The sequence below is a fragment of the Pseudonocardia sp. TMWB2A genome, from assembly GCF_017312135.1.
In genome coordinates, this window is record NZ_QKQY01000002.1 from 2952616 (window position 1) to 3064830 (window position 112215).

General features: G+C 74.9%; 114 protein-coding genes and 2 tRNA genes (2 of these 116 cut by a window edge). 50 read left to right on the forward strand and 66 right to left on the reverse strand.

From position 1 onward, the window contains the following. From DMP17_RS28785 to DMP17_RS28815, 7 genes are all read left to right on the forward strand, one after another. Positions 1–156, forward strand: the 3' portion of a protein-coding gene (locus DMP17_RS28785) for a hypothetical protein (RefSeq protein WP_062399600.1). It extends 45 nt beyond the left edge of the window; 156 of the gene's 201 nt are visible here — the last part of the coding sequence; its start codon lies beyond the left edge, outside the window; it ends in the stop codon at positions 154–156. 108 nt (positions 157–264) lie between these two features. Then, positions 265–1203, forward strand: a complete 939-nt coding sequence (gene whiA, locus DMP17_RS28790) for a DNA-binding protein WhiA (protein ID WP_226354788.1) — start codon at positions 265–267, stop codon at positions 1201–1203. 99 nt (positions 1204–1302) lie between these two features. Then, positions 1303–2544, forward strand: coding sequence for an ATP-grasp domain-containing protein (locus DMP17_RS28795; protein ID WP_062399604.1), 1242 nt, complete (start codon positions 1303–1305; stop codon positions 2542–2544). Positions 2545–2591: 47 nt separating this feature from the next. Continuing rightward, complete coding sequence (locus DMP17_RS28800; RefSeq protein WP_226364729.1) at positions 2592–4622, forward strand: hypothetical protein; 2031 nt, start codon at positions 2592–2594, stop codon at positions 4620–4622. Between the two features lie 8 nt (positions 4623–4630). Next, a complete protein-coding gene (gene mptB, locus DMP17_RS28805; protein ID WP_337831140.1) occupies positions 4631–6007 on the forward strand; it encodes a polyprenol phosphomannose-dependent alpha 1,6 mannosyltransferase MptB in 1377 nt (458 codons plus the stop codon). A 4-nt stretch (positions 6008–6011) separates the two neighbouring features. Then, a complete protein-coding gene (gene lnt / locus DMP17_RS28810; RefSeq protein ID WP_337831141.1) occupies positions 6012–7496 on the forward strand; it encodes an apolipoprotein N-acyltransferase in 1485 nt (494 codons plus the stop codon). After that, positions 7466–8269: a helix-turn-helix domain-containing protein gene (locus DMP17_RS28815; protein WP_337831142.1), complete on the forward strand. Its 804-nt coding sequence runs from the start codon at positions 7466–7468 to the stop codon at positions 8267–8269. Before lnt ends, DMP17_RS28815 begins: the two co-directional genes overlap by 31 nt. On the opposite strand, the gene DMP17_RS28820 is transcribed toward DMP17_RS28815, so the two are convergent. The 7 genes from DMP17_RS28820 to DMP17_RS28850 form a co-directional block, all read right to left on the reverse strand. Beyond that, positions 8212–8577 (reverse strand): DUF4345 family protein, encoded by a 366-nt coding sequence (locus DMP17_RS28820; protein ID WP_337831143.1) that lies wholly within the window; start codon positions 8575–8577, stop codon positions 8212–8214. The two genes, DMP17_RS28815 and DMP17_RS28820, sit on opposite strands and share 58 nt — an antisense overlap. A 120-nt stretch (positions 8578–8697) precedes the next feature. After that, complete coding sequence (locus DMP17_RS28825; protein ID WP_226364724.1) at positions 8698–9276, reverse strand: GNAT family N-acetyltransferase; 579 nt, start codon at positions 9274–9276, stop codon at positions 8698–8700. Positions 9277–9285: 9 nt separating this feature from the next. Continuing rightward, positions 9286–10116: a phosphotransferase gene (locus DMP17_RS28830; protein ID WP_226354795.1), complete on the reverse strand. Its 831-nt coding sequence runs from the start codon at positions 10114–10116 to the stop codon at positions 9286–9288. Positions 10117–10225: 109 nt separating this feature from the next. Continuing rightward, complete coding sequence (locus DMP17_RS28835) at positions 10226–10429, reverse strand: cold-shock protein (protein ID WP_226353718.1); 204 nt, start codon at positions 10427–10429, stop codon at positions 10226–10228. Positions 10430–10778: 349 nt separating this feature from the next. Beyond that, positions 10779–11111 carry a hypothetical protein gene (locus DMP17_RS28840; RefSeq protein WP_062399612.1) on the reverse strand — a complete coding sequence of 111 codons (333 nt, stop codon included), beginning with the start codon at positions 11109–11111 and terminating at the stop codon, positions 10779–10781. Between the two features lie 57 nt (positions 11112–11168). Beyond that, entirely contained in the window at positions 11169–11681 is a 513-nt protein-coding gene (locus DMP17_RS28845) for a polyketide cyclase (RefSeq protein WP_226353719.1), read from the reverse strand. Positions 11682–11740: 59 nt separating this feature from the next. After that, a complete protein-coding gene (locus DMP17_RS28850) occupies positions 11741–12379 on the reverse strand; it encodes a TetR/AcrR family transcriptional regulator (RefSeq protein ID WP_226364722.1) in 639 nt (212 codons plus the stop codon). A 112-nt stretch (positions 12380–12491) separates the two neighbouring features. Between DMP17_RS28850 and DMP17_RS28855 the strand changes: the two genes are divergently transcribed. Continuing rightward, complete coding sequence (locus DMP17_RS28855; protein WP_226353721.1) at positions 12492–13259, forward strand: SDR family NAD(P)-dependent oxidoreductase; 768 nt, start codon at positions 12492–12494, stop codon at positions 13257–13259. A gap of 55 nt (positions 13260–13314) precedes the next feature. Here the strand turns inward: DMP17_RS28855 and DMP17_RS28860 are convergent. Beyond that, positions 13315–13388: transfer RNA gene (locus DMP17_RS28860), tRNA-Pro, on the reverse strand. A gap of 37 nt (positions 13389–13425) precedes the next feature. Next, positions 13426–14376: a metallophosphoesterase gene (locus tag DMP17_RS28865; protein ID WP_226364720.1), complete on the reverse strand. Its 951-nt coding sequence runs from the start codon at positions 14374–14376 to the stop codon at positions 13426–13428. Between the two features lie 38 nt (positions 14377–14414). Here DMP17_RS28865 and DMP17_RS28870 point away from each other — a divergent pair, with 38 nt between their 5' ends. Continuing rightward, positions 14415–14888, forward strand: a complete 474-nt coding sequence (locus DMP17_RS28870) for a GatB/YqeY domain-containing protein (protein ID WP_178374803.1) — start codon at positions 14415–14417, stop codon at positions 14886–14888. Between the two features lie 66 nt (positions 14889–14954). On the opposite strand, the gene topA is transcribed toward DMP17_RS28870, so the two are convergent. The 5 genes from topA to DMP17_RS28895 form a co-directional block, all read right to left on the reverse strand. Then, positions 14955–17867, reverse strand: coding sequence for a type I DNA topoisomerase (gene topA / locus DMP17_RS28875; RefSeq protein WP_443217916.1), 2913 nt, complete (start codon positions 17865–17867; stop codon positions 14955–14957). Positions 17868–18098: 231 nt separating this feature from the next. Further along, the gene (locus DMP17_RS28880; RefSeq protein WP_226356627.1) at positions 18099–18689 is read right to left on the reverse strand and encodes a hypothetical protein; all 591 of its coding nucleotides are present in this window, start codon (positions 18687–18689) and stop codon (positions 18099–18101) included. 75 nt (positions 18690–18764) lie between these two features. Continuing rightward, positions 18765–19367, reverse strand: a complete 603-nt coding sequence (locus tag DMP17_RS28885; protein WP_062399624.1) for a hypothetical protein — start codon at positions 19365–19367, stop codon at positions 18765–18767. Between the two features lie 74 nt (positions 19368–19441). Beyond that, the gene (locus DMP17_RS28890) at positions 19442–20047 is read right to left on the reverse strand and encodes a hypothetical protein (RefSeq protein WP_226364718.1); all 606 of its coding nucleotides are present in this window, start codon (positions 20045–20047) and stop codon (positions 19442–19444) included. 119 nt (positions 20048–20166) lie between these two features. Beyond that, a complete protein-coding gene (locus DMP17_RS28895; RefSeq protein WP_226354800.1) occupies positions 20167–22470 on the reverse strand; it encodes a sodium-translocating pyrophosphatase in 2304 nt (767 codons plus the stop codon). 367 nt (positions 22471–22837) lie between these two features. On the opposite strand from DMP17_RS28895, the gene DMP17_RS28900 reads away from it, so the two are divergent. After that, positions 22838–25486, forward strand: coding sequence for a DEAD/DEAH box helicase (locus DMP17_RS28900; protein WP_337831144.1), 2649 nt, complete (start codon positions 22838–22840; stop codon positions 25484–25486). A 374-nt stretch (positions 25487–25860) separates the two neighbouring features. On the opposite strand, the gene DMP17_RS28905 is transcribed toward DMP17_RS28900, so the two are convergent. The 7 genes from DMP17_RS28905 to ssd are packed head-to-tail and all read right to left on the reverse strand — an operon-like array spanning position 25861 to position 30817. Beyond that, on the reverse strand, positions 25861–26295 hold the full coding sequence (locus DMP17_RS28905; protein WP_337831145.1) for an Rv3654c family TadE-like protein: 435 nt from the start codon (positions 26293–26295) through the stop codon (positions 25861–25863). Further along, positions 26292–26810 carry a TadE family type IV pilus minor pilin gene (locus DMP17_RS28910; protein ID WP_337831146.1) on the reverse strand — a complete coding sequence of 173 codons (519 nt, stop codon included), beginning with the start codon at positions 26808–26810 and terminating at the stop codon, positions 26292–26294. The genes DMP17_RS28905 and DMP17_RS28910 overlap by 4 nt, the downstream gene beginning before the upstream one ends. After that, a complete protein-coding gene (locus DMP17_RS28915) occupies positions 26788–26988 on the reverse strand; it encodes a DUF4244 domain-containing protein (protein ID WP_337831147.1) in 201 nt (66 codons plus the stop codon). The genes DMP17_RS28910 and DMP17_RS28915 overlap by 23 nt, the downstream gene beginning before the upstream one ends. A 58-nt stretch (positions 26989–27046) precedes the next feature. Next, a complete protein-coding gene (locus DMP17_RS28920; RefSeq protein WP_337831148.1) occupies positions 27047–27760 on the reverse strand; it encodes a type II secretion system F family protein in 714 nt (237 codons plus the stop codon). Next, positions 27757–28578: a type II secretion system F family protein gene (locus DMP17_RS28925; protein ID WP_337831149.1), complete on the reverse strand. Its 822-nt coding sequence runs from the start codon at positions 28576–28578 to the stop codon at positions 27757–27759. The genes DMP17_RS28920 and DMP17_RS28925 overlap by 4 nt, the downstream gene beginning before the upstream one ends. Next, positions 28572–29729 carry a TadA family conjugal transfer-associated ATPase gene (locus DMP17_RS28930; RefSeq protein ID WP_337831150.1) on the reverse strand — a complete coding sequence of 386 codons (1158 nt, stop codon included), beginning with the start codon at positions 29727–29729 and terminating at the stop codon, positions 28572–28574. Before DMP17_RS28930 ends, DMP17_RS28925 begins: the two co-directional genes overlap by 7 nt. Continuing rightward, positions 29726–30817, reverse strand: coding sequence for a septum site-determining protein Ssd (gene ssd / locus DMP17_RS28935; protein ID WP_337831151.1), 1092 nt, complete (start codon positions 30815–30817; stop codon positions 29726–29728). Before ssd ends, DMP17_RS28930 begins: the two co-directional genes overlap by 4 nt. Positions 30818–31492: 675 nt before the next feature. Here ssd and DMP17_RS28940 point away from each other — a divergent pair. After that, on the forward strand, positions 31493–32452 hold the full coding sequence (locus tag DMP17_RS28940) for an HAD family hydrolase (protein WP_226354807.1): 960 nt from the start codon (positions 31493–31495) through the stop codon (positions 32450–32452). A gap of 1057 nt (positions 32453–33509) precedes the next feature. Here the strand turns inward: DMP17_RS28940 and DMP17_RS28945 are convergent. After that, on the reverse strand, positions 33510–34262 hold the full coding sequence (locus DMP17_RS28945; RefSeq protein ID WP_073575811.1) for an oxidoreductase: 753 nt from the start codon (positions 34260–34262) through the stop codon (positions 33510–33512). A gap of 336 nt (positions 34263–34598) precedes the next feature. Between DMP17_RS28945 and acs the strand changes: the two genes are divergently transcribed. From acs to DMP17_RS28980, 7 genes are all read left to right on the forward strand, one after another. Continuing rightward, positions 34599–36575, forward strand: coding sequence for an acetate--CoA ligase (gene acs / locus DMP17_RS28950; protein WP_337831152.1), 1977 nt, complete (start codon positions 34599–34601; stop codon positions 36573–36575). A gap of 73 nt (positions 36576–36648) precedes the next feature. Beyond that, positions 36649–37074: an alternative ribosome rescue aminoacyl-tRNA hydrolase ArfB gene (gene arfB, locus DMP17_RS28955; protein WP_226354809.1), complete on the forward strand. Its 426-nt coding sequence runs from the start codon at positions 36649–36651 to the stop codon at positions 37072–37074. A gap of 133 nt (positions 37075–37207) precedes the next feature. After that, entirely contained in the window at positions 37208–37729 is a 522-nt protein-coding gene (locus DMP17_RS28960) for a phage holin family protein (protein ID WP_178374796.1), read from the forward strand. Positions 37730–37735: 6 nt separating this feature from the next. Beyond that, a complete protein-coding gene (locus DMP17_RS28965; RefSeq protein ID WP_226354810.1) occupies positions 37736–38686 on the forward strand; it encodes an alpha/beta fold hydrolase in 951 nt (316 codons plus the stop codon). Between the two features lie 50 nt (positions 38687–38736). Beyond that, the gene (gene purD, locus DMP17_RS28970; RefSeq protein ID WP_226354811.1) at positions 38737–40005 is read left to right on the forward strand and encodes a phosphoribosylamine--glycine ligase; all 1269 of its coding nucleotides are present in this window, start codon (positions 38737–38739) and stop codon (positions 40003–40005) included. A gap of 198 nt (positions 40006–40203) precedes the next feature. Next, the gene (locus DMP17_RS28975; RefSeq protein WP_139282823.1) at positions 40204–40413 is read left to right on the forward strand and encodes a hypothetical protein; all 210 of its coding nucleotides are present in this window, start codon (positions 40204–40206) and stop codon (positions 40411–40413) included. Between the two features lie 166 nt (positions 40414–40579). Further along, a complete protein-coding gene (locus DMP17_RS28980) occupies positions 40580–41698 on the forward strand; it encodes a pyridoxal phosphate-dependent aminotransferase (protein ID WP_337832744.1) in 1119 nt (372 codons plus the stop codon). Between the two features lie 7 nt (positions 41699–41705). Here DMP17_RS28980 and DMP17_RS28985 read toward each other — a convergent pair whose 3' ends face one another. The 3 genes from DMP17_RS28985 to DMP17_RS28995 form a co-directional block, all read right to left on the reverse strand. After that, a complete protein-coding gene (locus DMP17_RS28985) occupies positions 41706–43856 on the reverse strand; it encodes a YhgE/Pip domain-containing protein (RefSeq protein ID WP_337831153.1) in 2151 nt (716 codons plus the stop codon). After that, positions 43853–44809, reverse strand: coding sequence for an ATP-binding cassette domain-containing protein (locus DMP17_RS28990; protein WP_337831154.1), 957 nt, complete (start codon positions 44807–44809; stop codon positions 43853–43855). The genes DMP17_RS28985 and DMP17_RS28990 overlap by 4 nt, the downstream gene beginning before the upstream one ends. Before the next feature lie 366 nt (positions 44810–45175). Beyond that, complete coding sequence (locus DMP17_RS28995; protein ID WP_337832745.1) at positions 45176–46231, reverse strand: GntG family PLP-dependent aldolase; 1056 nt, start codon at positions 46229–46231, stop codon at positions 45176–45178. A 222-nt stretch (positions 46232–46453) separates the two neighbouring features. Between DMP17_RS28995 and DMP17_RS29000 the strand changes: the two genes are divergently transcribed. The 3 genes from DMP17_RS29000 to DMP17_RS29010 are packed head-to-tail and all read left to right on the forward strand — an operon-like array spanning position 46454 to position 49364. Further along, positions 46454–47038 carry a TetR/AcrR family transcriptional regulator gene (locus DMP17_RS29000; protein ID WP_226354815.1) on the forward strand — a complete coding sequence of 195 codons (585 nt, stop codon included), beginning with the start codon at positions 46454–46456 and terminating at the stop codon, positions 47036–47038. A 53-nt stretch (positions 47039–47091) separates the two neighbouring features. After that, entirely contained in the window at positions 47092–48510 is a 1419-nt protein-coding gene (gene purB / locus DMP17_RS29005) for an adenylosuccinate lyase (RefSeq protein ID WP_226354816.1), read from the forward strand. Further along, on the forward strand, positions 48507–49364 hold the full coding sequence (locus tag DMP17_RS29010) for a phosphoribosylaminoimidazolesuccinocarboxamide synthase (protein ID WP_337831155.1): 858 nt from the start codon (positions 48507–48509) through the stop codon (positions 49362–49364). The genes purB and DMP17_RS29010 overlap by 4 nt, the downstream gene beginning before the upstream one ends. Positions 49365–49787: 423 nt before the next feature. Here the strand turns inward: DMP17_RS29010 and DMP17_RS29015 are convergent, their stop codons facing one another. After that, positions 49788–50738, reverse strand: a complete 951-nt coding sequence (locus tag DMP17_RS29015) for a sugar-binding transcriptional regulator (RefSeq protein WP_337831156.1) — start codon at positions 50736–50738, stop codon at positions 49788–49790. 154 nt (positions 50739–50892) lie between these two features. On the opposite strand from DMP17_RS29015, the gene DMP17_RS29020 reads away from it, so the two are divergent. The 6 genes from DMP17_RS29020 to DMP17_RS29045 all read left to right on the forward strand — a co-directional run bounded on the left by DMP17_RS29020 (position 50893) and on the right by DMP17_RS29045 (position 57091). Beyond that, positions 50893–51984: an alcohol dehydrogenase catalytic domain-containing protein gene (locus DMP17_RS29020; RefSeq protein ID WP_337831157.1), complete on the forward strand. Its 1092-nt coding sequence runs from the start codon at positions 50893–50895 to the stop codon at positions 51982–51984. 8 nt (positions 51985–51992) lie between these two features. Continuing rightward, a complete protein-coding gene (locus DMP17_RS29025; protein WP_255655228.1) occupies positions 51993–53312 on the forward strand; it encodes an RbtT/DalT/CsbX family MFS transporter in 1320 nt (439 codons plus the stop codon). Further along, positions 53309–55027 carry a dihydroxyacetone kinase family protein gene (locus DMP17_RS29030; RefSeq protein ID WP_337831158.1) on the forward strand — a complete coding sequence of 573 codons (1719 nt, stop codon included), beginning with the start codon at positions 53309–53311 and terminating at the stop codon, positions 55025–55027. Before DMP17_RS29025 ends, DMP17_RS29030 begins: the two co-directional genes overlap by 4 nt. Then, positions 55024–55521, forward strand: coding sequence for a ribose-5-phosphate isomerase (locus DMP17_RS29035; RefSeq protein ID WP_337831159.1), 498 nt, complete (start codon positions 55024–55026; stop codon positions 55519–55521). Before DMP17_RS29030 ends, DMP17_RS29035 begins: the two co-directional genes overlap by 4 nt. Then, complete coding sequence (locus tag DMP17_RS29040; RefSeq protein ID WP_226354823.1) at positions 55521–56243, forward strand: GolD/DthD family dehydrogenase; 723 nt, start codon at positions 55521–55523, stop codon at positions 56241–56243. The genes DMP17_RS29035 and DMP17_RS29040 overlap by 1 nt, the downstream gene beginning before the upstream one ends. Positions 56244–56332: 89 nt before the next feature. Further along, positions 56333–57091, forward strand: coding sequence for a DUF2334 domain-containing protein (locus DMP17_RS29045; protein WP_226354824.1), 759 nt, complete (start codon positions 56333–56335; stop codon positions 57089–57091). Positions 57092–57168: 77 nt separating this feature from the next. Here DMP17_RS29045 and DMP17_RS29050 read toward each other — a convergent pair whose 3' ends face one another. The 3 genes from DMP17_RS29050 to DMP17_RS29060 all read right to left on the reverse strand — a co-directional run bounded on the left by DMP17_RS29050 (position 57169) and on the right by DMP17_RS29060 (position 59267). Beyond that, positions 57169–57540, reverse strand: a complete 372-nt coding sequence (locus tag DMP17_RS29050; RefSeq protein ID WP_226354825.1) for a VOC family protein — start codon at positions 57538–57540, stop codon at positions 57169–57171. Then, on the reverse strand, positions 57540–58172 hold the full coding sequence (locus DMP17_RS29055) for an MBL fold metallo-hydrolase (RefSeq protein ID WP_226364701.1): 633 nt from the start codon (positions 58170–58172) through the stop codon (positions 57540–57542). The genes DMP17_RS29050 and DMP17_RS29055 overlap by 1 nt, the downstream gene beginning before the upstream one ends. Before the next feature lie 81 nt (positions 58173–58253). Further along, on the reverse strand, positions 58254–59267 hold the full coding sequence (locus tag DMP17_RS29060) for an NAD-dependent epimerase/dehydratase family protein (RefSeq protein ID WP_337831160.1): 1014 nt from the start codon (positions 59265–59267) through the stop codon (positions 58254–58256). A gap of 60 nt (positions 59268–59327) precedes the next feature. On the opposite strand from DMP17_RS29060, the gene purS reads away from it, so the two are divergent. Then, a complete protein-coding gene (purS, locus tag DMP17_RS29065; RefSeq protein WP_062399665.1) occupies positions 59328–59561 on the forward strand; it encodes a phosphoribosylformylglycinamidine synthase subunit PurS in 234 nt (77 codons plus the stop codon). Then, positions 59558–60232: a phosphoribosylformylglycinamidine synthase subunit PurQ gene (gene purQ / locus DMP17_RS29070; RefSeq protein ID WP_337831161.1), complete on the forward strand. Its 675-nt coding sequence runs from the start codon at positions 59558–59560 to the stop codon at positions 60230–60232. Before purS ends, purQ begins: the two co-directional genes overlap by 4 nt. A gap of 61 nt (positions 60233–60293) precedes the next feature. Here the strand turns inward: purQ and DMP17_RS29075 are convergent, their stop codons facing one another. The 4 genes from DMP17_RS29075 to DMP17_RS29090 are packed head-to-tail and all read right to left on the reverse strand — an operon-like array spanning position 60294 to position 66307. Beyond that, positions 60294–62201 (reverse strand): serine/threonine-protein kinase, encoded by a 1908-nt coding sequence (locus DMP17_RS29075; RefSeq protein ID WP_337831162.1) that lies wholly within the window; start codon positions 62199–62201, stop codon positions 60294–60296. 49 nt (positions 62202–62250) lie between these two features. Next, complete coding sequence (locus tag DMP17_RS29080; protein ID WP_337831163.1) at positions 62251–64245, reverse strand: dynamin family protein; 1995 nt, start codon at positions 64243–64245, stop codon at positions 62251–62253. Continuing rightward, a complete protein-coding gene (locus DMP17_RS29085; RefSeq protein ID WP_226364697.1) occupies positions 64242–66122 on the reverse strand; it encodes a dynamin family protein in 1881 nt (626 codons plus the stop codon). The genes DMP17_RS29080 and DMP17_RS29085 overlap by 4 nt, the downstream gene beginning before the upstream one ends. After that, the gene (locus tag DMP17_RS29090; protein WP_337831164.1) at positions 66119–66307 is read right to left on the reverse strand and encodes a hypothetical protein; all 189 of its coding nucleotides are present in this window, start codon (positions 66305–66307) and stop codon (positions 66119–66121) included. Before DMP17_RS29090 ends, DMP17_RS29085 begins: the two co-directional genes overlap by 4 nt. Before the next feature lie 87 nt (positions 66308–66394). On the opposite strand from DMP17_RS29090, the gene DMP17_RS29095 reads away from it, so the two are divergent. Further along, on the forward strand, positions 66395–66958 hold the full coding sequence (locus DMP17_RS29095) for an RNA polymerase sigma factor (RefSeq protein WP_226364695.1): 564 nt from the start codon (positions 66395–66397) through the stop codon (positions 66956–66958). Between the two features lie 56 nt (positions 66959–67014). Here the strand turns inward: DMP17_RS29095 and DMP17_RS29100 are convergent, their stop codons facing one another. Further along, entirely contained in the window at positions 67015–67425 is a 411-nt protein-coding gene (locus DMP17_RS29100) for a hypothetical protein (RefSeq protein WP_226364694.1), read from the reverse strand. Between the two features lie 151 nt (positions 67426–67576). Between DMP17_RS29100 and purL the strand changes: the two genes are divergently transcribed. The 4 genes from purL to purM all read left to right on the forward strand — a co-directional run bounded on the left by purL (position 67577) and on the right by purM (position 73068). Further along, positions 67577–69883, forward strand: a complete 2307-nt coding sequence (gene purL / locus DMP17_RS29105; RefSeq protein ID WP_226354836.1) for a phosphoribosylformylglycinamidine synthase subunit PurL — start codon at positions 67577–67579, stop codon at positions 69881–69883. Beyond that, a complete protein-coding gene (locus DMP17_RS29110) occupies positions 69883–70221 on the forward strand; it encodes a sterol carrier family protein (RefSeq protein WP_226354837.1) in 339 nt (112 codons plus the stop codon). Before purL ends, DMP17_RS29110 begins: the two co-directional genes overlap by 1 nt. 119 nt (positions 70222–70340) lie before the next feature. Further along, positions 70341–71927: an amidophosphoribosyltransferase gene (purF, locus tag DMP17_RS29115; protein WP_443217917.1), complete on the forward strand. Its 1587-nt coding sequence runs from the start codon at positions 70341–70343 to the stop codon at positions 71925–71927. Between the two features lie 43 nt (positions 71928–71970). Next, entirely contained in the window at positions 71971–73068 is a 1098-nt protein-coding gene (gene purM / locus DMP17_RS29120; protein ID WP_073575834.1) for a phosphoribosylformylglycinamidine cyclo-ligase, read from the forward strand. A 22-nt stretch (positions 73069–73090) separates the two neighbouring features. On the opposite strand, the gene DMP17_RS29125 is transcribed toward purM, so the two are convergent. The 4 genes from DMP17_RS29125 to DMP17_RS29140 all read right to left on the reverse strand — a co-directional run bounded on the left by DMP17_RS29125 (position 73091) and on the right by DMP17_RS29140 (position 76064). Further along, positions 73091–73834, reverse strand: a complete 744-nt coding sequence (locus DMP17_RS29125) for an NUDIX hydrolase (protein WP_337831166.1) — start codon at positions 73832–73834, stop codon at positions 73091–73093. Positions 73835–74029: 195 nt separating this feature from the next. Next, positions 74030–74233 carry a DUF3073 domain-containing protein gene (locus DMP17_RS29130; RefSeq protein ID WP_062399683.1) on the reverse strand — a complete coding sequence of 68 codons (204 nt, stop codon included), beginning with the start codon at positions 74231–74233 and terminating at the stop codon, positions 74030–74032. A gap of 221 nt (positions 74234–74454) precedes the next feature. Continuing rightward, a complete protein-coding gene (gene ygfZ, locus DMP17_RS29135; protein ID WP_337831167.1) occupies positions 74455–75582 on the reverse strand; it encodes a CAF17-like 4Fe-4S cluster assembly/insertion protein YgfZ in 1128 nt (375 codons plus the stop codon). Then, complete coding sequence (locus DMP17_RS29140; protein ID WP_073575837.1) at positions 75579–76064, reverse strand: Fur family transcriptional regulator; 486 nt, start codon at positions 76062–76064, stop codon at positions 75579–75581. The genes ygfZ and DMP17_RS29140 overlap by 4 nt, the downstream gene beginning before the upstream one ends. A gap of 244 nt (positions 76065–76308) precedes the next feature. Here DMP17_RS29140 and DMP17_RS29145 point away from each other — a divergent pair, with 244 nt between their 5' ends. Both DMP17_RS29145 and DMP17_RS29150 read left to right on the forward strand, forming a co-directional pair. Beyond that, complete coding sequence (locus tag DMP17_RS29145; RefSeq protein ID WP_337831168.1) at positions 76309–78240, forward strand: hypothetical protein; 1932 nt, start codon at positions 76309–76311, stop codon at positions 78238–78240. A gap of 43 nt (positions 78241–78283) precedes the next feature. Further along, positions 78284–80062 carry a hypothetical protein gene (locus tag DMP17_RS29150; protein WP_337831169.1) on the forward strand — a complete coding sequence of 593 codons (1779 nt, stop codon included), beginning with the start codon at positions 78284–78286 and terminating at the stop codon, positions 80060–80062. Between the two features lie 3 nt (positions 80063–80065). Here the strand turns inward: DMP17_RS29150 and DMP17_RS29155 are convergent, their stop codons facing one another. The 10 genes from DMP17_RS29155 to DMP17_RS29195 all read right to left on the reverse strand — a co-directional run bounded on the left by DMP17_RS29155 (position 80066) and on the right by DMP17_RS29195 (position 85599). Further along, positions 80066–80929: a biotin-dependent carboxyltransferase family protein gene (locus DMP17_RS29155; protein WP_337831170.1), complete on the reverse strand. Its 864-nt coding sequence runs from the start codon at positions 80927–80929 to the stop codon at positions 80066–80068. Continuing rightward, a complete protein-coding gene (locus DMP17_RS29160; protein WP_226354844.1) occupies positions 80926–81540 on the reverse strand; it encodes a 5-oxoprolinase subunit B family protein in 615 nt (204 codons plus the stop codon). Before DMP17_RS29160 ends, DMP17_RS29155 begins: the two co-directional genes overlap by 4 nt. Continuing rightward, entirely contained in the window at positions 81541–82146 is a 606-nt protein-coding gene (locus DMP17_RS29165) for an FABP family protein (RefSeq protein WP_062404071.1), read from the reverse strand. It lies immediately after the preceding gene. 35 nt (positions 82147–82181) lie between these two features. Next, a complete protein-coding gene (locus DMP17_RS29170) occupies positions 82182–82352 on the reverse strand; it encodes a hypothetical protein (protein WP_157818430.1) in 171 nt (56 codons plus the stop codon). A gap of 130 nt (positions 82353–82482) precedes the next feature. Then, positions 82483–82782: a DUF1416 domain-containing protein gene (locus DMP17_RS29175; protein WP_178374777.1), complete on the reverse strand. Its 300-nt coding sequence runs from the start codon at positions 82780–82782 to the stop codon at positions 82483–82485. Position 82783: 1 nt separating this feature from the next. After that, positions 82784–83620, reverse strand: a complete 837-nt coding sequence (locus tag DMP17_RS29180) for a sulfurtransferase (RefSeq protein WP_226354845.1) — start codon at positions 83618–83620, stop codon at positions 82784–82786. Between the two features lie 35 nt (positions 83621–83655). Next, the gene (locus tag DMP17_RS29185) at positions 83656–84114 is read right to left on the reverse strand and encodes a DUF4395 domain-containing protein (protein WP_100879370.1); all 459 of its coding nucleotides are present in this window, start codon (positions 84112–84114) and stop codon (positions 83656–83658) included. A gap of 64 nt (positions 84115–84178) precedes the next feature. Further along, complete coding sequence (locus tag DMP17_RS46485; protein WP_443217918.1) at positions 84179–84304, reverse strand: putative leader peptide; 126 nt, start codon at positions 84302–84304, stop codon at positions 84179–84181. A gap of 20 nt (positions 84305–84324) precedes the next feature. Continuing rightward, positions 84325–84756, reverse strand: a complete 432-nt coding sequence (locus tag DMP17_RS29190) for a thioredoxin family protein (protein ID WP_337831171.1) — start codon at positions 84754–84756, stop codon at positions 84325–84327. 12 nt (positions 84757–84768) lie between these two features. Further along, entirely contained in the window at positions 84769–85599 is an 831-nt protein-coding gene (locus tag DMP17_RS29195; RefSeq protein ID WP_337831172.1) for an LmeA family phospholipid-binding protein, read from the reverse strand. 201 nt (positions 85600–85800) lie between these two features. Here DMP17_RS29195 and DMP17_RS29200 point away from each other — a divergent pair, with 201 nt between their 5' ends. From DMP17_RS29200 to DMP17_RS29230, 7 genes are all read left to right on the forward strand, one after another. Then, positions 85801–86586: a winged helix-turn-helix transcriptional regulator gene (locus tag DMP17_RS29200; protein ID WP_337831173.1), complete on the forward strand. Its 786-nt coding sequence runs from the start codon at positions 85801–85803 to the stop codon at positions 86584–86586. Between the two features lie 16 nt (positions 86587–86602). Then, positions 86603–87487, forward strand: coding sequence for a mycothiol synthase (gene mshD / locus DMP17_RS29205; RefSeq protein WP_337831174.1), 885 nt, complete (start codon positions 86603–86605; stop codon positions 87485–87487). A gap of 199 nt (positions 87488–87686) precedes the next feature. Continuing rightward, a complete protein-coding gene (gene pstS / locus DMP17_RS29210) occupies positions 87687–88790 on the forward strand; it encodes a phosphate ABC transporter substrate-binding protein PstS (RefSeq protein ID WP_226354849.1) in 1104 nt (367 codons plus the stop codon). Positions 88791–88908: 118 nt separating this feature from the next. After that, positions 88909–89853 carry a phosphate ABC transporter permease subunit PstC gene (gene pstC / locus DMP17_RS29215; RefSeq protein ID WP_226354850.1) on the forward strand — a complete coding sequence of 315 codons (945 nt, stop codon included), beginning with the start codon at positions 88909–88911 and terminating at the stop codon, positions 89851–89853. A gap of 1 nt (position 89854) precedes the next feature. After that, positions 89855–90973, forward strand: a complete 1119-nt coding sequence (pstA, locus tag DMP17_RS29220) for a phosphate ABC transporter permease PstA (protein ID WP_255655120.1) — start codon at positions 89855–89857, stop codon at positions 90971–90973. Between the two features lie 12 nt (positions 90974–90985). Further along, a complete protein-coding gene (gene pstB / locus DMP17_RS29225) occupies positions 90986–91765 on the forward strand; it encodes a phosphate ABC transporter ATP-binding protein PstB (protein WP_062399706.1) in 780 nt (259 codons plus the stop codon). Positions 91766–91877: 112 nt separating this feature from the next. After that, entirely contained in the window at positions 91878–92615 is a 738-nt protein-coding gene (locus tag DMP17_RS29230; protein ID WP_337831175.1) for a class I SAM-dependent methyltransferase, read from the forward strand. A gap of 3 nt (positions 92616–92618) precedes the next feature. Here the strand turns inward: DMP17_RS29230 and DMP17_RS29235 are convergent, their stop codons facing one another. The 7 genes from DMP17_RS29235 to DMP17_RS29265 form a co-directional block, all read right to left on the reverse strand. Continuing rightward, the gene (locus DMP17_RS29235; protein ID WP_226354854.1) at positions 92619–93281 is read right to left on the reverse strand and encodes a phosphate signaling complex PhoU family protein; all 663 of its coding nucleotides are present in this window, start codon (positions 93279–93281) and stop codon (positions 92619–92621) included. A 71-nt stretch (positions 93282–93352) separates the two neighbouring features. Continuing rightward, positions 93353–93553: a dodecin domain-containing protein gene (locus tag DMP17_RS29240; RefSeq protein ID WP_100879374.1), complete on the reverse strand. Its 201-nt coding sequence runs from the start codon at positions 93551–93553 to the stop codon at positions 93353–93355. 98 nt (positions 93554–93651) lie between these two features. Then, the gene (gene phoU / locus DMP17_RS29245) at positions 93652–94308 is read right to left on the reverse strand and encodes a phosphate signaling complex protein PhoU (protein WP_020626048.1); all 657 of its coding nucleotides are present in this window, start codon (positions 94306–94308) and stop codon (positions 93652–93654) included. 98 nt (positions 94309–94406) lie between these two features. Then, the gene (locus DMP17_RS29250) at positions 94407–96788 is read right to left on the reverse strand and encodes an LCP family protein (RefSeq protein ID WP_337831176.1); all 2382 of its coding nucleotides are present in this window, start codon (positions 96786–96788) and stop codon (positions 94407–94409) included. Positions 96789–96894: 106 nt separating this feature from the next. Then, positions 96895–97782, reverse strand: coding sequence for a GGDEF domain-containing protein (locus DMP17_RS29255; RefSeq protein ID WP_337831177.1), 888 nt, complete (start codon positions 97780–97782; stop codon positions 96895–96897). A 153-nt stretch (positions 97783–97935) separates the two neighbouring features. Further along, complete coding sequence (gene dusB / locus DMP17_RS29260) at positions 97936–99057, reverse strand: tRNA dihydrouridine synthase DusB (protein WP_337832746.1); 1122 nt, start codon at positions 99055–99057, stop codon at positions 97936–97938. Between the two features lie 108 nt (positions 99058–99165). After that, positions 99166–99735, reverse strand: a complete 570-nt coding sequence (locus DMP17_RS29265; RefSeq protein ID WP_337831178.1) for a superoxide dismutase — start codon at positions 99733–99735, stop codon at positions 99166–99168. 338 nt (positions 99736–100073) lie between these two features. On the opposite strand from DMP17_RS29265, the gene DMP17_RS29270 reads away from it, so the two are divergent. Continuing rightward, positions 100074–100146, forward strand: a tRNA-Lys gene (locus DMP17_RS29270). 68 nt (positions 100147–100214) lie between these two features. Here the strand turns inward: DMP17_RS29270 and DMP17_RS29275 are convergent. From DMP17_RS29275 to DMP17_RS29285, 3 genes are all read right to left on the reverse strand, one after another. After that, positions 100215–100796, reverse strand: a complete 582-nt coding sequence (locus DMP17_RS29275; RefSeq protein ID WP_337831179.1) for a DinB family protein — start codon at positions 100794–100796, stop codon at positions 100215–100217. Positions 100797–100998: 202 nt separating this feature from the next. Then, entirely contained in the window at positions 100999–101388 is a 390-nt protein-coding gene (locus tag DMP17_RS29280) for a nuclear transport factor 2 family protein (RefSeq protein ID WP_226354860.1), read from the reverse strand. A gap of 62 nt (positions 101389–101450) precedes the next feature. Then, a complete protein-coding gene (locus DMP17_RS29285) occupies positions 101451–101879 on the reverse strand; it encodes a VOC family protein (protein WP_226364679.1) in 429 nt (142 codons plus the stop codon). A gap of 61 nt (positions 101880–101940) precedes the next feature. On the opposite strand from DMP17_RS29285, the gene DMP17_RS29290 reads away from it, so the two are divergent. Further along, positions 101941–102960, forward strand: coding sequence for a helix-turn-helix transcriptional regulator (locus DMP17_RS29290; protein ID WP_337831180.1), 1020 nt, complete (start codon positions 101941–101943; stop codon positions 102958–102960). Positions 102961–103034: 74 nt separating this feature from the next. Continuing rightward, a complete protein-coding gene (locus DMP17_RS29295) occupies positions 103035–103991 on the forward strand; it encodes an acetyltransferase (protein WP_337831181.1) in 957 nt (318 codons plus the stop codon). A gap of 105 nt (positions 103992–104096) precedes the next feature. Here DMP17_RS29295 and DMP17_RS29300 read toward each other — a convergent pair whose 3' ends face one another. Further along, positions 104097–104537, reverse strand: a complete 441-nt coding sequence (locus DMP17_RS29300; RefSeq protein WP_337831182.1) for an NUDIX domain-containing protein — start codon at positions 104535–104537, stop codon at positions 104097–104099. A 32-nt stretch (positions 104538–104569) separates the two neighbouring features. Here DMP17_RS29300 and DMP17_RS29305 point away from each other — a divergent pair, with 32 nt between their 5' ends. Next, positions 104570–104923 (forward strand): TraR/DksA family transcriptional regulator, encoded by a 354-nt coding sequence (locus DMP17_RS29305; protein ID WP_226354865.1) that lies wholly within the window; start codon positions 104570–104572, stop codon positions 104921–104923. Here DMP17_RS29305 and DMP17_RS29310 read toward each other — a convergent pair. The 6 genes from DMP17_RS29310 to DMP17_RS29335 form a co-directional block, all read right to left on the reverse strand. Beyond that, positions 104883–105143: a hypothetical protein gene (locus DMP17_RS29310; protein ID WP_337831183.1), complete on the reverse strand. Its 261-nt coding sequence runs from the start codon at positions 105141–105143 to the stop codon at positions 104883–104885. The genes DMP17_RS29305 and DMP17_RS29310 overlap by 41 nt on opposite strands. Further along, positions 105140–106519 (reverse strand): sensor histidine kinase, encoded by a 1380-nt coding sequence (locus tag DMP17_RS29315; protein WP_226354867.1) that lies wholly within the window; start codon positions 106517–106519, stop codon positions 105140–105142. Before DMP17_RS29315 ends, DMP17_RS29310 begins: the two co-directional genes overlap by 4 nt. A 14-nt stretch (positions 106520–106533) precedes the next feature. Continuing rightward, positions 106534–107280 (reverse strand): response regulator transcription factor, encoded by a 747-nt coding sequence (locus DMP17_RS29320; RefSeq protein ID WP_073575886.1) that lies wholly within the window; start codon positions 107278–107280, stop codon positions 106534–106536. Then, positions 107277–107558, reverse strand: a complete 282-nt coding sequence (locus DMP17_RS29325; protein WP_337831184.1) for a hypothetical protein — start codon at positions 107556–107558, stop codon at positions 107277–107279. The genes DMP17_RS29320 and DMP17_RS29325 overlap by 4 nt, the downstream gene beginning before the upstream one ends. A 39-nt stretch (positions 107559–107597) precedes the next feature. Beyond that, on the reverse strand, positions 107598–108023 hold the full coding sequence (locus tag DMP17_RS29330) for a DUF4383 domain-containing protein (protein WP_226364672.1): 426 nt from the start codon (positions 108021–108023) through the stop codon (positions 107598–107600). 103 nt (positions 108024–108126) lie between these two features. Beyond that, positions 108127–109014 (reverse strand): nicotianamine synthase family protein, encoded by an 888-nt coding sequence (locus DMP17_RS29335; protein ID WP_226354871.1) that lies wholly within the window; start codon positions 109012–109014, stop codon positions 108127–108129. A gap of 118 nt (positions 109015–109132) precedes the next feature. On the opposite strand from DMP17_RS29335, the gene DMP17_RS29340 reads away from it, so the two are divergent. The 3 genes from DMP17_RS29340 to DMP17_RS29350 are packed head-to-tail and all read left to right on the forward strand — an operon-like array spanning position 109133 to position 110758. Then, positions 109133–109462 carry a DMT family transporter gene (locus DMP17_RS29340; RefSeq protein ID WP_062399751.1) on the forward strand — a complete coding sequence of 110 codons (330 nt, stop codon included), beginning with the start codon at positions 109133–109135 and terminating at the stop codon, positions 109460–109462. Continuing rightward, positions 109455–110009 carry a TetR/AcrR family transcriptional regulator gene (locus DMP17_RS29345; RefSeq protein ID WP_226354872.1) on the forward strand — a complete coding sequence of 185 codons (555 nt, stop codon included), beginning with the start codon at positions 109455–109457 and terminating at the stop codon, positions 110007–110009. The genes DMP17_RS29340 and DMP17_RS29345 overlap by 8 nt, the downstream gene beginning before the upstream one ends. Positions 110010–110038: 29 nt before the next feature. Continuing rightward, positions 110039–110758, forward strand: coding sequence for a metal-dependent transcriptional regulator (locus DMP17_RS29350; protein WP_226354873.1), 720 nt, complete (start codon positions 110039–110041; stop codon positions 110756–110758). A gap of 25 nt (positions 110759–110783) precedes the next feature. Here DMP17_RS29350 and DMP17_RS29355 read toward each other — a convergent pair whose 3' ends face one another. After that, on the reverse strand, positions 110784–112215 hold the 3' portion of the coding sequence (locus tag DMP17_RS29355) for a BCCT family transporter (protein ID WP_337831185.1). Its footprint extends 320 nt past the window's final position; only the last 1432 of its 1752 coding nucleotides appear in the window; its start codon lies off the right edge, out of view; it ends in the stop codon at positions 110784–110786.

Below are 112215 nucleotides of genomic sequence, written 5' to 3' on the forward strand. Positions count from 1 at the left end.
GTGCCGGTCGACGATCTGGCACCGGGTGGGCCGCGGGCGAAGGCCCAGGGCTGCCTGTGTTCGGTGCTCGCGAACGCGGCGTTCCGGGCCGGGGCCGAGAGCAGGCCCTGCATCGATCCGCGCTGCCCGATGCACGCCGACCCGTCCGAGGACTGAATCCCGCCACGGTGGGGCGCCTCCGGCGCTCCGCCCTTCCGGGCAGGGCGGGGTGCACCTCGGGGGATGTGTCCCCGCCCTGCCGCTTCCCATCCGCAGGAGACGATCGTGTTCGACCTGGAGCGCGTGACCGCCGAGCTGCACCGTGAGCTCGGGGCGGTCCGCGAGGAGCGCCCCGGTGTCCGGCACGCCGGGCTCGTCACCCAGCTGCGCCTGGCGGGGGAGGTCGGCGTCCGCGACGGCAGGACGACGATCCACGCCGAGTTCGACGCCCCGGCCCCCGCGCTGCGCATGCGCTCCGAGCTCGGGGCGCTGCACGGTCGCGGCGGGCTGCGGGCCGAGGTCGTGACCGGCGGCGGCGCGACCCTGCGCTACCAGGTGCGGGTCACGGCGCCAGGGACCGACCTGGCCCGGGCGACGGGTCTGGTCGACCGGACCGGACGGCCGGTGCTCGGGCTGCCACCCGCCGTCGTCGCGGCGGGGCCCGCCGTGGCCGCCGGGGTCTGGCGTGGGGCGCTGATCGCGCGGGGCCGGGTCGTGCGGCCGGCCGGGCGGGTCCGCCTGGTCGTCACCTGCCCGGGCCCGGCCGTCGTGCTCGCCCTGGTCGGGGCGGCCCGCGGGCTCGGGGTGCTGGCCGCGCCGCAGGAGACGGTGAGCGAGCACCGCGTCGTCGTGCGGGACCCGGAGAGCGCCGAGGCCCTGCTGCGCAGTGTCGGCGCGCCGGGCGTGGCCGAGGTGCTGAGCCGGGTCCCGGTCGCCCCGCGGGGCGCGACCACCGCGGACGGGTCGCTGCAGACGGTGAACGCCCGCCGGGCCGCGACGGCCGCCGCCGCGACGACCGAGCGGGTCCGGGTGGCGCTGCGCGCGCTCGGCGACGACGTCGCCCCCCATCTGCGGGAGACCGCGCTGCTGCGTCTGGAGCACCCGTCGCTGTCGCTGGCGGAGCTCGGCCGTCTCGCCGACCCGCCGCTGACGAAGGACACCGTCGCCGGGCGGCTGCGCAGGCTGGTCCGGCTCTCCGGTGTGGCCGGACCCGACGACGACTGAGTCCCGCCGCCACGATCCGCCCCTCCGGCGTACTCGGGGTACGGTGTGGACTCAAGCATTCGCCGCCTTAATTCGTCGAAATCGGGAGGTTGCTTTTCCATGCCTCGGTCCGACTCAGCCACCAAGAATCCAGAAAAGGGATACGTCGCACTTCTCGGGTGGAGCCTCAATGCGGTGGAGGCGATCGACCGCTTCGACCGCCGGTATGTCGTCGTCGCCCCGGACTGGGCCGAGGAATACTGCAAGGAACACGAGATCCCGTACGTCCCGTGGAACTTCGAGCGGCTGAACGACCGCTCGATGGAGATCGCGGAGACCTTGCAGGAGATGGGCGTCGACGTCGCCATCCCGCTGTTCGAGGAAACCGTGGAATGGGCCGGCGCGATCAATTCCGTGCTGCTCGACAACCCGCGGCTGTTCGGGCAGGCGATGCTGCTCCGGGACAAGGCGCTGATGAAGCGTCGCGCACAGCTCGGCGGAATCCGGGTGGGCATCTTCGAGGAGGCCCACGACCGTGACGACATCGTCCGTTTCCTCAAGCGCGTCAACCAGACCCTGCTGAAGCTCGACGGTGACCCGAACGACCCGATCCACATCAAGGCGTTCGACAAGGCGGGCTGCCTCGGGCACCGCGTGGTGCGCACCTATGAGGACATCGACAACATCCCGGACGAGGAGTTCCCGCTCCTGATGGAGTCCCACCTCGACGGGTGGGAGTTCGCCGTCGAGGCGTGGGTGCACAACGGGAAGATCAAGTTCCTCAACATCTCCGAGTACGTCACCCTCGGTTACTCGGTGTTCGTGCCGGCGACCCCGGAGCTGGAGAAGTACCGGCCCGCGATCACCGCGCAGATCGAGAAGCTGATCAAGACCTTCGACATCGAGTTCGGCTTCGTCCACCCGGAGTACTTCGTCACCTCCGACGGCGAGATGTACTTCGGCGAGGTCGCCTACCGGCCGCCGGGCTTCAAGGTCTTCGAGCTGCTGGAGCGCTCCTACGGCTTCAACGCCTACCAGGGCCTCGTGCTGGCGTTCGACCCGAAGACCACCGAGGAGGAGATCGACGCCTTCTTCCCGAAGGAGGTCGAGGGGGCTTCCGGCGTGGCCGGCTGCTTCGGGGTCTACCCGCGCCGCCGCGTCGTCAGCAGCCTGCGGATCCCCGAGGAGACCGAGGACGACGACTACTACGAGTCGCACGACCTCACGTCGCCGGTGGAGGAGACCGTGACGAAGAGGACCGCGTTCGGCACGCACTGGGGTCTGCTCTACTTCTTCGGGGACGACCCCTACCGGATGCGCGATCTGTTGAAGAAGCAGGAAGAACTCGACTTCTACGTCTGAGGGCGGGTACCCGCCCACGGCCGTGGAGCCCGAACGAGGGAAGCCGTGTGAAACCGACCGTCGACGTCGCGAGTGGGACCTCGGTGCTGGACAGGCGCCTGGTCTCGCTCGACGACGCCACCCGGGACCTGGCCCGGACCCCGGACTTCGGTAAGACGACGAAGATCCGCAGGGTTCTGGAGCAGCTCCGCCGCGTCCTGCTGCAGGACGGGGGCCCCGCCGCCGTGCAGGCCCGCGCCCGGGACCTGGAGGAGGCCGGCGTGTTCGCCGGCACCGACTGGGCCCAGCCGGACATCCTGGTCCCGGCGTTCGTCGGGGCGGGGCTGCACAGCGGCGCCGCCGACACGGTGGTGATGGAGGCGACCAGCGAGCTGCGGATGCTCGCGGTCGCCCTCGGGGAGTACGACCACCCCGCGATCGCGGCCGACGAGGCCCGTCAGTTCCTGTCCCAGGTGCTGGCGATGAACCTCGAGCTGCTGTTCACACCGCCGACCGAGGCGGAGCGGGTCCACGAGGGCCGGACGGCCCAGATGATCCGCGACCTGTTCCGCCACATCGCCGAGGGCATCGGCTACGACAGCGTCCTCGACAAGCTGGTCGACGAGATCTGGCGGATCCTGCGCCAGCGCCCGATCCAGGTCGACCAGGTGTCGTCGCTGATCACCCGGCTGTCGGTGTGGCGCGGCGACCCGAGCGTCGACCTGTCCTCCGGGCAGGGACTCGACCGGCTGATCACCGCGTTGTTCGGGACCACCGAGGCGAGCCGCGAGGACCCGGGGATCGACGTCTTCCGCTCCCGGCTGGAGGCGATGGACACCGGAGGCCTGCAGTACGAGGCCGCCGGGTTCGCCCGGGCCATGCACGACACCGGGCTCGTGTCGCCGTACCACGCGGAGCTGCTGCAGTTCCTGCGCCACGAGAGCGACTACCTGCTCGCCGAGGCGCTCGGGCTGTCCGACACCGGCAAGAACTGCCTGCTGCGCTTCCGGGACCTGGTGCACCGGCTGATCGAGGAGGCCGTCACCCCGCACACCGCGCAGTGCATCTACGGCCTGGCGCTGCTGCTCGACCGCGGCATCCTCTACGAGCCGCCGGTCGTGCCCGGGCTGTGGCGCCAGATCGCGCTGGAGATCGGCCCGGCCGCCCGGCAGCGCCTGGTCGCCGCGTTCGGCGAGCAGCCCGAGCCCGAGGTGCGGCTGCTGGCCGGCGTGCTGTCGATGCTGGGCCAGCCGCTCGGCGTCGGGCAGGGCGACAACCCCACCTGCCAGTCCGCGCGCGCCTTGTCGATGTGGGCCTACAACGACCCGGACTACCTGCTGCAGATGGTCGTCTGGGCGGCCCGCGACGACGAGATCGTCATGCACTTCGAGGGACAGCGGATCTCGTCGAAGGAGAGCGGAGCCGGGGTCGCGGAGAAGCTGCCGATCGACCTCGACCCGGTGTCGCTGGTCGTCGTCCCGCACCTGGACCGGATCTACGCCGAGATGGGCCGCCGCTGCTCCGACCGGCCCGGGGACCCGCACCGCTGGGTCAACCCGGAGTTCCACGGCTGGTGGGCGGCGCGCGGCTTCCACATCAACGTCGACGTCGGGACCGGCAACCTCACCGACCTCGACGCCTTCCTGCGCCAGTTCCACGCCGGCTACCACCCCGGGTACAACGGCGGCCAGCCGCTGATCCACCCGCAGCCCGCGGGCATCGCGGTCACCGACAGCGCCGCCCGCTACGTCGGCTGGCACGCCATCGCGATCCTGCGGGTCGCGCCGGACCCGAACGACGTGATGCGGGTGTACTTCTACAACCCGAACAACGACAGCGGGCAGGACTGGGGCGACGGCGTCGTCGTCTCGACGGCGGGCAACGGGGAACGCTTCGGCGAGGCGTCGCTGCCGTTCGACCAGTTCGCGTCGCGGCTCTACATCTTCCACGGCGACCCGCTGGAGCACGGGGAGCCCGAGCGCGTGCCCGCGGAGGACATCGCCACGATCGTCGGCTACATCGAACGCAGCTGGGGGGCCGACCGGCTCCCCGCCGGTGCGGCGCTGCAGGCCTCCGACGGCCCGGCCCCCACCGGCTGACCCCGCCCGTGGGTCGGGTCGCGGTGCCGACCGCGCTCGGTGCGGCCGGGTCCGTCCTGCTCACCGGCGGGGCCTGGGCGGTGGTCCGCTGGCCCGGCTCGACGGTCGCGCTCGGCGCCGCCGTCGCCGGGGCCGGGCTCGTCGTCGTCGCCTGGCTGCTGCTGGTGCGCGCACCGGTGGTCCCGGCGCAGGCGGTGCGGGCGCTGCTCGCCTGGGCCACGCCACTGCTCGTCGCACCGCCGCTGTTCTCCCGCGACGTGTACAGCTACCTCGCCCAGGGGATGGTCGCGCTCGGCGGCGCCGACCCGCACCGGACCGGTCCGGCGGCCGGGCTGCCCGCCGGGTCGCCCGTCCTCGCGCGGGTCGACGGCTACTGGCGGGAGACGCCGTCGCCGTACGGGCCGGTGACCGACCTGTGGCAGAAGGCGGTCGCCGCCGTCGCCGGGGACGGGGTGGTCGCCGGGGTGGCGGCGTACCGGCTGCTCGCCGTCGTCGCGGTGGTGGGGATCGGGTGGGCGGTGGTGCGCCTGGCCCGTGCCCACGGGATCCCACCGGGGACGGCGCTGGCGTGGGGGGTCGCGAACCCGCTGGTGCTCTGGCACGTCGTCGGCGGGATGCACAACGACGGCCCGATGCTCGCGCTGCTGCTCGTGGGCCTCGCCGTCGGGCTGCGCGGGCCGTGGGCGGCGCTCGCCGCGGGCGCCGCGCTCGTCGCGCTGGGGGCGTTGGTGAAGGCCCCCGCGGCGGCCGGGCTCGTGGTCCTGGCGGTCGCCGCGGCCCGGTCCGCGCCCGGCCGTACCCACCGGTGGGGGGCGGTCGCACTGGTCGCGGGGGTGGCCGCGGCGGCCGCGCTCGCGGTGTCGGCCGTCGACGCCGGCGGAGGGAGCTGGCTCGGCGCGGTGTCCGCGCCCGGGCAGCTGTTCAGCTGGATGGCGCCCACCAACTGGGCCGCGGCGCTCGCGGGCGTGCTCGGCGCCGACCCGGCCACGGCACTGACGGCGACGCGGACCGCCGGGACGGTGCTCGCCGCGCTGCTCGCCGCCGGGGTGCTCGTCGCGCAGGCCCGCGGCCGGACCGGTGCGACGACGGCGCTCGGCCTGGTGCTCGGCGCCGTCGTCGTGCTCGGGCCGGTGCTGCACCCGTGGTACCTGCTGTGGGCCCTGACCCCGCTGGCCTGCGTGCCGCTCCCGCCGCGGCCGCGGGCGGCGCTGACGGGCGTCGTGGCGCTGTTCGCGGTGCTCGTGCCGCCGCTCGCGGGGGACTTCTCCGGGCGGCCGATGCAGCTCGTCGCCGCCTACGCGGGCGCGCTGCTCGTCGTCGCGGTGGTGGGGGCGGTCGCCGCCCGGACCCGCGCGCGGGCCCGCGCCGCGGCCGGATCATGCTGACCGTGTGGTGAAGGCACTCGCGCTGCGGATCGCGGCGGTCGTCGTCGGCGGGGTGCTGCTGCACCTGGCGTTCCCGCCGCGCACCGTGTGGTGGACCGCGATCGTGGCGTTCGCGCTGCTCTGGTGGGCACTGTCCGGGGTCCGGGTGCGCCGCGCCGCGCTGCTCGGGGCGCTGTTCGGGTTCGCCTTCTACCTGGCGCACCTGATGTGGATCCAGGACTTCCTCGGCCGCGACTACGGCCCGTTCCCCTGGGTGGGGCTGTCGCTGGTGATGGCGGGGTTCCCGGCGCTCGGCGGCGCGCTCGTCGCCCTCGCCGCCCGGCTGCCCGCCGCGCCGGTGTGGGGTGCGCTCGCGTTCACCGCGCAGGAGTGGCTGCAGAGCCGGTTCCCGCTCAACGGCTTCCCCTGGGGCCGGGTCGCGTTCGGGCAGGTCGACGGGCCGTTCCTGCCGCTGGCCGCGATCGGTGGGGCCCCGCTGGTGTCGGTCGCGGTGGTCGCGGCCGGGTTCTGCGGGGCGGCGTTCCTGCAGCGTCCCCGCCGGGTCGTCGGCCTCGTCCCGGTCGCGGCGGTCGTGCTCGTGCTGCTCGCGGTGCCGACCCCGCCCGTCGACGCGCAGGACGGCACCCGCACCGTCGCGGTCGTGCAGGGCAACGCCCCCGACATCGGGCTCGGCCTGTTCAACGCCGGTCGGACCCTGCGCGCGAACAGCCTCGCCGAGACCTCCGTGCTGATCGACCGGGTCCGGTCCGGTGCGGTCCCGCGGCCCGACCTCGTCGTGTGGCCGGAGAGCTCGCTGTCGACCGACGGCGTCGATCCGGCGGTCGACCGGGTCGTCGACGCGCTCGGCGTGCCGTTCTTGATCGGCACCAACTACGAGGCGAGCGCGACCGACACCGAGAACGCGGTGGCCGTCTGGAACCCGGGGACCGGGATGGGGGAGCGCTACGCCAAGCAGGAGCTCGTGCCGTTCGGCGAGCGCATCCCGCTGCGGGCGGTCACGCAGTACCTGACCCCGTTCGTCGCGCTGGCCGACTTCACCCCCGGTACGGCGCCCGCGGTGCTGCCCGTCGCGGGCACCCGGGTGGCGACGGCGATCTGCTACGAGACCGCCTACGACCACGTGCTGCGCGACGGCGTCGCCGACGGCGGTTCGCTGCTGGTCATCCCGACGAACAACGCCTGGTACGGGCGGAGCGAGATGACCTGGCAGCACCTCGCGATGTCGCGGCTGCGGGCCGTCGAGCACGGGCGGGCCGCGGTCGTCGCGGCACTGTCCGGGGCGAGCGCGGTGATCCGGCCCGACGGCTCCGTCGTCGCCGAGACCGGGCTGTACACCGCGGACACCCTGGTCGAGCAGGTGCCGCTGCGCACCGGCCTGACGTTCGCGACCCGCTGGGGGGCGTGGTTCGAGCACGGTCTGGCGCTCGCCGGGCTGCTCGCGGCGGCCGCCGGGTTCGGATGGCGACGCCTGCGGGCGGGCGTCCGGTGACCGCGGCGGCGGGCCCGGCGCGGCTGTGGGTGGGGCCCTGCTGGGCCGTCCACCTGGGGCCGATGCTCGGACTCGACGCCCACCGGGGTGCGGTGGCGTGCCTCGCGGTCGGTGTCGACGACGACCTGACCGTGCGGGTCGACGGCGCCCCGGACCGCACGGCGCGGACACTGCTGGTCCCGGCCGGACTGCGCCACCGGATCACCGGCGGCGCGCACCGGGCGGCCTTCGTGTTCCTCGAGCCCGGTCGCGGGCCCGCCGGGATCGTGACCGGGCACCCGGCCGAGCCCGACCTCGTCGCCTGCGCGGTCGACGGCGACGGGCCGGGGCTGCGGCGGATCCTGGTCGACAGCGGTACGGCGCCGGACGCCCGCGCCGAGCCCGACGCCCGCATCGCGCGGGCGATCGCGGCCCTGCACCGGCCCGGCGGCCCGGACCTGCCGACCGGTGACCTCGCGGCGGCGGCCGGGCTGTCGCCGGGCTACTTCGCGCGCCTGTTCACCCGGCAGACGGGGGCCGGTCTGCGGGCCTACCGCAGGTGGGCGCGGATGCGGATCGTCGCGGGCGTCGTGCGCGACGGCGGGGACCTCACCCGGGCCGCGGCCGACGCCGGTTTCGCGACGCCGTCGCACCTCGGGCTGGCGTTCCGCCGGATGTTCGGCCTGCCGCCCGGACGGCTCTTCCGGTCGGGGCTCGACATCCGGGTCGTGCCCGGTCAGGTCGCGGCGACGACGACCAGCGCCCCGGCCGTGACCGTCTCGACCAGGCCGTAGAACCAGATCGGGTAGAACGCGGTGGGCCGGTGGACCAGCCGGGACAGCACGCGTCCGACGGCCATCCCGCCGAGCGCGAAGGCGACGGTGAGCACCACACCGATGCGGAGCCCGGGGACGGCGAGGGCCAGCCCGAGCACGGCCGCGATCGCCAGGCCGAACCCGCCGTAGACGGCGCGCACCTCCGACCTGCTCTCCGGGCCGTCGGCCACCAGCCCGAACGGCCGGACCAGCGCGGCCGGCGCGGCCAGCGCGTACCCGCCCATGAGCAGGAAGAAGATGCCGACCACGACGATGATCACGATCATCGCTCCTCCGTCTCGGTGCTCCTCCGGCGTCGGCCGGAGGCTTGTCAGGACGTGGGCGAGCCTGCCGGGAACGGGAGCGGTCCGCCGTCACGGATCTGCGCGATCCGGGGCGGGGCCGGGTCAGCCGGTGAGGGCGCGGCGCATGACCACCCGCGGGAACCCACCGGACACCCCGGTGGTCTCCGCGGCGAACGTGAACCCGCCCGCCTCGAACAACGCGCGGGTGCCGACGTAGGCCATCGTCAGGTCGACCCGGGCGCCCCGGTTGTCCACCGGGTAGCCCTCGACGGCCGGCGCCCCCTGGTCCCGGGCGTACGCGACGGCTCCGGCGAGCAGGGCACGCGCGATGCCGCGGCCCCGGTGCCCGGCGCGCACCCGGAAGCACCACACCGACCAGACCGGGAGGTCGTCGACGTGCGGGATGGTGCGGGAGCGGGCGAACGGCAGCTCTGCGCGCGGGGCGACGGCGGCCCAGCCGACGGGTTCGCCGTCGTCGTGGGCGACGACGCCGGGGGCGACCGCGCGGGTCGTCAGCTCCCGGACGTACTCGCCCCGGGCCCGGCCGGTCAGGGCGCGGTGCGTCGCCGCGGGCAGGCGGTGCGAGAGACACCAGCAGACCGATGCGTCGGGGTCGCGCTTCGGGCCCAGCAGGGTCGCGAGGTCCTCGAACGAGGTGGCCGGACCGACGACGAGGGGCACCGGCGCAGGCTAGTCGGGGAACGCCTCGGCGAGCATCCGGTGTCCGTGGGCCTCGAACGGCCCGTCGCCGACCTTCAGGGCCCAGGTCGCGGTGCCGACGGCCTCGGCGATCCACTCCCGGCGCCACGGGCCGGGCTCGCGCGGGTCGCCGCCGTAGCCGTCGTGGTGGGCGGTCTCCAGCGCCGGGTCCCACCGGAACTGGCGGGCGGCCAGACGCACCAGGTCGGTGGGCGCCGGGCGCAGCGCCGCCCGGCCCAGGTCGATCACGGCGACGGCCCCGTCGTGCACCAGCCAGTTGCGTGGGTGCCAGTCGCCGTGGGTCGGGACGAGCCGGGCCGGCGGGGTCGGCCAGCCGGCCACCTCCGCCCGCAGCCGCGCGAGCAGCCCGGGGGCGATGCGGTGCGGACGCCCGAGCCTGGTCAGGACGGTGTCGCGCAGCCGGGCGCCGTACCCCTCGTCGACGACGGCGGGCCGGTCGTGCAGCAGCGCCAGCAGCTCCCCGGCCCCGCGGTAGGTCGAGGGCTCGTGCTCGGCGGGCGTGTCCTGCACCAGGGTCCCGGGCAGGTAGCGGGTGACCAGCAGCTTCGCGTCGGCGTCGGCGTGGCGGAGCTCCGGCGCGCGACCCCGGGCGACGAGCGGGGCCAGCCACTCGCGGTGGGCGCGCAGCTCGCGGGCGATGTGGGTGTCGGCGTCGTCGCCGGCCTTCACGATGAGGTCGGCGCCGTCGTGACGGACCCGCAGCACGGTGGTCCCGACCAGACCCCAGCCGTGGTCGGCGACGACCTCGTGCCCGGGCAGCCGGCTCTCGAGCAGCGCGGCCTGGCGGGCGGACAGCGGCACGCCGCCACGGTAGCGGCCCCGGAGACGCCGATGACGGCATCCCCGCGTGGGGGATGCCGCCATCGGACGGAAGAACAGGGCCCGGCACGTCGGCCGGGCGGGTGCGTCCTTAGCGGACGGTCACCGAGGAGGCCTGCGGGCCCTTGGCGCCCTGGGTGACCTCGTAGGACACGGCCTGGTTCTCCTGGAGCTCCTTGAAGCCCGAGCCGTCGATCGCCGAGTAGTGGACGAACACGTCGGCGCCGCCGTCCTCGGGGGCGATGAAGCCGAAGCCCTTCTCGGCGTTGAACCACTTCACGGTGCCGTTGGTCATGGTGACTCCTTGTAATGCAGCATTCGGACGGAACAACCACGTCGTGCGGCTGCCCGGGTCAGAGGAATTCCCAGACGGCAGCCAGCTTCAGCTACACCAAAGACAGCGAATCCGCCCGCATCATCATTCTGCGAGCGCGCTTGAGACACGAAACTCAGAACTACGGTGACCGAGGACGACGCTACCGCAGGGCGCGGTGTCGACCAAACAATTGTTCACCCCGCGGTGCTCCGGCGGGCCGTCCGGAGGGTCACGACCTGCCGATCGTCACGCTCGGCGTGACTCTGATCACTCGGCGGTCGCCACCCCGGCACGGTCGGTGCCGGGGCGACGACCCGTCGTCGTGTGGTCAGGCGTCGGCCGCGGCCCGCTGGCGCACCGCGATGGGTGCCCCGGCCAGGTCCTCCTCGTTGCACAGCAGCTTGAGCTCGTAGTACGCCGCCTCGGACGCCTCGTTGTAGTCGAGGTGGATGGCGATCACGTCGACCGGCTCACCCAGCCAGGACTGGGTCTCCCGCAGCCACTGCGCGGCGCGCTCCAGTGCGGTCGGGAGGTCGTTGTCGCGGAACTGGACCGGGCGGAACGGTACGTCCTGGATCCCGTCGAGCTGGTGCGCCGGGCGGGGGAGGCCACCGGCCAGTCCCGCGTCGTCGAGATCGAGCGCTACCGGGTTCTCACTCATCCCGTCAGGATCGCGCATCACACCCCGTCGTCGCACCCCACCACGCCCGGCGGGTCGTCAACGGCGCCGTAGCCGGCTGTGGCCCTCGGCGAGCCGTCCCAGGTTCAGCAGCTGCCGCCGGGCCATCACGAGGTCGCCGACCGACACCAGCGGCGCGAGCACGCGGGTGCCGCCCATGACGACCTTGAGCAACAGGCGGGTCGTGTCCGCCCCCTGCGGCACGAGGACGTAGGACATGACGGCGCCCAGGACGCTGCCGGTGAGCTGCACCCCGGGGTCGACCGAGAGGATCCGGCCGAGCCGCCGTCCGCCGGTCGCGGTGAAGGTGTCCCCGACCTGCGGTTCCGGGAGTCCCACGAGCTCCTGCGGGGACCGGCGTCCGAGGTTGTCGACCCAGTCGTAGGAGTACGGGGCGAGCCGGATCTGGGCGACCCACGGCCAGACGGCGGCGGCCGGCGCGGCGACGGAGACGCCCCGCCACGCCTGCAGCGTGGGAGCCGGGACGAGCTCGTCGCACGGGTAGGGGCGGGTGGTCTCGGCGTCGCTCACGCCCCAGCGGTCACCGATCACGGGTCCATCGTGCACCCGGCGGCCGTCCGCCGTCCGCGCCACGAACTGCGCGATCGTCGTCACGGCCCGGGGTCGGCGGCCCGGACCGCGTACCGCGCCGTCGTGGTGCGCACCCCCTCCTCGACGACGCGGGAGACCCGGTCCGCGTCGACGCTCCAGTCGGGCAGGAGGAGCGCGGGCCAGAACAGGGCGTTGGAGATCATCCCGAGGAACTGGGTCGTCGCGAGCTCGGGATCGTCGATCCGGGCGGTCCCGGCCTCGTGCGCGGCGGCGAGATGGCGGCGGACCGTCTCGAAGTAGGGCAGCTTGCCGAGCGAGAACTGTGCCCGTGCCAGCTCCGGGAACCGGGGGAGCTCGGCGATGACGATGCGGAACAGATCCTGCATCTCCTGCCGTCCCAGCAGCGCCGCGTACCGGTGGCCGAGTGCGAGGAGGCCGGCGGTGAGGTCGCCGGTCGGGACGTCCGCGCCGCTGTCGCCCTCGTCCCAGGTCGCGGTGATCATGGCCTCGAACAGTGCGGCCTTCGTCGGGAACTGCTTGAACAGCGTCGCCCGCGAGACCCCCGCCTCGTCCGCGACCCTCGCGAGCGACGTGCGGTCGTAGCCGGACGCGAGGAAGAGCCTCGTGGCCGCCTGCACGATCAGGGCGCGCTTCTCCTCCGCCATACGCCGGTGGTACGTCGGCACGGGGGCATCCATCGTCGTATCGTACCGAGGTGAGTCACTTGACTCACCTCTCCACGGCTCCTACCTTCGGTCACGAGGTGAGTGGATCGACTCACCACTGCGACTCGGAATCCGGGAGAACCCCATGGCTCGTTTCGACCGACAGACCGTCCTCGTCACCGGCGGCACCGGGGGACAGGGCGCCGGCCACGTCCGCGCGTTCCACGCCGAGGGCGCGAACGTCGTCATCGGCACCACCCGACGCGAGCGCGGGGACCGGCTCGCCGAGGAGCTCGGCGACCGGTGCTGCGTCGTGCAGCTCGACGTCGCCGACGAGGCGTCGTGGAGCGCGGCCGTCGCCGAGGCCGAGCACCGGTTCGGCCGGCTGACCGTCCTGGTCAACAACGCCGGCGTCCAGAACCCGCCCGCACCGATCGAGACGACCGAGGCGTCCACGTGGCAGCGTGTCCTCGACATCGACCTGACCGGTGCGTTCTTCGGCATCAAGGCGGTGACGCCGGCCCTGCGCCGTGCGGGCGGCGGGTCCATCACCAACATCGGGTCCGTCATGGGGACCGGAGGGACCGCCCACTACGCGCCGTACGTCGCCGCCAAGTGGGCGCTGCGCGGCCTGACCAGGACCGCCGCGCTCGAGCTGGGCCGCGACGGGATCCGGGTCAACGTCGTCCACCCGGGGGTCATCGCGACGCCGTTCATCACCGAGCCCGCCGCCGGAGCCGCCGCCCCCATCGCCGACTTCTACTCGCCCGACCCCTTCGCGGTGCCGCGGCTGGGGGAACCGGCGGACATCTCGGCGCTGGTGCTGTTCCTCGCGTCCCCGGCGGCGTCCTTCGTGACGGGCTCGGAGTACGTGAGCGACGGCGGCCTGCTGCTCGGCCCGGCCCTCCGGTGAGAGGCCGTGGAACACGACGAAGGCCCAGGTCCGCCGGACCTGGGCCTTCGTGTTGTCGGGGTGACAGGATTTGAACCTGCGACCTCTTCGTCCCGAACGAAGCGCGCTACCAAGCTGCGCCACACCCCGATTGGCACTCGGGTCTCCCCGTGAGCCGTTGAGAACTCTACCCGATGCCCTCCGAGGCCTGCGCGGGGGTTCCCGTCCGCGCATCGGGGCCGGTCGTGCGGGGGACGAGGGTCAGCAGCGAGGCCTCCGGCGGGCACGCGAAGCGCACCGGCGCGTACGGCGAGGTGCCCAGCCCGGCCGACACGTGCAGCCGCATCCGGCTGCCCCAGCGGCTCGCCCCGCGGGCCCGGGACCGGTCGATCCCGCAGTTGGTGACGAGCGCGCCGTAGCCGGGCAGCCGCAGCTGGCCGCCGTGGGTGTGCCCGGCGAGGACGAGGTCGTAGCCGTCGGCGGCGAAGCCGTCGAGCACCCGCGGCTCGGGGGAGTGGGTCAGCCCGATGCGCAGGTCGGCGTCGGCGTCGTGGCCGGCGATGCGCGGGTAGCGGTCCAGGTTCAGGTGCGGGTCGTCGACGCCCGCGATCCGGACCGTCCGGCCGTCGACCTCGAGCACGTGCCGGGCGTGGGTGGCGTCGACCCAGCCGTGCTCGCGGAACGCGGCGCGCAGGTCGGTCCAGGGCAGGTCCGCCCCGTGCACCCGCTTCGTGTCCCCGCGGCGCAGGTAGCGGGCCGGGTTCTTCGGGGTGGGGCCGTAGTAGTCGTTGCTGCCGAACACGAACGCGCCCGGCCGCTCCAGCAGCCTCCCCAGCGCGGTCAGCACGCCCGGGACGGCGTCGGGGTGCGCCAGGTTGTCCCCGGTGTCGATCACCAGGTGCGGGTCGAGCTCGTCCAGCGCCGCGATCCACCGGATCTTGCTGCGCTGGCCCGGCGTGAGGTGGAAGTCCGACAGGTGCAGGATCCGCAGCGGCCGCGCGCCCTCGTCGAGGACGGGCAGCTCGACCCGGCGCAGCGTCCAGTGCCGCCGCTCGATCCCCGCCGCGTACCCGATGCCCGACGCTCCGAGCAGGGCGGCTCCGGCGGCGGTACGTGCGAGGGTCCCGGCGATACTCACGCGATCCAGCCTACGTCGCGGGACTATCGTGGCGACCCGTGAGCACCCTCAAGGAGCAGCTGCGGGCCGACCTGACCACCGCGATGAAGGCCAGGGACGAGCTGGTCCGGACGACCCTGCGATCCGTCCTGACCTCGATCGGCAACGCCGAGGTGGCCGGTGACACCGCCCGGGAGCTCTCCGACGACGAGGTCCGCGCGGTCATCACCAAGGAGACCAAGCGGCGCGCCGAGTCCGCCCAGGCCTTCGCCGACGGCGGCCGCCCCGAGTCCGCCGACCGTGAGCGCGCCGAGGGCGAGGTCCTCGCCCGGTACCTGCCGACCCAGCTCGACGACGACGAGGTGGCCGCCCTGGCGACCGCCGCCGTCGCCGAGGTGGAGTCCGAGACCGGGGAGAAGCCCGGCATGAAGCAGATGGGCCAGGTCATGAAGAAGGCGAACGCCGCCGCGGCCGGCCGCGCCGAGGGCGGCCGCGTCGCCGCCGCCGTGAAGAAGGCCCTCGCCGCGGGCTGACCGCACCCACCGACGACGACGGGCCCCGTACCGGATCGCTCCGGAGCGGGGCCCGTCGTCGTCGACTCAGGTCGTGGGGGTCTTGCGGGTGCGCGTCCCGGTCGACTTCGTCGTGGTGCTCTTGCTCGCCGTGCTCCGGGCCGTGGTGCTCTTGGCCGCGGTGCTGCGTGTGGTCGTCTTCTTCGCCGCGGCGGTGCTCTTCGACGCCGCGGGCTTGCGGGTCGTCGTCTTCTTCGCCGGGGCCTTCGCCCGCCGCTCGGCGAGCAGCTCGGACGCCCGCTCGTCGGTGATCTCCTCGACCGAGTCGCCCTTGCGCAGGCTGGCGTTGGTCTCGCCGTCGGTGACGTAGGGGCCGAACCGGCCGTCCTTGATCACCATCTTCTTCTTCGTCGAGGCGTCCTCGCCCAGCTCACGCAGCGGCGGCGCCGCGGCGGCGCGGCCCCGCTGCTTGGGCTGCTTGTAGATCTCCAGGGCCTCCTCGATGGTGACCGTGAAGAGCTGCTCCTCGCCCGAGAGCGACCGCGAGTCCGTGCCCTTCTTCAGGTACGGGCCGTAGCGGCCGTTCTGCGCGGTGATCTCGTCACCGGAGTCCGGGTCCGTGCCGACGATCCGGGGCAGCGACAGCAGCCGCAGCGCGTCCTCGAGGGTGATGGTGTCGACCGTCATCGACTTGAACAGCGAGCCGGTGCGCGGCTTCGGCTTGGCCGGCTTCTTCTTGGCGCCCTCGGGCACCTCCGGCTCGGGCAGGAGCTCGGTGACGTAGGGGCCGAAGCGGCCCTCCTTCGCCACGATCTCGTGTCCGGTGACCGGGTCGGTGCCCAGCTTGCGGCCCTCCTGCGGCACCGAGAACAGCTTCTCGGCGATCTCCTCGGACAGCTCGTCCGGGGCCAGGTCGTCGGGCAGGTTCGCGCGCTGGGACTCGCCGTCGACGATCCGCTCCAGGTACGGGCCGTAGCGCCCCACCCGGACGACGACGTCGTTGCCCGCCGCGTCGGCGAACATCGGGATCGAGTTCACCGTGCGGGCGTCGATCTCCTCCAGGTTCGACCCGACGAGCTTCTTCAGCCCACCGGCCCGGGCGATCTCAGAGCCGCTTCTCCCGCCGTCGGTGCCGAAGTAGAACCCGGACAGCCAGTGCACGCGGGAGTCGTCACCGGAGGCGATGGAGTCGAGGTCGTCCTCCATGGCGGCGGTGAAGTCGTAGTCGACGAGCTGGCCGAAGTGCTGCTCCATCAGCCCGACGACGGCGAACGCCACCCACGACGGGACGAGCGCGGAGCCCTTCTTCCAGACGTAGCCGCGGTCGAGGATCGTCTTGATCGTCGACGCGTACGTCGACGGCCGGCCGATCCCCATCTCCTCCATCGCCTTGACCAGCGCGGGCTCGGTGAACCGCGACGGCGGGCTGGTCGAGTGCCCGTCGGGCACCAGCTCGGTCGCGGTCAGCGGCTGGCCCTCGGTCAGCTCGGGCAGCCGGGACTCGGCGTCGTCGGCCTGCTGGCCCGAGGCCTCGTCGTCGAGGGTCTCGACGTAGGCCTTCAGGAAGCCGGGGAAGGTGATCGTGCGGCCGGAGGACGCGAACACGACCTTCTCGCCGGTCCCCGCGGTGCCCGCGATCCGGACGCTCACGGTGGTCCCGCGGGCGTCGTTCATCTGCGAGGCGATGGTCCGCTGCCAGATCATCTCGTAGAGACGGAAGTCGTCACCGTCGACCTCGCGGGCGATGGCACCCGGGGTCCGGAAGGTCTCGCCGGCGGGACGGATGGCCTCGTGGGCCTCCTGGGCGTTCTTCACCTTGCGCGTGTACTGGCGCGGCGAGTCCGCGACGTAGGCGTCGCCGTACAGCTCACGGGCCTGCGAGCGGGCGGCCTCGATGGCCGTCGCCGACAGCGTCGTCGAGTCCGTACGCATGTAGGTGATGTAGCCGTTCTCGTACAGACGCTGCGCGCTGCGCATCGTGCGCTCGGAGGAGAACCGCAGCTTGCGGCCCGCCTCCTGCTGCAGCGTCGAGGTCATGAACGGCGGGTACGGCTTGCGGGTGTAGGGCTTGGAGTCGACGGAGGCGACCTCCATCGGACGGTCCTGCAGCCCCTCGGCGAGGCGGCGCGCCTCGGCCTCGTTCAGGGTGACGACCTCCGCGGAGCCCTTCTTCAGCTGCCCGAGCGAGTCGAAGTCGCGGCCGGTGGCGACGCGCTTGTCGTCGACCTGCAGCAGCCGCGCACCGAACGAGCGCGGGGTGGCCTTCTCCCCGGCGTCGAGGGTCGCGGCGATGTCCCAGTACTCCGCGGAGCGGAACGCGATGCGGTCCCGCTCGCGCTGCACGATCAGCCGGGTCGCGACCGACTGGACGCGGCCCGCCGACAGCTTCGGCATGACCTTCTTCCACAGCACGGGGGAGACCTCGTAGCCGTAGAGACGGTCCAGGATGCGGCGGGTCTCCTGCGCGTCGACGAGGTGCTGGTCGAGCTCGCGGGTGTTCTCCGCGGCCGCGCGGATCGCCGACTCGGTGATCTCGTGGAAGACCATCCGCCGGACCGGGACCTTCGGCTGGAGGGTCTCCAGCAGGTGCCAGGCGATGGCCTCGCCCTCACGGTCGGGGTCCGTCGCGAGCAGGAGCTCGTCGACGGTCTTCAACGCCTCGCGCAGCTCCGAGACGGTGCTGCGCTTCTCCGGCGTGACGATGTAGAGCGGGCTGAACTGGTTGTCGACGTCGACGCCGAGCCGCGCCCAGGACTCGCCCTTGTACTTGGCGGGGACGTCCGCCGCGCCGCGCGGCAGGTCACGGATGTGACCGACCGAGGACTCGACGACGTAGTCGTTGCCCAGGTAGGGCTGGATCTTCTTCGCCTTACTGGGGGACTCGACGATCACCAGGCGGCGCGTCGGGCGGCCGGATGCGTTCGCCGTCGAGGTCGGCTTGCGCGTGCTGCCCCCCGACGTGCGTGCCGAACCCGTCGTTCCCGTTGTCGCTGCTGCCACGTGGTCCTACCTCATCTCCTCGGCTGCGTCGCGGTCCCTGCGACGTCGTAGCCGTTTCCCGACCCCGCACTGTTACACCGTGCGGTCCCGGAGCGTGCCGGGACGGTTGCGCTGAGCGTCTTCTTCGGGGTCGACGATCGCACGATCTCACACCGTCGTCGCTCCGTGTCGTGGCTCGTGCCACTGGGAGCGGGCGAGTCGCCAGCGTAGACCCGGCCGTGGTTCGGCAGGTCAGGCGGCCGGTCGGCCGTGGTGCCGGGGCCACTCGGTCGGGTTCGTCATCCGCGGCGCGGGGCCCACCAGTTCCACCAGTCGGGCCAGTCGGCGCGCTCCGTGCAGGCGTAACGCCGGGCCGGGCGCGCCGTGTTCCCCCGGGGCGAGCCGTGCCGGGGGAAGGCCGGCCCGGGTGGCGGCGGCGATCAGCGGGCCGTGTGTCCACGGGGCCTGCGGGTCGAGCAGCAGCAGGTGCCCGCCCCGCAGGTCGGGAGTGCCCGCGGAGAGCGCCCACAGCCGCAGCGTGGCGCCGTCGAGCTGGAAGTCCGGCGGGATCCGCTTGCGACCGTCCGGCGTGCACCAGGCGCGGGCCAGCGGGACCAGGTCGCGGCGGAACGCGCTGCGCATCCCGGACGCGCCGGGGGCCAGGGTGACGCCGCGGGCCGCCGCCAGCGCGGCCAGCGCGGTCTCGCGCCCCTCGATCGGCAGCGGGACGTCGAACCGGGCCGTGTCACCGGCGCCGAACCGCTCGATCCGCCCGGGCCCGCAGAGCAGCCCGGCCAGGTCGGTCAGCCCGGCCGGCCGGGCCTCCGCGGAGAACAGCGACATCTGCGGCACCCGCGAAGCATAGAACGCATGTTCGAGCTTGCCCAGCAGGGAGCGCCGGACGGGTGACCCGGCGGGTCAGGCGGGACCGTTGATCTTCTTGAGGGCGACGCACTTCGGCGCGGTCGCGAACGCCTTGTCCAGCCGCGGGGTGGGGCCGATCTTGTCCAGGCCCTGGGCGCCGGAGATCGTCCGCAGCTTCTGCTGGGCGCCGTCGAGCTTGCCCTTGAACCCCTGGACGTCGTTCGGGTCGATCGCGTCGACGTCCTTCTTGGCCTGGGCGATCGTCGTGCCGGACCGGTCGAGCATGTCGCGGACCGCGGTCGCCCACGCGTCGCCGCCGCTCACCGGGGACTCGCCGGCCGCGGTCAGCTGCTTCTTGCCGGTGTCGATGCCGGCCGCGACCTTGCCGAGGTACTCCGACAGGCGCGTCTTGATGCCGGCGAGGTCGGCGCCGTCGTAGTTCGGCGGGGTGTTGAGCGGCTGGTAGTAGGCCAGGGTCGCGCCGCAGACCTTGTCGCCCCAGGCGACCGGGTCGGCGCCGACACCCGCGGTCGGCCGCGGGGCCGGGTCCGCCGCGGGGGTGCCGGCCACGCTCGACGCGCAGCCGCCGGCCAGGAGCGCGGCGAGCAGGGTGGGGAGCAGGACCCGGGCGGTTCGCGCCGGGCGGGGGGTGGCCATCGTCGGGCTCCAGGGTCGGGGCCCGTCGGGGCCCGGGGCACGGACAGTGGTCGACGGTAGGACGCCGTCGCCGGTCAGCTGCTTCCACCCTCCCCGGTTGACCCGTTCGGAGCAGCAACGGGTGCGCCGGGCGGGGGTGTCGCGCGGGCCTGCTCCGCCGACCGGGTGAGATCCGTGCAGGTCGTCGAGGCCCGGAACGCCGAGGCGATCGCCGGGTTGCCGGTGACCTCGTCGAGGGGGCCGGTGGTGCCGCCGAGGCGGGCGAGCGGCTCCAGCGCGGCGGGCAGGTCGCGCTGCACCGCGGCAGGGTCGGCCGGGTCGATGGCGTCGACCCGCGAGCGCGCCCCGGAGAACGCCGAGCGGATCTCGCCGAGCCCGCCCTGGAGCCGTGCGGAGAGGGCCTCGCCGTCGTCGACGGGGGCCGGGCCGAGCCGGTCCAGGTCGCCCAGCGCGCCGTCGGCGGCCTGGGTGGTGCGGGTCAGGTAGTCCGAGAGGGCCCGCAGCCGCTGCGCGGGGTCCGGGGTCTCGCCGGGGGTGTCCACGGCGGTGCGGACGAAGGGCAGCACGGCCGCGCACATCGACTCGGTCCACTGCTCGACGGTCGGCCCGGAGGGGCCGCAGCCCGCCAGCAGGACGGCCGGGGCGACGAGGAGTCCGGCGAGACCTCGCGATGTCCGCATCGCTCCTCCGTCGGGGTGATCACTGCCGTCCGGCGGAGAGTATCCGAATCGTCCCGTGACGCAGGACGGCCGCCCGTCCCGATGGGACGAGCGGCCGCCGTGGTCCTGCGAGGTGTCGGTCAGCCGACCGAGCTCTCGGCCGGGGCGTCGGTGATCGCCGAGGTGCGGCGCTTCGAGACCACCACCGCGGCCGCGATGATCACCACTGCGACGATCGCGATGACGATCCGGATCACCGGGTTGGCGTCCGGGGTGGACAGCACCACGACCGCCGGGGCGATCAGCACCGAGACCAGGTTCATGACCTTGATCAGCGGGTTGATCGCCGGGCCCGCGGTGTCCTTGAACGGGTCGCCGACGGTGTCGCCGATGATCGTCGCCTCGTGGGCGTCGGAGCCCTTGCCGCCGTGGTTGCCGTCCTCGACGAGCTTCTTGGCGTTGTCCCAGGCGCCGCCCGAGTTGGCCAGGAAGATCGCCATGAGGACACCGGTCGCGATGGCACCGGCCAGGTAGCCGGCCAACGGGCCGACGCCGAGACCGAACCCGACCGCGATCGGGGCGAAGATGGCGAGCAGACCGGGGGTGGCCAGCTCGCGCAGCGAGTCCCGGGTGCAGATGTCGACGACGCGGCCGTACTCCGGGCGCTCGGTGCGGTCCATGATCCCGGGGTGCTCGCGGAACTGGCGGCGCACCTCGTAGACGACGGCGCCCGCGGCGCGGGTCACCGCGTTGACCGCGAGGCCGGAGAACATGAAGACCACCGAGGCACCGATGATCACGCCGACCAGGGTGTTCGGGCTGAACACCTCGTAGGCGAAGGCGGTCCCGGCGTCCTGCGCGGCGATGTTGACCCCGGCGAGCGCCTGGCTGATCGCGTCGCGGTAGGAGCCGAACAGTGCCGTCGCCGCGAGCACCGCGGTGGCGATCGCGATGCCCTTGGTGATCGCCTTGGTGGTGTTCCCGACCGCGTCGAGCTCGGTGAGGATGTCGACGCCCTCGCCCTCGACGTCGCCGGACATCTCCGCGATGCCCTGGGCGTTGTCCGAGACCGGGCCGAAGGTGTCCATCGCGACGATGACGCCGACCGTGGTCAGCAGGCCGGTACCGGCCAGTGCGACCGCGAACAGCGACACGACGATCGAGCCGGACAGCAGGAACGCGCCGTAGACGGCCGCGGAGATGACGAGCGCGGTGTAGACGGCGGACTCGAAGCCGATCGAGATGCCGGACAGGATCACGGTGGCCGCACCGGTCAGCGACGACTCGCCGACGTCCTTGACCGGACGGTCCTCGGTGCCGGTGTAGTAGCCGGTCAGCTTGAGGATGACCGCGGCCAGCACGATGCCGATGACCACGGCGACCGAGGCGATCAGGCGCGGGTCGCCGGCGAGGCCGACGACGCTGGTGTCGGTCGGGTTCAGCAGCTCGCCGAAGGTGCCCGGGAGGTAGACGTAGGCGGCGACGATCGACAGCACCCCGGCGAACAGGGCCGAGAGGTAGAAGCTGCGGTTGATCGCGCGCAGGGTGTTCTCCCCGGCGCGGGCCTTGGTCAGGTAGACGCCGAGGATCGCGGTGATCACGCCGATCGCCGGGACGATCAGCGGGAACAGCAGGCCCTGCAGGCCGAACGCCGCGGTGCCGAGGATCAGCGCGGCGACCAGGGTCACCGCGTAGGACTCGAACAGGTCGGCGGCCATGCCGGCGCAGTCGCCGACGTTGTCGCCCACGTTGTCGGCGATGGTGGCCGCGTTGCGGGGGTCGTCCTCGGGGATGCCCTGCTCGACCTTGCCGACCAGGTCGGCGCCGACGTCGGCGGCCTTGGTGAAGATGCCGCCGCCGACCCGCATGAACATCGCGAGCAGTGCCGCGCCGAAGCCGAAGCCCTCCAGGACGCGGGGCGCCTGGCCGGCGTAGACGAGCACGACGAGCGAGGCGCCGAACAGGCCGAGGCCGACGGTGAACATGCCGACGACGCCGCCGGTGCGGAACGCGATACGGGTCGCCTTCTCCCGGCCGCCCGGCTCGCGCGAGGCCGCGGCGACGCGGATGTTCGCGCGCGTCGCGAGCCACATGCCCAGGTAGCCGATGGCAGCGGAGAACGCGGCTCCGAACACGAAGGCGATCGATCGGCCGATGCGTTCGAAGTTGTCCTCGGCGGGGAGCGCGAGGAGCAGGAACACGACGACGACGGCGAAGATCAGCAGTGTGCGGAACTGGCGGTTGAGGTACGCCGTGGCGCCTTCCTGGACCGCGCGGCCGATCTCCCTCATGTTGGGGGTGCCCTCGTCGTAGGAGAGCACCTCCCGCATCAGGAGACCGCCGACGACCAGGGCGACGAGGGCGACCACCGCGACCACGCCGACGATGGCGAGGTCCCCGCCGCCGAGCTCGAGGCCCTGGGCGAGGTAGGTGGGCTGGGACATCCGTGTCCTCCCGGTGGAAAGGATCCGGCCGGCGAGGTCCTCGGCGGCCGGGACGGGTCACTGTGGCTCGACCCGGCCGGGCGGCGACGGCTTCGTCGGCGTCGACTGGGCCCGGGCGGCGTCCACCGGTGACCGGGCTGGTGCAGTCTAGGAGTGTGGTGCATCCCTCAGTGCGATTGGGATCACAAGACGTAACGAACTGGCAAAAGTGATCAATCCCACACGATGTTGCAACGCAATCCGGGAACCTGCAGATCAACTGCGGTGCAACGTCTTCCGTGATCCGTCCGGCCGCGGGCCGCCGGCTCGGGACGGCCACCGGGAGCGACGGCGGATCGTTCGAACATCTGTGCCATCGTGGTCGGTCGTGGGAGCGACGGCGGAGAGCACGCAGGGCCCGGACGGGTCGCAGCGCGGGGTGGAGCTGCTGCGTCGCGTGCTGGCGGGCTCGGGACTCGACCCGGCCCGCGCCGACACCACGTGGACGTCCGGTGCCGCCGACACGGACGCGCCGGGGCCGGGAGCGGGAACCCGGCCGGGGCCGGGGCCGGGGCCGGGTGCCGGGGTGTTCGCTGCGCAGGACGGCTTCGACGGTCCTGACGGTCTCCGCGGTTCCGACCGTTCTCGCGATTCGCGCGACTCCGGCGATTCCTTCGGCTCTGCCGGCTCCCACGGGTCTGCCGACTCCGACCGCTCTCACGGCTCCGACGGCAGCGGCGGCTCCGACGGGGTCGACGTCGTCGAGGACCCGTTGCGGCACGTCGTGCGGATCCCGGCGCGGGCCGGCCACCCGGTCGACTGGCCGGGCTGGACGCCCGAGCCGCTGCGCACGGCCTGGGCGGCCCGCGGCGTGACCCGCCCGTGGTCGCACCAGGCACACGGTGCGGAGCTGGTGCACTCCGGCGCCGACGTCGTCGTCGCGACGGGGACGGCGTCGGGGAAGTCGCTGGTCTACCAGCTGCCGGTGCTCGCCGGGCTGGCCGAGGACCCGCGGGCGACAGCCCTGTACCTCGCCCCGACCAAGGCACTCGCGGCCGACCAGCTGCGGTCCCTCGACGGGCTCGCCCCGGACGGTGTCCGGCCCGCCGCGTTCGACGGCGACACCCCCATGGACCAGCGCGACTGGGTCCGCAGGCACTGCCGGTGGGTGTTCTCCAACCCGGACATGCTGCACCGGTCGATCCTTCCCCGGCACGGACGCTGGACGACCTTCCTCCGCCGGCTGCGCTACGTCGTGGTCGACGAGTGCCACACCTACCGGGGGGTGTTCGGCTCGCACGTGGCGCTGCTGCTGCGCCGGCTGCTGCGCCTCGCCGCCCGCTACGGCGCGCGCCCCGTGATCGTGCTCGCCTCGGCGACTGTGGCGCGCCCGGAGGAGTTCGCGTCCCGGCTGACCGGACGCGGCGTCGTCGCCGTCACCGAGGACGGGTCGCCGCACGCCGGGCGCACCGTCGCGTTCTGGGAGCCGCCGCTGCTCGCCGAGATCACCGGGGAGAACGGGGCGCCGGTCCGCCGCTCCGCCGGGGCCGAGGTCGCCCGGATGCTCGCCGACCTCGTCCTGACCGACGCCCGCACCCTGGCGTTCGTCCGGTCCCGGCGGGCCGCCGAGCTCACCGCGCTCGGTGCGAAGCGCCAGATCGCCGAGATCGCTCCGGAACTGGCCGCGCGGGTGGCCGCCTACCGCGGCGGCTATCTGCCCGAGGAGCGCCGTGCGCTGGAGGCCGACCTGATGTCGGGCGAGCTGCTCGGGGTCGCGACCACCAACGCGCTGGAGCTCGGCGTCGACATCTCGGGGCTCGACGCCGTGGTGCAGGCCGGGTTCCCGGGCACCCGCGCGTCGTTCTGGCAGCAGGCCGGGCGCGCCGGACGGGCCGCCGACGAGGCGCTCGTCGTGCTCGTCGCCCGCGACGACCCGCTCGACACCTACCTCGTGCACCACCCGCGCTCGCTGATCGGGGCGCCCGTGGAGAGCTGCGTGCTCAACCCGGTCAACCCGTACGTGCTCGCGCCGCAGCTGGCGTGCGCGGCCGCGGAGATGCCCCTGACCACGGTCGACGTCGAGGAGATCTTCGGGGGAGCCCCCGCGGTGGAGGTCCTCGACGCCCTGGTCGACGAGGGCGTGCTGCGCCGACGATCGCACGGCTGGTTCTGGCCCGACACCGGCGACGCACCCGCCGCGCATGTCGACATCCGGGGCTCCGGGCTCGGGCAGGTCGCCGTGGTGGAGGCGGCCACCGGGCGGATGCTCGGCACCGTCGACGGCGGCTCGGCCCCGGGCACGATCCACTCCGGTGCGGTGTACCTGCACCGCGGCGACAGCTTCGTCGTCGACGAGCTCGACCTCGACGACGGCGTCGCGCTCGTCCACGCCGAGGACCCGGACTGGCGTACCGAGGCCCAGTCGGTCTCCGACGTCACCGTGCTGGAGGTGCTGGAGCACCGCCGGTACGGGCCGGTGCAGGTCTGCTTCGGTGCGACCACGGTGACCAGCCAGGTCGTCGCCTACCGGCGACGCACCCCGGACGGCACGGTGCTCGACCAGACGGCGCTGGACCTGCCGCCGCAGAGCCTGGACACCCGCTCGGTCTGGTACACGATCGACCCCGACGCGCTCGCCGACGCCGGAATCGACGAGGCACGTCTCCCCGGCGCACTGCACGCCGCCGAGCACGCCGCGATCGGACTGCTCCCGCTGTTCGCGATCTGCGACCGCTGGGACATCGGCGGCCTGTCCACCGCGCTGCACCCCGACACCGGGCTCCCGACGGTGTTCGTGCACGACGGGCACCCCGGCGGCGCGGGCCTGGCCGAACGCGGCCACGAGGTGCTGGGGCGGTGGCTGGCGGCGACCCGCGCCGCGGTCCGGGACTGTGAGTGCCGCACGGGCTGCCCGTCCTGCGTGCAGTCCCCGAAGTGCGGCAACGGCAACAACCCGCTGGACAAGACGGGGGCGGTGCAGGTGCTGGACCTGGTCCTCGCCGCGCTGGAAGGCGGTCCCCCGACCGGTTCGCGGTGATCGCGGAACCGGACGGGGTACCACCGGCCCGCCCGTCGGGGGCGGGGGCGGGCCGGTGGCAACCACGTGCGACGACATCGGACGGGGGCGCCAGGGGCGCTCCGACGTCGTCGCTGTCTGGGGAGCGTGGTCTTCGTGGCGGGGGCGGACCGGATCCTGCCCGTCCCTGCGACTCCCAGTAGGCCCGAGTGTCGCGACGGTGACCAGATGTGGGCCGCGCGACGTCGGTGATCGGTCAGGCGCCCACGACGAAACGCGGTCGCGCTGGGACGTTCGTCGTAAGCAATCGTGATGACGGCGTGCTCCGGGGTTCGCCGTCCGTTCATCCGGGGGCGTGGACCGCTCACCGAGATCGTGATCACGTCCGGGGGAGTTCACGACGGCTCCGCGGTGGGGCCGGAACCGTCCACGGTCCCGCTCGCCGGGGGCGGGCCGGTGTCCACGGGAGCCGGGCCTGCACGCGCCCTCGCCCGCGCGGGACCACGCAGCGGGAGCAGGCCCGACCAGGCGACCCGGGTCTCGACCAGGGCGTCCCAGCCGTCGAGGCGGCAGATCAGGAGCTCGGCGCCGTTGCGGGCGGCCAGGTCGGCGGCACGGGCGCAGGCGGCGGCCGTGCCGTCCACCGACCGGCCGGCGGCCGCGAGCGCGGACAGGTCCGCGGCGGCGGAGGCGACGTGCCGGGCGCGGGTGGCAGCGGCCAGGTCGACGCCGACGATCCCGACGAGCAGCAGCACCGCCGCCGCCGTCGCGGCCCAGACCGAGGCGACGCCCGCGTCGTCTCCCCGGCGCGGAGGGACCGGGCGGCTCATGACGCGTCACCGGATGGGGCCGACCCGGCTGTGACGCCGGGCCGGGCCGCCTGGGCCCCGGACCGGTCCGCGCCGGTCGTGACGCCGGGTTCGACCGCGGCGGTCGCGGTGCCGCTGATCGTGACCGGGAGCAGCCCGACCGGCCGGACCCGCACCGTCACGACGACGAGATCGCCGTCGAGGCGCAGCTCCGGTTCGGCCCCCGCCGGGGCCAGCTGCGCGGCCACGGCCCGGCCCCGTTCGGTGTCGCCGCGTGCGGCCTGGCGGGCCAGCTCGCGGGCGGCGTCGGTGCAGCGGACCCCGGCCGCCACCGCGGCGACGGCTCCGACCGCCGCCGCGGTGACCGCGACCAGGGTGCCGAGCGCCAGCGCCGCCTCGACGGTGACCGCGCCTTCGTCGTCCGCCGGGGAACTCGCCGGGCCGTTCGTGGTGCCGATCGCACCTCGGCCGGTGGTGCGGCGGTCACCGCGGCCGTGGCCGGTGCGGTGGGGGTCAGAGCGTCGTGGACAGCGCACGTTGCACGATCCCGGTGAGGGCCGCGAGGACGTCGCCGCCGCTGACGATCGTGTAGAGGAGCGCGGCGAACGCCGCAGCCGCGACGGTGCCGACGGCGTACTCGACGGTGGACATCCCGTCGTCGTCGGAGGCGAGTGCGCGCAGCCGGCGGTGCAGCAGGGAACGGGTGGGGGTCATCGGTGTCTCCTTCGTCGGGGGCCCGCGGGGTGCGGACCCGGTCGCCGCGCGGCGGTGGTCACCACCGCGCGAACGCCTCCCCGGCCAGCCCGATCACGACCGGCACGATGCCGAGGACCAGGAAGGCGGGCAGGAAGCAGAGCCCCAGCGGGGCGGTGATGCGGACCGCGGCGCGCTGCGCCCGCTCCTCGGCGAGGTCCGCCATATCGGCGCGCAGCCGGGCCGCCTCCGACGCGGCGGAGCGTCCGAGAGCGGCACCGGTACGGGCCGACCGGCCCGCCGCGCGGGCGAACCCGGCGAGCTCGGGGACCGGACCGGCGGCGGCCCAGGCGTCGTCGGGGTCGGCGCCCAGGGCGAGCAGACCCGCGACCCGGCGCAACGCCTCCCCGGCCGGGCCGTCGAGCCGCCGGGCCGCGGCTCCGACGGCGTCCGCGACGGCGAGACCGGCGGCCAGACAGGTCGCCAGGAGGTCCCAGGCGGCGGCCAGGTCCGCGGAGTCCACCCGCGCGGCCGGCCCGCGGGCCGCCCGCCGGGCGAGCCACAACAGCCCGCCGCCCGCCGCCGCGCCGACGACCGCACCACCCGCCCCACCGAGGGCTCCGCCGAGCGCGGCCCCGGCAGGGACCAGCACCGCGAGGACCGCGGTGCGGGGCGGCGCCGCGGCCGCAGCCGTGCCGACGACGGCCCGCAGCCCGCGCAGCCGTCCCGGCCCGGGACGCCCGCCGCCGACGGCCAGGGCGAGCGCGGCGAGCCCGAGCGCGGCCGCGGTCACTTCGGCACCGCCGCACGCAGGATCCGGTCGGCCCACGCCGCCCCGGCGACCGTGAGGACGACCCCGGTCAGCAGCAGCGCCGGCCCGTGCAGGCCGGTGCGCAGCACGGTCAGCGGCGCGATACCCATGAGCTGCCCGAGACCGATCCCGGCCAACGGCAACCCGGTCAGCACCGACGCCGTCGCCCGGGGTCCGGCGAGCTGGGCCCGCACCCGGGCGCCGTGCGCGATCCGCCAGCGGATGTCGTCGAGCAGCCCGGTGAGCAGGTCGGCGAGCGGGGCGCCGTGGGTGTCGGCGAGCTCCCAGGCCGAGGCGATCCGCTCGACGTCGCGCCGGGCGGGACCCCGCGCCGTCCGGCGCAGTGCCTCCGGTACCGGCTCACCGATCCGCGCGGCGACCGCCGCCGGCTCGAGCAGCGCGCGGGCGAGCGGCCCGTCGTGCACGTGCCCGGCCAGCGCGGCCGCGGGGTGCGCCCCGGTGCGCAGCTCGTCGGTGATCCGGGCGAGCGCGTCGGCGAGCTCGGCCGCCGTCGACCCGGCCCGTTCCGCGGCGCGGCGTGCGGCGACCCGGCGCCGCACCCCCCACGCCACCCCTGCTGCGCACACCGCACCGGCGGGGCCCAGGAGCAGCCACCCCAGCGGCGCGGCGAGCAGGGGCAACGGCGGAGCGAGCAGCCGGGCCGTCGGGAGGCCGATCGCGGTGCCGGTCAGGGCCCGCCACCGGGACCGGCCCGGCGCCGCGGGCAGTGTCAGCACCGCCAGCGCGAGCAGGGCGGGGACCGCGACGCCCTGCGGAGTCCCGGGCAGTGTGCTCAGCACGGCACACCGACCCCGCGCTCGCGCAGCAGCGTGGCGAGCTCGTCGCGGCCCGGTCCGGCCCCGCTGCCGCGGCTCCAGGCGGCCGTGACGCGGGGGGTGCCGTCGTCGGCGCGGCCCAGCACGCCGATCTCGTCGAGCGTCCGGCCGGCGCCGGGGCGGCGTCGCATGTGCAGCACGACCTGGACGGCGGCGGTCAGCTGCCCGTCGAGCGCGGCGGGGGACATCCCGCCGAGCCCGGCCAGCGCGCGCATCCGGGCCGGGATCTCGCGGACCGAGTTGGCGTGCACGGTGCAGCCGCCGCCGTCGTGACCGGTGTTCATGGCGGCCAGCAGGTCGCACACCTCGGCGCCGCGGGCCTCGCCGACGACCAGCCGGTCCGGACGCATCCGCAACGCCTGACGCACCAGCTCACGCAGCGGCACCCCACCCGAGCCCTCGATGTTCGGCGGCCGGGCGACCAGCCGCACGACGTGCGGATGGCGCGGGGAGAGCTCCTCGGCGTCCTCGACGGTGATCAGTCGCTCGCCCGGGTCGACCGCGCCCAGCAGCGCGTTGAGCAGCGTGGTCTTGCCACTGCCCGTCCCACCGGCCACGAGCACGGCCAGCCGGGCGGTGACGATCGCGCGCAGCAGGGCCTCGCCGGTCGCGTCGAGGGTGCCGGTCCGCCGGAGCGCGGCCAGGTCGTGTCCGGCGGGGCGCAGCACCCGCAGCGAGATCGCGGTCCCGGCGGCCGCCACCGGTGGGAGGACGGCGTGCAGCCGGACCCCGGCGTCGGGGAGCCTGCCGTCGACGCAGGGACTCGCGTCATCGAGGCGGCGGCCCGCGGCGAGCGCCAGGCGCTGGGCGAGGCGCCGGACCGCGGCCTCGTCGGCGAAGGTGATGCCGGTGCGGCGCAGCCCGTCGCCGCGGTCGACCCAGACGGCGTCGGGCGCGGTGACCAGCACGTCGGTGGTCGCCGGGTCGCGCAGCAGCGCGTCGAGAGGGCCTGCTCCGGTGAACTCCTGGCGCAGGGTGCGGAGCGCGGCGAGGACGTCCAGATCGGACGCGACCCCACCGGACTCGGCCCGCACCGCCGCGGCGACGGCGGCCGGCCCGGTCTCGCCGCCGGCGTCGGCCAGCCGGGCCCGCACCCGGTCGACCAGCGGGTTCACGACGCCGCCCGCCGGGAGGCGGCCGTGCCGGAGAGGCGCTCGTGCACGGCCCGGGCCGCGGTGGCGAGCGGGCCCCGCCCCGAGCCGGGGGTCCACCCCCGTTCGAGGGCACCGGCGAGGTCCCGCTCCGGGCGCATGGTCGTGAGCAACGACAGGCCGAGGGAGGCGACCACCTCGTCGGGGGTGATGCCGCCGGGGGACGGCCCGCGCACGACCAGCTCCACCGCCCGGGCGTGCTCGGCGAGCACGTCGGCGACCCGGGCGGCCGCGGCACAGGACCGCAGCCCGGCGGGGACCACCAGGACGGTCAGATCGGCGGTGCCGAGAGCGGTGAGTGCGGCGTCGGTGGGGTAGCGGGGCAGGTCGCACACGACGGTGCCGCCCGCGCGACGCCCGGCGTCGAGGACCGCGGTGACCGCGGCCGGCTCGGGGCCGTGCGGGGAGCGCGCGCAGGACAGCACCGACAACGCGGTGCGCCCGGACCCGGCCCGCGGCAGCGCGGCGTGCAGCGACGCGGCGCGCACCCGGCCGTCGCCGACCGACAGCTCCGGCCAGCGCAGCCCGGCCTCCTGCTCCAGCCCGACCATCAGGTCGAGGCCGCCGCCGAGCGGGTCGCAGTCGACCAGCAGCGCGGACTCCCCGGCCCGTGCGGAGGTCAGCGCGACGGCGGTGGCGAGCACCGAGGCGCCCGCCCCACCGCTGCCGCCGACCACGGCCAGCACCCGGCCGGCCCGCCCGTCGCCCGCTGCGCGCTCCCGGGCGTCGGCGAGGATGCCGGCCAGCCCGGCCTCGCCCTGGGGGAGCTGCACGACCCGGTCCGCGCCGAGGGCGACCGCGATCCGCCAGTCCTCCGCGGCGGGCTCGCCGGGGACGGTGATCACGACGCCGTCGCGGCGGGGGAAACCGGCCTCGCCGCAGCGCCGGGCCCCGGCCCGGTCGAGCAGCACGACCGGTGCGCGAGCCCAGGCACGGCGGGCGTCGGCCGCGTCGACCGCGCGCTGGGCGTCCATGTCGGCGGCCGCGGCGAGCCGCAGCAGCGCGTCGAGCAGCTCGGGATCGTCGGCCACGATCAGGCAGCGCCGGTCCATCGCGTCGTCCTCCACACCGGCCCGCCGGTGCGGGCCCCGGTGTCGAGCGTGCGGTCCCGGGAGGGTCTCGCCGGCCCCGATCGCGGGCCTGTGGACAACTTCGTGGAAACGGCTCGACCTGTGGACAACCCACCGGTTCCGTCGGTGTCGTGCGGGAGGATGGAGCACGGGGGAGGGCCCTCGCGGGCGCGCCATGGAGGAGCAGCACCGGAGCGGCGAGGAGCACACCGGGGAGGCGGGCGACCGACACGACCGTGTCGTCCCGACCCCGGACGCAGGACGACCCCCGCCAGGGGGGATTGGCGGGGGCCGTCGGGCGGTTCAGCCCCGGGGGGTCGAGCTGAACCCGCTCGGACCACGTCCGAGCTCGGTCAACTGTAGCCGGAACATGCCGGTCGCGCCCATACTCCGGCCGTGGGCTGCGCCGACCGGTACCGGCGACGATGTCGCTCTTGACCCCGACGGGGTGAACTGCACCACTGACCGGTGAGCGCGTCCGGGCGACCGGTCGCGTACGGCCGATTACTCTCCGCTGCTGGTCATCGGCCTGCTCGTACCCCCGGCCGGGCGGTGCGAGGACGGGCGGCGCCCACCGTGGGGCCGACGGTCGGCGGGGTGTGGACGGAGTCGGGGACCGGGGACGGGGCGCGTCCCGGTTCGGGCAGGCTGGACGGCGTGCCCGAGTCCTCCACAGCCCCCGTCGCCCCGGACCGGACCGCCGGTGCCGCCGTTCCCCAGGCGGTGTTCCTCGACCTCGACAACACGATCATCGCCGGGTCGAGCGCGCTGGCGTTCGCGCGTCCGTTCGCCCGCGCCGGCCTGATCGACCGCGCGACCGTCCTGCGCGGGGCGTGGGCCCAGCTGCTGCTCGTGCTCGCCGGGGCGGACGCGTCCACGATGGACACCCTGCGCCGGCGGATGGTGCTGATCTGCCAGGGCTGGGAGGTCGCGCGGGTCCGTGCGATCGTCGCCGAGACGCTGCAGGAGATCGTGGGTCCGCTCGTCTACCCCGAGGCGGTCCGGCTGATCGAGCACCACCGCGCGCAGGGGGCGGAGATCGTGCTGCTGTCGGCGTCGGGGCTGGAAGTCGTCGAGCCGATCGCCGAGCTGGTCGGGATCACGCGCTTCCGGGCGACCCGGATGCACATCGAGGACGGCCGCTACGCCGGGGAGATCGCGTTCTACTGCTACGGCGAGGGCAAGGCCGTCGCGGCCCGGGAGATCGCCGAGGAGCTGGGGCTCGACCTCGCGCGGTGTGCCGCCTACACCGACTCGATCACCGACCTGCCGCTGCTGGAGGCGGTCGGGCAGCCGTCCGTCGTGAACCCGGACCGGGAGCTGCGGGCGATCGCCCGTGAGCGGGGGTGGCCGGTGCTCGCGTTCGTGCGCGCCGCCTCCCGCCGGGACCGGCTGTTCCGGCTGCGCGACCGGCTGTCCGACCGGTTCGCGGCCGGGGCCCGGGGTGGTGCTCACGCCGGCCCGGCGGCCGATGGGACCGGCGAGGAGACCGGCGGGGTCGGTGCGGGCGAACCGTGGCGGGATCCGGCGCTGCTCGGTGCGGCCGCGGTCGGCGGGGTGCTCGCGGCGCTGGTGGCGGGGGCGGCCGGCACCCGGTCCGCCCGCGGTGGCCGCTGAGGTGATGGCCGGCCTGCGGGCGGGGCGCTGCCGGCCTCGCCGAGCGGCCCGCGCCCGTCCTCACCGCGGCTGCCGCGCCCTCGACCGCGGCGCGCCCGTCGATCAGTACGTCGGTGCTGTCCGGGTATCCCGCGACCACGCTCATGTACTGATCGACACGCGGTGAGCGGACTGCCGGGTGGCGGAGCGCGGGACGGTGCGGTGCACCCCGGGGCGACCGTCGATCAGTACATGAATGCTGCTCGGCCGCCGGCAAACAGCGCTGATGCACTGATCGACGGAGCCTCGCGGGCCGGTGTGGCGGGCGTGGTGCGGCGTGGCCGGCTGTGCCGGTGCGGGCAGCGGGTCGGCCGTGCCGGTGCGGGCAAGGGGGCGGCCGTGCCGGTGCGGGGAGTGGGCCGGTCGTGCTGATGTGGGTAGCGCGGCAGGCGTGCCGAAGCGGACGGCGTGGCCGGCGGTGCCGATGCGGGTACCGCGGCGGCCGTGCCGGTGCCGGTAGTGGGGCGACCGGAGCGGGCAGGGAGCGACCGGCGACCGGTGCGGGTGGTGGGGCCGCCGTGCCGGTGCGGACAGCGGGGCGGCCGACGACCGGTGCGGACCGTGTCGGGCCGGAATGCGGCCCGGATGCCGGGCGCGACCGCCGTCCGGGCGTCGTCGTCCACCCACCCGGCGGCCGTCGACGGTCACCCTGTGCTGCTGAACCGGTGCATCCCGGTGCGAGGGTTGCCCACATCACGTTCCGGGTCTACGAAGGAGTCACGGACCCCGGCCGGGCCAGGGGCGTCTCGGAGGAGAAGAGGCGTCTCCCCTGACCGGGCTCCGTACGTGGGAACCGGATCACGTCCACGCCGAGCACGCCGCGGGAGGCATGTCGTCGTGGGCCTGCGAACCGGGACGCCGGGCGCCGAGGCCGCACAACACGACACGTAGTGCACGCCAGGACGCCGGTTCCCACGTCGGGCCGGGTGGCGCCCCTCGGGGCACCACCCGGCTCTGTCATGTCCGAGGTCGTGTCCGAGCCCGGCCGGGGCGGGAGGTCCGTGCCGAGTGCGTGGCCTCAGCCGGACTGCGCCGCGGCGATCGACAGGCCCTCCCGGCCGCCCGCCTCCCACTCCGCGCAGGTGTGGACGATCCAGCGGGCCAGACCGTCGGGCGTCCCGGACGCGAACGCCGCCGCGGCCTCCCGGTACTCCGCGGTGCGGCGCAGGAACCCCACCTCGGGCACCGACAGACCGCGCGGGTCCAGCCCGGTCGACATCGCGGTCAGCCGGGCCGCGGCCCGGGCCACGACGCCGTCGGCGGTGCCGAACGGGGCCAGGGTCAGCAGCTCGCCGTGCACGACGGCGACCAGCACCGGTGCCGGCACGGAGGTGCCCCCGCCGATCAGGTCGGCCAGCGCCGCGAGCCGTCCCGACGTCGCCGGGCGCGGCCTGCCCAGCACCTGCTCGTGCTCGGCGGCGGGCACGAGGTCGCCCGCGGCCAGCACGTGCAGCCGGGCGAGCCCCTGCAGCGGCGCGCGACCCCAGGTGTCGAGGAGCTTCGCGCGCTCGTCGGCGATCCGGACGGCGCCCGCGAGGACCGGGTCCGAGACGTGGTCGGCGGTGACCGGCCGCAGCGGGGCCCCGTCGACCGCGGCGGAGGAGCGGGCCGCGCGCAGGGCGGCCTCGGCGGCCGTCGCGGGCCAGCCGCGCCGGTTGACCGGCTGGTTGTGCACCTCGGTGGCCGCGTCGCGGGCGCGGGAGACCGCCTCGGCGACGCCGGGGAGGGCGGCGAGCGGGGCGAGCGGATCGGCTGCTGCGGGGCGGGCCATGGGCGTCATCGTCCCAACCCGTGGGTTACCGTCGGGTAGTACCCCTGCGGTGTGGACCGCTCGGCGACCGGTCGTGGTGATCCACCGACCGCCGGACGTCCGTCCGTCCGCCGTCGATGGTCTCGCGAACCCCCGTGACGCACCCGGGGGTGGCCCCCGACCTGCGCGGACGGTCAGGTGTGGCCCTTGTGTCCCGTCCGTACCTGTCCCGACAGACGGTGCACGGGCCACGACGTTTCACTAGCGTCGGACAGCACACGTGCGCGCACACCGAGTGCGCCCGAGGCCGCCACGCCGGCCCGAAGTGACCCGCCGCGTCGAGGAGGACACGAGGACATGGCCGAGTCCGAGAAGAGTTCTGCGCTCAGCGCACTCTCCACCGAGAGCAGGTCGTTCCCGCCGTCGGAGGAGTTCGCGTCGCAGGCGAACGCCACCGCCGACTGGTACGAGCGCGCCGACTCCGACCGCGAGGGGTTCTGGGCCGAGCAGGCCGACCGGCTGCACTGGACGACGAAGTGGGACACCGTCCTGGACTGGCAGCCCCCGTTCGCGAAGTGGTTCGTCGGCGGTGAGCTGAACGTCGCCTACAACTGCGCCGACCGGCACGTCGAGGCGGGCAACGGCGACCGCGTCGCCATCCACTGGGAGGGCGAGCCCGGCGACTCCCGCACCATCACCTACGCCGACCTGCAGCGTGAGGTCTCCAAGACCGCGAACGCGCTGACCGAGCTGGGCGTCGGCAAGGGCGACCGCGTCGCCATCCAGCTGCCGATGATCCCCGAGGCCGTGTTCTCGATGCTGGCCTGCGCCCGCCTGGGCGCGCTGCACAGCGTCGTGTTCGGCGGGTTCTCCCCGGGCGCGCTCAAGGCGCGCATCGAGGACGCCGAGGCCAAGGTGCTGATCACCAGCGACGGCCAGTACCGCCGCGGCAAGCCGGCTCCGATGAAGGAGAACACCGACGAGGCCGTCGAGGGCACCTCGATCGAGAAGGTCCTCGTCGTCAAGCGGACCGAGACCGACGTGCCGTGGACCGACGGCCGCGACGTGTGGTGGCACGACGTCGTCGACGGTGCCTCCGACCAGCACACCCCGGAGTCCTTCGACTCCGAGCACCCGCTGTTCATCCTCTACACCTCGGGCACCACCGGGAAGCCGAAGGGCATCCTGCACACCTCCGGCGGCTACCTCACGCAGTCCGCCTACACCCACAACGTGGTGTTCGACCACAAGCCGGGCGAGAGCGTCTACTGGTGCACCGCCGACATCGGCTGGGTCACCGGGCACACCTACATCGTCTACGGGCCGCTCGCCAACGGCGCCACGCAGGTGATCTACGAGGGCACGCCGAACACCCCGCACGAGGGCCGGCACTGGGAGATCGTCGACAAGTACAAGGTCTCGATCTACTACACCGCCCCGACGCTGATCCGCACGTTCATGAAGTGGGGCGAGGACATCCCCGCGAAGTACGACCTGTCCTCGCTGAAGGTGCTCGGCACGGTCGGCGAGCCGATCAACCCCGAGGCCTGGATGTGGTTCCGGGAGAAGATCGGCAAGGAGAACTGCCCGATCGTCGACACCTGGTGGCAGACCGAGACCGGCTCGCAGATGATCGCGCCGCTCCCGGGCGTCACCGCGACCAAGCCGGGCTCGGCCATGCGCGCGCTGCCGGGCATCTCCGCCACCGTCGTCGACGACACCGGCACCCCGGTCGGCAACGGCGAGGGCGGCTACCTGGTCCTCGACAAGCCGTGGCCGTCGATGCTGCGCGGCATCTGGGGCGACACCGAGCGCTACAAGGACACCTACTGGTCCCGCTTCGCCGAGCAGGGCTACTACTTCGCCGGTGACGGCGCCAAGTACGACGACGACGGCGCCATCTGGCTGCTCGGCCGCGTCGACGACGTCATGAACATCTCCGGGCACCGCATCTCGACCACCGAGGTGGAGTCGGCGCTGGTCAGCCACCCGACCGTCGCCGAGGCCGCGGTCGTGGGCGCCTCGGACGAGACCACCGGCCAGGGGATCGTCGCGTTCGTCATCCTGCGCGGGAGCGCGTCGAAGGACGAGGCGAAGGGCGAGGAGGCCATCAAGGCGCTCCGCGACCACGTCTCCAAGGAGATCGGCCCGATCGCCAAGCCGCGCCAGATCCTCGTCGTGGAGGAGCTGCCGAAGACCCGCTCCGGCAAGATCATGCGCCGCCTGCTGCGCGACGTCGCCGAGAACCGGGACGTCGGCGACGTCTCGACCCTCGCCGACTCGTCGGTGATGGACCTGATCTCGTCCGGCATGAGCGAGTCCAAGGAGGACTGACCCTCCGGTCCCGGCGGCCCCGGGCCCGTGCACACCGCACGGGACCCGGGGCCGATCGGCGACACTGGTCGGCGTGGACGAGCCGATCGAGGTGCGGCGGGGCTTCGTCGTGCCCGCCCGCGAGCTGCACTGGCGGTTCTCCCGCGCCTCGGGCCCCGGCGGGCAGGGCGTCAACACCACCGACTCGCGGGTGGAGCTGTCCTTCGACCTCGCGGCGTCGCCGAGCGTGCCGGAGGACCTGCGCGACCGCGCCCTGTCACGGCTGGCGAACCGGCTCGTCGACGGCGTGCTGACCGTCGTCGCCTCCGAGCACCGCAGCCAGCTCCGCAACCGCGAGGCCGCCCGCGGGCGGCTCGCGACCCTGCTCGGCGAGGCGACCGCGGCGGGCCCGCGCACCCGTCGCCCGACCCGTCCGACGCGCGGGTCGCAGCGTCGCAGGCTCGACGCCAAGAACCGGCGCGGACAGATCAAGAAACTGCGCGGCCGCCCGGACGAGTGAGGCCGTGTCCCCGGCGTGGCGTAGCCGAGCGGGTCGCCGGACCCCGTGGCACGATGGCGGCTCACCGAACGACGGCCGTCCGGGGGATCCCCAGCGCCCCGGGTAGGCGAGTGCACCAGCAGGAGGGAAGACGGTGGCCAGCAACAGCCAGTCGGGCAACGCGGAGGTTCCGCCGGTCCTGCCCTCGATCCCGCTCACGAACGAGCCGGGGCCGCGCGACGCGTCCCTCGGTGCCCTCGCGAAGGACGTCACCACCCACCTCTCCACCCTGGTCCGGTCGGAGGTGGAGCTCGCCAAGGCCGAGGTCACGGCCGAGGTGAAGAAGGGCGTGCAGGGCAGCGTCTTCTTCGTGATCGCCGCGGTGATCGGGCTGTTCAGCCTGTTCTACCTGTTCTTCACCCTCGCCGAGTTCCTCTCGCTGTGGCTCAACCGCGCCGCGGGCTTCGGGATCACGTTCCTGTTCATGCTGCTCGTCGCCGGCCTGTTCGGCTTCCTCGGCTACCTGCGGGTCCGCAAGATCCGCAAGCCCGAGCGCACCATCGACTCGCTCAAGGACTCCGCCCAGGTGCTCGCCCAGCGCGGCCACCGCGGTGACCGCGACAACGTCCGCGAGATCGCCGACGGCACCTCCGGGCGGCACGCCGCCGCGGGCTGATCCGGCGTGTCCGCAGCGACCGGTACCCCGCCCGACCCCTCGGTCGTCCGGGTGCCCGGTCCGTGGACGCACCGCGCGGTGTCGGCCAACGGCATCCGCATCCACCTCGCCGAGTACGGCCCGCCGACCGGCCCGCTGGTCGTGCTGCTGCACGGCTTCCCGGAGTTCTGGTGGACCTGGCGCCACCAGCTCCTCGCCCTCGGCGACGCCGGCTACCGGGTCGTCGCGCCCGACCTGCGCGGCTACGGCGACACCGACAAGACGCCCCGCGGCTACGACCTGTGGACCCTCGCCGGTGACTGCGCCGGGCTGATCCGGGCGCTCGGGGAGCCGCGTGCCCACGTCGTCGGGCACGACTGGGGTGCCGCGATCGGCTGGACGGTCGCCACGCTGCACCCGCGGCTGGTCGTCTCGCTCACCGGGCTCGGGGCGCCGCACCCGGTCGTCATGCGCGACGCGGTGCTGCGCGACCCGCTCGGGCAGGGCCGCGCGAGCCGCTACATGGCCGGGTTCCAGCTGCCGCGGCTGCCGGAGCGTTCCCTGCGTGCCGACGGCGGCGCCCGGGTCGGGCGGATCATGCGGGCGTGGGCGGGTCCGGAGTGGGCCGCCACCACCGACTTCGCCGACGCCGTCGCCCGCAACGCGGAGGCGATGCGGATCTCCACCGTCGCCCACTGCAGCCTCGAGTACTACCGCTGGTCGATGCGCTCCCAGGTGCGCCCCGACGGCCGCCGCTTCGCCCGCGAGCTCTCCCGGCCGGTCGGGGTGCCGGTGCTGCAGGTGCACGGCGCCGACGACCCGTGCGTGCTCGACACCACCATGCGCGGCGACGAGCGGTTCGCCGGTGCCGGGCTGACCCACCACACGCTCCCGGCCACCGGGCACTTCCCGCAGCAGGAGCACCCCACCCACGTCACCGCGCTGATCGGGGCCCACCTGCAACGCTGCGACGGCTGAGCGGACACCGGTTCCCCGTCGTCCGACGTGCACGGATACGCTCGGCCACCGTGCGGATCCTGATCGTGGGAAGCGGTGCGCGTGAGCACGCCATCGCCGTGGCTCTGGCGCAGGACCCGGAGGTGACGGCGCTCGCTGTCGCCCCCGGCAACGCGGGGACGGCCGCGGTGTCCGAGCAGCTCGGGCTCGACGTCACCGACAACGGCGCCGTCGTCGACGTGGCGCGGACCTGGCAGGCGGACCTCGTGGTCGTCGGGCCGGAGGGCCCGCTGGTCAACGGTGCGGCCGACGCGGTGCGCGAGGCCGGCATCCCCTGCTTCGGCCCGAGCGCCGAGGCGGCCCGGATCGAGGGGTCCAAGGCGTTCGCGAAGGCCGTCATGAGCGCGGCCGGGGTACCGACGGCCTCGTCGGTCGTCGTCGACAACCCGGCGCACCTCGACACCGCGCTGTCGGTGTTCACCCCGCCCTACGTCGTCAAGGACGACGGGCTGGCCGCGGGCAAGGGCGTCGTCGTGTCCGGCGACATCGAGGTGGCCCGCGCGCACGCCCTCGGGCTGCTCGACGCCGGCCACCCGGCGCTGCTGGAGTCCTTCCTCGACGGCCCCGAGGCGTCGCTGTTCTGCCTCGTCGACGGCGCCACCGTGGTGCCGCTGCTGCCCGCGCAGGACTTCAAGCGCGTCGGCGACGACGACTCCGGCCCCAACACCGGCGGCATGGGCGCCTACTGCCCGCTGCCCTGGGCGGGCGAGGACCTCGCCGAGGAGCTGGTCGCCGGGGTCGTCGCGCCGGTCGCCGAGGAGATGGTGCGCCGCGGCACCCCGTTCACCGGGCTGCTCTACGCCGGTCTCGCGCTGACCTCGCAGGGCCCGGCGGTCATCGAGTTCAACTGCCGCTTCGGGGACCCGGAGACCCAGGCCGTGCTGGCGCTGCTGCGCACCCCGCTGTCGCAGCTGCTGCTCGCCACCGCGACCGGCACCCTCGCCGAGCAGCCCGCGATCGAGTGGGCCGACGGGTCGGCGGTGACGGTCGTCGTCGCCGCGGAGGGCTACCCGGCCACCCCGCGGCTCGGTGACGTCATCACCGGCGCCGAGGGGGAGGGCGTGCTGCACGCCGGCACCCGTCGCCGCGACGACGGCGCGGTCGTCTCCTCCGGCGGGCGCGTCCTGTCGGTCGTGGGCACCGGCTCCGACCTCGCCGCCGCCCGGGCCGAGGCCTACGCCCGCCTGGAGCCGGTCCGCCTTGCGGGCTCGCACCACCGCACCGACATCGGTCTGAAGGCCGAGCGCGGAGAGGTCAGCGTGCCCGTCGCGCAGGCCTGATGTTGCGCGGGTGTTACCGCCGCATGGCGCAACGCCAATAGTCCGAATGGCCTGACCTGGGCCTCCGTATCCGGTTGTTCGATGATCATGAAGAGCCGGTAAAACCGGACACCAGGGTTTGATCTCCACCGGTTCGTCGAGGAATCGTCCTGTGGCACAGGGGCACAGCCGGTGTCCCTGAACCACAGGAGGATCACCATGGCCCACGCTCCCCAGCAGGCCCGTCGTCGTCGCGCCCTCGCCCTCGTGGGTGGCGTCGTCGCCGCGCCGCTCGCCGCCTTGGCGCTCACCGGCACCGCGCAGGCGGCCGAGCTGACCCCGGTCGCCGAGTACCTCGACGACACCGTCGCCGACACCGACGCGCAGATCGGCGCCGTCGTCGACGCCCTGGGCTTCGAGGCCGAGTGACACCGGGCGGGCCCCGCGCCCGCCCCGGTTCGTGAACGACCGCGCGCCCGGGAGCGGGCTCCCGCCCGGGCGCGCGGTCCGGTCCCGTGCGGGGCCGCCGCCTAGGCTCGGCGGCGTGACCCGCCTGACCGTCGCCGCCCGTGCCGCCGTCGCCCCGTTCCACGTCATGGACGTCTGGGCGGCCGCCGCCGAACGGGCCCGCACCCACGGCGACCTGATCAACCTCTCGGCCGGGCAGCCGTCGACCCCGGCGCCGGAACCGGTGCGCGCGGCCGCCGTCGCCGCCCTGAACGAGCAGGTACTCGGCTACACCGTCGCCCCCGGCATCGCGGAGCTGCGCGAGGCCGTCGCCGGGCACTACCGGCGCACCCGGGACCTGGAGGTCGACCCGGGCGACGTCGTGCTCACCACCGGGTCCTCCGGCGGGTTCCTGCTCGCCTTCCTCGCCGCGTTCGACGCGGGCGACCGCGTCGCCATGGCCCGCCCCGGCTACCCCTGCTACCGCAACATCCTCGCCGCGCTGGGCTGCGAGGTCGTCGAGCTGCCGTGCGGTCCGGCGACCCGGTTCCAGCCCACCGTGGAGATGCTCGAGGCGCTCGACGAGCCGGTGAAGGGCCTGATCGTGGCCAGCCCGGCGAACCCCACCGGCACCGTCCTCGACCCCGCCGAGCTGGCGGCGCTCGCGTCGTACTGCGAGGAGCGCGGCATCCAGCTCGTCAGCGACGAGATCTACCACGGCATCACGTTCCCGGGCAGCCCCGCGACGAGCAGCGCCTGGGAGACCTCGCGGGAGGCCGTGCTGGTCAACTCGTTCTCGAAGTACTTCTCGATGACCGGCTGGCGGCTCGGCTGGCTGGTGTGCCCGCCGCGGCTGCGCCGCACCGTGGAGGGGCTGGCCGGCAACTTCACCGTCTGCCCGCCCGCGCTGCCCCAGCACGCGGCGCTCGCCGCGTTCGACGAGGCGAGCTACGCCGAGGCCGACTCCCACGTCGTGCGCTACGGCCGCAACCGGGACCTGCTGCTCGACGGCCTGCGCGGGCTCGGGATCACCCGGCTCGCCCCCGCCGACGGCGCGTTCTACGTCTACGCCGACATCGCGCACCTGCTGCGCGCGGGCGAGGACTCGATGGGGCTGACCTACCGGCTGCTCGCCGAGACCGGCACCGCCGTCGCACCGGGGCAGGACTTCGACCCGGTCGACGGCGGCGCCTACATCCGCTTCTCCGGCGCCGGGACGCCCGAGGGCATCACCGAGGCGCTGGAGCGGCTGCGGGCCTGGGTCTGAGCGGGCCTCAGAGCACCAGCTCGGGCTTCACCGCCGTCGCCGTCCACACCCGCTTGCGGTACGCCGCGAACGTCGCCAGCGCCAGCGCCCCGACGAACCAGGCCAGCAGCACCGGCACCGCCGTCCCGACCACCCCGGCCAGCTCACCGCCGTACATCAGGTGGCGCAGCGCGTCGACGGCGTAGCCCATCGGCATCACGTGGTGCACCGGGTAGAGCGGCCCGGGGATGGTCTGCCACGGGAACGTGCCGCCCGCCGAGACGAGCTGCAGCACCATCAGGACCAGCCCGAGGAACTGCCCGACCGCGCCGAGCAGGGCGTTGAGGGCGTGCACGATCGCGGTGAACGTCATCGAGGTCAGCCACAGCAGCGCCAGCGTCGCGAACGGGTGCACCGGGGTGATCCCCAGCAGCAGCGACACCACCGCGTACATGCCGGTCACCTGCACGACTCCCAGCAGTCCGGCCGGGATCCAGCCGCCCAGCGCGATCCGCAGCGGGCTCTGCCCGGCCGCGATCGCCCGTCGGGACAGGGGCTGGACCAGCAGGAACAGCACGTAGCCGCCGATCCAGGTGGCGAGCGCCATGAAGAACGGGGCCAGCCCGGCGCCGTAGGTGTCGGCCTGGGAGTAGGCGACGTCGCGGGTGGCGACGGGGTCGCCGATGTTCGCGGCGGTCGCCTCCCGGACGCCCGGGGCCGGGTTCGGGATGTCGTCCAGGCCCGAGGCCAGGCCGTCGTGCAGCTGCGTCACGCCGGTGGCGAGCTCACCGGTACCCGAGTCGAGCCGGCGCGCCCCGTCGGCGAGCCGGTCGGTCCCGTCGACGGCGGTGCGCTCCCCGGCGACGAGCTGGTCCGCCCCGGTCCGCAGCGCGGTGGCGCCGGTGGACAGCTGCGTGGCGCCGTCGGAGAGCTTCCGGACGCCGCCGGACAGCTCGGTCGCGCCGTCGCGCAGGGTCCCGGCGCCGTCGGCGGCGCTCGCGATGCCGCGGCTGAGCTGCGGGGCCGACGCGGCGAGCTGCTCGGCGCCGTCGGCGACCTGCCCCGCGCCGGAACCGAGGCGGTCGAGCTGCCCGGACACCTGCTGGACGCGGGCGTTGCCGTCGACCAGCGGCTGCTTCGCGGTCGCCAGCGCGGCCAGGGCCTGCTGCACCTGTTCCTCGGTGAACCCGCGCTCGCGCAGGCCCGCCGCGATCGTGCCGTCGGCGGCGTCGAGCTGGTCGGCCAGCCGGGCGCTCTCCTGCGCGACCCGGTCCCCGGCCGCGGCCAGCTGCGCGTTGCCGTCGGCGACCTGGCGGGCGCCGTCGGCCAGCTGCCGCGACTGCGCGGGCAGGTCGGCGGTGGCCTGACGCAGGGTGCCCAGCCCGGTCGCGAGCTCCCCGGCGCCCGAGGACAGCCGGTCCGCGCCGGCCGCGGCGGTGTTCGCCCCGGTGGCGAGGGTCCCGGCCCCGGTCGCGAGCTCGCCCGCGCCGCCGGAGAGCTGCTGGGCGCCGTCGAGGAGCTTGCGCTGCCCGGTCGCCAGCTCACCGGCGCCGGACGCCAGCCGGCCGGCCCCGTCGTGGGCGGTGGCCGCGCCGTCGGCGAGCTTCCCGGCGCCGTCCGCGGCCTCCTGGGTCTTGGTGTGGATGGTGGAGAAGCCGGTGAGGAACCGGTCCGCGGCCTGCGTCCCGACCTCCTTGGCGACCGACTCGCGGACCCGGGTGGTGAGGGTGTCGGCGATCGTGCGGGCCAGGTAGTTGTTGGCGTCGTTGGTGGTGAGCACGAGGATCCCCTGGCGCGGGGTGAACTCGCCGGAGGACTGCAGGGCGGCGGTGAAGTCGCGCGGGATCGTCACGGCGAAGGTGTAGACGTTGTCGCGGACACCGCGGTCGGCCTCGGCGGCGGAGACCCGGTGGAAGTCGAACGAGCCGGAGTCGGTCAGCTCCTTCGCGACGTCCTGGCCGACGTTCTGCGCCTTCCCGTCGGCGTCGGTGCCGCCCGCGTCGTCGACGACGAGTGCGGCGGGCACCTGGTCCAGGCGGGAGTAGGGGTCGCCGTTGGCGTAGAGGTAGAAGCCCGCGTAGAGCATCGGGATCATCAGCAGCGCGAGCACGGCCAGGACCGGCAGCCGCCCGGCGGTGATCCGCCGCAGCTCGCTGATCGCCATCCTGATCGCGCTCATGAGGTCCGCTCCGTGCTCTCGTCGCCGTCGGTGGTCCCGGGGGTGGGGTCCGGCCCGGGCAGGATCGCCGTGCCCGCGTCCTGCGGGGGCTCCGCCGTGCCGGGGGGCGGAGCGTCCGCGGCCCCGGCGGGGCGGCGGCGCAGCAGCCGCCGGGTCCAGCCCTGCGGCAGGTCGTCGGCCCCCTGCGGCGCGACGACGGTCAGCGGCCCCGTCGGGTCCTCGGGCCTGCTGTGCCGCCCGGGCGGCTCCGGCAGCGCGCCGGCGTCGCCACCGCCGAGCCGCACCGCGGGCACGCCCAGCAGCGCCGCCGACCCCTCGGTGCAGGTCACGACGACGGCGAACCCGGCGCGGGCGTGCTCGGAGGCCACCTGCCACCAGGTCACCGGGGTGCCGCCGTGCCGGTCCGGCGCGGTCAGCACGAGCACCCGTACCCCGGGGCGGGACGCGGCGAGTGCGGTCATCAGCCCGATCCGCACGGGTGCGGGCACGTCCTCGAACCGCGAGCGCACCCAGCTCTGCGCGCCCCGCGCGCCCAGCCACTCGGTCACCGCCCGCGGGGTGGTGCCGCGCCCGGCCATCGCCAGCTCCTCGCCGACGACGGTCCGCAGCGGCAGCACCGGCTCCGGCTCGCTGACCCCGGGCGTGTCGACGACGGCGACGGCGCGGCGCAGGCGGCGCGGGTCGTCGTCGCCGTCGAGGGTCACGGTGCCGTGGTCGGGCCGCATCCGCCCGGCCAGCGCCAGCGCCAGCGCGGTGTGCCCGGAGCCGGGGGTGCCCGCGACCAGCAGCACCGAGCCGGGGACGGCGCGCAGCGAGGTCGGCGCGAGCAGCACCCCGTGGGTGCCGTCGACGGCGACGCCCTCGGCGACGAGCGCCGCCTCGGGGCCGGGTGCGGCCTCGGGATCAGGGGCGGCCTCGGGATCGGGGGCGGGCGAGGGGGCGGAGCTGGTCATGACGGTCCTGCTGTCCTGGGCGCCCCGGGCCGCACGACACCCGGCGATCGCGGGTCCGCGCAGCTCACCGGCACCGGTCGTGGGTCGGAGCCACCGGCGCCCGGTGGTGCGTACGCACGGGCGCGACGGCGGCGAAAGCCTAGGCCGACGCCTGCTCCGGCGTCCGGCCGTCGCCCAGTGTGGACCCGATCGTGCGGGCCGACTTGACCTCGGACGACAGTGAGTTGACCCGGCGCGACACTGTGACGGCGGCGACGAGGGACGCCCGGAGCGCCCGGCCCGGGGTGCCGCGGGCACGTCCGGCGCCGGGGCCGGAGACGACCCGGAGCGCCGGCGGAGGGCGGCGCGGGGTGGGGCCCCGAGGGCTCAGCCGCCGAGGGCGGTGCGGGGCAGCGGCGCGGGGCCTCCCGGGGAGCCGGTGCTGGACGGGCCGACCTCGCCGATCCGGTCCAGCGCCGCCTTGATGTGCTTGTCGCCGACGTCGCGGTGGGTCATCAGCCGCAGCTTGCCCGCGATGGCGCCGGCGCGGACCCCGGCCTCGGCGAACGCGGCGATCGTGCCGCGCACGTCGGCCACGTCCACCAGCACGATGTTGGTCTGCGGCTCGCGGACCCGCCAGCCGCGCTCGCGCAGCCCGGCGGCGAGCCGCGTCGCGAGGTCGTGGTCCTCGGCGAGCCGGTCGATGTCCTCCAGCGCGACGAGCCCGGCCGCGGCCAGCACCCCGCCCTGCCGGACGCCGCCGCCGAGCATCTTGCGCAGTCGCCGGGCGTGCTCGACGAACTCCGCCGACCCCGCGACGACCGACCCGACCGGCGCGCCGAGCCCCTTGGACAGGCAGACCGCGACCGTGTCGGCGCCGACGGTCAGCGCGCCCGGCGGGACCCCGAGCGCGACCGCGGCGTTCCACAGCCGGGCGCCGTCGAGGTGCACCGAGAGCCGGGCGGCCCGCGCCGCGGCGGCGACGGAGGCGTGCTCCTCCGGTGCGGTCACGGTGCCGCCCGCGGAGTTGTGGGTGTTCTCCAGGCACAGCAGCACCGGGCGCAGTGAGGCGTAGAAGCCGTCGTCGGCGGCGGCCCGGCGCACGGCGGCCGCGGTGACCTTGCCGGGGCCCGCGTCGTGCGGCAGGGGCCGCGGCATCCCGCCGGCCAGCCACGCGGCCGTGCCCAGCTCGAAGTCGAGCACGTGCGCGCCCTGAGGGGCGAGGAAGGAGTCGCCGCGGCCGAGCCGGCTCATCAGCGCGATCAGGTTCGCCATCGAGCCGGTGGGCGTCCACAGCGCGTCGGCGGCGCCGAGCAGGCCCGCGACCCGTTCCTCCAGCTCGCGCATGGTGGGGTCGCCGTCGAGCACGTCGTCGCCGACCTCGGCCTCGGCCATCGCCCGGCGCATCGCCTCGGTCGGCAGCGTGACGGTGTCCGATCGCAGGTCGACGGGCTCGCCGGGGGCCGGGGCGGCCGCCGCCCCGCGCGCACCACCGCGCGGTGACCAGCGGCTTCTGGGTGACGGGCGCACACCACCAGTGTGTTCCATCCCCGCGGCGGTGAGAACGGCAGGGTCACGAAACGGTCACGGTCACCCCGTCCGACCTGGGCGTCGAGTCCGGTATCTCACTCGTCCGGACGGGTCCTGTCTTGGCACTATGTGGCGATGGCGGCCCCGAAGCAGACCGAGAAGGGTGAGCGGCGCCGCGCCCTGCTCGTCGCGGCGGCCGCGGACCTGCTCGCCGAGAGCGGGTTCGACGCGATCCGGCACCGCGCCGTCGCCGAACGGGCCGGGGTGCCGCTGGCGGCCACGACCTACTACTTCTCCTCGCTGGAGGACCTGGTCTGCGCCGCGCTGGACCGGCTGGCGCACGCCGAGCTGGCCGACGCGCACGCCTGCCTGGCCCGCCGCGACGACCCGGCCGAGATCGTGCTCGACCTGCTGCTCGGCCCGCGGTCGCGCACCGACGGCCTCGACGCCGTCCTGGCCCGGTTCGAGCGGCTGATCGGGTCCGGCCGGCGCCCGTTCCTGGCCGGGCTGCTGCGCGCCCAGCGCGTCGAGTTCGACGCCCTGCTCGACGAGGCGCTCACCCGCGCGACCGGCCGTCGCCCGGGGCCGGGGGAGGTCCGCAGGCTCACCGCGCTCGTCGACGGCGTCGTGCTCACCGCGCTGATCGAGGCCGACCCCGACCCGCGTGCGGTCGGCCGGGAGGCGCTGCACGAGGTGCTGGAGTCCCTGCCCAGGGTGTGAGGCCGCGCTCCCGCCGGTCACAGGGCCCCCACCAGCCATTATCATCGCGCCACGTGATTCCCAACGTGCTGGCCGCGCGCTACGCGAGCCCCGAGCTGGTCCGCCTCTGGTCTCCGGAGTACAAGATCCAGCTGGAGCGACGGCTGTGGATCGCGGTGCTCCGCGCCCAGCGCGACCTCGGCATCGAGGTGCCGCCGTCGGTCATCGACGACTACGAGGCCGTCGTCGAGCAGGTCGACCTGGGCTCGATCGCCGCCCGCGAGCGCGTCACCCGGCACGACGTGAAGGCCCGCATCGAGGAGTTCAACGCCCTCGCCGGCCACGAGCACGTGCACAAGGGCATGACCAGCCGCGACCTCACCGAGAACGTGGAGCAGCTGCAGATCCGGCTGTCGCTGGAGCTCGTCGCCGACCGGACCGTCGCGGTCCTGGCGCGGCTCGGGCGTCGCGCGTCGGAGTACGCCGAGCTGGTCATGGCCGGGCGCAGCCACAACGTCGCCGCGCAGACCACCACCCTGGGCAAGCGGTTCGCCTCCGCCGCGGACGAGCTGCTCGTCGCGCACGCCCGGCTGGAGGACCTGCGCTCGCGCTACCCGCTGCGCGGGATCAAGGGCCCGATGGGCACCAGCCAGGACATGCTGGATCTCCTCGACGGCGACGCCGCCAAGCTCGACGAGCTGGAGCAGCGCGTCGCCACCCACCTCGGGTTCGCCGAGGCGTTCACCAGCGTCGGGCAGGTCTACCCGCGCTCGCTCGACCACGACGTCGTCACCGCGTTGGTGCAGCTGGCCGCCGCGCCGTCGTCGCTGGCCACGACGATCCGGCTGATGGCGGGCGCCGAGCTCGCCACGGAGGGCTTCGCCCCCGGCCAGGTCGGGTCCAGCGCCATGCCGCACAAGATGAACGCGCGTTCCGCGGAACGCATCAACGGCCTCATGGTGATCCTGCGCGGCCTGTCGGTCATGACCGCCGACCTCGCCGGCTCCCAGTGGAACGAGGGCGACGTGTCCTGCTCGGTGGTGCGCCGCGTCGCGCTGCCGGACGCGTTCTTCGCCCTCGACGGCCTCTACGAGACCACGCTGACCGTGCTCGACGAGTTCGGTGCCTACCCGGCCGTGATCGCCCGCGAGCTGGACCGCTACCTGCCCTTCCTCACCACGACCGCGGTGCTGATGGCCGCCGTCCGCGCCGGGGTCGGCCGGGAGACCGCGCACGAGGTCATCAAGGAGCACGCGGTCGCCGTCGCACTGGCGATGCGCGAGCAGGGCCAGGCCGACAACGACCTGCTCCAGCGCCTCGCCGGTGACGACCGGCTCGGCCTGCCCGCCGGCACGCTGGACCGGCTGCTGGAGGACCCGCTGCGGTTCACCGGCGCCGCGTCCGCACAGGTCACCACGGTGACGGAGAAGATCGCCGCGATCACCGCGAAGCACCCCGAGGCCGCCGCCTACACCCCCGGAGGCATCCTGTGAGGCTCGTCCACTCCGGCAAGGTCCGCGAGCTCTACCTCGACGATTCCCGCGACCCGGCCCAGCTGCTGCTCGTGGCCTCGGACCGGCTGTCGATCTACGACGTCGTGCTCCCGACGCCCGTCCCGGACAAGGGCGCGATCCTCACCGCGCTGTCGCTGTACTGGTTCGAGCGCACCGGCGACCTCGTGCCCAACCACGTCATCGGGACCGACGACATCCCCGCCGAGTCCGCCGGGCGCGCCGTCCGCTGCCGCCCGCTGGAGATGCTGCCGGTCGAGTGCATCGCTCGCGGCTACCTCACCGGGCTCGGGCTGAAGGAGTATCAGCGCACCGGCGCCGTCTCCGGCGTCACGTTGCCCGCCGGCCTGGTCGAGGGCTCGAAGCTCCCCGAGCCGATCTTCACCCCGACCACCAAGGCGCCGGTCGGTGAGCACGACGAGTTCATGACCTTCGACGACGTCGTGGCGCAGCTGGGCGCCGACACCGCGACCCGGCTGCGGGACCTGACCCTGGAGGTCTACCGGCGCGGCGCCGAGTCCGCGGCCGAGGGCGGGATCATCGTCGCCGACACCAAGCTGGAGTTCGGCCGGGACACCTCCGGCGAGATCGTCCTCGGTGACGAGGTGCTCACCCCGGACTCGTCGCGGTTCTGGCCCGCCGACTCCTACGAGCCCGGCCGGGTCCAGTTCTCCTTCGACAAGCAGTACGTCCGCGACTGGTCCGCCGGGCTGGACTGGGACCGCACCGCCCCCGGCCCCGAGGTCCCCGACGAGGTCGTGAAGGTCGTCCACGACCGCTACGCCGAGGTCTACCGCCGCATCACCGGCATCCCCTGGAACTCACCCACCGCCTGATCCGCCGCGGGGTGTGGACGTCGGGTGTGATCGGCCCGTCGGTGGGACCGGCCGTGCGGCAGGCCCTTCTGTGTCGAACTCGCTTACCGGGTAAGCGAATTCTCTGCCGACCACAACGGACCGTGGGACGGTCGTCCGGGAAACGGTCCGACCGAAGCGCCCGCCTTCCGGAATTCGCTTACCGGGTAAGCAAATCGGCGGAAGGGCAGCAACTCGGTCTGGCGGCGCAGTGTGCTCCCGTTTGCTGAGCCGACCGGCGACGCCTCCTCAGAACTGGGTAAGGGCTGCTCATCGGCCTGGTTCCGCACTCCGTGGACAGGAGCACGGTGCCGCCCCTGTCCTGCGGGAGTCCGTGGTTCCCCGATCTGGACGAGGTGGAGAGCTAGGACGATGTCATCGACGCGGTCTGACGTCGTCGGTGGGTCAGACGGTGCCGAGGGCGTCGAGGAGGGCCTGGGCGGTCGGGGCGTCGGTGACCAGGCGGTTGAACAGGCCCGCCCGCGCCCCGCCGACGATGCTCGGCACCTTCTCCTCCCCGACGGCGACGGCGATCGTCCGCGGCACCCGTCGCAGCTGCTCCGGGGAGATCCGCACCATCCGGTCGCTGCCCGGGAAGGCGATCGGGCGGCCGTCGGAGCGGTAGAAGTTCAGGCAGACGTCGCCGACGCCGTCCTGGAGGCCCTCGTCGTCGAGCGGGACCGAGGTCGAGATCGACGCGCGGCCCGCGGGCGGGGCGCCGACACCGACCAGCGCGGCCTGCGCGCGCGCCCAGAACCCGGTGACCCGACGGAACTCCGGATCCTCGGCGAGCGTGCGGCTCATCGCCGGTGACGGCATGGCCTGGGTGAACAGGAAGTGCGGGCGCCCGTGCCCGCGTTCGGCGACCGACCGGACGATCTCGTTGGTCTGGTGCCACGCCTCGGGCTCGGCGACCCCGCCGACGGTCGGCACGATCTCGCAGCCGGCCAGCGCGGGCAGCGCGGTGTGGCTGAGCTCCCACACGGTGCGCCCGGAGGAGACGAGCAGGACGTCGCCCGCGCGCAGCCCGGCCTCCCGCAGTGCCTCGCCGACCGGCTCGGCGAGCGACTGACCGAGGTCGGTGGCGGGGCGCGGGGCCAGCCACACCCGGTCCAGGCCGAGCGCGGCGGCGAGCCGGGGCGCGTCGTCGCCGCCGGTGTGCAGCGAGTCCGGGTCGTGCACGGTGATCTGCACGATCCCGACCCGGCGGGCCTCGGCGAGCAGCCGGGAGACGGTCGGACGCGACACGGTGAGCCGGTCGGCGATCGCGGCCTGGTTGAGCTCGTCGACGTAGTACAGCCGTGCGGCCCGGTGCATGAGCCCCAGGTCGCGCCGGGAGACGTCGTGCGGCGCCATCGCCACCTCCTCCGCCGTGTCGGACCGGTACCAGTCAAACCTACTGCACGTTTGTTCAATCAGGAACGAATGTGTTGACGGATGTTCACGCCGGAACGCATGCTCAGACCAAGTCGCATGCAGCACCCCGCATGGCACCAATGGAGGTTCCGTCGTGGCAGACCAGATCCCGACCCGGATGCAGGCCGTCGTCGTACACGGCCCCGAGGACTACCGCCTGGAGGAGGTCGACGTCCCGGCTCCCGGCCCCGGCGAGCTGCTGATGCAGGTCGAGGCCGTGGGCGTGTGCGCGAGCGACCTGAAGTGCTACCACGGCGCCGCGAAGTTCTGGGGCGACGAGAACCGCCCCGCCTGGGCCCAGACCGGCGTCACGCCCGGCCACGAGTTCGTCGGCCGGATCGTCTCCGGCGACGACGAGGGTCTCGCCCGGCACGGCGTGTCCGTCGGCGACCGCGTCGCCTGCGAGCAGATCGTCCCGTGCGAGCAGTGCCGATACTGCCTGCGCGGCCAGTACTGGATGTGCGGGCCGCACGACATGTTCGGCTTCCGCAACTTCGACGGCGCGATGGCCCAGTACATGCTGGTCCCGACCCGTGCCCGGGTGCACCGGGTCTCGCCGGACCTGGAGCCGCACCACGCCGCGTTCGCCGAGCCGCTGTCCTGCGCGCTGCACGCCGTCGAGCGCGCCACCATCACCTTCGACGACGTCGTGGTCGTCGCCGGATGCGGCCCGATCGGCCTCGGCCTGATCGCCGGCGCCCGCGCGAAGAACCCGCGGCTGCTGATCGCGCTCGACCTCGACGACGAGAAGCTGGAGCTCGGCCGCCGCACCGGCGCCGACCTCACGATCAACATCTCCCGCGAGGACGCCGTCGCCCGGGTCCGGGAGCTCACCGAGGGCTACGGCGCCGACGTCTACCTGGAGGGCTCGGGCGCCGTCCCGGCCGTCGCCCAGGGACTCAACCTGCTGCGCAAGCTCGGCACCTACGTCGAGTACTCGGTCTTCGGGTCCGACGTCACCGTCGACTGGTCGATCATCTCCGACGACAAGGAGCTCGACGTCCGCGGCGCCCACCTCGGCCCGCACTGCTGGCCCGCCGCGATCAAGATGCTGGAGGACGGCAAGCTCCCGATCTCCGACATCTGCACCCACCAGGTGCCGCTCGCGGAGTTCCAGAAGGCCCTCGACCTCGTCGGCGACACGTCCGGGTCGTCGGTCAAGGTCTCGATCCTCCCGAACGCGTGAGGGCCGCCATGTCGACGACGACACCGCGCGAGACCTTCCTCGACCGCATCGGCATCCCGCACTCCCTGCGCTGGGGCTTCCTCGGCGTGCTCGTCTTCATGACCGGCAACGGGACCGAGTCGAACTTCATCTCCCCGCACATCGAGGCGGTCCTCGGCTCGCCCGAGGCGACCGTCGCCACGATCATCGCCGGCTACAGCCTGGCCGTGCTCGTCGCCAGCTACCTGTCCGGTGCGCTGGCCGACCTGTGGGGGCCGCGCCGGGTGATGACCCTCGGCGTCGTCGTCTGGGTCGTGTTCGAGGTGCTGTTCCTGCTGAGCCTGCAGCTCGGCAGCATCGGCCTGGTCGCGGCCACCTACTTCCTGCGCGGCCTCGGCTACCCGCTCTTCGCGTTCGCGTTCCTGGTGTGGATCAACGTCGTCACGCCGTACTCGCGCAACGGCGTCGCGGTCGGCTGGTTCTACGTCATGTTCACCGGCGGCCTGCCCACGCTGGGCTCGCTGTTCGCGCTCGGCATGATCCCGGCCTTCGGCGGGGGCACCGGCGGCGAGACCGCCGCGATGGTCGGCTCGACCGTGCTCGTCGTCGCCGGGTTCCTGATCGCCCGTTTCGGGGTGCGCGAGCCGCACGCCACCCGGCGCCTCGCCCCGGCCGGGGAGACCACCGCCCAGGTGCTCACCGCCGGGCTGCGGCTCACCGCGTCGAACCCGAAGATCCTCATGGGCTTCCTGGTCCGGCTGATCAACACCGCGCCGCAGTACGGCATGTTCATCATCCTGCCGACGGTCATCGCGGTGGACCTCGGCTGGGGCCAGAGCCGCTGGCTGACCATGACCGTGTTCGTCTACGCGACGAACATCCTGGTCAACGCGGTGTTCGGCGCGGTCGGGGACCGCTGGGGCTGGCGGCGCACCGTGCAGTGGTTCGGTGTGTTCGGCTCGGCCGTGGGCCTGCTGCTGTGGTGGTACGTGCCGCACGCCGTCCCGGCCGGATCGACCTGGGGCTTCTGGGTCTCGGTCGCCGCGGGCTGCATCTTCGGCTGCCTGCTCGCCGGGTTCGTCCCGATGGGCGCGATCATGCCCGCGCTCGCACCCGACCACAAGGGCGCCGCGATGGCCATGTACACGACCGCCGCGGGCGGTGCCGCGTTCCTCGGGTCCGGCGTCGTCGCGCTGATGCTGGGGGTCGGGGCCGGGAACGTCGGCGTCGTGTGGGCCTTCGTCGCCCTCTACGCGGCCGCCTTCGTGATGGTCTCGTTCCTGAACGTCCCGCAGGACGCCCCCGAGCCGCGCGCCGCCGTCGCGACCCCGGTGAAGGAGACCTCGTGACCAGGATCTACGACGACCCCGCCACGTTCGCCGACGACCAGCTCGACGGCTTCCTCGACCTCTACGCCGACCGTGTCCGAGGGGTGCACGGCGGCGTGGTCGCCCACCGTGGCGACGGCGGCCCGCAGGTCGCCGTCGTCATCGGGGGCGGCTCGGGCCACTACCCGGCGTTCTGCGGGACGGTCGGGCCGGGGATGGCGCACGGCGCCGTCGTCGGCAACATCTTCACCTCGCCGTCGGCGGCCCAGGCGTACTCGGTCGCGAAGGCCGCCGACCAGGGCCGCGGTGTGGTCTTCAGCTTCGGCAACTACGCCGGCGACACGATCAACTTCGGGATCGCGGCCGACCGGCTGCGCGAGGAGGGGATCGACACCCGCATCGTGGTCGTCACCGACGACGTCGCGTCCGCCGAGGAGGAGTCGCGGCGCCGCGGGATCGCCGGCGACTTCACCGTGTTCAAGGCGATGGGCGCCGCCGCCGCGCGCGGCGCGGACATCGACGAGGTCGAGCGGCTCGGCCGGGCCGCCAACGCGGCCACCCGCAGCCTCGGCGTCGCGTTCACCGGCTGCACGATGCCCGGCGAGGACGAGCCGCTGTTCTCGGTGCCCGAGGGACACCTCGGGCTCGGCCTGGGCATCCACGGCGAGCCCGGCATCCGCGACGTCCCGATGCTGCCCGCCCGCGAGCTGGCGGAGCTGCTGGTCGACGACGTGCTGAAGCACGCGCCCACGGGAGCGCCCGGCCGGGTCGGGGCGATCCTCAACGGGCTGGGCACCACGAAGTACGAGGAGCTGTTCCTGCTGTGGCGCCACGTCGCGCCGCGGCTGCGCGACGCCGGGTACGAGATCGTCGACCCCGAGGTCGGCGAGCTCGTGACCAGCCTCGACATGGGCGGCTGCTCGCTCACCCTGATGTGGCTCGACGATGAGCTGGAGCCGCTGTGGCGGGCGGACGCCTACACCCCCGCCTACCGCAAGACCGCCGCACCGCTGGCGGCGCTGCGCGAGCCGACCGCCGACGAGCTCGCCGAGGCCGACGCCGTCGTCACGGCGCCCGCGGCGAGCGACGCGGCCCGGGAGCTCGCGGGCACCGTCCGCGCCGCGCTGGCGGCGGCGGAGTCGACGATCCGCTCCCACGAGCACGAGCTGGGCCGGATCGACGCCGTCGCGGGCGACGGCGACCACGGCCGCGGCATGCTCAAGGGCATCACCGCCGCCACCGCCCGGGTCGGCGAGCTCGGCGACGACGTCGGCGGCGGCTGGGTGCTCCAGCAGGCCGGGCAGGCCTGGGCCGAGCGCGCCGGCGGCACCTCCGGGGTGCTGTGGGGCGCGGCGCTCGAGGCACTCGGGCGGCACCTCGGTGACACCGCCGACGGCTACCCGGCCGCGACCGTCGCGGCAGGGATCCGCGAGTTCGCGACGACCATCGAGCAGCTCGGCGGGGCGCGGGCGGGGGACAAGACCCTGCTCGACGCGCTGCTGCCCTTCGTCGACGAGCTGGAGCGCCGGGTCGGCGACGGCGACCCGCTCGCCGGGGCGTGGGCCGCGGCGGCGGAGGTCGCGACCGCCCGGGCGCGGGACACCGCCGACCTGCGGCCCCGGATCGGCCGGGCCCGCCCGCTGGCGGACAAGAGCGTCGGCACCCCCGACGCCGGGGCGGTGTCGATGGGACTCGTCGCGACGGCCGTCGCACAGGTGCTGGAGGAGGAGACATGAGCGGGAAGCTCCGCATCGTCGTCGGCGCCGACGACGCCGGCTACGAGTACAAGGAGAGGCTGAAGGCCGACCTGGAGGCCGACGACCGCGTCGCCGAGGTGGTCGACGTCGGCGTCGGCGCGGACGGGCACACCGCCTACCCGCACATCGGCGTCGCCGCGGCACGCCGGATCGCCGACGGCGAGGCCGACCGCGGCCTGCTCATCTGCGGGACCGGGCTGGGCGTCGCGATCTCGGCGAACAAGGTGCCGGGTGTCCGCGCGGTCACCGCGCACGACCCGTTCTCCGTCGAGCGTTCGGTGAAGTCCAACAACGCGCAGGTCCTCTGCATGGGCCAGCGCGTGGTCGGGCTGGAGCTGGCCCGCACGCTCGTCGACGGCTGGCTCGACCACCGCTTCGACCCGGCGAGCGCCTCGGCGGAGAAGGTCGCCGCGCTCGACACCTACGACCGCGGCGGCCCGGCCGGGGCGCAGACCGTCGGGACGGACTGCTGATGTTCGACCTCACCGGTTCGGTCGCGCTGGTCACCGGGGCCGCGTCGGGCATCGGCGCCGAGGCGGCCCGGGCACTCGCCGGGCAGGGCGCCGTGGTCGCCGCCGCGGACCTGCGCACCGACGGCGTCCCGGAGGTCTGCGCGTCGGCGCACGTCGTCGACGTCGCGGACCCCGACGCCGCGGAGGCCTGCGTCGACGAGGTCGTCGCCCGGCACGGCCGGGTCGACGTACTGGTCAACTCGGCCGGGATCGCGCTGCTCGCCCCGGCGCTGGAGCTGGGGGTCGACGACTGGCGCCGCACCCTGGACGTCAACCTCACCGGATCCTGGCTGATGGCGCGGGCCGCGGGCCGGGTGATGGTGGAGCGCGGGTACGGGCGGATCGTGAACCTCGCCTCGCAGGCGGCGAGCAGCGGGCTGGAGCAGCACGCCGCCTACTGCGCGTCCAAGGCGGGGATCACCGGGTTGACCCGCACCCTCGCCGTCGAGTGGGGGCCGCACGGGGTGACGGTCAACGCGGTGTCGCCGACGGTCGTGCTCACCGACCTGGGCCGCGCGGCGTGGGACAACCCGGCCGGGGACGCCCACCGCGCCGAGATCCCGGCGCGGCGGTTCGCGGAGCCGTCGGAGATCGCCGCGGCCGTGGTCTACCTGGCCTCGGCCGAGGCCGCGATGGTCAACGGCGCCGAGCTGAGGGTCGACGGCGGGTTCACGGCCCGCTGAGGACGGCTGCCGAGAACGCCCGCCGATCGTCGTCCGCGCGATCCGGCTGCTCCACGCGGGGTTCACCTCGGTCGGGTCGGATGGTGGCCATGAGCACGCTGCTGGTCTCGCTGTCCGGCCTGACCGACTCCGACGACGCCGACCGCGCCCGCGCCGCCGCGTTCGCCGCGGAGCTGGACCGGCGCGGCGTGCCGCTGACCCACCTCGTGCAGCCCAAGGGGCCCGACGGGCCGCTGCGCCGCGGCGACGACCTGGTCCGCTGGATCGCCGGCCGCGTCCGCGCCGGGGACGACCTGCTCCTGCACGGTTTCGACCACACGAGCGACCCGGTGGGCGCCTGGCAGAACGGCTCCGTGCCGCGGATCGGGCGCCGCACCGAGTTCGGGGCGCTGCCCCGGCACGAGGCGGGCCTGCGGCTGACCGGTGCCCGGCGGATCCTGCTCGCGACCGGGCTGTCCACCGACGGCTTCGCCCCGCCCGGCTGGATCGCCTCCGAGGGCACCCTCGACGCGCTCGCCGACCTCGGCTTCGGCCTCTGCGCCGACGAGACGACCGTCCGCGCGACCGGCGGTCCGGTGCTGCGCTCGCGGGTGCTGACCTTCCGGGCGTCCGAGCCCTGGCGGGGCGAGCGCCGCGCCGGGGAGCGCCGTCGCGGACGGGCGCTGGAGCAGCAGGCCGTGCGCACCGCCGAGCGCGGCGGGCTCGTCCGGCTCGCGCTGCGGGCCAAGGACCTGCGCCGTGAGCACCGCGTCGAGGCCGCGCTGGCCGCCGTCGACGCGGCGCGCGGGGCGGGCGCCGTCGGCGCCGTGCACCGCACGCTGTTCCCCGCCGCGGCCCCGGCCGCCTAGGAGCTCCCCGGCGATCGGCCCGGTTGTCCACAGTGTGTGCTCTCCTGTGGACAACCGGTGCCACCTGTGGACAGGTGTCAGGTCCGCCGCTCGCCGAGCACGCAGAACTCGTTGCCCTCCGGGTCGGCGAGCACCGTCCACGACACCTCGTCGGCCGGGGCCCGGTGCTGGCCCACGTTGACCCGGGTGGCGCCCAGCATCAGCAGCCGGGCCACCTCGGAGTCGCGGACGCCGTCCGGCCGCAGGTCGATGTGCAGGCGGTTCTTGGTCCGCTTGCCCTCCGCGACCGGCACGAAGATCAGCCCCGGGACGACGCCCTCGGCGGGCTGGATCTCGAACTCCGACGCCGAGGCGTTCACCACCGTCCAGTCCAGGGCCTCGGCCCACCAGCGGCCGAGCCGGACCGGGTCCCGGGCGTCGACGACGACCTGCTCCCACTGCAGGGCCATCAGACGTCGACCGCCGTCTCCCGGTCGGGGACCAGGAGCGTGGTGGCCTCGGGCTTGAGCTGGTCGAAGAACCGGTGATGGAGCGCCGGGTCGGCGAGGGTGCCCTCGTGGATCGGCACCACCGTCCGCGGGGCGACCGACCGCAGGTAGTCGACGGCCTCGGAGACCTTCAGCCAGGGCGCGCCGGTGGGGAGCAGCAGCGTCGCCAGCTCGTCGACGCCCGGCGGGACGTAGGCGTCGCCGGGGTGCAGCAGCGCGCCGTCGACGAGGTAGCCGTTGTTCGCGACCAGCGGGATGTCCGGGTGGATCTGCGCGTGGTCCCCGGACCCGACGACGGTCACCTCGGCGCCGCCGAGGGCCAGCGCGTCGCCGGGGGCGGCGGTGCGGGCGTCGATGCCGTCGAGCTGCCCGGCGGTCTGGCCGTCGGTGACCAGGGCGGCGTCGGGGTTGGCGCGCAGCAGGGTGCGCAGCGCGTCGGCGTCGACGTGGTCGAAGTGCTGGTGGGTGACGAGGATCGCGTCGAGGCCCTCCAGGCCGGTGAACCCGGAGGAGAAGGCGCCGGGGTCGAACAGCAGGCGTGCGGCTCCGGTGTCGACCAGGACGCAGGCGTGGCCGTAGTGCGTCAGCTGCATGGGCACAGCATCCCGTGTCGCGGCGGCGCGGCGCCCGGCGGCCGCGCCGGTGGGTCCGGGTGGCCCGGCACGCCGGCGGCGTCAGCCCCCGGTGTGCGCCGCCAGCACCGCCCGTTCCTCGGCGGCGGTCAGCCCGGCGCCCCGTCCGCGGTCGAGGCCGAGCTCGCGTTCCCACGCCAGCGCCGCCCGGGCGGTGACGGCGAGCGGGCGGGTCTCCAGCCCGGCGGCGACGGTCGCGGTGACGTCGCGGTCGGCGATGCCCCAGAGCGTCTCCGGCAGCCACAGGGGCAGCGACCGCGGGCCCGCCCAGATCGCGACGTCCTGCGCCCGCAGGGTCTCCCCGGGCACGCGGACCAGCTCGAGGTCGTCGGCGCCGACGGCCTCCGCGGTCGCCGCGAGCACCCGGTCCAGGGTGGACCGCGGGCCGGTGCCGTCGTGGGTGCCCGTGGTGCCGGCCTCGGCGCGGGCGACGACCCAGGCCGCCAGGTCGTCGACGTCGACGACCTGCATCGGCTGCGCGGGCGAGTCCGGCACCACCACCCGGCCGCCGCGGGCGAACCGGTTCGCCCAGTAGCCGTAGCGGTCGTGCGGGTCCCCGTGACCACACATCAGCCCGCCACGCACGACGTGCGCCCGGTCCCCCGCCCGCTCGTGCACCGCCTGTTCGCTGCCGACCTTCGCGGCGCCGTAGACGTCCGGGTCCCGCTCCGACGGCGGCGCCGCGCCGGGGTCGTCGTGCCGTGGCGCGAGGGTCGCCTGGCCGACGGTCCCGCCGCGCCGCGACAGGTCGGCGTAGACGTTGACCGAGGACACGAACGTCCAGTGCCCGTAACGGCCGTCCAGCGCGTCGAGGGCCTCACGGACCCAGGGCGCGGACATCGTCGCGACGTCCACGACGGCGTCGAAGGTCCGACCCCGCACCGCCGCGGCCAGCGCCCCGGACCGGGAGCGGTCCGCCGTCAGGGCCTCCGCGCCGACGGGCGGCGCTCCGGACACCCCCCGCGACACGCAGGTCACCGTGTGTCCGAGGGCGAGCGCGGCGGTGGCGACGGCGCGGGAGAGGAAGACCGTGCCGCCCAGGACGAGGATCCGCATGCGTCGATGGTGAGGGCACGCACGTCGAGCCGGCAGGTGTGTTCACCGTAGGCTGACCCCGTGGCCAGAGTGGTGGTGGACGTGATGCCCAAGCCCGAGATCCTCGACGTGCAGGGTCAGGCCGTGACCCGGGCGCTCGACCGGATCGGTGTGTCCGGCGTGAGCGGGGTGCGGCAGGGCAAGCACTTCGAGCTCGAGGTCTCCGACGGCATCGACGACGAGACCCTGCACCGGCTCGCCGGTTCGCTGCTGGCGAACCCGGTGATCGAGGACTGGACGGTGACCCGGCTGTGAGCACCCGCGTCGGTGTGATCACCTTCCCGGGCACCCTGGACGACGTCGACGCCGCCCGCGCGGTCCGCCGCGCCGGCGCCGAGGCCGTCCCGCTGTGGCACGGCGACCACGACCTGCAGGGTGTGGACGCCGTCGTCGTGCCGGGCGGGTTCTCCTACGGCGACTACCTGCGCGCCGGCGCGATCGCGAGCCTGGCGCCGATCATGACCGAGGTCGTGGCGGGCGCCGGGCGCGGTCTGCCGGTGCTCGGCATCTGCAACGGCTTCCAGATCCTCTGCGAGGCGCACCTGCTCCCCGGCGCGCTCGTCGCGAACGCCGGGATGCACTTCCTGTGCCGCGACCTCGAGCTGACCGTGGAGAACGCGCAGACCGCGTGGACCCGCGACTACACCGCGGGGGACCGGCTGACGATCCCGCTGAAGTCGCAGGAGGGCCGCTACGTCGCCGACGCCGCGACCCTCGACGAGCTGGAGGGCGAGGGCCGCGTGGTGTTCCGCTACGCCGAGTCCGCCCCCAACGGCTCGACCCGCGACATCGCCGGCATCACCAACCCGGCGGGCAACGTGGTCGGCCTCATGCCGCACCCGGAGCACGCGACCAGTGAGCTGACCGGCCCGTCCGCGGACGGCCTCGGCCTGTTCACCTCGGTGCTGGCCCGGGTCACCGCCTGACCCACCGACGACGCACGGCCCGGCCGGTGGTCCCCGCGGACCACCGGCCGGGCCGTCGTGTTCAGCGCGGGATCTCCGACGCCGGGGAGGTCGTCGTCGCGGCGAAGCCGGCCTGGGCCTGCTCCTGGGTGGGCGCGACCACGTAGATCGAGAACCGCGTGTCCGCGCAGAGCGCGACGGCGACCGCGTTGCGGCTCAGCGTCGGTCCGCGGGAGAAGAACGGCCCCTGCACGGTGGCGTCGTCGCCGGAGCTCCAGGTGTCCGAGCCCGGCGGCAGCGAGGCCCCCGCGCGGACGTGGTCGTAGAAGGCGCGGGCGTCGCCCGCGTCGGACCACATGTCGTAGAACACCGTCGCGCCGCTTCCGGGGTCCTCGCAGCGGATCGAGGCGATCGAGGCGTAGCCGGTGTCGTCCGCGGGGACGGTCACGCAGCCGGGCGCGGCCGCGGAGCCGAAGACCTGCCGCAGCACGGTGAGGTCGGCCTCCCGGTTGGGGATCGGCGTGGTCGCGGCCGGGGCCGCCGACGCCGGTGCCGCCGCGGGGGCCGTGGTGGGTGCCGCGGCGGGCGCGGCCGTGGGCGCCGGGGGAGCGGTCCCGCCGGCCGGGTCCTCCAGGACGGTGCCGACGACCATCAGCGCGCCGAAGCCCAGCACCACGGTGGCGAGCACCGCGGTCACCGCGACCAGCGCCGGGTGGGTGCGCCGCCGCGGCTGCGGCGGGACCCACGGGCCCTGCGGCCCGGAGTACGGGCCGCCGAGCCCGGCCGGGGCCGCGAGGCCGGGCGGGACGCCGTGGCCGCCGGGTGGGGTCCCCGGTGCCGCCCACGGGCCGTGGGCCGCGCCGTCGTGTCCCGCCCGCCCCCACGGCGGCCGCCCCCACAGCGTGGCCGTCCCGCCGGGCCCGGTGCCCCCCGGCGCCCCGGGCGCGGTCCCGGCCGGAGACGGAACCGTGCCCACGGACGCCACGCCCTCCGCCGCAGCGGGCGCCGTGCCCGCCGCGCCCGCGGTCCCGACGGCGCCCACCGCGGCCCCGGCGGCGACCGGGACCGGGCCGGACCCCGGGGCGGCGACCCGGACCGGCCCGGAGCCCGGCGCCGGGGCCTGGGACGGGATGCCGGACAGCACCCGGGTCGGCCCGGAGGCCGTCGACCGCTCGGGGTCCGCACCCAGCGCCTGCGCCAGCGCGGCGGCGAGCTCCGGCGCCGTCGCGAACCGCTCGTCCGGGTCGACGGCCATGCCGCGGACCAGGACGTCGTCGGCGTCGGCGAGCTCGGGGCGCACCGCGGAGATCCGCGGCCGCTCGGCGCTCAGGTGCTGGTACATCAGCGCAGGCCCCTCGGCCCGGAACGGGGCGGCGCCGCTCAGCGCCTCGTAGGTGAGGCAGGCCAGCGCGTACACGTCGACCCGCCGGTCCGCGGCCGCGCCGAGGAACAGCTCGGGGGCCATGTAGGCCAGCGTCCCGATCGCGGTGCCCGTCCCGGTCAGCGCCGTCCCGGTGCCGGCGTCGGTGGACTTGGCGATGCCGAAGTCGACGAGATAGGCGAAGTCGCGGTCGCCGTCGGCGAGCAGCACGTTGGACGGCTTGACGTCGCGGTGCACCAGGCCGTCGGCGTGCGCGGCGTGCAGCGCGTCGGCGACCTGCCCGACCAGCCGGACGACCCGGTGCGGGTCGAGCGCGCCGGACTCGCGGACGGCCTCGGCGAGGTCGCGCCCGGCGACCAGCCGCATGTCGATGAACAGCCTGCCGTCGATCTCGCCGACGTTGTGGATCGGGATGACGTGCGGCGACGACAGCCGTGCCGCGGTCCGCGACTCCCGCTGGAACCGCGACCGGTACTCCGGCTCGTCGGCCAGCTCCGGGCGCAGCCGCTTCAGCGCGACCACGCGCTCGGTGCGGGTGTCGTAGGCCCGGCTGACCTCCCCCATGCCGCCCCGGCCGAGGACCCCCTCGATCCGATAGTGACCGAACATCTCCGCCACCGTGCCCACCTCCACCCGTGCCGTCGTCGCGGTGCTGTCGTCACCGTGTCGGGGAGGGGGATGCCGCCCGCGCGCCCGGCGTTTCAGCGACGACGGCGCCCGTCCCGGATTTCACCCGGACGGAGCAGGTCGGCGGGGCGGCGAGCCGGTCGTCGAGCACGCCGCGCAGCTGCTGCACCCGCCCGGTCAGCTCCCGCACCGCGCCGGCCCGCCGCTCCGCACGGGCGGTGGCGTCACGGCGGCGTCCGGCGTCGCGACGGTGCTCCTCGGCGACGGCCGCGCGCCGCTGCTCCAGCTCGGCGCGACGGGCGTCGAGCAGCTCGTCGACGGTCTGGTCGACCGTGGACCGCCAGGTCGCGACGGCCTGCTGTGCGGTCAGCACCATCTCGCCCGCGGCCGCTCCGACGACGTCGTTCACGCCCTTGGTCAGCGCGGTCCGGGTGTGCGCGGCCTCGGTCAGCCGTCGCTTGTGGACCAGGAACACCCCGGCGACGGCGACGCCGACGGCCACCGGTCCGGCGAACGCGAGCCCCACGCCCAGCCCTAGCAGGTGCGCCGAGGCGAAGCTGATGCTGCTCGCCATCATCACCGACGGCAGCCCGTCGGCGATCACGTCGACACCGCGCGCGGCCGGACCGTCGGTGACGCGGACCGCGCCGTCGGGGCGGGGCCGCCGGTCCAGCAGCCCGGTGTCGAGCCCGACCGGGGGCAGGCCGAGCCGCCGGACGTGCTCGGCCAGACCGGTGGCCGCGAGGTCACGGGTGTCGGCGGCGATCTCCTCCCAGGCCGCGGTGAGCGTGCCCTCCAGTGCCTCCGGGAGCCGGTCGCGGTAGCGGCGCAGCTCCCGCAGCGAGTGCAGCCCGGCGATCTCGATCTCGTACGCCCGGCGGTAGCCCTCCATCCGCACCCGGGCGCGGCGGGCCGCCTCCTGCCCGAGGAACTGCTGGTCGATGCCGCTGCGGCGCCGGGCCCGGCGCAGCTCGCGCAGCCGGTCGAGGTCGTCGTCGATGCCGGCGCGGCGCCGGTCGAGCGCGTCGTCGTCCCCCGAGCCGACGGCGGCCTCGTCGCGGGCGAGGTCGTCCAGCGCGCGGGCGACGCCCTCGACCAGGGTGAGGACGGCGGCGGCCCGGGCCACGCGTCGTCGCCGGGACCAGCTCCCCAGCAGCGCGGTGAGCGCGGGCAGCCCGCTGCGCTCGCGGCGGGCGCCGGCCCGGGCGTCGCGGCCGCGGGCGGCGAGGTCGTCGGCGGCCTCGGCCAGCGCGGCGCTCACCGGCACCCAGGGCGCCTGCTCCAGGCGGCGGGCGGTCGCGGCGTCGAGCCTGCCGTCGGCGACGGCGGCCGCGGTGAAGGTCGCGACCCGGGCCCGGTTCTCGGCCAGGAGCTCCGGCCAGGCCGCCGAGTCGTCGATCTTGGTGAGGACGAAGGCGACCGACGGCACCCGCGCGGCGGCCTCGGCGGCGAACTCCAGCTCGTGCCGCAGCACGGGCTGGTCCTGCGCGCCGACGCACAGCAGCAGCCCGTCCGCGGCGTGCAGCGCGGAGACGGTGATGTGCCGGTGGCCGAGGGTCAGGCTGTCCACGCCGGGGGTGTCGACCAGCCGCAGGCCCCGCAGCGGCTCCCGGGGCACGCCGACGACGACCTCGACCACCCCGGCCCGGTCGGCGCCGTCCACCGCGACGTGCGCGGCGACCCGGTCCGCCGCGACGACCGAGCGGACCGGCCGGCCCGCGTCGTCGCGGCGGGTGACGGTGACGGCCGGGGTGTCGGCGTACTCCAGGTGGACCCGGGTCCCGGTGGCGACGTCGGCGTCGACCGGCAGCAGGTCGCGGTGCCCGCCCAGCGCGTTGAGCAGCCTGCTCTTGCCGCGGTTCTGCGCCCCCGCGACGACGACGGTCAGCACGTCGTCCTTCCACCGCCCGGCCGCGGCGGCGAGCGCGTCGCGCCAGTCGGTCAGGCCGGCGTCGGCGGCCTCGGTGTGGGCGCGGTTGGCCAGGGTCAGCACCGCGGTGACGGTGTCGGCGGGGGCGGCGGTCACGGGGTCTCCCGGGGTCGGGGGCCTGCGATCCGGTCGTAGAGGTCGCAGACCGCGTGCAGGGTGGCCCGCTCGGGGCCGGGCAGGGGTGCGGCGGCCAGCCGTCGCAGCCGGGTGGCGAGGCCCGCGGCGGCGGCCCGGCGCTCGTCGGGGGTCGCGCCGCGCAGCCCGACCGCGCGGTGCGCGGTGCGGGAGCGGGCCAGCCGGGTCAGCGCGTCCCGGTCGTCCTGGGGCACCGACGGGTGCGCGGCCAGCGCCAGCAGGCGGCCCCGGTCCAGCGGTGAGCCGCCGGGCGCCGGTGCCGGGCCGGGCGCGGCGGGGCCGCCGAGGGAGTCGGCGATGGACTCCAGGACGGCGAGCACGTCACGGGCCCGCCGCCCCCCGACCGTCCGGCCCGCGGCGTCGGCCACCGCCCGCCAGCGCGCGGCCGCGGCCCGCGCCCGGGCCACGACCTCCCCGGCCCCGGCCGTCGGGGGCAGCCCCAGCTGGGCGGCGACGTCGTCCTCCCGGACCATCCGCATCAGCTCGTCGGTCATCGGTCCGTCCAGGAGCAGCTCCCCGCGGGCGACGGCGGCGCCGGCGGCGGGCAGGGCGAGTGCCCGCAGCTCGGTCGCGATCCGCCGGTCGGCGTCGACCACCCGGTGCAGCCCGGCGACGGCGGCCCGGTCCGCCGGGTGCCGCGCGGGCCGTGCGGCGAGGCGGCGGATCCGGGCCACCGCGGCGTGCGCGGTGAGCCGGTGCGCGTGCCGCCGGAACCGGTCGACGGCCGGGCCGAGCCCGTCGTCGTGACCGGAGGCGGCGAGCAGCGCGGCGTGCAGCGCGTCGGGCCCGGCGTCCGGCCGGGAGCGCAGCAGGTCGACCGCGACCCGGATCCCGTAGCGGTGCAGCCGGCCGGTCAGCGCAGCCCGGACCGGTGCGGGCAGGGCCGCGTCGAGGGCGGCCGCGGGCCCGTCGCCCAGGTCGGCGGCGAGGTCGGCGGCGCCGTGCCCGGTGAAGTCGTCGAGGTCCAGCAGGAGGTCGTCGAGCAGGTCGTCGTCGAGGGCGGCCAGCGCGCGCAGGCCGGTGAGCTCGGCGGGGCCCAGCAGCCGGCAGCGCGCGGTCTCGGCCAGCAGGCCCGACACCGGCGCGACGTCCAGGGCCACCCCGCGCAGCGCCGCCCGCGCCCGCCCGGCCACCCGGTGCGCGTCGGGCCAGGGGTCCCCGCCCGGGACCCGGTCGACGTGGCTGAGCACGGCGGCGGTGTCGACGGCGGTCATCCCGGCGGCCCCGGACAGCGCGCGGAACTCGGCGAGCACGTCGGCGTCGAAGCGCTGCAGGTGGCGCAGCACGTAGACGAGTGCCTGGGCGTGCCCGGCGGCGTCGTCGCCGAACAGCAGCCGCCGCGTGGCCTCCTCGGTCGCGGCACGGACGGTGTCGATGCCCGGGGTGTCGATCACGGTCAGCACCCGCAGCCGCGGGTCGTCGAGCAGGACGCGCACCCGCAGCACCTCGGCGACCGGGCAGCCGAGGTCCTCGGGCATCCGGCCGTCGACGAGCCGGCGCAGCACCGGGGCGCCGTGGCGCCGCTCGACGACCACCAGCCCGTCGTCGGGGCCGTAGGAGTACCAGGTGACGACCCGGGTGCACTCGCCCGCGTCGGCGGGGGCGACCGGGCGGCCGAGGATCGCGTTGATCAGCGTCGACTTCCCGGCGCCGACGGCCCCGGCGACGGCGAGCTGCAGCGGCCTGCCGAGCGTGTCGGCGATCCGGGTCAGCTCGGCGCGCAGGCCGGGGTCGTGGGCCCGACCGGCCGCGGTGCGGCACGCGGTCCGGAGGACGACGGCCGGGTCGGGCAGCCCGAGCAGCGCCCGGGTGTCGACGAGCGCGGTCGCGGTGGTCACGCCGCACCGTCCGGGGTCGCGTCGTCGGGCCCGGGCAGAGCCCCGCCCGGCAGCAGCGCCGCCAGCTCCGGCCGGTACGCGGCGGCGAAGGTCGTCGCGAACCGGTTCTCCTCGGTCGCCGGGTCGCCCGGCCCGACGGTGCCGAGCAGCAGTCGCCGCAGCTCACGGTCGTCGTTCAGGTCCATCTCGCGCTCCTCGACAGTCCGCTGCAAGTCGCTTGCAAGCCCGTGGTCCGACGGTGCAGCGGACACCACGGACGAGAGGCACCGACGATGACGACCACGACCGGCGCGACGACCCTGCTCCGCCCGCTGCACGCGGGTGACACCGCCGAGCTGCTGGAGCGGGCCCGGGCCGGCGACGAGCAGGCCTTCCGCGCGCTGTGGGCGCCCGCCCACCGCCAGGCCCACGCGCTGTGCCTGCGGCTGACCGGCAACCGGGCCGACGCCGACGACGCCCTGCAGGACACCCAGATCGCGGTGTGGCAGAACCTCGACCGCTTCGACGGCCGCTGCCCGTTCACCGCCTGGGTGCAGGCGATCGCGCGCAACGCCGCCCGGTCGGTCCTGCGGGCCCGGTCGCGCCGCCCCGAGCCGGTCGAGGACCTCGAACCGGTCGGCGGGGCCGTCGACCCGTTCGCCGGGGCGGTCACCGAGGTCGACGCCGTGCAGCGGGCGCTGGGCCTGCTGCCCGGGAAGCACCGCGAGGCCCTGCTCCTGCGGGCCGGCGACCTGTCCTACGAGCAGATCGCGGCCCTGATGGGGGCGACCCCGTCGAGCGTGCGGGTCTGGGTCCACCGGGGCAGGCTCCGGCTGGCGGCCGAGCTCGGGCGCTGAGCCCCGGCCGTGCGGACCGGGTGGCTCCCCGGTCCGCACGACCTGCGGTCCGCGGGTCACGCGACGGAGAAGATCCCGCTGCCGGTCCCGCCGGAGGTGACGACGTCGTCGGCGCTGCCGTCCCCGTCGCCGTCGACCGCGACGGTGGTGGTGTCGAAGACCCCGTCGCCGTCGGTGTCGGTGAACACCGCGGCGCTCTCCAGGTAGCCGTCGCCGTCGGTGTCGGTCCGGCCGGCGTCGAACACGCCGTCGCCGTCGGTGTCGCGGACCTCGGTGTCGGCGACGCCGTCGTAGTCGGTGTCGAGCACGCCGTAGTCGGCCGCGCCGTCGCCGTCGGTGTCGCTCGCGACCAGGTCGATCTCGCCGTCGCCGTCGGTGTCGGCGAGCACCGACTCCTGGTAGCCGTCGTGGTCCAGGTCGGCGGTCCGCACGTCGTCGACGGTGGCGGTGGTGTCGAAGTCGCTCATGGTGTTCCCCTCGTCCGTGGCCCGGTGGGCCTGTGCACGAGGGGACGCCGCGGGCGGCGGGTGCGTTTCACCCCGCTGTGGGGAACCCCGCCTGTGGGCCCCGGCACCGTGCGGGGACGCGGGCGGGGGAGCCCCGTCTACCCTGACCCCCGTGACGCAGTCCCAGGTGCCGGTCGATTCCGTCAAGCACGCCGAGGCCACTCCGGAGCAGCCGCAGCCCTTCCGGGAGCTGGGGCTCAAGGACGACGAGTACGCCCGTATCCGGGAGATCCTCGGCCGCCGGCCCACCGACGCCGAGCTGGCGATGTACTCGGTGATGTGGAGCGAGCACTGCTCCTACAAGTCCTCCAAGGTCCACCTGCGCTACTTCGGTGAGACCACCACCGACGAGATGCGCTCGACGATGCTCGCCGGTATCGGCGAGAACGCGGGCGTCGTGTCCGTCGGCGACGGCTGGGCGGTCACCTTCAAGGTCGAGTCGCACAACCACCCGTCCTACGTCGAGCCCTACCAGGGCGCGGCGACCGGTGTCGGCGGCATCGTCCGCGACATCATGGCGATGGGCGCGCGCCCGATCGCCGTCGGCGACCCGCTGCGCTTCGGCCCGCTCGACGCCGACGACACCGGCCGGGTGCTGCCCGGCATCGTCGCCGGTGTCGGCGGCTACGGAAACTGTCTCGGCCTGCCGAACGTCGCGGGCGAGGTCGTCTTCGACCCGTCCTACGCGGGGAACCCGCTGGTCAACGCCCTGTGCGTGGGAGCGCTGAAGACCGAGGACCTGCACCTCGCGTTCGCCTCCGGCACCGGCAACAAGATCATCCTGTTCGGTGCGACGACCGGCCTCGACGGCATCGGCGGCGTGTCCGTGCTGGCGTCGGAGACCTTCGACTCCGACAGCGGCGGCACCGGGCGGAAGAAGCTCCCGAGCGTCCAGGTCGGCGACCCGTTCACCGAGAAGGTCCTCATCGAGTGCTGCCTGGAGCTGTTCGCGGCCGGGCTCGTCGTCGGCATCCAGGACCTCGGCGGCGCCGGGCTGTCCTGCGCGACCTCCGAGCTCGCCTCCGCCGGTGACGGCGGCATGCACGTCGACCTCGACGCCGTCCCGCTGCGCGCCACCGGCATGACCGCCGCCGAGATCCTCTCCTCGGAGTCCCAGGAGCGGATGTGCGCGGTCGTGACCCCGGAGAACGTCGAGGCCTTCCTCGCCGTCTGCCGCAAGTGGGACACCATCGCCACCGTGATCGGCGAGGTCACCGACGGCGACCGCCTGGTGATCACCTCCCAGGGCGAGACCGTCGTCGACGTGCCGCCGCGCACGGTCGCCCACGAGGGCCCGGTCTACACCCGCCCGGTCGCCCGCGACGACGCGAAGCAGGACGCGCTGAACGCGGACTCCCCGGAGACGCTGCCCCGCCCGGAGACCCCGTCCGAGCTGCGCGCGGAGATCCTGCGGATGGCCGCTGCCCCGAACCTCGCGTCCCGCTCGTGGGTCACCGACCAGTACGACCGCTACGTGCGCGGCAACACCGTCGCCGCGCACGGCGCCGACTCCGGCGTCGTGCAGGTCGACGAGTCCACCGGCCGCGGCATCGCCGTCGCCACCGACTGCAACGCCCGCTTCGTGGCGCTCGACCCGTACGTCGGCGCGCAGCTCGCGCTGGCCGAGGCCTACCGCAACGTCGCGACCTCCGGCGCCGTGCCGCTCGCCGTCACCGACTGCCTGAACTTCGGCTCGCCGGAGGACCCGCACGTCATGTGGCAGTTCGAGCAGGCCGTGCGCGGTCTCGCCGACGGCTGCGCGGTGCTGGGCACCCCGGTCACCGGCGGCAACGTCAGCTTCTACAACCAGACCGGGACGACGGCGATCCTGCCGACCCCGGTCGTCGGCGTGCTCGGCGTGATCGACGACGTCACCACCGCGGTCCGGTCCGGGTTCGCCGGCGCCGACGGCGACACGGTCGTCCTGCTCGGCACGACCGCCGCCGAGTTCGGCGGGTCGGAGTGGGCGCACGAGGTGCACGGGCACCTCGGCGGACGGCCGCCCGCCGTCGACCTGGAGCACGAGCGGCGCCTCGCGCAGCTCCTCGCCGCCGCGGCCGCGGACCGGGCGCTGACCGGCAGCCACGACCTGTCCGACGGCGGCCTCGCCCAGGGCCTGGTCGAGGCCGCGCTCGCCGGGGGCCGGGGCGCCCGCGTCGACCTGGCCGGGGTGCACGAGGACTCGTTCACCGCGCTGTTCGCCGAGTCCGCCGGACGGGTGCTGGTCACCGTGCCCGCCGACGGCGCCGAGGCGTTCCTCGCCCGCGCCGCCGAGGCCGGTGTCCCGGCGCTGCAGCTCGGCGAGACCGGCGGCGACGTCCTCGACCTGGGTGACGCCCTCGGTACGCTGGCGCTCGACGAGCTGCGCGCCGCCTGGGAGGGCACGCTCCCGGCGCGGTTCGGCGCCGTCTCGGTCTGATGTCCGACGTCCTCCTGGACTGGGTCGACGACGGGGTCGAGCCGGACCGGGCGACACGGAAGTCGGCGGTGAAGACGTCGCTGGACGAGCTGGCCCGGCGCGCGCCGGGCCGCAGCGTCGAGGTGCGGGTCCCGCCGTTCGGCGCGGTGCAGTGCGTCGAGGGGCCGCGGCACACCCGCGGCACCCCGCCGAACGTCGTCGAGACCGACCCGCGGACCTGGATCGCGCTCGCCATCGGCCGCCTGACCTGGGACGACGCCGTCGCCGCCGGGCGGGTGTCGGCGTCCGGGTCGCGGGCGGGCGAGATCGCCGCGTTCCTGCCGCTCCGCACGCCGTGACCGGACGGGTGCGGTGTGCAACTCCGACGTGACCCCTGTCCCCGTACCTGGGGACACGTGATCTCGGGGCGTACAGTCGTCCCCTGGTCCCGGTACGCCGCCAGCCGAGGAGCGCCGCGTTGAGTTCCGTCCGGAACGAGCACGTCAGCCCTGAACGAACCCTCTCCCTCACCCCCGTCGCACTTCCTGCCCCCGAGCCCGACGAGCAAGGACCCCGCGAGGAATGCGGTGTGTTCGGCGTCTGGGCCCCCGGCGAGGACGTCGCGAAGATGACCTACTACGGCCTCTACGCGCTGCAGCACCGCGGCCAGGAGGCCGCAGGCATCGCCGTGTCCGACGGCCGCCGCACCGTGGTGTTCAAGGACCTCGGCCTGGTCAGCCAGGTGTTCGACGAGCAGACGCTGTCCTCGCTGCGCGGGCACCTCGCCGTCGGCCACTGCCGCTACTCGACGACCGGCGCGACGACCTGGGAGAACGCCCAGCCGACGTTCCGCACCACCGCCGCGGGCTCCGGCCTGGCGCTGGGCCACAACGGCAACCTGGTCAACACCGCCGAGCTGCGCGAGGACGTCGCGAAGCTGGAGAACCGCAAGCGGTCCGGGCTGCGCGCGACCACCGACTCCGACCTGCTCACCGAGCTGCTGGCCGCGGGCGCCGCGGACCTCGGCGTCTACGAGGCCGCGATGCGGCTGCTGCCGCGGCTGCGCGGCGCGTTCTCGCTGACCTTCGCCGACGAGAGCACCCTCTACGCCGCCCGCGACTCCCACGGCGTCCGCCCGCTGGTGCTGGGCCGCCTGGAGCGCGGCTGGGTCGTCGCGTCGGAGACGGCGGCGCTGGACATCGTCGGCGCCTCGTTCGTCCGTGAGGTCGAGCCGGGCGAGCTCATCGCGATCGACGCCGACGGCATCCGCAGCCAGCGCTTCGCCGCCCCGGAGCCGAAGGGCTGCGTGTTCGAGTACGTCTACCTGGCGCGCCCGGACACCACCATCTCCGGCCGTTCGGTCTACGACACCCGCGTCGAGATCGGCCGCCGCCTCGCCGAGGAGCACCCGGTCGAGGCCGACCTGGTCATCCCGGTCCCGGAGTCCGGCACCCCGGCCGCGATCGGCTACGCCCAGGGCTCCGGCATCCCCTACGGCCAGGGACTGGTGAAGAACGCCTACGTCGGGCGCACCTTCATCCAGCCCAGCCAGACCATCCGCCAGCTCGGCATCCGGCTGAAGCTGAACCCGCTGCGCAACGTCATCCGCGGCAAGCGCCTGGTCGTCGTCGACGACTCGATCGTCCGCGGCAACACCCAGCGCGCGCTGGTGCGGATGCTGCGCGAGGCCGGCGCCCTCGAGGTGCACGTGCGGATCGCCTCGCCGCCCGTGCGCTGGCCCTGCTTCTACGGCATCGACTTCGCCAGCCGGGCCGAGCTGATCGCCAACGGCGCCGACACCGAGGGCGTCCGACGCTCGATCGGCTCGGACAGCCTCGGCTACGTCTCGGTCGAGCAGATGGTCGCCGCCTCCGAGCAGCCGCGCTCGCGGCTGTGCTGCGCCTGCTTCGACGGGGAGTACCCGATCCCGCTGCCGGAGGAGGCCCAGCTCGGCAAGCACCTGCTGGAGGACGTCCCGGAGCCGACGGCGTCCGGTGCCGCCTCTGGCGATCTGGGGCCGTTGTCCGTCGGCTACGGTGCCGGGGAAGCGCTGACCCGCCCGTAGCGGCACCCGATCACGACCCCGTCCCGACCTGGAGAGACCACGCATGCCCTCGACCGAGCCCGGCCCCGCCAGCTACGCCTCCGCGGGGGTGGACATCGATGCGGGGGAGCAGGCGGTCGAGCGTTTTCGTCCGTTCGCCGAGAAGGCGACCCGGCCCGAGGTGCGCGGCGGCATCGGCGGTTTCGCCGGTCTGTTCGCGGCGAAGTTCGGCAAGTACTCCGAGCCGGTGCTGGCCGCCTCGACCGACGGCGTCGGCACCAAGGTCGCGATCGCGCAGGCGATGGACAAGCACGACACCATCGGCCAGGACCTCGTCGCGATGGTCGTCGACGACCTGGTCGTCTGCGGGGCCGAGCCGCTGTTCCTGCAGGACTACATCGCCATCGGCAAGATCGTCCCCGACCAGGTGGCGACGATCGTGCGCGGCATCGCCGAGGGCTGCCAGACCGCGGGCTGCGCGCTGCTCGGCGGCGAGACCGCCGAACACCCCGGGCTGATGGAGGAGGGCGCCTACGACCTCTCCGCCACCGGTGTCGGTGTCGTCGACGCCGAGAAGATGCTGCGGCCCGAGCGCGTCCGCCCCGGCGACGTGCTGGTCGCGCTCGGCTCCTCGGGGCTGCACTCCAACGGCTACTCCCTGGCCCGCCACGTGCTGCTCGACATCGCCCGGCTGCCGCTGGCCGGTGAGCTGGAGGAGTTCGACCACTCCCTCGGCGAGGAGCTGCTCGTCCCGACCCGGATCTACGCCAAGGACTGCCTGGCGATCACCGCCGAGACCGGCGTGCGGACGTTCTCCCACATCACCGGGGGCGGGCTGGCCCGCAACCTGGAGCGGGTGCTGCCCGAGGGCCTCGCGGCCACCGTGGAGCGCGGCTCCTGGACCCCGGCCCCGATCTTCAAGCTGATCCAGTCCCGCGGCCGGGTCGAGCGCGCGGAGATGGAGAAGACGTTCAACATGGGCGTCGGGATGGTCGCGGTGCTGCCGCCCGAGGACGTCGACCGCGCCCTCGCCGTCCTCACCGCCCGGCACGTGCCCGCCTGGATCCTGGGCGAGGTCGGCCGGATCGGCGACGTCGACGGTGCCGGTTCCGGCGAGCTCGGCGCCCGGGTGCAGCTGCGCGGGGAGCACCCCCGCTTCTGAGGCGGTCCCGCGCCGTCCGCTCTCACTCGAAGGAGTGGTGGAGCTCCGTGTCGTGCGACGCCGGCTGCCGGTTCCCGGCGCGGTGCGACTCGCGCAGCATCGGCGGGTGCAGCGCCGTCGCCGGGCCGCGGCGGAACAACCGGGGCGGACGCCCGCGGCCGCCGGTGACCAGCGTCGTCGTCGGTACGAGGAAGCCGTCGGTGGAGGTCACCTTGCGCTGGAAGTTGCGCGGGTCCAGGGAGGTCTCCCAGACGGCCTCGTAGACCCGGCGCAGGTCGGTCACCGTGAACTCGTCCGGGCAGAACGAGACGGCGAGCGTCGTGTACTCGAGCTTCGACTTCGCCCGCTCCACGCCGTCGGCGAGGATGCGCTGGTGGTCGAACGCCAGCGGCGGCACGTCGTCGACGGCGCACCACGCGGACGCGGCGGCCCCGCCGCCCGGCGTCGGCTCCGGCATGTCCGGCAGCAGCGCGAGGTAGCCGACGGACAGGACCCGGCCGCGGGGATCGCGGTCGGGTGCGGCGTAGCTCGCCAGCTGCTCGAGGTGCCCGCACACGGCACTGCCGGTGTCGGTCCCGGTCTCCTCGCCCAACCGCCGGCTGGCGGTGTGCACGAGGTCCTCCTCCGGGCGCACGAAACCACCGGGCAGGGCCCAGTGGCCGAGGAACGGGGGCTCGCCCCGTTCGATGAGCAGCACGTGCAGACGGTCCTGCCGCACGGTCAGCACGACGAGGTTGACGGCGACCGCGAACAGGTTGCCGCGCATCTGCTGAACACCTCGGACGTGACGGGATCGGTGACCAAGCCTCCCACAGGAGACAGGTCATGATCTTGCCCTATCCGACCGGCCGGGGGAAACCGCCCGGTACGACCGGTCCGACGAGCGAGCTCACCGGGTCGGCACGTGCCGCGGCGCCCGGGCCGTCGTGTCACGACGGGGGGCCGGGCGCCGGGGTGGCCGTCAACGGCGAGGGTCGTCGTCCTCGTCGTTGTACTTGGCGGCGAGGTCGTCGTACTCGCCGTAGTCGTCCTCGCGGCTGTCGGTAGTCACCGCCGTCGCGCTACCGATCTCCCGCTGCAAGGCGTCGAGATCCATAGAAGGGGAGCTGTACTTGAGCTCACGGGCCACCTTCGTCTGCTTGGCCTTGGCTCGTCCACGCCCCATGGCAGGTCCCCCTTACAACAGGGAAGGGGCGGCCGGTCATTGCGCACGACCCGGCGGCCCCTCTCGTCTCATCAATGTCGTGAAAACAACCGTACCCTGCTCACCCCGGAACATGCGACGCGGCACCGTCGTCGTCACAGGCGGACCCGGCCCCGGACCGGCGCGGGGCCCCCGGGTGTTCACCCGGCGGTCGCCCCACGGTGGTCCGGCCGGGCCGCGCGTCATCCGCGACGCGCGGCGCCACCCGTCCGTTCCCGGGCCGCGCGGCCCGGCGGCGGGGTGTCCGGGTCCGGCTCGTAGGAGTCCGGGTCGATCGTCGCGGAGGAGACCCGGTCGTCGACGCCTGCGGTCAGCTCGGCGTCCACCGGGACCGACCGCTTGAGCAGCGCGAGCGCCACCGGGCCCAGCTCGTGGTGCTGGACGACCGTGCCCACCCGGCCGACCGTGCGGCCGTCGCGCACCACCGGGTCGCCGGTGCGCGGCAGGTCCTCGTCGCCGGCGTCGAGCATCAGCAGCACCGTGCGCCGCGGCGGGCGCCCCAGGTTCGCGACCCGGGCGACGGTCTCCTGGCCCCGGTAGCAGCCCTTGGTGAGGTGCACGGCGGAGCCGATCCAGCCGACCTCGTGCGGGATGGTGCGGTCGTCGGTGTCGCGGTGCAGGCGCGGTGCGCGCGACTCCACCCGCAGCGCCTCGAACGCGATCGTCCCGGCGGCCCGCGCCCCGGCCGCGGTGAGGTCCGCCCAGCGGGCGTCCTTCGTCCCGCGGGGGACGACGACGTCCGCCGCGTCCCGGCCCGGCCACGGCATCCGTCGCACGAACCCGCCGTCCGGCAGGGCCGTGACGCCGTTCGGCGCATCGGGCACCGGCAGCCCCGCCGCGGCGAGCACGGCCGGGGTCTCGGGGCCGACGACCGACAGCACCGCCAGCTCGGCGGTGACGTCGCGCGGCTCGACCTTCGACCAGAACACCATCTTCGCCAGGTAGTCGAGCAGTGCCGCGCCCTCGCCGGGCTCGGTGTCGAGCCAGACCGTGTCCGCCGACGACGCGACGGCCATGTGGTGCAGCACCCGGCCCTGCGCGTCGAGCACCAGGGCCTCGGTGCCGGTGCCGGGCGGCAGCTCGCTGACGTGCTGGGTGAGCAGCAGGTGCAGCCAGGACAGCCGCTCCTCGCCGGTCACCGCCAGCACCTCGCGGTGCCCGCGGTCGACGACGGCGGCCGAGCGGGCCATCGCCCGCTGCTCGGCCGGCGGGTCGCCGTGGTGCGCGGCGACGACGTCGTCCGGGTCGGGGGTCGTGTCCCCGGCGTTGTCGGTGGTGTCGGGGTCCTGCTCGGATCCGGGAACGGTCACCGGTCTCCCTCCGCGCCCTCCTGGGGCGCCGTGTCGTCCTGCTCGGGGGCTCCGTCGGCGGAGTCCTCGTCGTCGTGCGCACAGTCGACGCACGTGCCGGACAGGGCCACGTGCGTCGCGTCCAGGTGGAAGCCCAGGTCGGCGAGCGTGCGACTCGCCACATCGGAGAGCAGCTCGGTCGGCGCCTCGTCCACCCGGCCGCAGTGGTGGCAGACGAGGTGGACGTGGCGGTGCTGGTGCTCGGAGTAGGTCGGCGCACCGTGCCCGAGATGGGCGTGCCGGACGACGCCGAGCTCCTCGAGCAGGTCCAGCGTCCGGTACACCGTCGTGATGTTCACCGCCGGTGCCGTCGCCTGGACCCGGCTGCACACCTGCTCGGGTGTCGCGTGCCCCAGCTCCCGGACCGCGTCCAGCACGAGCTGGCGTTGAGGGGTCATCCGGAGCCCACGCCGGTGCAACGTGCCCTTCAGTGTGCTGTCCACACCGCCGATGGTATTCGGTACGGCCCGGTAGGCTCGGGCCACGAGGACGGTGACCGCACATCGTGTCACGGAACCGTCCGTCGCGGGGCCCGCCACGCCGACGGACGACCGTTGCACGCTGCGTGGTTCGCCGCGACCCCGTCGTCGTGACTACCCTGACCGGCGAGGTCGCGCCGAACCGTCGGTCCGCCGATCTCGTACGTGCCCTCCGAGGGCACCCATGTCGACGACCTGAGGAGAGGCGATGACGGCAGACGGGGCGGACCGCCCGGGCGGTTCCCCGCGGTTCGACGTCGTTCTCCGCGGCTACGACCGTCGGCAGGTGGACGAGCACATCGTCCAGATGCAGCGGCTCATGGGCCGGATGCGCGCGGACATCGACGCACTGCGGAGCCGGCCGATGCCGCCGCCCATGCCGGTGCCGCCGCCCGGCGGGTTCGCCGCCGGTCCGGCCGGCGGGCCGCCGCGTCCGGCACCGCGTCCGGGGCCGCGTCCCGGCCCGGGGCCGTCGGACTCCGACCGGCACGGTGCCGTCGACAACTTCTCCGACCGCATGCAGGCGATCCTGCAGAAGGCCGAGGAGGAGGCGGAGGAGATCCGCAGCAAGGCCCGTGCCGACGCCGAGCGTGTCGTCACCGAGGCCCGCAAGCAGGTCGACCGCGCCCGCGCCGACGCCGACCGGGCCCGTGAGCAGGGCGACAAGCTCCGCACCGAGGTCGGGGAGCTGACCCGCCGTCGCGACGAGCTGCGCGCCGAGGTCGGGAAGGCCCCGGCCACCGGGGACAAGGCCCGCCACGAGATCTGGCCGGTCCCCGGCCCGGGGCAGAAGCCCGGCGGACCGTCCGGCGAGGCCGGGTCGTCCGACGACCGCTCCGCGAAGCCCGCCGCGGGTGACCGGCCCGGCACGGGTCAGCCCGGTGCGGCCAAGCCCGCCGGTCAGCCGGGCCCCGGACTGAAGCCCGCCGCGCAGTCCGGTGCCGGTGCCAAGCCCGCCCCGCAGTCCGGTGCCGGCGCCACGCCGGCCGCCGCTGCCGCCGGCACGGGTGCGGACGCCTCCGCGCGCCCGGGGCAGGCCGACGCCCGGCCCGGTCGTCCCGACCAGGGTCGCTCCGACCAGGCCCGTCCCGACTCCGCGGACCAGCGGTCCGGTCGTCCCGGGCCGCGCCCGGGTGCGCCGGAGCCGCAGCGTCCCGGTGCCCGGTCCGGCGCCGAGGAGCGCCCGGGGTCCGAGCAGCGTCCCGGTCAGAAGGACCAGGGCCCCGCGCGTCCGCAGGGCGCCCCGAACGGCCGCCCGCAGGCCCCCGCGGCCGGTGTCAACGGCGCCGGGGTGAACGGTGCCCGACCGGCCGCCGCCCAGGCGTCGCCGTCGGGCGATGCGGCACCCGCGCCGCGGCCCGGTCCGCGTCCGCAGCCGGGGCCCGCCCCGGCGCGCCAGGACTCCGGGTCCCAGTCCCGGCCCGACTCCGGTCCGGCCAAGCCCGGCACCGGTGGGGCGGGTACCGACCGTCCGGCCGGGGCACCGCAGCCCGCCCGGACGGACGCCTCGGGACCGCGTCCCGGCGGTACCGACGGGGACAAGGCCGCCGGCCCGCGCCCGGGTCCGCGGCCCGCACCGGGCCCGCGCCCGTCGCCGGCCCCCACCGGGCAGCAGGGCGGTGCCGAGCGCACCACCGCCGTCCGGCCCGGGGACGAGCCCGAACCCGCCGAGCTGTTCCGGCCCGCGTCGGAGTCCCGTCCGGTCGAGGCGGAGCCGAAGACGTCGGCCGTGCCGCGCCAGGACCCGCGTCCGACGCCCGGCGGCGACGCCGAGCGCACGGTCGCGGTCGGCGCCGTCCGCCGTTCCGGTGACACCCCAACGGATGGTTCGCAGAAGCCGCCGGCGGGGGAGAAGGGCACCGCGGCCGAGGGCGCGAAGGCCGACGCGGACCCGCCGACGACCGCGAACCCGGCCGCCGGGCGCGGCCCGGCGCGACCCGGTCCGGAGGGGGCCCGCAACGGCTCCGGCCAGGCCGGCCACGGTCAGAACGGTCGTAACGGTGCGTCGTCGGCGTCCGAGCCGTCGTCGCAGGGTGGCGAGAAGGGCAACGGCGCGACCCGCAACGGTTCCGGTGCGGCCACCGGTGACAAGGGCCGGACGGGCGCGGCGCAGCCGTCGACGGGGACGCGCAGCAGCTGAGGTTCCCCGCGCGGGGCCCGGGACCCCAATAAGGTCCGGGCCCATGCAGCTCGGCTCGTTCACGGTCCCGGTCCTGCCCCTCGTGGCGGTGCTGGGCGCGGGCGTGCTCGTGGTCCTGGTCCTGTGGGGTGTCTGGCGTGCGCGCCGCACCCCCGCGCCCGTGCCGCTGCCGCTCGAGCCCCCGCGCACGGCCGCGGACCCGCAGCCGTCCCATGCGGACTGGACCGGTGAGGCGGCCGGTGGCCCGGCCGACCCGCCGCGCCCGGCCCGTGCACGGACCGTCGCCGACGTGGTCGCCGAGCGCGGCGCGGACACCGGTCCGCTGCCGCGGGTGCCCGCGTACGCCGGCGCGGTCGTCGCCTCCGGTGCGGGGCGCCACGCCGCCCCCGACGACGACGGGGACGAGGGCTCGCTGGAGGCGCTGTTCGCCCCGGCCGACGAGCAGCCCGACGCGGCCACCCTCGCCCGGGGGCGCGCCCCGGAGGCGACGGCCGCCGTGTCGCTCGCCGCGGCGCCGTCGGTCCCGGGTGCCGCGCCGGGAACCGGAGCGTCGGGTGCCGCGGTGGAGCCGCTGCCCCGGCCCCGACCGACCCCGCGCCCCCGGTCGACCGGGCTGCGACGGGCCCGGGGCGCCGGGGCCGCCACGCGCGCCGGCTGCGCCACCGACGGCCCCGACGCCACCGACGGCACTGCGCGCGGCACGGCGGACGTGGAGCCCCTGTCCGCGACGACCCCGGCGGGCCCCCACGCCGCCACCGCTCCCGCCGACACCACCGGTCGGACGGACCCGGCCCCGACGGACACCGGCGGTACGGCCCGCGCCGACACCGCCGGCCCGGGCCGCGCCGCCGCCACACCCCTCGCCGCAGCCGCTGCCGGAACCGACGGCCCTGCCGGAACCGACCGCCCTGCCGGGGCCGACAGCACCCCAGCGACCGACAGCATCCCCGCGAACGACAGCGCCACCGGGACCGATGACGCTGCCGGGACCGGCAACGCCGTCCCGGCCGACGCCACCGCCCCGACCGACGCCACCGCAGCCCGGGACGCCGCGGGCACCCCCGGCGACCCGGCCACGCCGCCGGTCCCGGAGTGGCCTGTCGCGCGGCTGCGCATCGTCGACGACCTCACCGACGTCGTCGCGCCCGGCCCGGAGGCCACGCCCGCCGCGGCCGGGCAGACCCCGGCCACCGGGGACGACACCGTGCCCCCCGCCGCGGAACAGGCTCCGGCCGCCCGGAAGGACACCGCGCCCGGCCCGTTGCCGCCCTGGTCGGCCGAGCGCGCGGAACCGGCCGCGGAGGACCTCCCCGCGACGTCCGGGATCCCGGCGACGCCGCCCCCCGCGCCGACCCCGCCCACCGGGTCCGAAATCACGTCCCGGCCGACCCCCGAGCCGGTCTCCCGGGCCGTGCAGCAGGCCCTCGCGGCCCGCGCCGTGCAGCGGGCGCGCCTGCGCGCCACCGACGCCGTCGTCGACCCGCAACCCGACGTCCCCGGTGGCGAGCAGCAGGAGCTGCCGCTCGCCGTCGTCCCGACCGCGGGGGCACGCACCCCGGCGGCCGGCGACGCGAAGGACCGGCTGCTCGGGGTGCTCCTGGAGGACCCGGCCCGCGCCGTCGACGCGACCGAACGGCTCGACGACACCCGCGACCGCATCGCCGAGCTCGACGAGGTCCTGCGCCGCCGCCGCGACGACCTGGCCGGCGCCGTCCGGCACCTGCACGAGTGCGGGCTCGACCCGGCGCAGATCGGCCGGCTGTCCGGGATGGCCGTCGACGACGTCCGCACCATCCTCGACGGCGAGGACGCCGAGCGCTGAGCCTCAGCGCAGCACGGTGAACCGCACGCCCGTCCCCGGCGGGGCCTGGGCGAGCAGCGGCAGGTCGGCGCGCTCGACGACGGCGATCACCGGGTAGCCACCGGTCGTCGGACGGTCGGCGAGGAACACCACCGGCGGCCCGTCCGGCGGGACCTGCACAGCGCCGGTCACCATCCCCTCGCTCGGCAGCTCCCGGTCGCGCAGCTCCGGGAGCCGCTGTGGGGACGGCCCGTCGAGACGGACCCCGATCCGGTTCCCGTCGGCCGTCACCGTCCACAGCGGACCGGCGAGGGCGGCGTGCGGGTCGGCGAACCAGTCGTCGCGGGGGCCGGGGCGCACCCGCAGCCCGACCACGGCACCGGGCAGCGACACCGGGACCGGCCCGGACACCGGGATCGGCCCGGACCACGGGCCGACCGGCAGCTCGTCGCCGTCCGCGACCGGGTCGGGTCCCAGCCCGGACAGCAGGTCGGTGCTGCGGCTGCCCAGCGCGAGCGGCACCTCCAGCCCGCCCGCGACGGCGAGATAACACCGCAGCCCGCCGACCGGCGTCCCGACCGTCAGCTGGGCGCCGTCGGGCAGGTGCAGCGCCCGGTGCGACGCGGCCGGGCGGCCGTCGACGGACACCGGCGCGGGCGCCCCCGTGACGGCGACGGTCCGGCCCCCCAGGGCGCGCACCCGCAGTCCGCCGCCGAGCAGCTCCAGCCCGGCCGCGCCGTCGTCGTTGCCGACCAGACGGTTCCCCAGCTCGTACGCCGGCCCGTCCAGCGCGCCCGACGGCGGCACCCCCAGGTGCGCGTGCCCCGGACGTCCGCGGTCGGTCACCAGCGCCTGCGGCCCGGCCCGCACCACCAGCAGCGCGCTCACCGGGGCTCGAACCGGACGCGGTCGCCGGGGGTGAACAGTGCGGGCGGGTCGGCGACGGGGTCGAACAGGACCGTGTCGGTGCGGCCGATCAGCCGCCAGCCGCCGGGGGAGCGCCGCGGGTAGACGCAGCTGTAGACGTCGGCGATCCCGACCGAGCCGGCGGGCACCGCGGTCCGCGAGCTCTCCAGGCGTGGCTGCCGCAGCGGCTCCGGGAGCCCCGAGAGGTAGCCGAAGCCCGGCGCGAACCCGCAGAAGTCCACCCGGTATTCCGCGCCGCTGTGCAGCGCGACCACCTCGTCGACGGACAGGCCCGCGGTCTCGGCGACGAGCGCGAGATCCTCGCCGTCGTAGGTCACGGGCAGCGTGTGGACTGTGCCCGTGCCCGCCTCGCCGGCGGCCGGGTCCGCGGCCCGTGCGACCTGTACGACCCGCTCGGTGGCGGCTCCGGGCGCCACCTCGACGAGCACGGTCCGGGCGGCCGGGACCAGCTCCCGCACCTCGGGCAGCGCGGCGTCCCGCACGGCGGCGACGACGGCCGCCACCCCGGCGGCGTCGTCGACCTCCAGCAGCACCGCCCGCCCGCCGCAGCGGCGGACCCGGACCGCGACCAACTAGCCGACCACGCGGTGCAGGACGGCCGAGATGTGCGGCTGCATCGGCTGCCCGACCATCGCGCGCTCGTCGACGTAGGCGAGGTCGCCCTGGTTGACCAGGCCGTAGAGCCGCTTCGCCGCGGTGACCTCCTTGGCCGAGGGCGTCCGGGCGATGGCGTCGGTCTCGATCTGCCAGGACCGCATGTCGCCCCGCGGCCCGTAGTAGACCTCGACGATCCCGGTGTGGTGCGCGATCAGGACCTCGATCGAGCCGTCCTCCTGGGGACGCCAGAACCCGGTCTCGCGGGCGGCCTGGCGGATGATCCCGCCGTCGTCGTCGAGGAGCCAGGAGCGGGCCTCGTAGGACAGGAACGGACGCCCGTCGTGCGCCCAGGTGATCTGCTGGCCGAAGTGGAACGGGCCCTCGATCGTCGGGTAGACGACCTCGCCGGTGCCGCGCCAGGTACCGACCAGCGGCAGCAGGCCGAGGCAGGCCTCGTGCAGGTCGGGGCCCTGGCGCAGGTTGGCGGTGTCGTCGTCGACGGGCAGGTCGGGCCACTGCGGCCGGTTGCGCTGCGGGGAGTCCGGGGCCGCGTTCTCCGGACCGGTGATCGTGGTCTGCAGCTCCTCGTCGGACGCTGCGGCGGGCTCGGGGTCGGTCACGGGGTCTGCTCCTCGGTGTGGTGGTCGTCGGGGTCCCGTTCGGGATCGGGACCCGGCCCGGGCGCGGCGACGGGCTCGACGACGAACAGGCGACGGAGCAACCAGCCGGCCCAGGCGGCGGTTCCCGCGGACAGGGCGATCAACAGCCCGGTGGAGAACCAGTGCACGGCGGGCGAGTCTACTGACCTGCCACGCCGTCGCGCCTCCCCGGCCGTTCCGACGCGCGGACCGTCGGCGGCCGGAACGCCGAACGCCGCCCCGGCGGGACCGGGACGGCGTTCGGGTGGAACGAGCGGGTCAGGCGACGGCGATCTCCGCGCGGTGCAGGCCGGGCCCGTCGGCGACGAGCTCGGACTGCCCGTTGCCCGAGCGCGACAGCGCCCGGACGGTCCAGGTGCCCGGGGCGGCGAAGAACCGGAAGTCACCCGAGGCCGAGGACACGACCTCCGCGGTGAACTCCCCGGTGCCGTCGAGCAGCCGGACGAAGGCCCCGGCCACCGGGTCGCCGGCGGCGACGACGCGGCCGGCGAGCACGGTCTCCTTGGAGAGGTCCGTGTTCGGGGGCAGGGTCAGGTTCTGGTCAGGTGCGGCACACATGTCACTTCGCTCCCAGCTCGATCGGCACGCCGATCAGCGAGCCGTACTCGGTCCAGCTGCCGTCGTAGTTCTTGACGTCGGAGTGGCCCAGGAGCTCGTGCAGCACGACCCAGGTGTGGCTGGAGCGCTCGCCGATGCGGCAGTAGGCGATGGTCGCCTTGCCCTCGTCGAAGCCGGCCTCCTTGTACAGCGAGGCGAGCTCGTCGTTCGACTTGAACGTGCCGTCCTCGTTGGCCGCCTTCGACCACGGGATGTTGATCGCGCTCGGCACGTGGCCCGGACGCTGGCTCTGCTCCTGCGGGAGGTGGGCCGGGGCCAGGATCTTGCCGGAGAACTCGTCGGGCGACCGGACGTCGACCAGGTTCTTGGCGTCGATGGCCTCGACGACCTCGTCGCGGAACGCGCGGATCGAGGTGTCGGCCTCCTTGGCGGTGTAGGAGGTCGCGGGGCGGTCCTTGACGTCGGTGGTCAGGGTCCGGCCGTCGAGCTCCCACTTCTTGCGGCCGCCGTCGAGCAGCACCACGTTGTCGTGGCCGTAGAGCTTGAACTCCCAGTACGCGTAGGCGGCGAACCAGTTGTTGTTGCCGCCGTAGAGCACGACCTTGTCGTCGTTCGAGACGCCCTTGGCGGAGAGCAGCTGCTCGAACTGCTCCTTGGTGGGGATGTCGCGACGGACCGCGTCCTGCAGCTCGTCGGTCCAGTTGACCTTGACCGCACCGGGGATGTGACCCCCGTCGTAGGCGGTGGTGTCCTCGTCGACCTCGAGGAACACCACCCCGTCGGTCTCCAGGTTCTCTTCCGCCCAGTCGGCGGTGACGAGGACGTCCTCGCGGCTCATGTCGATCTCTCCCGAATCGTGTGTCGTGGGAACGGTCAGGACTGCGCGGCGGTGCCGCGCAGGCGGGCGAGGAGCCCGTACATCTCGCAGCCGAGGCAGAAGCCGAAGGCCGCGTTGAGGAAGGCCGCCGCGAGCGCCGCCGCCGTGGCGACGACACCGAGCACGGTCAGGCCGGACAGGTAGCCGGCCGCCGCGACGACGGTGAACACCAGCCCGACGGTCTGCGAGAAGCGGACCGGGGCGGCGTCCTCGCGCTCGGCGGGCGGACCCAGCCGGGGGGCGAGGAGGTGCCGGTACACGACGCCGTAGGGGGCGAACCGCATGCCGGCGAACGCGCCGACGGCGAAGACGACGGCCTGCGCGAGTACGAGCAGGCCGCTGCCGGACAGCAGCACCAGCGCCAGGACGACGGTGGTGATCGCGGCGGAGAAGCGGACCCCGCGCGGGTCGAGCCGGGGCTCGACGAGCGCGGATCCGCGGTCCGTGACGGACATGGGACTCCAGTAACCGGGGCGGGAACCTCGGCGTCGCGGGACGCCGGGGCTCAGGACACGCGGGTCAGGAGTCCAGACACAGGCAGCCGGCGAGGCGGCACAGATCGACCGTGCGGCGTCGGGTCAGCGGCCAGTTCACGGGACCGAGCCTAGCCGACGATCCGTGCCGAGCCCAGTGGCCGGCGCCCACCGGACATCACACACACGTTCTCAGCCGGTGGGAAGGGCGGCGACGAGCTCGTCGGTGCGCGGGACCCCGGAGACCCGCAGGACCTCGGCACCGCGGGCGTCGAAGACGACCGTGGTCGGGGTCCGCAGCACGCCCAGCGCCCGGGCGACGTCGACGCGCTCGGCGACGTCGACCTCCACGTGCGCCACGCCCGGGTCCGTCGCGGCCAGGTCGCCGAGGACGCGCGCGGTCTGCCGGCACGGCGCGCAGACCGGGGAGGACAGCTGCAGCAGCAGCGCCCGGCGCCCGTCCGGCTCGGTCCCGGCCAGCTCCCAGCCCGGCCCGGCCGCGGCGGGCGCGCCGCCGTCGTGCCCGGAGGGCCGGAGCCGCCCCGCACGGCGGCGCAGGACCAGCCCGGCGAGCGTCGCCACCAGCAGGACGACGACCAGCACCACCGCACCCGTGACGTCCACCGACGCCCCCTCTCAGCCCGCGGAGCGGGACGTGCCCGGTCCTCCGCCCACGCTCAGGTCGCGCACGGACCCGGCGACCTGCAGGACGTTGTACTCCGGAACGCTCGCCGAGGTCGCGGTGACGCCCAGCGGCAGCGGACCCGGGTCGATGTCCACCGCGAGCGCGCGCAGCATCGAGATGCGGACCGCGTCCGGCACCGGCTCGTCCGAGCCGTTGATCCGGACGTCGCGCGGGACGATCCGCATCGTGCCGCGGTCGACGACGAGCACGGCCAGCACGGCCACCTGCGCGTCGGCGCCGTCCACCGGCATCTCCGCGACGAACCGTGCCGCGTTGCGCGGGTCGAGCCCGCGCAGCGTCGGGTCGCCGCCGGCCAGGATCACCGAGTCGATCGCGTTCGCGTCGACGGCCTCGACCGACAGCCGCGTCACCCCGGCGGCCGGCCCGCCGGCGTCGACGACCATCCGGCGGATGTCGTTCGGGCTGACCTGCACGATGCCCTCGGCCGCCGCGGCGCGGAACCGGGCGGGCCCGGGCCCGGCGAGGTCGGACAGGTCCCCGCGCAGGCCGTACATCTGCACCTGGAGCTCGGGGGTGCGCAGCGGCCCGACCGGGACCCGCTGCAGCGTCATCTCGACGTGGTCGTAGCGGCCGGTCGCGGCCTGGGCGAGCACCGAGAAGCCGTGCACCTGCACGTGGGGGTCCTCGGGGAGGTCGAGCCGGTCGCGCAGTGCGCGGGAGGTGCCCGACTCGACGGCCGCCCCGGTGGCGAGGTCGCCCACGACGAGCACGGCGGCCACCGCCAGGACGGCGACGAGCACGCGACGGACGGGGCGTCCCACGACCGGGCCTCCACAGGATCGGGATAGGTCCTGACCAGGGTAGAGAGCCCCGCCGCCGGTCCGGTGGGCGGCCCCGGGGCCCCGGATCGGTTCCGATCCCCGGCGGGAACGATCCAGATCGGGGCGTGAAACCCGTCGCTCTGCGGCTGACCGTGGGGTGACGTCCCGGTATCGTCCGCGTATCGCGAGAAGGGGGAGTCCATGGAACTGCTCCTGCTGACCACGGCTCCGGATGCGGCAGCCGTACTGCCCGCCCTGTCGCTGCTGCCGCACAACGTGCGGACCGCGGCGCCCGAGGTGGCGGCACTGCTCGACGCCGGTCCGCACGACGCCGTCCTGGTGGACGCCCGCTCCGACCTGGTCGCCGCGCGCAGCCTGTGCCGGCTGCTGGGCAGCGCCGGGACCGACGCGCCGGTGATCGCCGTGCTGAACGAGGGCGGCCTGGTCGCCGTGTCCGGCGAGTGGGTGGTCGACGAGATCCTGCTCCCCGACACCGGCCCGGCCGAGGTGGACGCCCGGCTGCGGCTGCTGCGGTCGCGCCCCGGCGCCGAGTCCGCGTCCGGGGGTGGCGCGCTCGTCCTCGGCGAGCTCGTCATCGACGAGGCGACGTACTCGGCGCGGCTCAAGGGCCGCCTGCTGGAGCTCACCTACAAGGAGTTCGAGCTGCTCAAGTACCTCGCGCAGCACGCGGGACGGGTGTTCACCCGGGCCCAGCTGCTGCAGGAGGTCTGGGGCTACGACTTCTTCGGTGGCACCCGCACCGTCGACGTCCACGTCCGGCGGCTGCGCGCCAAGCTCGGCGGCGAGCACGAGCAGATGATCGGCACCGTGCGCAACGTCGGCTACAAGTTCGTCCGCCCGTCGCGCGGCGGGCTGTCCGCGCCGCCCGACCAGGACGACGCGGACCCCGAGCCCGCCCCGGACCGTCGCCTCCCCGGCGCCCGGCCGCCGACCGGCCCGGGACGTGGAGCGTGGGTGCCGCGGTGACCTAGGGTCGGTGCTCGTGGACCCGCAGGAGCACTCCCGTCTCGACGCCGCCACCGTCTCCGCGGTGCAGGACCTGCTGAGGGCGGCGACCGCCGCCGACGGCGCCGAACCGCTCTCCGAGCAGTTCCTGATGCACCTGCGCCCGGACGCCCCCGCCGACGGCGTGACGCACCTCGTCGTCGCCGGTGACGACGGCGCCGTGGCCGGCTACGCCCAGGTCGACGGCACCTACGCCGAACTGGCGGTGCACCCCGGCGCTCGACGGCGGGGGATCGGCGGAGCGCTCGTCGGCGCGGTCGAGAAGGCCACCGCCGACCCGCACGTGTGGGCGCACGGCGACCTCGACGCCGCGAAGGGGCTCGCCGCGGGCCGCGGCTACCGCCGGGACCGCGTGCTCTGGCAGATGCGGCGCACCACCGCGGCGGGCCCGCTGCCCGCCCTGACCGTCCCCGACGGCGTCACGATCCGCGCCTTCGAACCCGGCCGCGACGACGACGAGTTCCTCCGCGTCAACAACGCCGCCTTCGACTGGCACCCCGAGCAGGGCGGCTGGACCGGCGCCGAGCTCGCCGCGCGGGAGGCCGAGGACTGGTTCGACCCGGCGGGGTTCCTGCTCGCCGTCGACGGCGGTGGCGCCCTGCTCGGCTACCACTGGACCAAGGTCCACCCGGCGACCGGTGACGAGCCGGCCCTGGGTGAGGTCTACGTCCTCGGGGTCGACCCGGCCACCCACGGACGCGGGCTCGGGAAGGTCCTGACCCTCGCCGGGCTCCACCACCTGCACGACCGCGGGCTGGACACCGTGCTGCTCTACGTCGAGGCCGACAACGCCCCCGCCGTGGCCGTCTACGAGCGCCTCGGGTTCGCCGTGCACGCCGCGGACGTCAACTACGCCCGGTGAGACCCGGTCACCGTTCGACGAGCGGTGACGGGGTTCGTTCGAACGTGTGATGCAGGTCCACCCGGTCGCCGACCCTGTTCATCCCACGTTCATCTTCCGTGGGGGTGGCGTCCAACGTCGACTCCTAGCGTCTGCGGCCGAGTGGTCACCCCAGACCGCCGTCCCGCAACCGGCTCCCGCCGACTCGGAGGAAACTGCAGTGAAGACCAAGCGGCGCGCGCCCCGGGCGCGCCTGGCTGCCGTCGGTATCGCCACGTCCTGCGCACTGTTCGTCGCCGGCTGCGGTGCGGCGAACGAGGGCGGCGGCTCGGACGCCCAGGGTTCGGGCGTCACCGGCCAGATCGCCGGTGCGGGCGCGAGCTCCCAGCAGGCGGCCATGCAGGCCTGGATCGCCGGCTTCGGCGGCGCCAACCCGGGTGCGACCGTCAACTACCAGCCGGTCGGCTCGGGCGGTGGCCGCACCCAGTTCATCCAGGGCGGTGTCCAATTCGCCGGCACCGACGCCTACCTCAAGGACGACGAGCTGGCCAAGGCGCGCGAGCGCTGTGGCGGTTCGGTCATCGAGGTGCCGAGCTACGTCTCGCCGATCGCCGTCGTCTTCAAGCTGAACGGCGTCAACGACCTGACCCTGTCCCCGGCCACCATCGCCGGTCTCTTCAAGGGCCAGATCACCACCTGGAACGACCCGAAGATCGCCGCGGACAACCCGGGCGTCCAGCTCCCGGCCACCCGCGTCACCCCGGTGCACCGCTCCGACGAGTCGGGCACCACCCAGAACTTCACCGACTTCCTGAACAAGGCCGCCCCGTCGGTGTGGACCGACAAGGCCGCGCAGACCTGGCCGGTCCAGGGTGGCGAGGCCGCGCAGGGCACCTCCGGCGTCGTGACCGCCGTCGGCGGCGGCGACGGCACCATCGGCTACGCCGACGCCAGCCAGGCCAAGGACCTCGGCAAGGCCAAGGTCAAGCTGGGCGACCAGGCGGTCGAGCCGACCGCCGAGGCCGCGGCCAAGATCCTCGAGGAGTCCAAGCGCGTCGAGGGCCAGGGCGACACCTCGTTCGCCTTCGACCTCAACCGGACCGCCACCGGCGGTGCCTACCCGGTCGTGCTGGTGTCCTACCTGCTCGCGTGCCCGCAGTACCCGGACGCCGCCCAGGCCGACACCACCAAGGCGTTCCTGAAGTACGTGGTCTCGTCCGAGGGCCAGCAGACCGCCGCCCAGAACGCGGGCTCCGCGCCGCTGTCGGACACGCTCCGCGGACAGATCGACCCGGTGATCGACCAGATCAAGGCCCAGGGCTGAGTCTGAGTCGGATGTCATCTAGCCAGGAGCCCCGGGCGGTCGTCATCATGGTGACCGCCCGGGGTTCCCGGCCGCTCGAGTCCCCTGCCCAGCGCGTTCCGCACCCCCAGGGATCACAGTGACCACCACGGAAAACTCGCCCGCGCCCGCACCTGCGAAGCCGGTGACCCAGCTCGGGGACCGGATCTTCGCCGGGTCGGCCAAGGGCGCAGGCATCCTCATCCTCGTCGTCCTCGCCGGCGTCGCGGCCTTCCTCGTCAGCGAGGCGTTCCCGGCCGTCGTGGCCCCTGCGTCCGAGGTGCACGGCGGACTCGCCCTCTACATCGCGCCGCTCATCTTCGGCACGCTCGTCAGCGCGGTCATCGCGCTGATCGTGGCGACGCCGCTGGCGATCGCGGTCGCCCTGTTCATCAGCCACTATGCCCCGCGCCGGCTCGCACAGACGCTCAGCTACGTCGTCGACCTGCTGGCCGCGGTGCCGTCCATCGTGTACGGCCTGTGGGGCATGGCCACCCTGGCCCCGGCGACCGTCGGGCTGATGGTGTGGCTGAACACCTACCTCGGCTGGCTGCCGTTCTTCGCCGGCCCGCCGTCGGCCACCGGCCGCACGATGCTGGTCGTCGGCCTCGTCCTCGCCGTGATGATCCTGCCGATCATCACCGCCGTCGCCCGTGAGGTCTTCCTCCAGGCGCCGAAGCTGCACGAGGAGGCCGCGCTCGCCCTGGGGGCGACCCGCTGGGAGATGATCCGGCTCGCGGTGCTGCCGTTCGGCCGCTCCGGGATCGTCTCGGGCGCGATGCTCGGCCTCGGCCGCGCGCTCGGCGAGACCATGGCGGTGGCGATCATCCTGTCGGTCTCCGGCGGGATCACGTTCAACCTGATCGGCTCCGGCAACCCGTCGACGATCGCCGCGAACATCGCGCTGCAGTTCCCCGAGGCGTCCGGCCTCGACGTCAACGTCCTCATCGCGTCCGGCCTGGTGCTCTTCCTGATCACCCTGCTGGTCAACATGATCGCTCGCTACATCGTCGAGCGCCGTCGCGAGTTCTCGGGAGCGAACTGACATGTCCACCGGGACCGAACGAAACCGCACCGACACCGAGGCGACCGTGACCGGAAGCACGCTGCAGGCCCCGGCCGCGACGACGGCTCTGCCGCGTCGCAAGGGCTCCCTCCCGAGCTGGTCCCCGTGGGCCCTGGTCGCCGGATCGGCCGTGGTGGCCGCCGGTGTGACGGCCCTGGCGGGTGGCTTCTCCATCGGGCTGTGGGTCTTCCTGACCGTGGTCGTGTACCTGGTCGCCACCTACGCGGTGTCCCGGGCGGTGGAGGGCGGTCGCAAGGCCGCCGACCGGCTGGTGACGGCGACCGTCACGGGCGCGTTCCTGCTCGCGATGGTCCCGCTGGTGTCGGTGCTGTGGACGGTCGTGTCGAACGGCTGGGCGCGGTTCGACCCGACGTTCTTCGACAGCTCGATGCGCGGCGTCGTCGGGGTCGGCGGCGGTGCGCTGCACGCCATCCAGGGCACGCTGATCATCACGGCGCTCGCCGCGGTCATGTCGATCCCGGTGGGTGTGCTGACAGCGATCTACCTGGTCGAGTACGGCAACCGGTCGCGGCTGGCGCGGGCGATCACGTTCTTCGTCGACGTCATGACGGGTATCCCGTCGATCGTCGCCGGTCTGTTCGCGTTCGCACTGTTCGCGCTGTTCGTCGGCCCGGCGGTGCGGTTCGGCTTCGCCGGTGCGGTCGCCCTGACGGTCCTCATGATCCCGATCGTGGTGCGCTCCACCGAGGAGATGCTCAAGATCGTCCCGAACGAGCTGCGCGAGGCCGCGTACGCGCTCGGTGTGCCGAAGTGGCGGACGATCCTCAAGGTCGTCATCCCCACGACGGCCGGCGGTATCGCGACCGGCGTCATGCTCGCCGTCGCCCGCGTCATCGGTGAGACCGCCCCGCTGCTGGTCACCACGGGCCTGGCGCTCGGCGTCAACCTGAACCCGTTCTCGGGGCCGATGGCCACGCTGCCGGTGTTCTCCTACTACTCCTACGCCGTTCCCGGCATCCCGCGCGAGGCGTTCCTCGACCGGGCCTGGACCGCCGCGCTGGTCCTGATGCTCGTCGTCATGGTGCTGAACATCGTCGCCCGCATCATCTCCCGCATTTTCGCCCCGAAGACCCGATAAGGAATCCGCGACATGGGCAAGAGTGTCGAAGCCAAGGACCTGAACATCTACTACGGGTCGTTCCTCGCCGTCGAGGGCGTCAACATGACGATCAAGCCGAAGACCGTGACGGCGCTGATCGGCCCGTCCGGCTGCGGCAAGTCGACCTTCCTGCGGTCGATCAACCGGATGCACGAGAACATCCCCGGCGCCCGCGTCGAGGGCCGCCTCGAGCTCGACGGCCAGGACCTCTACGGGGCGAACGTCGACCCGGTCGGCGTCCGCCGCCAGATCGGCATGGTCTTCCAGCGGCCCAACCCGTTCCCGACGATGTCGATCTACGACAACGTCATCGCGGGCATGAAGCTGAACAACAAGCGGGCGTCGAAGTCCGAGTTCGACGACACCGTCGAGCGGTCGCTGCGCGGCGCCAACCTCTGGAACGAGGTCAAGGACCGGCTCGACAAGCCCGGCTCGGGCCTCTCCGGTGGTCAGCAGCAGCGGCTCTGCATCGCCCGCGCGATCGCGGTGCGCCCGGACGTCCTGCTGATGGACGAGCCCTGCTCGGCGCTGGACCCGATCTCCACGCTCGCGATCGAGGACCTGATCAACGAGCTGAAGAACGACTACACAATCGTCATCGTGACCCACAACATGCAGCAGGCGGCGCGGGTCAGCGACTTCACCGGCTTCTTCAACATCGAGGGCACCGGCAAGCCCGGAAAGCTGGTCGAGCTCGACGAGACCAAGACGATCTTCTCCCAGCCGAAGCAGAAGGCGACCGAGGACTACGTGTCCGGTCGCTTCGGCTGATCGGCTCCGCCGTACGACACGGCCCCGGCCCCATATGGGACCGGGGCCGTCGTCGTTGTGAGGCGGATCACCATGCCGTTGTCGTCCCTCGCCGCGGGGCCAGGATCGGTCCGTGGAGACCGACCGTGCCGACGGGTCCGCCGTGCGGCGCCCCGACTTCGGGATCGACGCCCCCTACGTCCCGGCCGGGTACCTGGCCGGAGCCGTCGTTGCCGCGGTGCCGGCGGTCCTGTTCGGGCCGTTGTGGTGGATCACCGCGGCCTTCTTCCTGCTCGGCGCCGGGATCTACCTGCACACCACGCGACGCGGGAAGTTCGTGGCCTGGGAGCGGCTGCTCGACCGCGCCGCGATCGCCGAGGACGCCCGCGTGCTCGACGTCGGCTGTGGTCGCGGTGCGGTGACGGTCGCGGTGGCCCGGCGGGTGCCCCGCGGTCGTGTGGCCGGCGTCGACCTGTGGCGGCGCGGGGACCAGTCGGGCAACGACCCGGCGACGACGCGCGCGAACCTGGAGGCCGCGGGGGTGGCCGAGCGGGTGGAGCTGCACACCGCGGACATGCGCGACCTCCCGTTCCCGGACGCGTCGTTCGACCTCGTCGTGTCCTCGCTCGCCGTGCACAACCTCCCGCGGTCCGAGGACCGCGACCGGGCCGTCGACGAGATGTGCCGGGTGCTGCGTCCGGACGGCCGGCTCGTCGTCGCGGACCTGGGGAGGACCGCGCGCTACGCCGAGCGGATCCGCGCGCGACGGCCGTCGGCGACCGTCACCCGCACCCGTCTGGGGCCGATCATGTGGTGGAGCTGGCCCTGGGGCGGGACGAGCGTGGTCGTCGCCGGGCCGTCCGGGGAGTGAACCTCAGAGCGCGGGCAGCTCGTCCACGGTGCCGCCGGTGACGGCGTAGACGACGTGGTCGGCCAGGTGCACGCAGTGGTCGGCGTAGCGCTCGTGGAAACGGGCCAGCAGCGCGGCGTCGACGGCGGCCGGCACCCCCGCGGTCCACTCCGGGCCGAACATCAGCTCGAAGACCTCGCGGTGCAGGGCGTCGACGACGTCGTCGTCGTCGCGCAGCTCGGCCGCGAGGACGACGTTGTGGGTGCGGAGCACCTCGACGGCCTTGTCCCCCATGGCCGCGACCCGGGCGCCGTAGTCGCGGAACAGCGGGCGGGCCTGCTCGGCGAGCACCACACGGTCCCCGTTGCGCACGACGGTGGCGGCGACGTGCCGGGCCAGGTCACCCATCCGCTCCAGCTGCTGGGCGCACCGCAGGGCGGTGATCACCGAGCGCAGCGGCGCGACCATCGGCTGGTGGATGTTCATGGTCTCGACGGCGAGCAGCTCGATCGCGTCGCGGTGGCCGTCGATGACGGGGTCGCGGGAGACGACCTGCTCGGCGAGCCGGGGGCGGTCGCACAGGAGCGCCTCGGACGCGTCGCGGAACGCGGAGGCGACGAGCGGACCCATCTCGTCGAGCATGGACTGGAGCTGCGTCAGGTTGTCGTCGAGCGTCTCCCTGCGCATGGCGACGACCTTAGATCGGAGTCCGTGACGGCTTCGGCCCGGGACCGGTGAACGCTCGGTGAACGCCGGGGTCAGGCGGCGCGGGCCCGCAGGCCGACGCGCAGACCGACCCGGAAGCGCTCGGTGGAGCCGAGGACGGTCGACCGGACCCCGGTCACCTCGAACCACTCCAGGGCGTGTCCGGCGCGGCTCATGCCGTCCCGGATCGCAGCCTCGACGCTCTCGTCCGAGGTGCCGACGACCTCGGTGACGACGCAGCCCGCGTGTTCCATGCAGCAGACGTGCCCCCGGCGTCTCACCGTCAAACTCGATCGGTCGACCGTTCGCCGAGCGGGGTGTATCGACTACGTCGAACGGGGCAACGACGCTCTCAGACGGCGAGCGGACCGGGCATCTGACCGGTGACGACGTACACGATCCGGCGAGCGACGGCGACGGCGTGGTCGGCGTACCGCTCGTAGAAGCGCGCGAGCAGGGCGACGTCGACCGCGGCGGACACCCCGTGGGTCCAGTTGCGGTCCATCAGCACGGTGAACATGTGCTGGTGGATGTCGTCGACGGCGTCGTCGTCGGCCTCGAGCTCGTTCGCCGCGTCCAGGTCACGGGTGCGGATGACGCGCCCGGCCTTCTCCGCGAGCTCCACGCCGACCCGGCCCATCTCGGCGAAGTAGGACTTCACCTCGTCGGGCAGCACGCTCTGCGGGTGCCTGCGGCGGGCGGCCTGGGCGACGTGCAGGGCGAGGTCGCCCATGCGCTCGATGTCGCCCGCACCGTGGATCGCGGCGACGACGACCCGCAAGTCGGTCGCGACCGGCGCCTGCAGGGCGAGCAGGCCGAAGGCCCGGTGCTCCGCGGCGGCACGGACGTCGTCGATCTTGATGTCCTCGGAGATGACCTGCTCGGCGAGCTGGAGGTCGGCCTCGAGCAGCGCTGTCGTGGCGCGCGCCATGGCACGTGCGACGTCGTCGCACATGTCCGCCAGGCCGGAGGCCAGCTCGTCCAGCTGCTCCTGATAGGTGTCGCGCATGTCCCGAGCCTAGGCCCCCGGGCGGGAACGTTCAGCCGCAGCGGGTGAACCCGCCGTGAACGCTGGACGACATCCCCCGTTCGGGGGATATGGGCGATTCAGCCGCAGTCGGCGTCGTCGGAGGGGACGGCCTGCACCGGGGCCGCGTCTCCGGCCCCGACGACGAGCTCCAGCACCCGGCTCCCGGTCGGGTCCGGGACGGGCCGGGCGCCGGGCAGCGCCTCCACGAGCGTGCCCGCGGCGTCGGTGTTGTCGGGGGAGTAGCGGACCTGCGCGCCGGGTGCGGCCGGGCCGGGCGTGACGGTGCCGATCTCGTAGCCGCGTTCGCGCAGGTCCGCGGCGATCCGGTCGGCCGCGCCGGGACGCCCGGTCGCGTCGACCAGGTTCACGACGGTGCCCGGCGCCGGGGCGGCCGCGGACCGGGAGGCCGGCGCGGTCGCGCTCTCGGGCAGCGGCTCGTGCTCGCGCAGCGCGGAGAACAGGGTGCGAGCCTCGGAGCGGCGCAGCTCCAGCTGGCCCCGCGTGTTCGGGGTCTCGGTGACCGGGACGGACAGGAACACCGGGGTGTCGGCGTCGCCCGCGGCGCCGGACCGGGCGAGCCCGCGGGCGAGGGTGAGGATCTCGCCGGCGTCGACGCCGTCCGCCGACAGCGCCGAGGACACCCCGGCCGCGGAGCGGCCCGGCGCACCCGGGGTCAGCAGCGAGGTGGTCGAGAGCGCGTCGCCGAGCGCGGCGGCGAGCACCCGCTGCTGGCGCCGGACCCGGTTGGCCGGGGAGCTGTCCGCGGTGCCCGCGGCGGAGGCGAACCGGACCGCGGTGGGCCCGTCGAGCTCCACGGTGCCCGAGCCCTCCACGACCGGGCCGAGCACCGGGTCCACGACCGGACGCTCGGTGCAGACCTCGATCCCGCCGACGGCGTCCACGAGCTGCGGGGTCCCGGCCAGGTCGAGCGCGACGAAGCCGCTCATCGGCATGCCGGTCAGCTGCTGGACGACGCCGACGCTGCAGGCCGGGCCGCCGACGTCGTAGGCGGTGGCGAAGGCGGTGCGGGACTCCGCGGGCACGGTGTCGCCGTAGGTGCCGGTGGCGGCGTCGAATCGCCGGCACGGCGGCCGGGACACCTCCAGCGTCGCGGGGATCGACAGGGTGACGGCCGGGCCGCCGCCCGCGGGCTGGTGGACCAGCACCGCCGTGTCGGTGCGCGCGGACTCCGCGGTGCCCGCGCGGTCGGCCTGCAGGCCCAGCACCAGGACGTTGCGGTCGCCCGCCTGGGCGTCGGCGTCGAGGATCGCGTCGGTGTCCGGGGCGAGGGCGGCGACGTCGCGGACGCCGTCGTGCACCTCGCTGCGCCCGGCGAACCCGAACGCGGTGGTGGCCAGGACGAGCACCGCGGCCGCCGCAGCGCCGATCCGCAGCGCGCGGGCGCGGGGGTCTAGCCGGGCCGGTGGCGGGGTGTCGGCCGATTCCGGCTCCGCGACCTCCTCGGCCGTGGTGGTGTCCTCGACGGGCGGGTCGTCCCGATAGCGACGACGACGGCGGCGCGGCACCAGCGCGTCGAAGACCTCGGTGACGCGCGAGTCCGCGGCGCCGCGGCGGGCGGGCCGCGACGGCGCCGCGCCCGCCCCGGTCTCCGTGTCGCCGTCGGTCCCACCGTTCCGGGTGGCTCCGGCGCTCACGGCGTCGCCCGCGTTCCGGCCGGCTCCGGTGTTCCCGGCGTCCGCTGTGTTCCGGGTGGCTCCGGTGTTCCGGGGGGCCCGGGTGTCCGGGTGGGCCGCGGCGGTCGGGGTCGCCCCGGTGTCCGCGGCCGGGCGGGCAGCGGTGGTCGGTGTGGTCCCGGGGGTACGGCCGCCCCGGGGCGCCGGTGTGGCCCCGGTGCCCGGGCCGGTTCCGGTGGCCGGGGTGGCGGCGCGCGCGGTCGCCGGGGTCTCCCCGGGGGTGCGGGCGGGCCGGGCCCCGGGGCCACCCGGCGACGCCGGACGGGCGGTGCCGCCCGCGGGCGGCACCGGGGTGGTCCGCGACGGGTCACCGTCGCGCGGGCGCGGACGCTGCGGCGCCGGTGGCTCACCGGGACGGCGGGGTACGGGGCCGCCGCGCACGCGTCGCACACCGGTCGGGGGGACCGGTCCCGGCAGCGGGGCGTCGGCGGGCCGCGGCTGCGGCTGCGACGGGTGCGCGCCGCTCTCCGGCTGCGGCCCCGCGGGCTGGGATCCGGACGCGGGGCGCGGCTGCGGGCCGGAGGGGTGGGTCCCGGTGGCGGGGCGCGGCTGTGGCCCGGACGGATGGGTCCCGGCGGCAGAGCGCTGCTGCGGGCCTGACGGGTGCGCGCCGGGGCGCCCCTGCGGGCCCGACGGGTGCGCTCCGGACGGCGGGACCTGCGCCCCGGGAGGGCTCTGCGGTGCGGGGGGCGCGGGCGGGCCCGCGTCGTCCGGGCGCCGACGCGTACGCCGGGACCGGCGCACCTCGTCGTCGCCGTCCTGCACCGGGCCTCCTCGTCGCGACCGCCGGAGCGGAAGCGCGTGACGGGCGCGGCGTCGGGGGAGCGCGCCCTTCCGGGATCGTGCGGTCGCGGGGACCGCACGGAGGATCTTATTCGGCCCGGGCCGACGCGGGTGGCGCGGGGCGCGACGCGCCCTGCTCCGGTTGGGGGATCGACCTGCGTGCGGCTGCCGCACCGGCGAGGCTCACCCGGCCGTCGGCGTCGCGGTGGGCGACGGCGTTCCGGCCCGCCTGCTTGGCCGTGTAGAGGAGCACGTCGGCCTCGGTGACGAGGGCCTCGACGTCGTCGTCGCCGGGACGGGACCGGGCGACGCCGATGCTGATCGTCATCCGCAGGTCCGGGTGCAGGTCGCTCCAGTCGTGCGCGGCGACGTTCTCGCGGGCGGTCTCGCAGGCCGCGACGCCCTCCTCGGCCGTCAGCCCGGGCAGCACCAGCGCGAACTCCTCGCCGCCGTAGCGGGCGCAGAACGCGCCGGGCGGCAGTGCCCGGCCCAGCTCCAGGACCATCCGCTGCAGGACCCGGTCCCCGAACGGGTGCCCGTGGGTGTCGTTGACCAGCTTGAAGTGGTCGATGTCGGCCAGCGCCAGGCAGACCGGCAGGTCCGTGCCCGCGGCGAGCAGGTCGATCAGCCGCTCGTCGAGGTACCGGCGGTTGTACGACGCCGTCAGGCTGTCGCGGCGGCTCTGCTCACGGGCCTCGGCGTGCTCGCGGCGGAGCCGGTCGAGCTCGTCGGCCGGGCTGGGCGCGCTGAGGCCGTGCAGGAGCCGGACGGCCTCGCGCAGGTGCAGGTAGGCCTGCTCGTAGCGACGGTGCTCGGCGAGCCGCTCGGCGGCCGCGGTGTGCAGGGCCGCGCGGGCCGCGGGGGAGGCGGGGGCGACGTCGTCGCCCGGGGTGTCGGGCCCGGGAACGGGCGGCGACGGGTCGACACGGCGTGCGGACCGCACGAGCCTGCGCACCGTCCATGCGGTGTCGGTCATGGTCCACCTCCCCGTCGTCGAGCCGTTCGGCCACTGGGACTGTTCATCGGTGACACCCCCGGGACGCTTGAGGCGTACGGGGCGTCGGCACCCGTTCGGCGCCCTGGTTCCCCCGGGTCGGGGTAACGCGTGTTCGCCCCGGGGTCGCCGTGATCAACCTCCGGAGTGCTCCACGTCCGCCCCGAAGGGGATCGACGGGTCGTCCGGGTCGTCGAGCCAGTGCTCGGGCAGCACGACGCGACCGGGTGACCCCTGGCGCCCGCGCGGCCCGTCGGCGTCGGCCGGGAACGGCTCGTCCGGGTCCAGCCCGGACAGCAGCTCGTCGAGGTGATCGATCGACTCCACCATCCCGAGGCTGCGCCGCAGCTCCGGGCCGACCGGGAAGCCCTTGAGGTACCAGGCGATGTGCTTGCGCACGTCGCGGATGCCCTTGTGGTCGCCCATGTGCTCGCAGAGCAGCACGGCGTGCCGGCGCAGCGTCGCGGCGACCTGACCGAGGTTCGGCGCGGCCGGCAGCTCGCGCCCGGCGAACGCCGCCTCCAGGTCCCCGAACAGCCACGGGCGGCCCAGGCAGCCCCGGCCGACCACGACGCCGTCGCACCCGGTCCGGGCGACCATGTCCAGGGCGTCCTGCGCGGAGAAGATGTCGCCGTTGCCCAGCACCGGGATGTGCGACGGGACGGCCTCGCGCAGCCGGGCGATCTCGGACCAGTCCGCGGTGCCGGAGTAGCGCTGGGCGGCGGTCCGCGCGTGCAGCGCGACGGCGACGGCACCCTCGTCGACGGCGATCCGCGCGGCCTCGAGGTGGGTCGGGTGCTCGTCGTCGATGCCGGTGCGCATCTTCACCGTGACCGGGCGGTCCCCGGCGCCGGTGACGGCGGCGCGCACGATCCGGCGGAACAGCTCCCGCTTGAACGGCAGCGCCGCCCCGCCGCCACGACGGGTGACCTTCGGGACCGGGCAGCCGAAGTTCATGTCGATGTGGTCGGCCAGGTCCCGCTCGACGATCATCTCCGCGGCCCGCTGCATGGACACCGGGTCGACGCCGTAGAGCTGCATCGAGCGGGGGTGCTCGTCCGCGTCGAAGGCGATCATGCGGAACGTCAGCGGGTTCTTCTCGACCAGCCCGCGGGCGGTGATCATCTCGCAGACGTAGTAGCCGGCGCCCTGCTCACGGCACAGGCGGCGGAACCCGGGGTTGGTGATGCCGGCCATCGGCGCGAGCACCACGGGGGTGTCGACCTCGAACGGGCCGATGCGCAACGGCGGCAGCACGCGGTCACGGCGGGCGGGGGTGTCCGTCCGCGCGTCGCGGACGCTGTCCAACACGGTCACGCCCACCAGTGTCCCAGGCCCGTGCGACGGCGCCGACCTGGGCGTCGCTCAGAAGCCGACGGTGATGCAGCCGGGGCGCCCGCCCGCGGTGCCGGCGTGCCCGGCGTGGGTGGCGGTCGGCTCCTCGTGGAGGACGACGGACTCCGCGCGCCGGTCGTCCGGGAAGACCCACGGGACGGTGGCGGTCGACTCGCCCGCGCCGTTCGCGTCGGTGGTGACGTCGAGCCAGATCTCGTTCATCGGGTTCGCATACGACGGGTCGACGCTCGGCGTCACCGGGTCCTCGGAGAACTGGTAGTGCGGGCCCGCGTCGGCGCCGGAGGCCGCGGTGCAGGGCTTCGCGTGCGCATGCGCCCCGTAGGTCCGGTTCGGCAGCAGCCCGGTCACCCGGAGGGTGGTGACGGTCGAGCCGTCCTGCTCGGCGTCGGTGACCGCGACGGTCGCACCGACCGGGACGAGCTTCGGGTCATAGGTGAACGCGGGCCCGTCCCCGCCCCGGGCGACGGTCGCGGTCACCTCGGTCACCGCGGTCCGCGACTGCTCGCCACCGCAGGCGGTCAGGGCGACCGTGGTGGCTCCGAGCAGGGCGATCGAGGTGAGGGAACGCGTGTGGATCATGAGAACGATGATCACCGCCCGCGCCGGGGCGGGCACCGCGAAAGCGGACGCGACGGGACGTTCCACCGGTTCGTGTGGTGGCTACCGTCGGTTTCCGCGCCCTGGGTAGCCGCCTCCCGGAGCCTCCAGGGCGGTGCCGCGTCCGACGGCTGCCGGATCCCTTCCGGGGCAGGGGATCCACCCCGGCCACGGTGTCTCGTTCTGCGACACCCGACACGGTGACGGTGTCGCGACGACGGCAACGGTGGTTGCAGACGGTAAAGTGCAGATCTGGTTCGCCGCGATCGGCCGGGGGTATCCGGTGGTGGGCCATACCCGGCGTGTCCGGGGGCGGTCAGGGGCCTCTAGCTCAATCGGCAGAGCAGCGGACTTTTAATCCGCGGGTTCGGGGTTCGATCCCCCGGGGGCCCACAATCACCAGGTCAACGCGACGCAGGCCGCGGCCAACGTGCGGGACTCCCCCCGAGCGCTCCCAGCGCCTACCGGGACGCCTCACGCGCGGCCGACTCGATCCGGCCGACGTACTGCGTCCACCATTCGCGGTCCTCGGACGGTAGCGACGACAAACCCTCTCGATGCCCGGCCGCCCCGTCGAAGCCCTCACGGATGACGTCCGCCTGCCCCGCGTGCCGGTTCGTCTCCCCGAGCATGCGGACGACGACATGGTGCAGCGTGGTCTCGGCACGCTCCTGGGGCCAGTGGGGTACCCGCCCCGGGGCGTCGAGCGGCAGCTCGGTGACGATTCCGTTCGAGTGGGCGCAGACCCGGCGATAGCGGGCGACGAGTTCCTCGCGGTCCTCGTCGGCGCCGGCCCACATGTCCTCGTTCTCCCACGCGTCGAACGTGTCGAGGTAGGGCAGGTCCGCGGACGGTCGGTCGAAGGTGCGGGCGAAGTACACCAGTTCGCAGCTCGTCAGGTGCTTGACCAGGCCGAGCAGGTTCGTCCCTGTGGGCGTTCCGGGGCGGCGGGCGGTGTACTCGTCGAGCCCGTCGAGCTTCCACACGACGGCGTCGCGAGCCTCGTCGAGGTAACGGAGCAGGTCGCTCTTCTGGTCGTCCATGGCGGGATGGTTGCAGGAGGCTCCGACAGTCTCGGTGCGCGAGAGATCACGGCGGTGCGGAGCAGGCCGGAGGAGCGGGCGTGGCGTGCGGTGACGCCACGAACGCGAGGCTCTGCGCGACGAGGGGGTCGGCGTCGGTTCCGGCCGCCCGGCGCGGTCTGCTGCATCCGGCCGTCGACCACATGACTCCTGCGAGGCCCGGTCAGAACATGCCGTTGTCGTTCGCCGAGGTGGCGGGAACGACCTGCAGGACGTCCCAGTGCTCGACGACCCTGCCGTCGTCGTCGACGCGGAAGATGTCGATGCCGGCGTAGTCGTCACCGCCCGGCCACGTCTGGTGGCAGTGCAGTACCACCAGGTCGTCCTCGGCGATCGCGCGGACGAACCGCACGTGCTTGCCCGGGTACTCCTCGGCCATCCGCTCGAAGTAGTCGACGAAGGCCTGCTTGCCGTCCGCAACGTGGACGTTGTGCTGGATGTAGGTCTGCCCGGCGTAGCGGTCGAGGGCCTCGGCCGGTCGGCACCGGTTGAACATGAGGTCGTAGAACGCTCGGACGTTGTCCTTGTTGCGCTGCAGGATCGCGTCGGTCACGACGGGCTCGCCTCCACTGTCCGGTGACGGTACGGACGGTCCGAACCCCGGCGCGGCCGCGGTCATTCCGTGTGGTCGGCCGCGAACGTCGTCCTGGCCTCCGGGTCGATCGGTGTGAACAGGTTGACCAGGTTCCCGTCGGGGTCGCGCAGCAGCAGCGACCGGTTGCCCCACGGCATGGTCGTCGGCTCCTGGACGACGTCGTCCACCGTGGCGCGCAGCCGCTCGTACTCGGCGTCGACGTCGGCGACGAGGAACTCGATGATCGCCGTGTGGTTGTCCGCCGGGCGCGCCGAGCCGGCCGAGAACAGCGCGACCGTGCGGGTGCTGCCGAGGGCGAGGGTGCCCGCCGGCGTCGCCACCTCGGCGAAGTCCGGTGTGGACCAGTGTGCGGGTGTCCCGGTGACCCGCTCGTAGAACCGGGCGAGGGCGGCCACGTCGTCGGTGATCAAGCGGACGGAGACCAGGCTCGCGGTCGTCGATGTCGTCATGGCCGGGACGTTAGGACGGTAACCGGTCAGGATCCGCCCGGTTATGGGGGACGATGGACGTGTGACACGTCCCACCGCCCGGGTCCTGGCCCTGCTCGAGCTGCTGCAGGCGGGACCGCGGCTGCGCCGGGTCGGCGACCTCGCCGAACGCCTCGACGTCGACGAACGCACCCTGCGTCGCTACCTGGCGCACCTGCAGGACCTGGGTGTGCCGGTGGAGTCGGTGCGCGGCAGGCACGGGGGCGTCCGCCTCGCGCCCGGGTACCGGATGCCGCCGCTGATGCTCACCGACGGGGAGGCCGTCGCGGTCATGCTGGGCCTCGTGGCCGCCCGGCGGGCCGGGCTGCTGCCCCCGGCCGTGTCCGACGACGTCGCGGGTGGCGGCGCCGCGGACGGCGCGGCCGCGAAGCTGCGCCGCGTGCTGCCCGCCGCGCTGGTCCACCGGGTCGATGCCCTTCTCACGGACCTGCAGGTCACGGCACCCGCCGGGCCGGTCGGCGCCCCGGCGGCCGAGGTCCTGCTCACCGCGGCCACGGCGACCGCGGAGCGCCGCCCGGTGGCGCTGACCTACACCCGCGCCGACGGCGACCGCAGCCGGCGCACGGTGCATCCGCACGGCGTCGTCGTCCACCGGGGGCGGTGGTACCTGTCCGCCACCGACACCGCCGTCGGTGAGCTGCGGACCTTCCGGCTGGACCGGGTCACGGACGCCACGGCGCTCGTCGGCTCGTTCGACGCCCCGCCCGACCTGGACCCCGCCGCCCACGTCCTGGAGTCGCTGGCCCGCACCCCGTGGCGGCATGAGGTGGTGCTGCGGGTGCGGGGGACGGCTGACGAGGTCACCGCGATGTTCCCCGCCGGGCTGGCCCTCGCCGAGGACCTCGCGGATCCCGGGGGGTGGGCGCGGGTCACCCTGCGCGCCGACTCGCTGGACTGGGTGCCCGCGCTGCTGGCGGGGCTGCCGGTTCCGTTCGTCGTCGAGGGACCGGAGGAGCTGCGCGAGCTATTCCGGGCGACGGCGGAGCGGCTGGCCGACGCCCTCGGCCCGCGAGCAGACGTGCCCGGTCACTCGCCGCAGTAGCCGTCGTTGTCACGGGCGCGGTTCCACGACTCCGGCACCGGCAACCCGCTCGACATCCCTGCCACCCTGTCCCCGTGAGCGACGACAACTGCCCGACCGTCCGCGCCGCCACCCCCGCCGACCACCCCGAGCTCGTCCGCATCTGGCGTCGCGCGGTCGAGGCGACCCACGCGTTCCTCACCCCGGCCGACGTCGAGGAGATCGAGCACGAGGTCCGGACGGCGGCCCTGCCCGCCCTCGCCGTCACCGTCGCGCAGCGGGACGACGGCACGCCGGTCGGCTGGATCGGGGTGCACGGCGACCGGGTGGAGGCCCTGTTCGTCGACCCGTCGGCGCACCGTCTCGGCGTCGGGTCCGCGCTGCTGGCGACGGCCACCGACGGACTCGCGCAGGTGGAGCTGGACGTGAACGAGCAGAACCCGTCCGCGCTGGCCTTCTACGAGCGCCACGGGTTCGTCCGGACCGGACGGTCCGACCGCGACGGCCGGGGGCGCCCGTTCCCGCTGCTGCACCTGCGCAGGGACCCGTCCCGTCTCCCCGAGCCCACCGACCCGGCCCCCTCCACGACCGCGCTCCTGCTCACCTACATCGACTTCTTCCGGGCCCGCGTCCTCGCCAAGTACGCCGAGCTCCCCGGGCCCGACCGCACGACCAGCCGTCTCCCGACCGGCTGGTCGCCCGCCGAGCTCCTACACCACCTGCGCTGCATGGAGCGCCGATGGCTGGAGTGGGGCTTCGTCGACGCCGACCTCCCGGACCCGTGGGCCGACCACGTCGACGGCCGGTGGCAGCTCCCGCCCGGTACCACCGCCGACGGGCTCGCGGACGCGCTCGCGGCGCAGGGCAGGCGCACCCGCGAGATCGCGGAGTCGGTGGGGGCCGACGCGGTGGGGCTGCCGAGCGCCCGCTGGCGCGGTGCCGGGCCCGGGACGATCGAGCGGACGTTGCTGCACGTCGTGCAGGAGTACGCCCGCCACGCGGGGCACCTGGACATCGTCGTCGAGCTCGCGACCGGGGCCGCGGGGGAGTAGACCGCCCGATACCCACGTCGATCAGTACATGAGCGCGGTCGGACCGGCCCGGGACAGCGCTCATGTACTGATCGACGGCGCGGAGGCGGGGCCGGGAGTGGGTGCTCAATGCGCGACCCGGTGCAGCTCCCAGCCGTCGAGGGCGACGCCCGGGGAACGCCAGGCGTGGCGCACGGCGGCGGTGTGGGCGAACACCGGGGCGGGCAGCGCGTCGGGGTCCGCCCAGGTCCAGGCGTCGATCGCGTGCGGTTCGGTCACCCGCAGCCCGGCCCCGGCGGGTGCGGGCACGTGCACCGCGAAGGTCACCCCCGCGCCGTCGAGCCGGACGCACACCGCGAACAGCGTCCCCGTCGCCGCGACGACGCCGGTCTCCTCCGCCAGCTCCCGCAGCGCGGCCGCGACGACCGGCTCCCCGCCCTCCAGATGCCCGCCCGGGAACGACCAGCTCGGAGTCTCCCCGGCGGTGACGCGGTGCCCGACGGCGACCGCGCCGTCGTCGCGCTGGAGGACGACACCGACACCGGACACGGGACGCGACAGGGGCACCACGACAGTCTGCCGGGGCGCATCCTGGTCCCGTGGACCCCACCGCCCTGGCCGCCGCCCGCGCCCACGCCCGCGAGTGGGTGGCGTCGCTGCGCCGGGAGCTGGACGCCCTCGCCGACCAGCAGGCCCTGACCAGCCACGACGACGAGCACGACCCCGAGGGCGTCACCATCGCCGTGCAGCGCGCGCAGCTGCAGGGCCTGCTCGCCGCGGCGGAGCGGGAGTGCGGGGACCTCGACCGGGCGGCCGACCGGATGGCGGACGGCGGCTACGGGCGCTGCACCGTCTGCGGCGGTCCGATCGCCCCGGAGCGGCTGGAGGCGCTGCCCGCCGCGGACACCTGCATCAGCTGTGCGTCGGACCCGCGCCGACGCCGCCGCCGGTAGTCGGCTGCGGCGGGAGCAGGGCGGTGCCGCGGGAGGCCGTCGGCGGCGGCGGGAGCACGGTGCCGGGGGCAGGGGAGTGCGGCGGGAGCACGGTCACCGTCGGCGTCGGTGACGGCGTCCCGGTGGCCGGATCCAGCGGCTCCGGCTCGTCCTCCAGGGTCACCCCGCACCCGGCGACGAGCAGCAGCCCCAGCACGGCGGTGCACAGCCGCGTCCTCACGTGTCCACCCCCGGCAGCTCGACGACGACCCGGGCCCCGCCGCCGGGTCGTTCCTCCACCCACACCCGGCCGTCGTGCCGGCGCACGTGCGCGGCGACCAGGGACAGGCCGAGACCGGTGCCGCCGCCGTCGCCGCGGCTGCCGGCCAGGGTGCCACGGGCGAACCGCTCGAACACCGCCAGCCGCTGTTCGGGCGGGATGCCGGGGCCCGCGTCGTCGACCTCGATCCGGGCGTACCGGCCCCGGGGCGCGACGCCGATCCGCAGCGCGCCGCCGCCGTGCGCGTCGGCGTTGTCCAGGAGGTTGCCCAGGACCTGGTCGAGGCGACGGCGGTCGACCCGCACGGTCACCGGCTCCGGGGCGTCGACCTCGGGGACGTGCTCCCCGCCGCGGACCGCGACGAGCCCGCGGACCAGCGCACCGAGCTCACCGTCCTCACGCTGCAGGGTGTCGCTGCGCGAGATCTCCAGCAGGTCCAGGACCATGCGGCGGAAGCGCTGGATCTCGCCGTCGAGCAGCTCGACCGCCTCCCGCGCGGTCGGCGCGAGCTCGTCGCGCCGCCGGGTCAGCACCGCGGTCGCGTTCACCAGCGTCGTCAGCGGCGACCGCAGCTCGTGCGACACGTCCGCGGCGAACCGGGCGTCGCGCGACACCCGCTGCTCCAGGTCGTCGGCGGTCCGGTTGAAGGTCGCGACGAGCGGGGCGAGCTCGGCGTCGGTGCTCGACGGCAACCGTGCGGTCAGGTCGCCCCCGGCGATCCGCGCCGCGGCCCGGGTCACGGCGGTGAGCGGCAGCAGCGCGCGCCGCCCGGCCCACTGACCCAGCGCGAGCCCGAGCAGGGCGCTCACCGCGACCCCGGTGAACAGCACGACGCTGAGGAACTTCAGGTTGGCGTCGAGCCGCTGCATCGGGAAGACCTCGACGAACACGTCGCCGCCCGGCATCGGCGCCGCGACGACGACGCTCGGCATCCCCGCCACCATCACCCGCTGCCGCGCCCCGGTCCCGTTCTCCGCCAGCGCCAGCACCCCCGCCGGCAGTAGGCCGGGGTCGACCTCGCGGCCGCTGGTCGTCCAGGCGCCGTCGCGGCGCAGCGCGACCGTGGTGTCCGGGGTGCCCGCGAGGCCGGTCAGCAGGTCGTCGAGGCCGCCGACGTCGGCGGTGTCGGCGATCGCCCGCTCGACGAGCTGGAGGTTCACCGCGAGCTGCCGGGTCGCGCTCTCCACCCGCTGCTCCACCAGGTAGTACGACGCGAGGTTCCAGGTGACCGTCGCGAACAGCCCGGTCACCACCAGCGACACCCCGGCGAACGCGACGCCGACCCGGTGACGCAGCGGAAGCCGGCCCAGCGGCAGTCGGTCCAGCACGGACCGCATCCTGCCGCGCCCGCTCACCCGCCGCGGCCCGAGGCGGGGGCGGCGCCCGGCAGCGCGGCGTCCGGTCCGGCGTCGCCGACCTTGTACCCGGCGCCGCGCACGGTCAGCACGAGGACCGGGCGGTCCGGGTCGAGCTCGACCTTGCGCCGCAGCCGTCGCACGTGGACGTCCAGCAGCCGGGTGTCGCCGTGGTACTCGTAGCCCCACACCCGCGACAGCAGCTCGTCGCGGGTCACGATCCGCCCGCCCGCCGCGGCGAGCTCGGCGAACAGCCGGAACTCGGTGCGGGTCAGGTGCACCGGGGCGCCGTCGCGGAGCACGGTCCCCTCGTCCGGGCGCAGCTCGACGTCGCCCACGGTGATCCGGCGCGGTGCCGCCGGGGTCGGACGCCGGCGGCGCAGCAGCGCCCGGATGCGGGCGGCCAGCTCCCCGGCCACCAGGGGCTTGGTGACGTAGTCGTCGGCGCCCGCCTCCAGCCCGGCGATGACGTCGGCGGAGTCGGAGCGCGCGGTCACCATGATGATCGGCAGGTCACCGGTCTCGCGCAGCCGCCGGCAGACGGTGAGGCCGTCGATGCCCGGCAGCATGAGGTCCAGCAGCACGAGGTCGACGCCCGGCCGGGCGGCGCTGACCAGGGCCTGCTCGCCGGTGTGCACCGCGTCGACGTCGACGCCCTCGTCGCCCAGGGCGAGGCCGAGCGCGCGCCCGATCCGGACGTCGTCGTCGACCAGCAGCACCCGGGTCCGGCCGTGTTCGCTCATGATGACGGCGATTCCACCGGATCCGGGCCGGTCCCGTCGACCCCGGCGCCGGGCCCGGCACGATCGTCAGGCGATCGCAAGCCCGACGGGCGCGTGACGGCGGCGCCGCAGCGCCAGCAGGTCTGCGGCGGCCCGCCGTCCTCGGTGGGCGAGGGCATCGCCCCGCAGTCCGGGCAGAGCCGGTCCAGCCAGCACACCGGGTCGCCGACCTCGGCCTCGTGGCCGTGGTCGGGGTGTCGTCCGGTGACCGGGGTCCCGGCGGACGGTGTGTCGGACACACCGCCATCGGACCACGGGGGTCACGCCCCGTCCAGGTCTCAGGCCGCGGCGGCCCCGCGGCGGGCCGGGCGCACCACGGGACGGCCGCGCAGCAGCGTCGCGCAGCCGACCATCGCGACGGCGACGACCACCAGGGCCGCGCCCACGGCGTCCAGGGCGACGGCGGCGCTCAGCAGCGCGACGGCGCCACCGGCCACGAGCACCACCCGCGACGCGGCACCGGAGCGGGCGCAGGCCAGTCCGGCCAGGCCTGTGACGAGGTGCAGCACGTTCTGCAGCACCGACACCGGCAGCAGCCCACCGAGCACCGCGGTGCCCGCACCGGGCAGCACCGCGAGCTCGCCGGAGGTCACGCCCGGCACGAAGCCCAGGGCTCCGACCAGCAGGAACGCCGCGGCGAACGCCGCCGCGACCGGCTGCACCGGGGTGTAGGGCCGGGAGAACCCGCCCGTCGTCCGCATCATGACCCGACCTCCTCGGTCCGTCGTCCTCCGGCGCGTCGCTGCGCCCCTCGTCGGGGCCCGGTTGCCCGGCCGGGGGCGCTCCGAACCGCGGGAGCGACGCACCTCACGTGGCGGCGCGGGCCACCAGGACGGAGTTGACGACGTCGGTGCGCGGGTGCACCTCGAGGAGCACGTCGAGCGCGGGCAGGTCGGCCGGGACGATCTCCGGGTAGAGCAGGGTCCGCAGCCCGGCGGCGGACCGCACGAGCAGGGTCGTGCCGGGCCCGGTCGCGGTGGCCAGCCGGGCGGTGATCGCGGCCTTGGCGGCGGCGTCCGCACCGACCAGGGCCCCGACGAGCACGAGGTCGGCCCGGCCCAGCTCGTCGGCGAGCGCGGGGGACAGCTGCGGGTCGTCGAGGTCGGCGACCAGGCTGCGGACCCGCCCGTCCGCCCCGAGGGCGGCGGCGACCGCGTCCCCCGCGGCGGCGGCCGCCGGGTCCCGGTCGACGTGCAGCACCTGCGCGCCGTGCCCGGTGGCCAGCACCAGGCCGGTCAGCGGCAGGGGCCCCGACCCGAGGACGACGACGCGTCGCGGCGCGGGCAGCCCGACGGCGGTCAGCGCGGCGAGCTCCAGCCGGACGAGGTCGTGGTAGTTGCCCAGGTAGGGGAACCGGTCCAGCTCGGCCCGGGGGTCGGGGGCGGCGGCGATCCGGCCCGCCCAGTGGTTCTCCATGTGGCCCTCGCCGGTCGCGGCGAGGGTCCGCAGGGCGTCCGAGTGCGGGGCGACCCGCGCCAGGACGCCCTCGGTACAGCCGGCGGGCGGGAAGCAGCAGAGTCCGACGAGCTCGCCGAACGCGGCGTCGGTGTCCGGGGCGGGCCGCAGGTCGGTGCGCTCCAGCCGTCGTCGCAGGGCCACGAGGCGGGTCGCGACGGCGGCGACGGAGCCGTCGTCGCGGGGACGGCGGGGTGCGGGGAAACCGGGCGCGGTCGTCCGACTGCTCTGCGTGGTCACGATGATCCACCGTAAGCCAATGACAACCATTTCGTGCTCGGTCGTCCGGGTGGCGGGAAACCTGAGCGAACGCTCTACAATGTGTGCGAGGAACGGACAGAGGGGGAGGAGCCCGGCGATGTGGGGATGGCTCGCGCTCGCGATCGGCGCCGAGGTCACCGGAACGGTGGCGCTGCGGTTCTCGCAGGGCTTCAGCAGGCTGGTGCCGTCGATGATCACCGTGGTCGGCTACGGGCTGGCGTTCTGGTCGCTGTCCCAGGCGCTCGGCCGCGGGATGGCGCTCGGGATCGCCTACGGCACCTGGGCCGCGGCCGGGGTGGCGCTCGTCGCGCTGATCGGGGTGTTCTTCCTCGGTGAGTCGCTGACCTGGGTGCAGCTCGGCGGGATCGCGCTGGTGATCGCCGGGGTGCTCGCCCTGGAGCTGGGCGGCGCGACCGCGCATGCCTGATGCGGCGGGACGGGACACGCCCGAGGCCGACGGCCGGCGCCGCCGCGGGGACCGGCGCCGCCGCGAGCTGGTCGAGGCCACGCTGCGGCTGGTCGGCGCGGGCGGGGTCGCCGCGGTCAGCCAGCGGGCGGTCGCCGCGGAGGCAGGCGTGCCGCCCAGCGCGGTCTTCTACTACCACCCCAGTGTCGACGCGCTGCTGGTCGCGACGCTCATCGCGGTCAACGACCGCTGGATCGCCCGGCTCGACGCGGTGACCGTCCCCGGCGACCTCGTCGCGCTCGTCGAGGACTGCGCCCGCCAGGAACGGGTCACCGCGATCGCCGAGTACGAGCTGTTCCTGCTGGCCGCGCGGCGCCCGGACCTGCGCGGTGAGCTGGACCGGTGGGACGTCGCGCTCGACGCGGCCGCCGCCCGGCTCCTGCCCGACGACGCCGACCGGCGCGCCCTGCTGGCCGCCGCGGTCAACGGGCTGACCCTGAGCGGGGCGCTCGGCTCGCCGGTCGACCCCGGCCTGCTGGCCCGGCTCTGCGCGGCCGGGAACGCCTGAGCCGCCGTCGCCGGGATACCGTGGTGGGCATGAGCGCGGAGCGCCTCTCGGAGTCCGTGGAGAACTACCTGAAGACCATCTTCCTGCTCTCGGAGCGGTGGGAGGGGTCGGTCGGGGTCTCCGCGCTGGCCGAGCGGCTGCGGGTCTCGTCGCCGTCGGCGTCGGGGATGGTGCGCAAGCTCGTCGACGCCGGGCTGGTCGACCACGCCCGCTACGCCGGGATCACGCTCACCGCCGCCGGGCGGGTCTCCGCGCTCGCCGTGGTGCGCAGGCACCGGCTGCTGGAGATGTTCCTGGTCACCGAGCTGGACCTGGCGTGGGACGAGGTGCACGAGGAGGCCGAGGCGCTCGAGCACGCCGTCTCCGACCGGCTGCTCGACCGGATCGACACCCGGCTCGGGCACCCGCGGTTCGACCCGCACGGCGACCCCATCCCGGCCCGTGACGGCACGATGCCGGTGGTCCACGCCCGCCGGCTGCCGGACCTGCGCTACGGCGAGGGCGGCACCCTGGTGCGCGTCGACGACACCGACCCCGAGGTGCTCCGCTTCCTCGACGCGCACGACGTCCGGCTCGGCGACCGGGTGGACCTGCTGGCCCGCAAGCCCTTCGAGGGGCCGTTCGTGGTGCGGCTGCGCCGCTCCGGCGAGCAGACCCGCCCCGCCCCGGGCGAGGCCGAGCACGAGTGGGGCCCGACGCTCGCGATGGCCCTGTGGGTGGGCGCCGCCGAGGGGGCCGGCTCGGACTGAGCCGGCCCCGCCCGGGCGTCGCGGGTCAGTCCCGGTCGCGGCCGGAACGCTCCCCGCCGGAGTCCGACGGCGCGGTCCGGGTCGTCGCGAACTCGGCCACCGCCGTCTCCGAGAGCATCGGGTCGTGGGTCTCGGGCTCGGAGTTCGAGCCGGTGATCCCCTCCCCGCTCTCCGACGGCGACGTGCTCCGCCTGCTGCTCTCGCGCAGCCCCTGGGTCGGTGACGGCTCGACCGGCAGCGCGACGACGAACCGCTCGTCGCGCAGGGCCCGGGTCAGCCCGACCGCCATCAGGACCAGCACGATCCCCAGCGGCAGCCCGGCCACGATCGACGCCGTCTGCAGCGCGGAGAGCGCGTCGGTGCCCGAGACCGCGCCCGCGGTCAGCAGCACCGCCGCGATGACGCCCTCCAGCACCGCCCAGAACAGGCGCTGCTGCCAGCGCGGGTTCGGGTCGCCGCCGTTGGTGAGGATGTCGACGACCAGCGACCCGGAGTCCGACGACGTCGCGAAGAACAGCACGACCACGAAGATCGTCAACAGCGACGCCAGCAGGATCACGAACTCGGGCACCGGCAGCTGGGCGAGCAGCACGTAGATGGCGGTCTCCGGGGCCGCCTCGGCGAGCGGGTCGGCCGGGTCGGCCTGCACCAGCTCCAGCGCGCTGTCACCGAAGACGGTCAGCCACACCATCGACGCGCCGACCGGCGCGAACAGGCAGCCCGCGACGAAGTTGCGGATGGTGCGGCCGTAGGAGATCCGGGCCAGGAACATGCCGACGAACGGCGACCACGAGATCCACCAGCCCCAGTAGAACAGCGTCCACGAGCTCTGCCACTCCGCCGCGGTGCCGTTGCCGCCGTCGGGGAAGGTCTCGAACGACAGACCGGGCACCTCCTGGACGTAGGTGCCGATGTTGGAGGCGAGGCTGTTGAGCAGGTCACGGGTGGGGCCGAAGAAGAACACGAACAGCATCAGCGCGAGCGCCAGCCACAGGTTGATCAGCGCCAGGCGCCGGATGCCCTTGTCGAGCCCGAGCATCAGCGAGGTGATCGCGATCGCGGTGATGGCCGCGATCAGCACGACCTGCAGCGTGGTCGTGTTCTCCCAGCCGAAGACGGCGTCGAGACCGGCCGCGACCTGCTGTGCGCCGATGCCGAGCGAGGTGGCCAGGCCGAACAGCGTGCCGAACACCGCGATGACGTCGACGAGGTAGCCGGGCCAGCCGTTGATCCGGTCCTTCAGGATCGGGTACAGGGCGGCCGCCGGGCGCAGCGGCAGGCCCTTGCGGAAGGCGAAGTAGCCCAGCGACAGGCCGAGCACGATGTAGATCGCCCACGGGTGCAGGCCCCAGTGGAAGAACGTGTAGAGCATCGCGTTCCGCGCGGCCTCGGGCGACGAGCCGTCCCCGGTCGGCGGCGCGGTGAAGTGCGCGATCGGCTCGGACACCGCATAGAAC

Bases quoted from the DNA above. Each gene is read 5' to 3' on its own strand.
- DMP17_RS28795 (WP_062399604.1), top strand. From the start codon at position 1,303: ATGCCTCGGTCCGACTCAGCCACCAAGAATCCAGAAAAGGGATACGTC.
- DMP17_RS28815 (WP_337831142.1), top strand. From the start codon at position 7,466: ATGGCGACGCCTGCGGGCGGGCGTCCGGTGACCGCGGCGGCGGGCCCG.
- DMP17_RS28820 (WP_337831143.1), bottom strand. From the start codon at position 8,577: ATGATCGTGATCATCGTCGTGGTCGGCATCTTCTTCCTGCTCATGGGC.
- DMP17_RS28835 (WP_226353718.1), bottom strand. From the start codon at position 10,429: ATGACCAACGGCACCGTGAAGTGGTTCAACGCCGAGAAGGGCTTCGGC.
- DMP17_RS28840 (WP_062399612.1), bottom strand. From the start codon at position 11,111: ATGAGTGAGAACCCGGTAGCGCTCGATCTCGACGACGCGGGACTGGCC.
- DMP17_RS28850 (WP_226364722.1), bottom strand. From the start codon at position 12,379: ATGGATGCCCCCGTGCCGACGTACCACCGGCGTATGGCGGAGGAGAAG.
- DMP17_RS28855 (WP_226353721.1), top strand. From the start codon at position 12,492: ATGGCTCGTTTCGACCGACAGACCGTCCTCGTCACCGGCGGCACCGGG.
- DMP17_RS28880 (WP_226356627.1), bottom strand. From the start codon at position 18,689: ATGTCGCTGTTCTCCGCGGAGGCCCGGCCGGCCGGGCTGACCGACCTG.
- DMP17_RS28885 (WP_062399624.1), bottom strand. From the start codon at position 19,367: ATGGCCACCCCCCGCCCGGCGCGAACCGCCCGGGTCCTGCTCCCCACC.
- DMP17_RS28890 (WP_226364718.1), bottom strand. From the start codon at position 20,047: ATGCGGACATCGCGAGGTCTCGCCGGACTCCTCGTCGCCCCGGCCGTC.
- DMP17_RS28895 (WP_226354800.1), bottom strand. From the start codon at position 22,470: ATGTCCCAGCCCACCTACCTCGCCCAGGGCCTCGAGCTCGGCGGCGGG.
- DMP17_RS28905 (WP_337831145.1), bottom strand. From the start codon at position 26,295: ATGAGCCGCCCGGTCCCTCCGCGCCGGGGAGACGACGCGGGCGTCGCC.
- DMP17_RS28915 (WP_337831147.1), bottom strand. From the start codon at position 26,988: ATGACCCCCACCCGTTCCCTGCTGCACCGCCGGCTGCGCGCACTCGCC.
- ssd (WP_337831151.1), bottom strand. From the start codon at position 30,817: ATGGACCGGCGCTGCCTGATCGTGGCCGACGATCCCGAGCTGCTCGAC.
- DMP17_RS28945 (WP_073575811.1), bottom strand. From the start codon at position 34,262: ATGGCCCGCCCCGCAGCAGCCGATCCGCTCGCCCCGCTCGCCGCCCTC.
- acs (WP_337831152.1), top strand. From the start codon at position 34,599: ATGGCCGAGTCCGAGAAGAGTTCTGCGCTCAGCGCACTCTCCACCGAG.
- DMP17_RS28975 (WP_139282823.1), top strand. From the start codon at position 40,204: ATGGCCCACGCTCCCCAGCAGGCCCGTCGTCGTCGCGCCCTCGCCCTC.
- DMP17_RS28980 (WP_337832744.1), top strand. From the start codon at position 40,580: ATGGACGTCTGGGCGGCCGCCGCCGAACGGGCCCGCACCCACGGCGAC.
- DMP17_RS28985 (WP_337831153.1), bottom strand. From the start codon at position 43,856: ATGAGCGCGATCAGGATGGCGATCAGCGAGCTGCGGCGGATCACCGCC.
- DMP17_RS28990 (WP_337831154.1), bottom strand. From the start codon at position 44,809: ATGACCAGCTCCGCCCCCTCGCCCGCCCCCGATCCCGAGGCCGCCCCT.
- DMP17_RS29000 (WP_226354815.1), top strand. From the start codon at position 46,454: ATGGCGGCCCCGAAGCAGACCGAGAAGGGTGAGCGGCGCCGCGCCCTG.
- DMP17_RS29015 (WP_337831156.1), bottom strand. From the start codon at position 50,738: ATGGCGCCGCACGACGTCTCCCGGCGCGACCTGGGGCTCATGCACCGG.
- DMP17_RS29025 (WP_255655228.1), top strand. From the start codon at position 51,993: ATGTCGACGACGACACCGCGCGAGACCTTCCTCGACCGCATCGGCATC.
- DMP17_RS29035 (WP_337831159.1), top strand. From the start codon at position 55,024: ATGAGCGGGAAGCTCCGCATCGTCGTCGGCGCCGACGACGCCGGCTAC.
- DMP17_RS29040 (WP_226354823.1), top strand. From the start codon at position 55,521: ATGTTCGACCTCACCGGTTCGGTCGCGCTGGTCACCGGGGCCGCGTCG.
- DMP17_RS29045 (WP_226354824.1), top strand. From the start codon at position 56,333: ATGAGCACGCTGCTGGTCTCGCTGTCCGGCCTGACCGACTCCGACGAC.
- DMP17_RS29050 (WP_226354825.1), bottom strand. From the start codon at position 57,540: ATGGCCCTGCAGTGGGAGCAGGTCGTCGTCGACGCCCGGGACCCGGTC.
- DMP17_RS29055 (WP_226364701.1), bottom strand. From the start codon at position 58,172: ATGCAGCTGACGCACTACGGCCACGCCTGCGTCCTGGTCGACACCGGA.
- DMP17_RS29060 (WP_337831160.1), bottom strand. From the start codon at position 59,267: ATGCGGATCCTCGTCCTGGGCGGCACGGTCTTCCTCTCCCGCGCCGTC.
- DMP17_RS29075 (WP_337831162.1), bottom strand. From the start codon at position 62,201: ATGTTCGGTCACTATCGGATCGAGGGGGTCCTCGGCCGGGGCGGCATG.
- DMP17_RS29090 (WP_337831164.1), bottom strand. From the start codon at position 66,307: ATGGACCTGAACGACGACCGTGAGCTGCGGCGACTGCTGCTCGGCACC.
- DMP17_RS29095 (WP_226364695.1), top strand. From the start codon at position 66,395: ATGACGACCACGACCGGCGCGACGACCCTGCTCCGCCCGCTGCACGCG.
- DMP17_RS29100 (WP_226364694.1), bottom strand. From the start codon at position 67,425: ATGAGCGACTTCGACACCACCGCCACCGTCGACGACGTGCGGACCGCC.
- DMP17_RS29110 (WP_226354837.1), top strand. From the start codon at position 69,883: ATGTCCGACGTCCTCCTGGACTGGGTCGACGACGGGGTCGAGCCGGAC.
- purM (WP_073575834.1), top strand. From the start codon at position 71,971: ATGCCCTCGACCGAGCCCGGCCCCGCCAGCTACGCCTCCGCGGGGGTG.
- DMP17_RS29125 (WP_337831166.1), bottom strand. From the start codon at position 73,834: ATGCGCGGCAACCTGTTCGCGGTCGCCGTCAACCTCGTCGTGCTGACC.
- DMP17_RS29130 (WP_062399683.1), bottom strand. From the start codon at position 74,233: ATGGGGCGTGGACGAGCCAAGGCCAAGCAGACGAAGGTGGCCCGTGAG.
- DMP17_RS29145 (WP_337831168.1), top strand. From the start codon at position 76,309: ATGACGGCAGACGGGGCGGACCGCCCGGGCGGTTCCCCGCGGTTCGAC.
- DMP17_RS29150 (WP_337831169.1), top strand. From the start codon at position 78,284: ATGCAGCTCGGCTCGTTCACGGTCCCGGTCCTGCCCCTCGTGGCGGTG.
- DMP17_RS29175 (WP_178374777.1), bottom strand. From the start codon at position 82,782: ATGTGTGCCGCACCTGACCAGAACCTGACCCTGCCCCCGAACACGGAC.
- DMP17_RS29180 (WP_226354845.1), bottom strand. From the start codon at position 83,620: ATGAGCCGCGAGGACGTCCTCGTCACCGCCGACTGGGCGGAAGAGAAC.
- DMP17_RS29185 (WP_100879370.1), bottom strand. From the start codon at position 84,114: ATGTCCGTCACGGACCGCGGATCCGCGCTCGTCGAGCCCCGGCTCGAC.
- DMP17_RS29200 (WP_337831173.1), top strand. From the start codon at position 85,801: ATGGAACTGCTCCTGCTGACCACGGCTCCGGATGCGGCAGCCGTACTG.
- pstA (WP_255655120.1), top strand. From the start codon at position 89,855: ATGTCCACCGGGACCGAACGAAACCGCACCGACACCGAGGCGACCGTG.
- pstB (WP_062399706.1), top strand. From the start codon at position 90,986: ATGGGCAAGAGTGTCGAAGCCAAGGACCTGAACATCTACTACGGGTCG.
- DMP17_RS29235 (WP_226354854.1), bottom strand. From the start codon at position 93,281: ATGCGCAGGGAGACGCTCGACGACAACCTGACGCAGCTCCAGTCCATG.
- DMP17_RS29240 (WP_100879374.1), bottom strand. From the start codon at position 93,553: ATGGAACACGCGGGCTGCGTCGTCACCGAGGTCGTCGGCACCTCGGAC.
- phoU (WP_020626048.1), bottom strand. From the start codon at position 94,308: ATGCGCGACACCTATCAGGAGCAGCTGGACGAGCTGGCCTCCGGCCTG.
- DMP17_RS29255 (WP_337831177.1), bottom strand. From the start codon at position 97,782: ATGACCGACACCGCATGGACGGTGCGCAGGCTCGTGCGGTCCGCACGC.
- DMP17_RS29265 (WP_337831178.1), bottom strand. From the start codon at position 99,735: ATGATCCACACGCGTTCCCTCACCTCGATCGCCCTGCTCGGAGCCACC.
- DMP17_RS29275 (WP_337831179.1), bottom strand. From the start codon at position 100,796: ATGGACGACCAGAAGAGCGACCTGCTCCGTTACCTCGACGAGGCTCGC.
- DMP17_RS29285 (WP_226364679.1), bottom strand. From the start codon at position 101,879: ATGACGACATCGACGACCGCGAGCCTGGTCTCCGTCCGCTTGATCACC.
- DMP17_RS29315 (WP_226354867.1), bottom strand. From the start codon at position 106,519: ATGCGGTCCGTGCTGGACCGACTGCCGCTGGGCCGGCTTCCGCTGCGT.
- DMP17_RS29320 (WP_073575886.1), bottom strand. From the start codon at position 107,280: ATGAGCGAACACGGCCGGACCCGGGTGCTGCTGGTCGACGACGACGTC.
- DMP17_RS29330 (WP_226364672.1), bottom strand. From the start codon at position 108,023: ATGATGCGGACGACGGGCGGGTTCTCCCGGCCCTACACCCCGGTGCAG.
- DMP17_RS29340 (WP_062399751.1), top strand. From the start codon at position 109,133: ATGTGGGGATGGCTCGCGCTCGCGATCGGCGCCGAGGTCACCGGAACG.
- DMP17_RS29345 (WP_226354872.1), top strand. From the start codon at position 109,455: ATGCCTGATGCGGCGGGACGGGACACGCCCGAGGCCGACGGCCGGCGC.
- DMP17_RS29350 (WP_226354873.1), top strand. From the start codon at position 110,039: ATGAGCGCGGAGCGCCTCTCGGAGTCCGTGGAGAACTACCTGAAGACC.